A 115,343-nucleotide genomic window follows, 5' to 3' on the forward strand; every position below is an offset into this window, starting at 1 on the left:
GCAGCAGATTTTCATCCTCAGCCGCCTGCACGGTTGCAGCTACCAGGAGATCGCCGATCAGTTGGACGTGTCCTTGAGCACCGTGCAAAAGGAACTGAAATTGATCATGGCCATTTGTGTAGGTGTGGCCGAAAGACTGGATCGGCCTTAAGCTTCAGCCGACAGAATTGTCGACCCAAGCTGTAGGAAAGATGAATAGAACGTGGCGAAGACCCGAGGAACACCGTGACGGACCCGAATAAACTGCGCCCCCATGAGCTGGCTCATGAGGTGTTGCAAGATACGGCTATGGACCAGGCCCTCGATTGGCTGATCGCCTTGCAGTGCCCAGCGCCCGGGCAGCAGGCCGAGTTTGAAGCCTGGCTGGCCCAAGACCCCGCCCACGTCCACGCCTTCGGCAAGGCCCAGGCCGCCTGGGGTGGCGCGCCGGTGCACAGCGCCGCCGTCGCCCTGGCCGCGCCGCGCAAGCCCAGGGGCTGGCGCCGGATCAAGCCGCACTGGAAACCGCTGGCCACCGCCGCCGTGCTGTTGATCGGCCTGTTCAGCTTCAGCAACCTGCCGGTACGCCTGCAAGCCGACCATCTCACGGTGGTGGGCGAACGCCAGCGCCTGCAATTGGACGATGGCTCGAAGGTGTTGCTGAACACCAATTCGGCGTTTTCCAGCAGCATCAAGGACCACCAGCGGATCGTTCGCCTGTACCAGGGCGAAGCCTTTTTCGAAATCATGCCCGGCCATGGCCTGCCCCTGGAAATCGACGCCGGCCCCGTGCGAGCCAGCGTGCGTGATACCGCCTTCGCCGTGCGCTACCTCAACGGCGAAGCCCAGGTGCAGGTGCAGCGCGGCGATGTCGACCTGAGCAACACCTTCGACGATGCCCGCGTGCGCCTGAGTGCCGGCGAAAGCATCCGCATCGGGCCCAAGGGCTTTGGCCAACCGGCCCGGCTGGATGCCAGCAAGGACCTGGCCTGGGTGCAAGGCCGGCTGATTTTCGAAAACTGCCCGATGAGCGAAGTGCTCGCCGAACTGCGTCGTTACTACCCCGGCTGGATCGTCAACACCAACGACAAGCTCGCCAGCGTCGCCGTCACCGGCAACTACCGCCTCGACCAACCCCTGGATGTGGTGCGCTCCCTGGCCCACATCACCTCAGCGAAGTTGTCGGAATACCCCGCGCTGGTGATTTTGAACTAAATGAGAATTATTTTTACTCGATAGCCTTCGGCGGTACGTCTCGTCTTAGCCAATGCAACTGATTCCTATTTGGTTCGGTTCGCAACTATAAGATTCGTACCTTCCGGAGCGCTCTCGATGTCCTCTCGTTTCAACCGCCGGTCCTCCTCCCCCGTGCTGTCCTTGCTGACCGCCGCCATCCTGCTGGCCGGTTCGCCAGTGATGGCCGCCACTGCCGCCGAACCTGCCGCCCACAGCCACGGCAACTACAGCTTCAGCATCGAGCAACAGCCACTGGTTTCGGCGCTGAACGCCTTTACCAGCGTGACCGGCTGGCAAGTCGGCCTGCCCGCCGAGCTGGGCCAGGGTGTGTCGTCCCCTGGGGTGCGCGGCGCCCTGTCGCCGGAGAAAGCCCTGGACCGGCTGTTGGTGGGGACCAACCTGAGCTACCGCAAGCTGGGCAACAACAACATCGTCCTGGAAAAGCGCACGGCGGGCAGCACCCTCAACCTGCAACAGGTGACCATCAGCGCCACCCGTAACGCGCAGGATGTGAACAGCGTACCGAGCACCGTCAGCGTGCATGATCGCGAAGAACTGGACCGCCAGAACGTCAACACCATCCGTGAGCTGGTGCGCTACGAGCCCGGCGTCTCGGTCGGCGGCGCAGGCACCCGCGCCGGCAATGCCGGGTTCAACATCCGCGGGATCGACGGCGACCGCATCCTCACCCAGGTGGACGGTGTGGAAGTGCCCGACAACTTCTTCAACGGCCCCTACGCCAAGACCCGCCGCAACTACGTCGACCCGGAAATCGTCAAGCGCGTCGAGATCCTGCGCGGCCCGGCCTCGGCCCTCTACGGCAGCAGCGCCATCGGCGGCGCCGTGAGTTACTTCACCCTCGACCCGGACGACATCATCAAGCCCGGCCAGGACGTCGGCGCACGCCTGAAGACCGGCTACAGTTCCGCCGACGAAAGCTGGCTGACCTCCGGCACCGTCGCCGGCCGCGTGCAGGACTTCGATGGCTTGCTGCACCTGAGCCAGCGCAATGGCCATGAGACCGAATCCTACGACGGCAACAACGCCACCGGCCTGGCCCGTACCGGCGCCAACCCCGAGGACGCGCGCACCACCAATATCCTGGCCAAGCTCGGCTGGAACTATGGCGATGACAACCGCCTGGGCCTGACCTATGAGAAGTACAAGGATGATCGCGACGTCAACCTGAAGAACGCGGTGGGCGGCCCGTTCATCGGCGGCCGAGGCTTCAACCTCTACCGTGATCGCCGTGGTAACGACACCATTACCCGCGAACGTTTCGGCCTGGAAAACAGCTTCGCCCTTGAGTCGCCGATTGCCGACCGGATCAAGACCAGCCTCAACTACCAGATCGCCAAGACCGACCAGACCACTGCCGAGATCTATCAGTCAGGCCGGCGTGTCCTGCGTACCCGCGACACGCTGTACCAGGAAAAACAGTGGATTTTCGATGCCCAGTTGGACAAAGCGTTCAGCCTCGGTGAAACCGATCACCAAGTGACCTACGGCACTACCCTCAAGCAGCAGAAAGTCACCGGCTCGCGCGAGGGCGGCGCGACCTGTGTGGCCGTCGGCAGTGGCTGCACCGCCATCGGCGCCCCCAGCCCGATGGCCTCCGACAGTGTGAAAAAGTCCAGCGACTTCCCCGACCCGACCATCAACACGTATTCGCTGTTCGCACAGGATCAGATCAGCTGGGACAAATGGACCTTTTTGCCCGCCGTGCGCTACGACTACACCCAGCTCAAACCCAAGCTGACCCAGGAGTTCCTCAACACCGTCAACCCGACGGGTACGGACCCGGTGAGCGACAAGGAAAAAACCTGGCACCGTGTGACGCCCAAGTTCGGCCTGACTTACGCCCTGACGGATCAATACACCTGGTTCGGCCAATATGCCGAAGGTTTCCGTACGCCCTCCGCCAAGGCGTTGTACGGCCGCTTTGAAAACCTCAACCTGGGCTACACCGTCGAGCCGAACCCCGACCTCAAGCCAGAAACCAGCAAGGGCATCGAAACCGGGATTCGCGGCAAGTTTGACGAGGGATCCTTTGAAATCGCCGTGTTTTACAACAAGTACCGCGACTTTATCGATGAGGACAACGCCGTCGTCGGCGGCACGGTCGAACAGTTCCAGGCCATCAATATCAAGCGCGCCACCATCAAGGGGGCCGAAGCCAAAGGGCGCCTGAACCTGGATGCATTCGGCGCCCCGCAGGGCCTCTACACCCAGGGTTCGGTGTCCTATGCCTACGGTCGTAACGACGATAACGGCGAGCCGCTGAACAGCGTCAACCCGCTCAAGGGCGTATTTGGCCTGGGCTACGATCAGGACAACTACGGTGGTCTGTTGAGCTGGACCCTGGTGAAAAAACAGGATCGCGTCGACAGCAGTACCTTCCACGCGCCGGACGGCGACACCAGCGGCCCCTTCAAGACCCCGGGCTTCGGGGTTGTCGACCTGACCGCCTTCTACAAAGTCACCCAGGACGTGACCATCAACGGCGGCCTCTACAACCTCACCGACAAGAAATACTGGAACTGGGATGACGTACGCAGCTACGACAGTGTCGGCGAAGCCGCGGTGACCGGACCGGCCAACCTCGACCGCCTGACCCAGCCGGGCCGCAACGTTGCGATCAACCTGATCTGGGACATCTGACGACACCCGACTCACCTCGTCGAAATTTCAGCGGCGAGGTGAGGATTTTTTACTGTGCCGCGTCTTCTTGTTCGTCTAGTTGATAACAGCTCTCTTTAAGGGCCATAAGGCGCTCCCCCTTCTCAAGGACTTTTTCATGACCGCTTCTTCTACCGCAGAACGCCCAAGCCTGCGCTCCCAGCGCCTGAACCAGATTACCCACGAGCCACACACCAAGCTGGACGCGTTGGTGAAGGCCCACGCGCCGTTTGAAACCCAGGCCAACTTCGCGCGTTTCGTAGTGGCGCAGTACCTGTTCCAGTCGGAACTGGTGGCCCTGTACAACGATGCCGAACTGATCAAGATCGTGCCTGACCTGGCCGAACGCTGCCGCGCCGAAGCCGCCAGGCTGGACCTGGCTGACCTGGATACCGAAGTGCCAGCACCGCTCCCCGGCGCGCTGAAAAACCCGAGCAAGGCCGAAGCCCTGGGCTGGTTGTTCGTGTCCGAAGGTTCCAAGCTGGGCGCGGCGTTCCTGATCAAGCGCGCCGTAGGTCTGGGCCTGAGCGAAACCTTCGGTGCCCGCCACCTGGGTGAGCCGGCCGGTGGTCGCGCCGAAGGCTGGAAAAGCTTCACTCGCACCCTGGATGCGTTGCAATTGAGCGCCGAGGAAGAAGCCGCAGCGGAAAAAGGCGCGGTGGATGCATTTGTGCGCTTCACCGTGCTGCTGGAACAGGCGTACGCTAGCGCCCCTGAACTGGCCTGACCGCCCACATTGAAATGCGGTTTAAATGTGGGAGGGGGCTTGCTCCCGATAGCGGTGCATCAGTCAACAAATAGGTACCTGACCCTCCGCCATCGGGGGCAAGCCCCCTCCCACAGTTGATTGCATTTCAATGCCGACTCTTTTGTTATCCCCTACTTTGCACGAACCATGACCCGCAAACCCCAATCCACCTCGAAAATCGCACAGATCCTCTTCGGCCTGCTGGCCTACGTCAGCCTGGGCATCGGGCTGGTGGCGATTGTGGTGCCGGGTTTGCCCACCACCGAGTTCATCCTCCTGGCCGCCTGGGCCGCGACCAAAAGCTCACCGCGCCTCAGTGCCTGGCTGGAAAACCACCGCCTGTTCGGACCGATCCTGTTCAACTGGCGCAACGGCAGGATCATCGCGCGCCGGGCCAAAGTCAGCGCCACCGTGAGCATGCTGCTGTGCGCCATCCTGATGCTGGTGATGCTCGACCACGGCTGGCCGATCTACCTGGCGATTGCCGGGATGAGCCTGGGCAACCTGTGGATCTGGTCACGCCCGGAACGGCTCGCACAGCCCGTGTGACGCCGGCTGTAGCCGCTTTCATACCGCCCATCGCCTATCTCTCATGAATTGATTTGTTACGCCGATGTTTCAGACATAGCGCTGAATGGACTTGGCCTGCACTGCGAGCCCTCCAACATGCCCATTCGTGAGTGAACCTATGTTCGACACCCTCTCTATCCGCTTGAAAATCGTGCTGCTGTCCGGGCTCTGCCTGTTGGGGGTGATTGCGCTGGTGGTCGGCATCAACATCTACAACACCAACCAGAACGATCAGTTGGTCAGCGACTCAAGCTCGCGCATGCTTACCGACGGCGTGGAACAACTGCTGCAAGCCAGGGCCGCCGAACAGGCAGTGCAACTGCAGAAAACCTTCGGCGACAGCCTGCTGGCGCTGACCGCACTGGCCGACCAGGTCAAGGACCTGCGCACCATGGCCAGCAAGCGTGGCCTGGACGCCGGCGCGCTGCGCGAAGAAATCAACCAGAGCCTGAAAACCACGTTCGATCGCAACAGCAAAGTGCTGGGTTTCTGGCTGTCGTTCGAACCCAACAGCCTGGATGGCAAGGACAGCGAATTCGTCGATGACAAAGCGCGCGCCTCCAACGAAAAAGGGCGCTTCTCCAGTTATTGGAGCCGTGCCGGCGGCGAAGGCTTGAACACCGTCATGGTCGAAGAGGACCTGAACAAGACCACCCTCACCCTCAACGGTACGCCCTACAACATCTGGTACACCTGCCCACGGGACACCCGCACTACCTGCCTGCTGGACCCGTATGAAGACACAGTGGGGGGCAAAAAGGTGCTGATGACCACCATCGCTTCGCCGCTGATCGTCGACGGCAAACTCATCGGCGTCATCGGTGTGGACATTGCCCTCACCGCCCTGCAAGCCACCACCGACGCCGCACAGAAAGACCTGTTCAACGGCGCGGCGCACCTGGAGATTCTTTCCAGTACCGGCCTGATTGCCGCCTACAGCGGCGAACCGGACAAGGTCGGCAAGAACCTGATCGACACCCTTGGCGCCGAAGGCAAGGAAATCGTGCAATTGCTGGCCAGTGACAACCGCATGATCCGCGAACAGGGCGACACCATTCGCGCCGTGTACCCGGTCAAGCCACTCGCCGATGCCAAGTCATGGGGCGTGGTGATCAAACTGCCCAAAAGCGTGATGCTGGCCGATAACGTCAAGCTGCAGGCGGTACTCGACGATGCCCAGGCCAGCGGCACGCTCAAGGCCTTGCTGGTCGGCGCCGCTGCCGGCCTGCTCGGCTTGCTGCTGATCTGGCTCACAGCCACCGGCGTGACCCGCCCGATCAACAGCGTGGCCGCCATGCTCAAGGACATCGCCAGCGGCGACGGCGATCTCACCCAGCGCCTCGCCTACGCCAAGAAGGATGAACTGGGCGAGTTGGTGAACTGGTTCAACCGCTTCCTCGACAAACTGCAACCAACCATCGCGCAGATCAAGCAAAGCATCACCGAAGCCCGTGGCACGGCTGACCAGTCCTCGGCCATCGCACGCCAGACCAGCGAAGGCATGCAGGTGCAGTTCCGCGAAATCGACCAGGTGGCCACGGCGTCCAACGAAATGAGCGCCACCGCCCATGACGTCGCCAACAGCGCCTCCAATGCCGCCAGCGCGGCACGCGGCGCCGACCACTCGGCCCGTGAAGGCATGTCGATCATCGAGCAGAGCACCCGCGACATCACCACCCTCGCCGAAGAAGTCAGCAAGGCGGTGGGCGAAGTCGAAGCCCTGGCGGTCAATAGCGAGCAGATCGGTTCAGTCCTGGAAGTGATCCGCAGCATTGCCGAGCAAACCAACCTGCTGGCGCTCAACGCGGCGATCGAAGCCGCACGCGCCGGGGAAAGCGGCCGGGGGTTTGCGGTGGTGGCCGACGAAGTGCGCAACCTGGCCAAGCGCACCCAGGATTCGGTGGAGGAAATCCGCCAGGTGATCGAACGCATCCAGAGCGGCACCCGTGGCGTGGTGGCAACCATGCACTCGAGCCAGAGCCAGGCCCAGAGCAACGCAGGGCAGATCCATCAAGCCGCGCAGGCCCTGGGCAAGATCAGTGATGCCGTGACGGTGATCAGCGACATGAACCTGCAAATCGCCAGCGCCGCCGAGCAGCAAAGCGCCGTGGCCGAAGAGGTCAACCGCAACGTCTCGGCGATCCGCACCGTGACCGAAACCCTCACCGGCCAGGCCACCGAGTCGGCGGCCATCAGCAGCCAGCTCAATGCGTTGGCCAGCCAGCAGATGAAACTCATGGATCAGTTCAAGGTTTAAGAAACACCACGGGACCCATGTGGGAGGGGGCTTGCCCCCGATAGCGATGTGTCAGCTACCGATGAGTTGACTGACACACTGCAATCGGGGGCAAGCCCCCTCCTACATTTTGACCGCCTACTGCTTAGAGACCCGTCCAAGCCTGCACAAACGCCGCCACATCTTCCTTCGGTGCCGTACGCGGCGGGTTCTGCGGTGTACCCAAATAAAGGAAGCCAATCACCTCCTCATCCGCCGTCAGCCCCAGGCCTTTGGCCACGTGGGCCGAATAGGACAACTCACCCGTGCGCCACACCGCACCAATCCCCTGGGCATAGGCCGCCAGCAGAATACCGTGGGCCGCGCAGGCGGCTGCCAACAGTTGTTCAGACTTGGGCACCTTGAAGTGCTCCTGCAGGCGGGCAATCACCACCACCACCAGCGGCGCCCGCAGCGGGCCGTTCTGGGCCTTGTCGATGACAGCCTGGGGAGCATCGGCGTCCTGCAGGCGAGCGGCTTCGGCCAACAGCGTGCCCATCTGCTCACGGGCGGCACCTTCCACGGTGAGGAAACGCCAAGGGCGCAGTTGGCCGTGGTCGGGCGCACGCATGGCTGCGGCGAACAGCACATCGCGCTGCTCCTGGGTCGGTGCCGGTTCCAGCAAACGCGGCACGGAAACACGGTTGAGCAAAGCGTCGAGAGCCTGCATTGGCCACCTCCAGAAAAAAATGTGCGGTCATTCTAGCGGGAATGAATCGGGATGCCACCAAACGATAATTGCTCTTATTCAATCCGCCCCGCCCTGTTAGACTTTGCGACCTTATTTTCAGCCTTGGTCCGGGAAACTCGATGTTTCGTTCGCTTTTTCGCCTGTGCGCAGCGTTGATGGCCTTGAGCCTGGCCGCCTGCGACGACGCCCCACGTTTCACCAAGGCCGAGCCGGGTGAAGCGCGAGCGGGCGGCGCGACGACGGTGAACAAGCGCGACCAGAATGCGTTTTCCCTGCCCTCGGCCAACCTGTCGCCCACGCGCCGCCTGGATTTCAGCGTGGGCAACAGCTTCTTTCGCAGCCCCTGGGTGATCGCGCCGTCCACCACCACCGCCCGCGATGGCCTGGGCCCGCTGTTCAATACCAACGCCTGCCAGAACTGCCATATCAAGGACGGCCGCGGCCACCCGCCGCTGCCCGACGCGGCCAATGCGGTGTCGATGCTGGTGCGCCTGTCGATTCCCCTGTCTACCCAGGACCAGCCGCCCTACGCCAAGCTCATCGAGCAAGTCGGGGTGGTACCCGAGCCCGTCTACGGCGGGCAACTGCAAGACATGGCGGTGCCCGGCGTGCCGCCGGAAGGCAAGGTGCGCGTCGACTACACGCCGGTCAACGTCACCTTCAAGGACGGCACCGTCGTCGAGCTGCGCAAGCCCGACCTGCAAATCACCCAGCTCGGCTATGGCCCGATGCATCCAGATACACGCTTCTCCGCACGCATCGCCCCGCCGATGATCGGCCTGGGCCTGCTCGAAGCCATCAGCGACGCAGACATCCTGCGCAATACCGACCCGCAGACCGCCGACAAGGAAGCCCTCGTCGGCCGCGCGAATCGGGTCTGGGATGACGCCGAGCAAAAAACCGTACTCGGACGTTTTGGCTGGAAAGCCGGGCAACCCAATCTCAATCAACAAAATGTTCACGCGTTCTCTGGTGATATGGGCCTCACCACCTCCCTGAGACCCTTCGATGACTGCACCGACGCCCAAGTCGCCTGCAAACAGGCACCCAACGGCAATGGCCCCGAGGGCGAGCCGGAAGTCAGCGATAACATCCTGCGCCTGGTGCTGTTCTATACCCGTAACCTGGCCGTGCCCGTGCGCCGCGACGTCGACACCCCGCAGGTGCTGGCCGGGAAAAACCTGTTCTACCAGGCCGGTTGCCAGGGTTGCCATAAACCGACGTTCACCACCGCTGCGAATGCCGCCGAACCCGAGTTGGCCAACCAAGTGATTCGCCCCTACAGCGACCTGCTGTTGCACGACATGGGCCCAGGCCTGGCCGACAACCGCACGGAATTCAAGGCCGGTGGCCGCGACTGGCGCACGCCGCCGTTGTGGGGCATCGGCCTGACGCAGACCGTCAGTGGCCATACCCAGTTCCTGCATGACGGCCGCGCCCGCAACCTGCTCGAAGCCGTGCTGTGGCACGGCGGCGAAGCACAAGCGGCGCAGCAGCATGTGTTGTCCTTCAATGCCGAGCAGCGCGCTGCGTTGCTGGCGTTCCTGAATTCTTTATAAGCTTCGCCCCAATTACAGAAGGGAGCTCGACATGTTCCGTCCCAAGTTGTTGTTCACCAGCCTGGCCGCCCTCGCCCTGGGCGCCTGCTCGCCACAAGACCCGCAAGCCGTGACCTCGGCGGCGATCGCCAAGCAGGTGATCCTGCCGACCTACAGCCGCTGGGTCGAAGCCGACCGCCAGTTGGCCGTCAGCGCCCTCGCCTACTGCCAGGGCAAGGAAAGCCTGGACACTGCCCGCGCCGACTTCCTCCACGCGCAAAAAGCCTGGGCCGAGTTGCAACCGCTGCTGATCGGCCCGCTGGCCGAGGGCAACCGCTCGTGGCAGGTGCAGTTCTGGCCGGACAAGAAGAACCTGGTGGGCCGCCAGGTCGAGCAACTGGTCGCCGCCCAACCGCAGATCGACGGCACCGCACTGGCCAAGTCCAGCGTGGTGGTACAGGGCCTGTCGGCCTACGAATACATCCTCTACGACGCCAAGACCGACATCGCCGACGAGGCGCAGAAAGCCCGTTACTGCCCGCTGCTGGTGGCCATCGGTGAGCGCCAGAAAGCCCTGGCCGAAGAGATCCTGGCCAGCTGGAACAGCACCGACGGCATGCTCGCGCAGATGAGCAAGTTCCCGAACCAGCGCTACGCTGACTCCCACGAAGCCATCGCCGATCTGCTGCGCGTACAAGTGACCGCGCTGGACACCCTGAAGAAAAAACTCGGCACGCCCATGGGCCGCCAGACCAAGGGCATCCCGCAGCCGTTCCAGGCCGATGCATGGCGCAGCCAGTCGTCCCTGCAAAGCCTGGAAGCCAGCCTCGCCGCCGCCCAGACCGTGTGGGTGGGGGTGGACAACAAGGGCCTGCGTGGTTTGCTGCCGGCGGATCAGAAGCCGCTGGCCGACAAGATCGACGCCGCCTATGCCGCCGCGCTGAAACTGTTCGCCAGCAACCAGCGCACCCTCAACGAGCTGTTGAACGATGACGCCGGGCGCCAGCAGCTCAACGACATCTACGACAGCCTCAACGTCGTCCACCGCCTGCACGAAGGCGAGCTGGCCAAGGCGCTGGGAATCCAACTGGGCTTCAATGCCAACGACGGTGACTGATATGCTCAGGCGACAGGCTTTGGCGATCGGCAGCGTGCTGCTCAGCGCACTCACGTTGGGTGGCTGGACGCTGTTCAAAGGGAAAGACAAGCACCCGCTGCTGCTGTCGGCCCGCGATGATGCAGACGGCAAGCACTATGCCGTGGGCTTTCAGCTGGACGGCAAGCAGGTGTTCGCCACCCAGGTCGGCCAGCGCTGCCACGACATCATCAACCACCCGACACTGCCGATTGCGCTGTTTGTTGCCCGCCGCCCGGGCACCGAGAGTTACCTGATCGACCTGCGTAATGGCGCGCTGTTGCAAACCATCACCTCGAACGCCAACCGCCACTTCTACGGCCATGCGGTCATCCACAAGAGCGGCAATTGGCTGTACGCCACCGAGAACGACACGTCCGACCCCGGCCGTGGCCTGCTCGGTGTGTACAAGTTCGAAGGCGAGCGCCTGGTGCACAGCGGCGAGATCTCCACCCATGGCATCGGCCCGCACCAGGTGTCGTGGATGCCCGACGGCGAAACCCTGGCGGTGGCCAACGGCGGCATTCGCACCGAAGCCGAAAGCCGCGTGGAGATGAACCTCAACGCGATGGAACCGAGCCTGGTGCTGATGCACCGTGACGGCACGCTGATCAGCAAGGAAACCCTCGGCCAGCAGATGAACAGCGTGCGCCATATGGGCATCGCCAGCGATGGCACCCTTCTCACCGGCCAGCAGTTCATGGGACCGTCCCAGGAGCGCTCCGAGTTGCTGGCGATCAAGCGCCCGGGCCAGCCGTTCATGGCGTTCCCGGTGGCCGATGAGCAGTTGCAGGCCATGGGGCATTACACCGCCAGCGTCGCCGTGCACAGCGAATTGCGCCTGGTGGCGTTGACCGCACCCCGTGGCAACCGCTTCTTTATCTGGGACATGGACACTGCCGAGCTGCGCCTGGATGGACCGCTGCCCGACTGCGCAGGCGTCGGTGCAGTGGCAGACGGGTTTGTCGTCACCTCGGGCCAAGGGCGTTGCCGCTACTACGATTGCCGCCAGAAACAGTTGGTCGCCAAACCGTTGGAATTGCCGGCAGGGCTCTGGGATAACCACCTGCATCTGATCTGAGCTGCGTAGATACCGCCTAGCCAACGCCGCGCCCCCGTAGCAGCCGCGTTGCGGATAAGGTTTGAAAGGCAAAAAAAAGGGCCTCGCATCGCAAGGCCCTTCTTCGGGGGTTTGAATCGTTTCAACTCTGCGGCCTCATCCCTTGGGACATCCCAAACATGAACAACAGCAACTCATGATCAGGCTTGACCGCCGCACTCGCCTTGGCGACCCGGGGCAGCAGGCATTGCCCGCCGCCTTGCACCGCACTGAGTACCTGTGTGCGAGGTTGCTCCCATGCAGCCAGGGCCAGGGCGGCAATGCCCATCGCCCCGACCAGGAACAGACCTCGTGCTATTTCTAGCTTCATCTGGTTAAACCCTTGATAGCGCTGCCAAACGCCGTTTCATAAAAGTAGCTGAGTTTTTCCCAGTCGGTGCTGTTCCACGACGAATGGCGACGCAGCTGCAACATGTCATGGGAGGCTGCCCGATAAGCGGTCAAGCGCTGGCGGCATTTCTCGAAGTCCAGCAGCGCCACTTCCACCTGGGCCGAGTCGCCCTCGCCCGTCACCCGCACGAAAATATGCTTGATGTACAGGCAACCGTGCTGCCAGCGTCCCTTGTGCATGCGGGCCAGGGTAGCGGCCAACGCCTTGAGCAAGCGCTCGTGCACCTGCTCGCCATACTGTTCGCGACCACCGGCGGCGTACCAGTTTTCAATTTCGTCGAAGCCGTCGAGGGCGGCGGTCACCAGCAGCGCCTTCCAGCGGTGCTCGGGGTCACGACGCGCCTCACAAAAGACCATTTCGGGCACGCGAACATCCAGCAGTCGCAGGCCCCTGAGGGCATCCCGCTCGCGCAGCACCGTGGGGCGTCCGAACGGGTGCAGCCAACTGCGGTAGATATGGCCCGTCTGGCGCTTGCTGTAGAGCAAACGGCCATTGGCGGTCATGACCCGCTGTACACCACTTTCACCGCCACGCCGGCGATTGGGCTCTTCGACCCATTCGCCTTGCTGACGCCAGAAATAATCGAAGCGTTCTTCGGGAGCTACGTGACTGCCTGCTACGCACTCAACTGCCATCCTGTTACCTCTTGCGCAATACATACACCCGCCACATGGCGTAGAGCGGTATGAAGTCCAGGGATTCCTGAACACGGAATCCGGCTTGCTCGAACTCTGATTCAACAGTAGCAGCCGGTAACACAAATCTGTTCTGGTAACCTTCCTGCTCACCTGTCTTGCGACGCTTTCCTTCCAGACGCTTGCGTTTCCAGGCTTTGAAATTGCCATCGACCCATAGAGAAATGATCACGCTGTCACGGGTAACCCGCTGAAACTCCCGCAGAATTGCCTGACGGTGCGCCGGATCACCGATGTGGTGGAGCAGGCGCATACAGAAAATGCTGTCGACCGAGTTATCCGGCAAATCGATATCGAAGGCAGATGTCTGCAAGGGCCGTACCCGTTTCACCACTTCTGCGGGCTGGGCGGCCATCGCGACCTTCAACATGGAGGCCGAATTGTCGGCGCCGATGATCACACGGTTGGGTTTTTCCGCCAGCAGCGGCCAGAAGCGCCCGGCGCCACACGGCAGGTCCAGCACCAGGCCTGGCTCGCCGGCCATCGCCAACGCGCCACGGGCCAGTTGCTCGTCGCGTTTGTGGGACAACCGGCGAGCCAGATTGTCCTGATGCTTGAGCAAATATTCGTGGGCGTGCTGGTCGTCGTACTTTTCGGAAAATTCGAGCTTGATCGGGGTAGGCATCAACGGATCTCCAGTTGCTGATGCCTACAACCTTAAGCAGCGTCCTGTGATCAACAGGTCAACCCCTTGTGAAAAACTTGTCCTGTCCAATCCCATACATTTCAAGACTTTACAGACACAAGCAATATCATGGGGCCATCTTCGCCGATTTACGGGGATCTCTGGCAGGATAACGGCAGGGGGAACGCTCAGGCGTTGACCTGACTCAACTGGACGTGAAAGCGACAGCCATTGGGCTCCATGGTGCTGAGGGTAACGCTCCAGCCCTGGTTCTCGCAGATGCGCTGGACCAGTGACAACCCCAACCCCAGGCCCTCACCGCGCTTCTCACTGCCGCGGACGAACGGCTCGAACATCGCTTCGCGCTTGTCTTCGGGAATGCCGACGCCGCTGTCTTCCACCACAAACCCGGTCGGCTCCAGGGTCAGCCGGATGAAGCCGCTTTCGGTGTAATGCAGGGCATTGCGCAACAGGTTGCCCATCACGGCATGCAGGAAGGTCGCGTTGTAGCGCGTATCCAGCGGGTCGCCCGGCTGGTAGATCAACTCCAGGCCCTTGTGCTCGATGGGCTCGCGCCAGATGCCGAGCAGATCATCAGCGACCTGGGACAGATTGGCCTTGGGTGACATGCTGCCGTCATCATGTTGAGCCCGGGCCAGCATCAGGAAGGTTTGTACCAGTTCGCGCATTTCTTCGCAGGCCCGGGCGATTCGCTCGACCTGGTTACGCCCACGCTGATCGATAGCCGGGTTTTCCAGCAACAATTCGCAGGAGCTGGCCAGGACCATCAAAGGCGTGCGCAGTTCGTGGCTGACATCGCTGGTGAACAACTGCTCACGGGACAATGCCTGGCGCAGGCGCCCCAGCGTGGCGTCGAAGGCCACCGCCAGCTCACCCACTTCGTCGGCTGCGTAGTCCGGGGCCAGGGGCGGCGCCAGGCCCAGCAACTGGTCGCGGTGCCGCACCTGGCGGGCCAGGCGCACCACCGGCGCCATCACTTTACGGGCCAGCACCCAGCCGAGGAATACCGCCAGCGCCAGGCTGAGCACGAAGCCCACCAGCACCACGGCAAACAGCACGCGCTCGCGCTCTTCGAAATCGCTTTGATCCTGCAGCAGCACATAGCGCCGACCGTCGACCACTTCGACCATGGCGTGGTACGACAGCGCCTCGCGAAACACCTCATGAAACCCTGGTTCCAGATGCCGCAGGTCCTTGGGCAATTCAAAATCCCCCGGGCCACCGCTGAAGTAAAACAGCTGGTCGGGCTCGGGCCGGTGCCGCCAGTCCTCGACGGTGTCCATCAGCAGCAGGCGCTGCAGGTCACCGCCCAAGCCTGCCGAGATCAACTTCTCTTCCACCAGGTGCACGGTGGCGACGATGCCCATGGCGAAGGCCCCCGCCACCAACGCACTCATCAAGGCAAAGGCGATGATGATCCGCTGGGCAAGGCTTTGCTTAAACTCCATCACGGCCCTCGGCCAGGCGGTAACCCACACCATGCACGGTTTGCAGCAACGGCTTGGCGAACGGCTTATCGATCACCTGGCGCAACTGGTGCACGTGGCTGCGCAGGCTGTCGCTGTCCGGGCAGTCATCGCCCCACAGCGCCTCTTCCAGCACTTCCCGACGCAATACGTGGGGACTTTTCTGCATCAAGACCGCGAGCAGCTTGAGACCGACCGGGTTGAGCTTGAGCAGGCGCCCTTCGCGGGTCACTTCCAGGGTATCGAGGTCGTAATTCAGATCGGCCACTTGCAGGGCACGGCGACCGCCACCTTGGGCACGGCGCAGCACCGCTTCGATGCGCGCGGCCAGTTCCGAAAGGGCAAACGGTTTGAGCAAGTAATCGTCGGCACCGGACTTGAAGCCCTGCAGCCGGTCATCCAACTGGTCGCGGGCGGTCAGCATGATCACCGGCGTGTCGCGGCGCGCGTCTTCACGCAGGCGTTTGCACAGGGTGTAGCCATCGATGCCAGGCAGCATGATGTCGAGCACGATCAAGTCGTAATGCTCGGTGGCGGCCAGGTGCAGACCCGACAAACCGTCCTGCGCACAGTCCACGGTGTAGCCTTTTAGCCCCAGGTAGTCGGCCAGGTTGGCCAGAATATCGCGGTTGTCTTCAACCAATAGAATTCGCATGGGCAGTGTCTCCGTACGCGGTAACGGCCGTGTTGGCTCGCGCAGCTTAAGGCCAAGTGTGGCTCAGGGATAGAGCGGAAAGGCGTGCCAATAAAGGTTTTCAACCGATTCAGCCTACCAACGAGTTTTTCACTATAGCTTCACAAACTGACTACAGTGTCAGGCAGAAGATCGCCACCCATTGATATAAGGAACATGGACATGGGGTTTCTCAAGACGGCGCCAATGCGCTATCTGCTGTTGGTAACCGGTGCCTGGCTGGTTATTTTCCTGCTCACTCGCAGCGTGCTGCTCATCACCCATTTGGATGAAGTCGGCGGCAACCTGCTGCCAGTGTTTGGCGTGGGCCTGCTATACGACCTGGGCTTCCTGGCCTACGCGGCACTGCCGCTGGGCCTGTATTTGCTGCTGTGCCCGCCCGCGCTGTGGCGCCGGCGCGGTCACCGCTGGTTCCTGCAGGCCGTGCTCACCGTCAGCCTGTTCGCCATGCTGTTTACCTCGGTGGCCGAGTGGCTGTTCTGGGATGAGTTCGGCGTGCGCTTCAACTTCATTGCCGTCGATTACCTGGTGTACTCCGACGAGGTGTTGAACAACCTGCTCGAGTCCTACCCGATCGGCAAACTGCTGAGCCTGCTCGCCATGCTGGCGATTGTCTTGAGCCTGGCCTTGCGCAAGCCGTTCAATGCAGCGATGAGCGCCCCACTGCCGCCGATGCGCGGTCGCCTGGTGAATGCCCTGGCCCTGTTGGTGGTTGCCGGCCTCAGCCTGCAACTGATCAGCCAGGACAGCCCGCGATCCCAGGGCGGCAACGCCTACAAGAACGAACTGGCCAGCAATGGTCCGTATCAGTTTTTCGCCGCATTCCGTAACAACGAACTGGATTACCCACAGTTCTACAAAACCCTGCCGACTGAGGTTATCGCCACGCAACTGCGTGCAGAGCTGAGCGAACCCAACGCCCGCTTTATCGGCCAGGATCCGCTGGATATCCGCCGCGCCATCACCAATCCGGGCACGCCGCGCAAACCCAATGTCGTGCTGGTGACCATCGAAAGTTTCAGCGCCAAGTACATGGGCAGCAACGGCGACGAGCGCAACCTCACGCCTAACCTGGATGCGCTGCGTAAACAGAGCCTGTATTTCAATAATTTCTATGCCACCGGCACCCGCACCGACCGTGGCCTGGAGGCGATCACCCTGGCGATTCCACCCACGCCCGGGCGCTCGATCGTCAAGCGCATCGGTCGTGAAAGCGGCTTCGCCAGCCTGGGGCAACAGCTCACGGCCGTCGGTTACGACAGCGTGTTTGTGTACGGCGGGCGCGGGTACTTCGATAACATGAACGCGTTTTTCAGCGGCAACGGTTATCGCGTCGTGGACCAGAGCAGCGTGCCCGAGTCAGAAATCTCGTTCAAGAACGCCTGGGGCATGGCCGACGAGGACCTGTATAACCAAACCCTGAAGCTGGCCGACACCGACTACGCCAAGCAGCAACCCTTTTTGCTGCAACTGATGACCACCTCCAACCACCGCCCCTACACCTACCCGGATGGGCGTATCGACATCAAATCCGGGAATGGCCGCGACGGTGCGGTGAAATACACCGACCACGCCATCGGCCAATTCCTGGAAGCCGCCCGCCAAAAACCCTGGTTCGATAACACGATCTTCATCTTCGTCGCCGACCACACCGCCGGCAGCGCAGGCAAGGAAGACCTGCCCATCACCAACTACCAGATTCCGCTGTTCATCTATGCACCCAAGCTGATCGACGCACGGGAAAGCGCACAACTGGCCAGCCAGATCGACCTGGCGCCCACGCTGCTGGGCCTGCTCAACCTGAGCTACGAATCCACCTTCTTTGGTCGCAACCTGCTGCAGGACAACCCACTGCCACCTCGGGTGGTGGTCGGCAACTACCAGCATCTGGGCCTGTTCGACGGCAAGGACCTGGCCATTCTCAGCCCACGCCTGGGCCTGCGCCGCCACGACCAGGCCCTGGGTGAGAGCCAGGAGTTGCGGGTCGGCAGCGATGACCCGTTGATCCAGCGGGCGATCACCTACTACCAGGCCGCCAGCTATGGCTTCAAACAACAGTTGCTGAGCTGGAGAGCGCCCAAGGAAGAGGCCCCGGCACTGAGCACGCGCTAACCAAAACGTCCCGTACAGGTCCGTACGGGACGTTTTTCACCAGGGTCCACCATGGGCACCACCCCCGCCGTCCCCGTCTCCAAACCTCTCAACCTATGGCTCTGCCTGGGCATCCCCGGCGGCGCTGCGCTCCTATTGCTGCTGCTGGAGCTGACCTCACTGGACATGGACCTCGCCAAGCTGTTCTACAACGGCGCGGAGGGCGGTTTCATCGGGCGTTACAGTTTCTTCCTCGAAGACATCCTGCATGACCGTGCCAAACAGTTGGTCATCCTGTTCTCGGTCCTGGCGATCCTGGGATTTGCCGGCACGTTTATCCTCCGACGGCTCAAACCCTATCGTCGTGAACTGGGCTGCCTGGTGCTGTCACTCGGGCTGGCGACCGCGTTTGTCGCTCCGCTGAAAACCATCACCGGCGTCCAGTGCCCGTGGAGCGTCCAGGAATTCGGCGGTCAGGAAACCTACAGCAAATTGCTGAGCCCTCGCCCGCCCACCGATAAACCCGGACGCTGCTGGCCAGGCGGTCATGCCGCCACCGGGTTCGCCTTGTTTGCCCTGTTTTTTGCACTGCGTGACCGGCAGCCACGGATGGCGCGCAGCGCATTCATCTTCGCCGTCGGCTTGGGCAGCGTGTTTTCCGTCAGCCGTATGATGCAAGGCGCACACTTCTTTTCCCATAACGTGTGGACGGCAATTTTCTGCTGGCTGATCTGCCTGGGGCTGTATTGCCTGTTGCTGTACCGGCCCTCCAAGCACGCGGCGCCCACCTGAGCCCAAGCCGCCGCCCACAAAAAAGCCCCGCCTGCATCACTGCAGGCGGGGCTTTTTCAGTACAGGGGTAAGGCTGGCTTACATCATGCCGCCCATGCCACCCATGCCGCCCATGTCTGGCATACCGCCGCCAGCCGAGCCTTCAGCCTTCGGCTTGTCAGCGATTGCAGCTTCGGTGGTCAGGATCAGACCACCGATGGAGGCTGCGGCCTGCAGCGCGGAACGAGTCACCTTGGTTGGGTCCAGGATGCCCATTTCGATCATGTCGCCGTAGACGCCAGTCGCAGCGTTGTAACCGTAGTTACCTTTGCCGTTCTTGACTTCGTTGACCACAACGCTTGGCTCGTCGCCGGAGTTGGCAGCGATCTGGCGCAGCGGTGCTTCAACCGCACGACGCAGCACAGCGATACCGACGTTCTGGTCAGCGTTGTCGCCGGTCAGGTTGGTCAGGGCTTCCAGGGCACGGATCAGCGCAACGCCACCGCCAGGTACCACGCCTTCTTCGACGGCTGCGCGGGTTGCGTGCAGGGCGTCTTCAACGCGGGCTTTCTTCTCTTTCATTTCAACTTCGGAACCCGCGCCAACCTTGATCACTGCAACGCCGCCGGACAGCTTGGCCAGGCGCTCTTGCAGTTTTTCACGGTCGTAGTCCGAGGACGTCTCAGCAACCTGGGCACGGATCTGAGTGATGCGCGATTGGATGTCGCCGTCAACGCCAGCACCGTCAACGATGATGGTGTTTTCCTTGGAGATGGTCACGCGCTTGGCGCTACCCAGGTTTTCCAGGGTGGCGCTTTCCAGGCTCAGGCCGATCTCTTCGGAGATAACGGTACCGCCGGTCAGGACGGCGATGTCCTGCAGCATGGCCTTGCGACGGTCGCCGAAGCCTGGAGCCTTGACGGCTGCGACTTTAACGATGCCACGCATGTTGTTCACAACCAGGGTCGCCAGGGCTTCGCCTTCAACGTCTTCGGAAACGATCAGCAGTGGGCGGCCGGCTTTGGCAACGGCTTCCAGCACTGGCAGCATTTCGCGGATGTTGGAGATCTTCTTGTCGACCAGCAGGATCAGCGGGCTGTCCAGCTCGGCAACCATGGTTTCCGGCTTGTTGACGAAGTACGGGGACAGGTAGCCACGGTCGAACTGCATGCCTTCAACAACCGACAGTTCGTTTTCCAGGCCAGTGCCTTCTTCAACGGTGATCACGCCTTCTTTACCGACTTTTTCCATGGCTTCGGCAATGATGTCGCCGATGGAGCTGTCGGAGTTGGCGGAGATGGTGCCTACCTGGGCGATAGCCTTGGTGTCGGCGCAAGGCTTGGACAGGTTCTTCAGCTCAGCGACGATGGCGATGGTGGCCTTGTCGATGCCGCGCTTGAGGTCCATCGGGTTCATGCCGGCAGCAACGGCCTTGTAGCCTTCGTTGACGATGGCCTGAGCCAGAACGGTGGCGGTGGTAGTACCGTCGCCTGCGTCATCGTTGGCACGGGAGGCAACGTCTTTGACCAGCTGCGCGCCCATGTTTTCGAAACGGTCTTCCAGTTCGATTTCTTTGGCGACGGAAACGCCGTCCTTGGTGATGGTCGGAGCGCCGAAGCTCTTCTCGATGATCACGTTACGGCCTTTCGGGCCCAGGGTCGCTTTTACTGCGTCAGCCAGGATGTTGACACCGGTGAGCATTTTCTTACGGGCGGAATCGCCGAATTTAACTTCTTTAGCAGCCATGATCGATATTCCTTAAATACTTTGTAGTAACGGGAAAATGAGCGGGGAAATCAGTCTTCCAGAACGGCGAGAATCTCGTTCTCAGCCATAACCAGCAGGTCTTCGCCGTCGACTTTCACAGTGTTGCTGCCGGAGTAAGGGCCAAATACAACCTTGTCACCGACTTTAACGGCCAGCGCACGTACGTCACCGTTTTCCAGAGTCTTGCCTGGGCCTGCAGCGACGATCACACCGTGGTTGGCTTTTTCAGCAGCCGAACCTGGCAGAACGATACCGCCAGCGGTTTTCTTTTCTTCTTCGCTGCGACGGATTACGACGCGGTCGTGCAGAGGACGAAGCTTGCTCATTGTCGATCTCTCCTAATTGTGTTTTTCATCGGCCGGTATCGATACCGGCGGGTTGTATTCCGGCAGTGCCGGTCGCGGTTCGCTGGGCGAAACACGGAAGTCTGTCCGGTGTCGCCACCAGAAACCTTGCGGTGACCGTTACATAAGGGCGCATAAGCTTATTACAAGGGGCCGGCGATGATTTTTTTTGCGTCTGCCAGCCTATAAAAGCAACACGGCACCCGAAGGTGCCGTGCCAGTGAAGCGGTTATTTGCTGTCGCGGTGTTCGAACTCGCCTTCGATCACGTCGCCTTCTCGCCCCAACGGTTGGCGCGGAGCCGGGCCGCCACGGGGTTGCAGGTCGTCGGCGAACGCACGTTGGCGAAGAGCGGCCTCTTCGGCGCGCTGGCGCATCTTGCCCGCCAGCAATTTGCGGGTGAACGGCAGCAGCATCACCAGGCCCACTACGTCGCTGATAAAGCCGGGCAGGATCAACAGGCCGCCCGCCAACGCCATCATCAGGCCTTCGAGCATGGTCTGGGCCGGCAGTTCGCCGCGGTTCAGGCTCTCACGGGCGCGCAGCGCCGTGGCCAGGCCGGCGACACGCAGCACCAGGACGCCGAGCATCGAGCCGAGAATGATCAGCAACAGGGCCGGGAAAAACCCGATCGCACCGCTGACTTGAACGAATACGAACAGCTCCAACACCGGGAACAGCAGAAAGAGCAATAAAAAAGGGCGCATCAAAAGGTTCCTCAACGCAAGAATGCCTTGCCAGTCCACCTTAGATGACGTCGCCGTTTCGTGAATTCAAGCTTCAGCGGCGGCTTTTTTCGGCCAGACCTCAGCGTGGGCCAATGAAACCAGGGCTTCGCGTACTTGTGTCGGCGTGTTGCAAGATGCCGCAAACGGCAGCCAGTGCAAAGCCTGGCCGATGCGCAGGTGCAGGCCTTCGCTGTCGATGCCGGCCAATTGCGCAGGTTCGAAAGCAGGCAAGCCGGCCAACTCGACGTAGTGGGCAATGGCCTTGGTGTGGTCGCTGTTCATGTGCTCGATCATGCTGCGCTCGGCCTTGCCCGCGAAGGGGTTGGCCAGGGTCAATTGGTCGATCCAGTGAATCGCGCCAAACCCGCCGATATAACGGTGGCGCACCGGCTTGAGCACCCAGAAATCGAAATCGTGGGCCTGGTGGTAGTTGGCCGAATCGGGGAAGTAGCGGTAATAGCGCTCGGCCGCTGCTTCGATGGCGGCCGGGTCCTCGAGTTTCTCGGCTTCGGCCAGGTAGGTCAGGCGCCCCACGGCCTGCACGTCATCCGCTTCGCGCTCGCCGACCAGCAGCGAGCACTTGGGATCTTTTTGCAGGTTATGGGTGTGCTGGGCAATACGGCTGATCAGGATCAGCGGGCGGCCCTGCTCGTCGAGGCAATACGGCACGACCGAGCCGAACGGAAAGCCGGGCATGGCCTTGGAGAGTGTGGAGAGAGCCCCACGGTATTCCTTGAGCAACAGCTCTCGGGCGTTCTTGGCAACCTGCGCGCTCAATGTATGACTCCTCGGGTATTCAGCCGCCCATAGCGTATGGGAATGGATCTCAACACAAGGTAATCAATCTACGCGCCGGTTGCCAGGGCTCGATTACCAGGCGACGCCGAAGCCTGCGGTATAGCGGGTTTTGCTCAGGCTGCTTTCCGAATCGCCGCTGATCACGTCGCGCTCGGCCTTGAGGTTGAGCGATGCCCACTCTGTGACTTTATAGCGCAGGCCCATTTCCGCATCCAGGGAGTACTCGGCCGGGCCGTCGATAGGCTTGCCCACCTCGCCATTGGTGAAGAACTCAACGGTCTTGCCCACCAGGTAGCGGTTGTAGTTCCACTTCATGGCCAGGGAATAGAAGTTGTCCTTGCCGCCATCGGCGTACTCGTAATCGGTGCGGTTGACCAGCGAGCCGAGGGAGAATGCCCCCAGCTCGTCGTCCCAGAACTGGTAGCCCGGGCCGGTACCGACGGTACGTTGGCGCGCCAGGTCTTCAACCTTGTCGCGCTTGTAGGTCAGGCGCCCCTGCCAGAACCAGTGCTCGGTGATGAAGCGGTCCAGGTCATACTCCAGCGCCCAGTTGTCGGTGGTGGTGACGTCGTCCTGGAACTCGCGGTTGTATTCGCCCTGCCCGGTATGGCGCCATTGGCCATGGCGCGCGGTGGTCTTGAAGTCGATGTCGTAGTCGTTGGTGTCTTTTTCGGCGCGCTTGTAGTCCAGCGCCATGTCGACATTGCCCTTCCACACCAGGTCTTCGATCACCGGCTTGGGCTTGATGATCTGCTGGATACTTGCCAGCTCGACAGTCTTGGGCGCCTCGCCATTGGCCAGCACCACCTTGCCATCGTCCGCCGCCTGCAGGGACTTGGCCTTCTCGCCGGTGTAGGCGTCCTGCTTGACCAGCAACTCCTGGTCGCTCTCCAGGGTTTTCACCTGCTTCCAGTCCACCGGAATGGCGCCGGCGTAGTCGGTCTGGATCAGCAGCTTGCCACCGTCGAAGACCTTGATCTTGCCGGTCAGGCGGTCACCGTTTTTTAACCAGACGGTATCGGCCAGCAGGGGCGTGGAGGCACTGAAGACAGCGAGGCACAGCAGGGTTCTGGACAACATAAGCGGATGGGGAGCTCAAGGTTGGCGAAAAGGGGCGATTATCGTGTTAGATAGCTAGGACTGACTCAAGGATTTGTGTTGAGTTCAATTCTCAACAGCATACTTACAGACGTTTCTTACAAAAGACCGACGATCCCAACGGATATGCCCACAGTGAATCAGCCTGCCGATGCCCCACAAACCCCCGCCGAGATGCGCCGCACCGCGCTGTACCTGACCCTGGCGCAAGTCCCCGCCGGTTGCGTGGTGAGTTACGGCGAGCTGGCGCAACTGGCCGGGCTGGGGCGCGCCGCGCGCTGGGTGGGTCGTACCTTGAGCCAACTTCCCGAGGGCACCACATTGCCCTGGCATCGTGTGCTGGGTGCCGGTGGTCGGATAAGTCTGCCGGTGGGCAGCGCCTCGGGCGACGAGCAACGGGCACGCTTGCGCGATGAGGGCGTCACGGTGCGCAACAATCGCGTGGATATTCAGCGCCATGGCTGGCGCCCGGTAGAGCACAGCGGTTAGAGTGCGCGCTTTGTTTCCGTGAATCTGAGGCAGACTCCAGCCCATGCCCCGTAAAACCTGGCGCGCCGCGCTCGCCGCCTATGCCAGCCCCTCGACGTTAGTGCTGTTGTTGCTCGGCTTTGCCGCCGGCTTGCCTTACATGTTGGTGTTCTCGACGCTTTCGGTGTGGCTGCGTGAGGCCGGTGTGGCCCGCGAGACCATCGGCTATGCGAGCCTGATCGGTTTGGCGTATGCCTTCAAATGGGTCTGGTCGCCGCTGCTCGACCAATGGCGCCTGCCACTGCTCGGTAAACTCGGACGTCGTCGCTCCTGGCTGGTGCTTGCACAGTCGCTGGTGATCCTCGGATTGATCGGCATGGGGTTCTGCGACCCGCAGAAACACCTGTCCTGGCTGATCGCCATTGCCGTCGTGGTGGCCTTTGCTTCCGCCACCCAGGACATCGCGGTCGACGCCTATCGCCTGGAAATCGCCGACGACAGCCGCCAGGCCGCCCTGGCCGCCAGCTATATGTCCGGCTACCGCATCGCCGCCCTGCTGGCCACGGCCGGTGCGCTGTTCTTTGCCGAAGGCTTCGGCTCCACCGGCTTCAACTATAAGCACTCGGCCTGGACCGGTACCTATGTGCTGTTCGGCGTGCTGATGATCCCGGCGCTGCTGACCACGCTGTTCATGCGCGAACCGAATGTACCGCTGCGCACCCAGTTGCAGGCCGGGCGCTATAGCTTCGTGCATCAACTGGTGTCGGTGTTTGTGCTGATCGTGTTGCTGGTATCCGTACCGGCGATGTTCACCCAGTTGTTCAACACCGACTTCGCCAGCGTGCTGTTTCACGGCGTCAGCCTGTGGGACTTGCTGATGGACGACCGCGCGTTCCTGCGCGCCATTCTCTATATCATTCTCACCACGCTGTGCCTGTCGGCAATGGGCCGGCGGGGCCTGGCGCCGGTGCTCACGCCGGTCAACGACTTTATCCTGCGCTACCGCTGGCAGGCATTGCTGCTGCTGGGGCTGATCGCCACCTATCGTATGTCCGACACGGTGATGGGCGTGATGGCCAACGTGTTCTACATCGACCAGGGTTTTACCAAGGACCAGATCGCCGGGGTCAGCAAGATCTTCGGCCTGATCATGACCCTGCTCGGCGCCGGCATGGGCGGCCTGCTGATCGTGCGCTTCGGCATCCTGCCGATCCTGTTTATCGGTGGCGTGGCGTCGGCGGGGACCAACCTGCTGTTCGTGATGCTCGCCGACATGGGCCCCGACCTGCAGATGCTGATCTTTACCATCTCCCTGGATAACTTCAGCTCGGGCCTGGCCACGTCGGCATTCGTGGCCTACCTGTCGAGCCTGACCAACCTCAAGTTTTCCGCCACCCAATATGCGCTGCTCAGTTCGATCATGCTGTTGCTGCCGCGCCTGATCGGCGGGTACTCGGGGGTGATGGTGGAGAAGTTCGGGTACCACAACTTCTTCCTGATCACCTGCATGCTGGGCGTACCGACACTGCTGCTGATTGCGTTGCACTGGTATCAGGAAAATCGGCGGATGCGGTTGAATCCGCCGGTAGAGGACTGATTCTGGGGGCCCTTTAAAAGCCAGACCGCGGCGCCCCATCGCGAGCAAGCTCTGCGCCTACAGACAGCCCTGCATTCTGATGCCTGTACGGCGGCAGTTTGCGCCCGTACAATCCCAAGTCATTTCAAGTTCAAGCAACCGACAACGGCCTACCATGCGTACCAGTCAATATTTGCTCGCCACACAGAAAGAAACGCCTTCCGATGCGGTCGTGATCAGCCACCAGCTGATGCTGCGCGCCGGCATGATTCGCAAACTGGCCTCGGGCCTGTACACCTGGCTGCCCATGGGCTTGAAGGTGATGCGCAAGGTCGAAGCCATCGTTCGCGAAGAAATGAACGCCGCCGGCTCTCTCGAAGTGTTGATGCCGAGCACCCAACCGGCCGAGCTGTGGCAGGAATCCGGGCGCTGGGAAGAGTACGGCCCTGAGTTGCTGCGCTTCAAGGACCGTCATGGCCGCGACTTCTGCGCCGGCCCGACCCATGAAGAAGTGATCACCGACCTGATGCGCAACGAGTTGAGCAGCTATAAACAGTTGCCTCTGAACCTGTATCAGATCCAGACCAAATTCCGCGATGAAATCCGCCCACGCTTCGGTTTGATGCGCGGCCGCGAATTCATCATGAAGGACGCCTATTCGTTCCACGCCGACCAGGCATCGCTGCAGGTCACCTATGACCGCATGCACCAGGCCTACTGCAATGTGTTCACGCGCCTGGGCCTGAAGTTCCGGGCGGTTGAAGCGGACAATGGCTCCATCGGCGGTGCCGGCTCCCACGAATTCCACGTACTGGCCGAGTCCGGCGAAGACGATATCGCGTTCAGCAACGGTTCCGACTACGCGGCGAACATCGAGAAAGCCGAAGCCGTGCCACGGGAAACCTCCCGTCCAGCCCCGGCTGAAGAACTGCGCCTGGTGGATACGCCAGAGACCAAGACCATCGCGGCCCTGGTGGAGAAATTCAATCTGCCGATTGAAAAGACCATCAAGACCCTGATCGTGCATGCCGAAGAAGAAGGCAAGCTGATCGCCCTGGTGATCCGTGGCGACCACGAACTCAACGAAATCAAGGCCGCCCAGCAACCTGGCGTGGCCAGCCCGCTGGTCATGGCCAGCGATGCCGAACTGCGCGACGCCATCGGCGCCGGTGCCGGTTCCCTCGGCCCGCTGAACCTGCCGTTGCCGATCATCATCGACCGCTCGGTCGAGCTGATGAGCGACTTCGGTATCGGCGCGAACATCGACGACAAGCACTACTTCGGCGTGAACTGGGAGCGTGACCTGCCGGTGCCGACCGTTGCCGACCTGCGCAACGTGGTGGCCGGTGACCCAAGCCCGGACGGCAAGGGCACCCTGGAAATCAAGCGCGGCATCGAAGTCGGGCACATCTTCCAGCTGGGCAACAAGTACAGCAAGGCGATGAAGTGCGAAGTGCTGGGCGAGAACGGCAAGCCGATCACCCTCGACATGGGCTGCTACGGCATTGGCGTTTCCCGCGTGGTTGCCGCTGCCATCGAGCAGAACAACGACGAGAAAGGCATTATCTGGAGTGACGCCCTGGCGCCTTTCCAGGTGGCCCTGGTACCGCTGCGTTACGAAACCGAGCAAGTACGCGAAGCCACCGACAAACTGTATGCCGAACTCACGGCTGCTGGTTTTGAAGTGCTGCTGGATGACCGCGACAAGAAAACCAGCCCGGGCATCAAGTTCGCCGACATGGAGCTGATTGGCATTCCGCACCGGATCGTGGTCAGTGACCGCGGCCTGGCCGATGGCAATCTGGAATACAAGAGCCGGACCGAAGCCGAAGCCCAACCGTTGCCGGTGGCTGACGTGCTGTCTTTCCTCCAGGCGCGTATTCGTCGCTGAAAACCAGATCAAGAGAAGTCATGTTCAAGCGAAACACCAGAGCCCTGGGGGGCGCCGCCTTGTGCGGCGCCCTGCTGGTCAGCGGCTGCGCCAATCAGATGTCGCAACGCAGTGAGCACGAGGAGCGGGTCGAGCGTAAGTTGCTCGACCACAGCCTGCAGATCGATGTAGGCGAACCCAAAGTGCTGGAACTGCCGCAACGCCGGGTTCGCATTCACGAGCAAAAGACCTTTGAGGTCACCGAATTCGAAGTTACCCGTCGTTACGATCGCTACACGCCTTACCAGCCCTGGCGCAAACTCTATGAGATGCCCCTGGGTGCAGTGGCTTTGGTCGCGGGTGCGGGCGCCAACGTGGCGAACATCTTCGCCCTCGGCAACCTGCCTACCAGCATGACCCACGACTGGCTGACCTACGGCGTGGACGGTCTCAACCCGTTCATGAACGTGCAATCCCATGGGCGCGCGCAACAGAACCTGGCGGGTATCGATGAAGTCCAGCGCGACAAACGCGTGGAGTATTCGAGCCTGCCCTGGAGCGAGCGCCCGGTCCAGGTCACCGCCGGCAAACAGACCCATGAGCTGACCACCGACCGCAACGGCGTGCTGCGCCTGAACCTGTTGGACAGCCCGTTTGCCGAGCAGGACCTGAACCGCGTCACGACCTTGAAGATCAGCGTGGAAGATGGCCAGGACGACGTGCACTCGGACTCGACCCTGGCGATCAGCAGCACCCTGCGCGGCAAGTTGCTGGAAGCCCACGGCCTGATCTACGACGACCTGGAAGACGATGAAGTCAGCCAGTGGGTGCACCGGGTCAAGCGCCTGTCGGAGCTGGGCCTGGAGGAAGAAGCCAGCGAACTGGAACAAAGCCTGATCGAACTGACCCGCAATGATCCCGAGCTGCAGCAGGAATTCCTGCAGGCGTTGACCAAGGATGCAGGGCGGTTGGTGGCGGATCCCGGAGCACGCTGAGGCTTCGAAAACGCTGCAGATCCAAATGTGGGAGGGGGCTTGCTTCCTCCCACATTTTTTCCCGGCTTCTACCAGGAGAACTCTAACTGTTCGTTCCCGCCACTCAGGTCCAGCAGCCGCACCCCAATCCCCAACAACCGCACCGGTTTCCCACCGCGATTGAACGCCTGGGTCATCAACTGTTGATAACTCTCCAGATCCCGCGCCGCGCCCGCCTGCTCCAGCGTCGTCTGGGTAAAGTCATGGAACTTCACCTTAACGAACGGCTTGCCCGCCTTGTAGCTGCTGTCGATACGCGCCATGCGCCCTACCAGGGTCTCCATCAACTCTGGAAGTTTCGCCAGGCAGCTTGAGAGATCCGGCAAATCCACATCGTAGGTATTTTCCACACTGATGGACTGCCGCCGGCTGTCGTTCTGCACCACACGTTCATCTATCCCACGGGCCAGGCTCCACAAGCGCTCGCCAAAGCTGCCGAACTCACGCACCAACGCCAACTTGTTCCATTCGCGCAATTGCAGGCAGTCTTCGATGCCCAGGCGCGCCAGCTTGTCTGCCGTCACCTTGCCCACGCCGTGCAACTTGCTTACCCGCAGTTGGGAGACAAAGTCCTCGACCTGATCCGGGGTGATGACAAACAGGCCGTTGGGCTTTTTCCAATCACTGGCGATCTTGGCCAAAAACTTATTCGGCGCCACGCCGGCGGACACAGTGATGTGCAATTGGTTGGAGACCCGGCGCCGAATGTCCTGGGCGATGCGTGTGGCGCTGCCGCCAAAGTGCGGGCTGTCGGAGACATCCAGGTAGGCCTCGTCCAGCGACAGGGGCTCGATCAGGTCGGTGTAGTCGCGAAAGATCGTCTGGATTTCCTTCGACGCCTCCTTATAGGCATCCATGCGCGGCTTGACGATGGTCAGGTCCGGGCAGAGCTTCAGGGCATGCCGCGACGACATGGCGGAACGCACCCCATACGCCCGCGCTTCGTAGTTGCATGTAGCGATCACGCCCCTTCGATCTGCCGACCCACCTACCGCCAGGGGCTTTTGCGCCAGGCTCGGGTCATCGCGCATCTCAATGGCGGCGTAGAAGCAATCACAGTCAACGTGGATGATTTTGCGCTGCGTCATAAGTAGAAAGGCGGGTGTAATCCAACGGATGGCCAGTATCGCATTCACCCCTGTATATAGCACCAGTAGTTTGAATCTTCCGCCTGAGTGGTAGGAAATTTCCCAGATGAATTTATTTTCTCAATCGAAATCAGCCTTCCAATAGAGCTGAAACCCTTGGCCCCACTGGCCCGAACCCCTCAAACGGCTCTACATGGAGAGCTAACCGATTGAACCACAAGCGCTTTTCTTCGATTCAACGGTTGACACACTCGCGATCCTCTGTAGAATGCCGACACACAGACGCGGGATGGAGCAGTCTGGTAGCTCGTCGGGCTCATAACCCGAAGGTCGTCGGTTCAAATCCGGCTCCCGCAACCAAACATCAAAAAAGGCTACTCGAAAGAGTGGCCTTTTTTGTTTTAGCGAGCGGGCTTGCCCCGCGCTGGACTGGCAAGCAGCCCCACACAAGATAGTGTGCACTTCACCACGGACTGCTCCGCAGCCCGGCGCGGGGCAAGCCCGCTCACTACAAAAAGCGTTTTCAATCGCGAACTTAGGTTACATGTCAGCTATTTCACACTTATTTGACCCATCGGCTCATTAACGGTTGACACCTCGCCATCTGGCTGTAGAATGCCGCCCACAGACGCGGGATGGAGCAGTCTGGTAGCTCGTCGGGCTCATAACCCGAAGGTCGTCGGTTCAAATCCGGCTCCCGCAACCAAACATCAAAAAAGGCTACTCGAAAGAGTGGCCTTTTTTGTATCCGATGAAAAAGTTCTTCTGAAACAATGGTATGGCATCTTTCATGAAACCGTACGCGGTTTGTTGAGTCCATCTCATTGCACGCTATGCTTACGCCTCTACGACCAATGGCCGCAGTCGCCGCACCCGGTGATCCGCGTTAATATTTGTAATTATTTTGTCCATAGGGATTGGTAACTTGGCTGGATACCTCCATCCTGTCGCGCACAATCCACGAGGTGATTGATGCGCGCCAACTCGTCTGAACCACAAGACACCGTCACAGCAGAACAACCTATCGCCCCCACCCGCTTGCGCTGGCTGGATCTGTTGAGCAAATACCGGCAACCCATCGGGCTGGCCGTGACCTTGTTGCTGTTCGCAATCGCCCTGATCGCCTGTCGGCACCTGCTATTGGAGCTGGATCTCTACGCCCTCCACGACTCGATCCTGGAAGTGCCCAAACCCGCGTTGCTCGGTGCGTTCGCCGCCGCCGTCGCCGGGTTCGTCATTCTGCTGGGCTATGAGTTTTCAGGCGCACGTTATGCCGGGGTGAACCTGCCTGCCAAGACCTTGGCCCTTGGCGGCTTTACTGCCTTTGCGATCGGCAATGCCATTGGTCTGTCAATGCTCTCGGGCGGCTCGGTACGCTACCGTTTATATGCACGCCACGGCATCGGGGCTTCGGAAGTCGCCCACATGACCGTGTTCGCCAGCCTGGCACTGGGCTGCGCCCTGCCCCCGCTGGCTGCATTGGCCACGTTGAGCAACTTGCCGGCAGCGTCGACCTACCTGCATTTGCCACAAACGGTGCTCGGCGGCGTTGCCGGTGCAGTGCTGTTACTGTCGGCCATGTTGTGCATCGGCATCTATCGCCGCCGCCTGCCGGAACAACCCTACCCGGACAACCTGCTGGTAAAGGCCGGGCGTCGAACCCTGCGTCTGCCCGGTCGCCGCCTGACATTCCTGCAACTGATCATCACCGCACTGGACGTTGCCGCCGCCGCTACCGTCCTTTATATGCTGCTGCCGGAAGCACCGCCTTTCGGCCCGTTCCTGCTGGTGTATCTGCTGGCGTTGGCCGCCGGTGTACTCAGCCATGTGCCAGGGGGCGTGGGCGTATTCGAAGCCATCCTGCTCGCCGCATTCGCCGACAAGCTCGGCGCCGCGCCCTTGGCCGCCGCCCTGCTGCTGTACCGAATGATCTACGTGGTCCTGCCGCTGCTGATCGCCTGTGTGTTCCTGCTGGTCAACGAGGCCCAGCGCCTGTTCCAGACTCAGCAAAGCCTGCGGGTAGCCTCGGGTTTGGCGGCGCCGGTGCTGGCCGTACTGGTTTTTTTGTCCGGCGTGGTCCTGCTGTTTTCCGGCGCCACGCCAGAAATCGACTCACGCCTGGAAAACATCGGCTTCCTGATTCCCCACCGCCTGATTGACGCCTCGCACTTCGGTGCCAGCCTGATCGGCGTGCTGTGCCTGTTGCTGGCCCAGGGCCTGCGTCGACGCCTGTCGGCTGCGTGGATGCTGACCATGGTGCTGCTGCTGGTGGGCGCCCTGCTCTCGCTGCTCAAGGGCTTCGATTGGGAAGAAGCCAGCCTGATGACCATGACGGCGATACTGCTGGCGATCTTCCGCCGCTCGTTCTATCGCGCCAGCCGCCTGACCGAGCTGCCTTTCTCACCGCTGTACCTGGTAGCCAGCGTCTGTGTGCTGGGGGCTTCTATCTGGCTGCTGCTGTTCGCGTATCAAGATGTACCGTACAGCCATCAACTGTGGTGGCAGTTCACTCTCGACGCCAACGCCCCGCGCGGCCTGCGCTCGTTGCTGGGCGCCGCCGTGCTGCTGGTCATCGTCTCGCTGACCTGGCTGCTGCGCACCGCACGCCCGGTGATCCACCTGCCGACTCCCGAGGAGCTGGAACGCGCCAGCAAGATCCTGATGGCATCGTCGCAACCCGACGGCGGCCTGGCGCTGACCGGCGACAAGGCGCTGCTGTTCCATCCGAATGACGAAGCGTTCCTGATGTATGCCCGTCGCGGCCGCAGCCTGGTGGCCTTGTATGACCCGATCGGTCCGACCCAGCCCCGTGCCGAAATGATCTGGCAGTTCCGCGATCTGTGCGACATCCATCATGCACGCCCGGTGTTCTATCAGGTACGCGCCGAGAACCTGCCCTATTACATGGACATCGGCCTCACCGCGATCAAGCTGGGCGAAGAGGCGCGCGTCGACCTGAAACGCTTTGACCTGGAAGCCAAGGGCAAAGAGATGAAGGACCTGCGCTACACCTGGAACCGTGGCACCCGGGACGGCCTGTCCCTGGAGATCTTTGAACCCGGCACGGCACCGATGGATGAATTAAAAGTCATCTCGGACGCCTGGCTTACCGGTAAGAATGTGCGGGAAAAAGGCTTTTCCCTCGGACGCTTCAGCGACGACTACCTCAAGCACTTTCGTATCGCGATCATTCGCTTCGAAGGCCGCCCGGTGGCCTTCGCCAACCTGCTCGAGACCTACAACCACGACCTGGCCAGCCTCGACCTGATGCGCGCCCACCCGGATGCGCCCAAGTTGACCATGGAATTCATGATGGTCGGCCTGATTCAACACTATAAGAGTCACGGCTACGCCCGCTTCAGCCTCGGCATGGTGCCGTTGTCGGGCCTGCAACCGCGACGCGGCGCGCCACTGACCCAGCGCCTGGGCTCGATGGTGTTCCGTCGCGGCGAGCAACTGTATAACTTCCAAGGCTTGCGCCGCTTCAAAGACAAGTTCCAGCCTGACTGGGAACCCCGTTACATGGCCGTGCCCGCAGGACTTGACCCGCTGGTGGCACTGGCCGATACCGCCGCCCTGATCGCGGGCGGCTTGACTGGATTGGTGAAACGCTGATGATTCGACGCTCCTGGCGGTATGTATTGGCCTTTGTAGTGCTGCTCGCCCTGGTCCTGGGTGGCGGCTTTTGGTTCTGGAACCGCCCTGCCCCGCAGCCGACCCTGGAGCAACTGCCCCAGGCCGACGGCTCGGTGATGACCCGCGTGACCCCGGCCGGCACCCCGAAAGCCCGCGTCGCGGTGGCGGTGATGGCTGACGAAACACTGACCGATAGCCAGTTGATTACCCTGAGCCAGGGCGGCAAGGCGCAGATCGTCCAGGTGATCCTGCCAAAGGATGACTGCAAGCTGCAGGAACAAGCGCTGCAAAGCGCCCTGGGCCAGCTCAAGGGCCCCGCGACCCTGGTCAGCGGCATCGGCCCTGGCGCCGCCCTCGCCTGGCGCTGGCTGGCCACTCAGAGCGACGACAAGGCCAACGCCATCTCCGTCGGCTTCGCGTTGGTGCAGGAAGGGTGCAAGGACCCACTGCCGAAAACCGCCGCACACGGTAATTGGTTGGTGGCCTGGAACGACAACCCTGACGATGAAAGCGCCAGTTTCGTACGTGACACCCCGCGCGCCACCACCAGTATCAGCGACTACGACATTCACTATCCGCAAGTGCTGAACAACGAACTGCGCAAGCAACTGGTGGGTTCGGACAACGGCGGCCTGGCGATTCCCGTGGTGGAAGTGCCGGCTGGCCAGGCCAAGGACACCGTGACGCTGTTCCTTTCCGGGGATGGCGGCTGGCGTGACCTCGACCGCGACGTGGCCGGCGAAATGGCCAAGATCGGCTACCCGGTGGTCGGCATCGACACCCTGCGCTACTACTGGCAGCACAAGACCCCGGAACAAAGCGCCAAGGACCTCACCGAGCTGATGCAGCACTACCGGCAGAAATGGGGCACCAAGCGCTTCGTGCTGACCGGTTACTCCTTCGGCGCGGACGTCCTGCCGGCGATCTACAACCGCCTGCCGGAAAACGAACAACAGCGTGTGGACGTCATCATCCTGCTGGCCTTCGCCCGCACCGGCAGCTTTGAAATCGAAGTGGAAGGCTGGCTGGGCAACGCCGGCAAAGAAGCCGCGACCGGCCCGGAAATGGCCAAGCTGCCGGCTGACAAGGTGGTGTGCATCTACGGTGCCGAAGAAGTCGACGAGAGTGGCTGCACCGACAAGACCGCCGTGGGCGAGGCGGTGAAACTGCCGGGCGGGCATCACTTCGATGAGAACTACCCGGCACTGGCCAAGCGTCTGGTAGACATCATCGTGAAGCATCAGGCCAAGTCCGAGTAATTCCGGGCGGTACGCCAAACAAACTGTGGGAGGGGCTTGCCCCCGATAGCGGTAGGTCAGTCACAGCATTGTTGACTGACACTCAGCTATCGGGGGCAAGCCCCTCCCACAGTTTTTTGCGGCGTCGGTAAGATCTAGCGCGGCTCGATGTGGGCAATCATCAGTTGCACGGTTTCATTGCCACGAAACTCGTTCACATCCAGTTTGTAGGCCAACTCCACCCAACGTACGGTCGGGTTCGGCCAGACTTCCCGGTCGACGCCGAAGGCAATACCATCGAGCTTCACCGACCCGCATTCGCTCTTGAGCACCACTTTCAGGTGCCGTTCCCCTACTACCCGCTGCTCGACCAGCTGGAACACGCCATGGAACAACGGTTCGGGAAAGTGCTGCCCCCACGGTCCGGCGTGGCGCAGTGCGCGCGCCAGCTCCAGGTGAAACTCTTCCACCGCCAGGGTACCGTCGGACAGCAGGCGCCCGGTGAGGTCTTCTTCGCGCAGCTGCCGACGCACTTCGGCGTCAAAGGCCTCGGCAAACAGTGGGAAATTTTCCTCGGGCAAGGTCAACCCCGCCGCCATGGCGTGGCCGCCGTATTTGGCGATCAGGTTGGGATGCTGGCTCGCAACCACCGCCAGGGCATCGCGGATGTGGAAGCCTTGCACAGAGCGCCCTGAGCCCTTGAGCAGCCCATCGCCTGCATCGGCGAAGGCAATGGTGGGGCGGAAATAGCGCTCCTTCATGCGCGACGCAAGAATGCCGATCACACCTTGGTGCCAGTCCGGATCAAACAGGCACAAGCCGTAGGGCATTGAGTCCACCGGCAAGTCCTTGAGCTGAGCCAGGGCTTCGCGCTGCATGCCCTGCTCGATGGATTTGCGGTCCTGGTTCATGCCGTCCAGTTGTGCGGCCATTTCCCGTGCCGCGGCGAAATCCGTGGTGAGCAGGCATTCGATGCCCAGGCTCATATCGTCCAGGCGCCCGGCGGCGTTCAAGCGTGGCCCGAGGATAAAGCCGAGGTCGGTGGAGGTGATGCGCGCCGCATCCCGCTTGGCCACTTCGAGGATCGCCTTGATCCCCGGCCGTGCGCGACCGGCACGAATACGCTCCAGGCCCTGATGCACGAGGATGCGGTTATTGGCGTCCAGGGGCACCACGTCGGCGACGCTGCCCAGGGCGACCAGGTCGAGCAGCTCGCCAATGTTGGGTTGAGGCTTGTTTTCATACCAGCCCAAACTGCGCAAACGCGCGCGCAGGGCCATCAGTACGTAGAAGATCACGCCCACGCCGGCCAGGGCCTTGCTCGGGAACTCACAGCCCGGCTGGTTCGGGTTGACGATGGCATCCGCCGCCGGCAGCTCATCCCCGGGCAAGTGGTGGTCGGTCACCAGCACCTTCAGCCCCGCCGCTTTTGCCGCCGCCACGCCTTCGACACTGGAGATGCCATTGTCCACGGTGATCAGCAACTGCGGCTCGCGCTGCAGGGCCACCGCGACGATTTCCGGGGTCAGGCCATAGCCGTATTCGAAGCGGTTGGGCACCAGGTAATCGACATGGGCCGCACCGAGCAAACGCAGGCCCAGGGTGCCTACGGTGCTGGCGGTGGCACCATCGGCGTCGAAGTCACCGACGATGAGGATGCGCTGGCGCTGCTCCAATGCCGTCACCAGCAAGTCCACCGCCGCGTCGATACCCTTGAGCTGCTGATAGGGAATCAACCGCGCCAGGCTCTTGTCCAGCTCGGCCTCGGACCGCACGCCACGTGCGGCGTAGAGACGGGTCAACAGCGGTGGCAATTCCCCCAGGAAGGGCAGGACGGCGGGCAACGGGCGGGGATCGATACGCATGGGTGACGGGAGCTTCTCTTTAATACAACGGTTAAACGACAACTCTGAAGGGAACACAGATCAAATGTGGGAGGGGGCAAGCCCCCTCCCACATTTTCAACCGCGTTCGCCGACCAGCCATTGCAGTTGCACTTCGTGCTGGCCACGGTCGTCGGTGACGAAGATCGTGCCTTCACTGATCATCACGTCCCACTTGATCACGCGGGGCATGTCCTTGGCCAGGACCTCCAGAATCTCCTGGGGCACTGCTGCGATGTGGACATTCTTCAGGGTGTTCGCCACCGGCACCACTTTGCCTTCCCAAACGCGCAAGCTGCCGTATGCCAGCAGGCTGGTACGCTCAGTGCGACGCGAGCACCAGGTCAGGCGGTCGGCATCCGGCTGGCCGACTTCAATCCAATGCAAAACCCGATCATCCAGGCTTTTTTCCCACAGGGCTGGCTCGTCTACATCTGACAGGCCACGACCGAACGCCAACTGTTCGTTGTAAAAAAGGGCGTAGGCCAGCAGGCGCACGGTCATGCGTTCTTCAGTTTCCGAGGGGTGGCGAGCGATGGTCTGCTTGACGCTCTCGTACACCGAACGGTCGAGGTCGGTGAGGTTGAGTTCGAATTTGTAGGTCGTGGACGGCTGGGCCATGAACGGGCTTCTAGAGACAGGGAAAGGCGGCCAGTCTAACCGATGGCGAGGTCATTCAACGAATCCTGCGCTGCATCATCCTTATCCCTGGGCTGCTCGCCTATGTTAAAAGGCTTCACACCACCGTTCCGCGCAGACAAGGATCCCCATGTCGTTTAATGCCAAACCGCTTGCCGGCCTGAAAGTCATCGAACTCGGCACCCTGATCGCCGGCCCCTTCGCCTCACGCATTTGTGCTGAATTCGGTGCCGAGGTGGTCAAGGTCGAGTCCCCGGACGGCGGCGACCCGTTGCGTAAGTGGCGCAAGCTGTACGAAGGCACCTCGTTGTGGTGGTTTGTGCAGGCGCGCAACAAAAAGTCCCTGACGTTGAACCTCAAGCACCCGGACGGGCTGGCGATTCTCAAGCAACTGCTGGCAGACGCCGACATCCTGATCGAAAACTTCCGCCCCGGCGTACTGGAGAAGCTTGGCCTGAGCTGGGAAACCCTGCATGGGCTGAACCCGAAACTGGTGATGGTGCGCCTCTCGGGTTTTGGCCAGACCGGACCGATGAAAGACCAGCCCGGGTTTGGTGCCGTGGGTGAGTCCATGGGTGGGCTGCGCTATATCACCGGTTTCGAAGATCGCCCGCCGGTGCGCACCGGAATCTCCATTGGCGACTCCATCGCCGCGCTGTGGGCGGTCATCGGCGCCTTGATGGCGCTGCGTCATCGCGAGGTTAACGGCGGTGTGGGCCAGGTGGTCGATGTGGCGCTGTATGAAGCCATCTTCGCCATGATGGAAAGCATGATCCCCGAGTTCGACGTATTCGGGTTTATTCGCGAACGTACCGGCAACATCATGCCCGGCATTACGCCGTCGTCGATCCACACCAGCGCGGACGGCAAGCACGTACAGATCGGTGCCAACGGTGATGCCATCTTCAAACGTTTCATGAGCGCCATCGGCCGGGAAGACCTGGCGAACGATCCACAATTGGCCAGCAATGACGGGCGCGACAGCCGTCGCGATGAACTCTATGGCGTGATTGATCGCTGGGTGAACTCGCTGCCGCTGGAGCAGGTGGTGGAGCAACTCAACAAGGCTGAAGTGCCCGCCAGCCGTATCTACAGTGCCGAGGACATGCTGGGCGACCCGCAATTCCTCGCGCGCGAGATGTTCCTCAAGGCCCGGCTTCCCGGCGGCAAGGACTTCAAGATGCCGGGCATCGTGCCCAAGCTGTCGGACACACCGGGCAGTTGCGAATGGGTGGGGCCGCAACTGGGTGAACACAACGGCGTGGTGCTGGGCGAGCTGGGATACGACGCCGCCGCCATTGTCCGCCTGCGTGAGCAAGGTGCAATCTGATGCCCCACGGCTGCAAACACTGGCTCATTGCGCTGTACCTGGCCGCCATGCTGGCCAGCGGCTGGTCCGTACCGGCGAGTGCAGAGGGCACGTTGATCTGGTTATTGCGCGACTTGCCGCCGCTGACCATCTTCGAAGGGCCAGGCAAAGGCCAGGGTGCCCTGGACCAGTTGCTGCCGATACTGATCGGACACTTGCCGGAGTATCGCCATCAGGTAATGCACGTCAATCGCGCGCGCGGCATGCAGATGCTGCGCGAGCCCACGCTCACCTGCGATCCATCCTTGCTGTGGACGGCCGAGCGGGCCAGGTACATCGTATTTTCCAGGCAGGCGTTTGTGGTCGCCAGTAATGGCATCACGATCCGGCGCAGCCAACAGGGCGCCCTGGCGGCGTTTATCGTAGACGGCCAGTTCGACCTGCAGGCCTTCTTCGACGCCCATGAGGCAAGGGTCGGCGCGATCGCGGAACGCAGCTACGGCGCCGTTATCGATGAGCGACTGAAACAGGCCGACACACACAAACTCGCACTGCACTACGGCAACGATGCCCTTGGCAGCTTGCTGCAGATGCAGCGCCTGGGCCGGCTGGAGGCGGTGCTGGGCTATTGGCCGGAAATCCGCTACCACGCGATGCAACAGGGGATCGCAGCCGACGACCTCAGCTTCTACCCCATCAAGGGCACAGCGCCTTACCAGCGCACGCATATCGGCTGCTCGGATACACCTGAGGGGCGCGAGGCCATGGAACGGATCAACCAGGTCCTGCTCAGCCTCCCGCTGGAACACGTACAGCAGTCCTACGCTGCCTGGCTGGACCCTGCCATGCGTGAACACTACCTGCGAGACAACCCGAGCTTTTTCCAGGACTCGCCAGCGCCGTGACAAATCCCAGGCAAAAAGAAACCCCGAAGAGTGGGGAGACACTTCGGGGTTAAACGTGGCCTACAAAGACCAGTACAACAAGGCACAAACACCGGAGCACAATGTTTGCTCTTGCTGTTACGAAATCTGACCGGCCATGACGTGGGAAGTTTCCATCTATAAACAATTCTTCATGCAACGGCAGCGCTGCGGGTCTGGGCGGCATTGCGCAAGGCCGCGATGACCGAGGGTTCCAGGCGTCCTTCAGCGATCTTGAGGTCACGCAGCAGGCAATCCACCACATCCACCAATAGGCGCTTATCGAGCAATTGCGCCCGGTCGACTTCACGCTCGACCATGATCGCACCGGCGGGGTTCTTTACGGTTACCAGGCACTCGTCCTGCACACCTGCGGTGGTCAATGTCACCTGATAAGGGCTCAGTGCTTCTTCGAGCAATAGGCTGATACTTTCCATCTCGATCACCACTCAATAGTTCGCAAACATTCTTGTAAACGGGAGCTGCATCTATCCTAAGTGACTGGTTGTGACGTAGGAAAGTTCGCTTTTTCGTTTATGCGGGGTTGTCGGGGGATGACGTTTCCAGCATGCGCTTGCAACATGACAGGCAAAAAACGGCGGCACATAAATGCTTACGCAATGGGCTGCTGTTTTGGGCTCCCCCTGCCGCGCAGGCCATGGGTGAATCCTATACTCGATGAGCGCTGATCACGGTGCCACGTGGGTAAAGCGTATGCCAAAGGCCCTTATTGCGAAGGAGGAATGCGATGGTGGAAAACGATGAGCGACTGGCGACGATGGAGAAAATGCATGCCGATGTAAGGCGCATCTACGCAGAAATATCACGCATGCAGGCTGAGCAAGACAAGCTCAGATCGGAATCCCTGAAAATAAACTGTGAAACTTTCTGGTACCCCATGGGCGTAGCAATGGCCGTGGTCGCAACGATTGCTTCGATTACTGGAGTAGCGATTAAGTTGCTCTTGTAACCGGCACGCCGTCGGGCCTGCCAGAAACAAAAAACGCCGCTGACCCAAGGAAGGGAAAGCGGCGTTTTTGTCTGGGTGACCTGCCTTACAAAGGCTTGCCACGATTGCCATGCTGGCTGACAAACGCCTGCATCGCCTTCAAGTCATTCGGCAGCACCGTGCAGCGCTCTTCACGCTCGAACAGGTCGGTCAGATGCACCGGCAGTTCCAGCGCCTTGCCGACACCCGCCTTCTCCACCGCTTCCGGGAATTTCACTGGATGGGCGGTGCCGAGGATCACCATCGGGATATCCAGGCTGCGACGGCATTCGCGGGCGGCCTTGACCCCAATGGCGGTGTGCGGGTCGAGCAACTCGCCGGTCTGGGCGTAGACCTCGGCGATGGTTTCACAGGTCTGCGCGTCATCCACGGCCAGGGAGTCGAACAGCTTGCGGGTTTCGGTCCAGCGCTCTTCATCAACGCTGAAACCGCCGCCGCTCTTGAAGGTGTCCATCAAACCGGCGATGGCTGCGCCGTTGCGACCGTGCATGTCGAACAGCAGGCGTTCGAAGTTCGACGACACCATGATGTCCATGGACGGCGACAGGGTGGCGTGCAGGGTTTCCTTGACGTACTGGTTGCCGCTCATGAAGCGGTGCAGGATGTCGTTGCGGTTGGTGGCGACGATCAACTGGTTGATCGGCAGCCCCATGTTACGGGCCAGGTAGCCGGCGAAGATGTCGCCGAAATTGCCGGTCGGCACCGAGAACGATACCGAGCGCGCCGGGCCGCCCAACTGCAGCGAGGCGTGGAAGTAGTAGACGATCTGGGCCATGATCCGCGCCCAGTTGATCGAGTTCACCGCCACCAGGCGTGTGCCTTTGAGGAAGCCCTGGTCGGCGAAGCTGTTCTTGACCATTTCCTGGCAGTCATCGAAGTTGCCTTCGATGGCGATGTTATGGATGTTCTCACCGAAGATGGTGGTCATCTGGCGGCGCTGTACTTCCGACACACGCTTGTGCGGGTGCAGGATGAAGATGTCGACGTTTTCGCAGTGCTTGCAGCCTTCGATGGCGGCCGAACCGGTATCACCGGAGGTGGCGCCGATGATCACCACGCGCTCGCCGCGCTTCTCCAGCACGTAGTCCAGCAGACGACCCAGCAGTTGCAGGGCGAAGTCCTTGAACGCCAGGGTCGGGCCATGGAACAGCTCGAGCACCCATTCGTTGCCGTTGAGCTGGCGCAGAGGCGCGATGGCGCTGTGGGAAAACACGCCGTAGGTCTCTTCCAGAATCTTTTTGAAATCAGCATCGGGGATGCTGCCGGTGACGAATGGGCGCATCACCCGGAACGCCAGCTCGTGGTACGGCAGGCCGGCCCACGAAGCGATTTCTTCCTGGGTAAAGCGTGGCAGGTTTTCCGGCACGTACAGGCCGCCGTCGGTGGCAAGGCCTGCCAGCAAGACGTCTTCGAAATTCAGGGCCGGTGCCTGGCCGCGGGTGCTGATGTAACGCATGACTGGCTCCTCTAAAACATTCTCGAACAGAGGCCGCCGCACACACGGGGCCTCTGGAACAGATCGGTTAGTTCAGGTGTTCGACGCGAATCCGCACCACCGGGCCCACGACGCCTTGCAAGGCTTCCAGCGCGGTGATGGCATCGTTGATGTGCTGCTCGAGCACCCGGTGGGTCAGCAGGATCATCGGCACCTGGCCGTTCTGCTCCTCGACTTCCTTCTGCATGATCGACTCGATGTTGATACCGCGCTCCGACAGGATACTGGCCACCTGGGCCAACACGCCCGGGTGATCCTTGGCCTGGATGCGCAGGTAGTAGGCGCTTTCGCAGGCCTCGATCGGCAGGATCGGGTGGGCCGACAGCGAATCCGGCTGGAAGGCCAGGTGCGGCACGCGGTTTTCCGGGTCGCTGGTCATGGCGCGAACCACGTCCACCAGGTCGGCGATCACCGACGAAGCGGTCGGCTCCATGCCGGCACCGGCGCCGTAGAACAGGGTGGACCCGGCAGCGTCACCGTTGACCATCACGGCGTTCATCACGCCATTGACGTTGGCGATCAGGCGGTCGGCCGGGATCAGCGTCGGGTGCACACGCAACTCGATACCCGCCGGGGTGCTGCGCGCGACACCGAGGTGCTTGATGCGGTAGCCCAGGGCTTCGGCGTAGTTCACGTCGGCAGTGGTCAGCTTGGTGATGCCTTCGGTGTAGGCCTTGTCGAACTGCAGCGGGATACCAAAGGCGATGGACGCCAGGATGGTCAGCTTGTGCGCCGCGTCGATGCCTTCCACGTCGAATGTCGGGTCGGCTTCGGCGTACCCCAGGGCCTGGGCTTCGGCCAGTACGTCTTCGAAGGTACGGCCCTTCTCGCGCATTTCGGTGAGGATGAAGTTACCGGTGCCGTTGATGATGCCAGCCACCCAGTTGATGCGGTTGGCGGACAGGCCTTCACGGATCGCCTTGATCACCGGGATACCGCCGGCAACCGCGGCCTCGAACGCCACGATCACGCCCTTCTCGCGGGCCTTGGCGAAGATCTCGTTGCCGTGTACAGCGATCAGCGCCTTGTTGGCGGTGACCACGTGCTTGCCGTTTTCGATCGCCTTGAGCACCAGCTCACGAGCCACGGTGTAACCGCCCACCAGCTCGATGACGATATCGATTTCAGGGTTGGTGGCCACGGCGAAGACATCGTTGGTAATCGCAATACCGGTCGTTTGGAACTGAGGCTTTGGCGAACGCGTGGCAATTTGCGCCACTTCAATCCCACGCCCTGCACGGCGGGAAATTTCTTCAGCATTACGCTGAAGTACGTTGAAGGTGCCGCCACCGACGGTCCCTAACCCACAGATGCCTACTTTGACCGGTTTCACTGAAGAACTCCCCATGAAACGGCCGACGCTAGGTCGGCCGTGGAAAACAGCCGCACAACTGCGGCTTTCAATTAATGACCCGTCGACTTATCCACAGGCCATGATCGCCAAAGGTTCGACGATGCTGGTTTATTTGGCACCCAGCGCCAGTTTGGCAACTTGTGGTGCCGGCTGGTAGCCCGGAATCACCTGGCCGTCAGCCAAAACGATGGCCGGTGTACCGTTGACGCCGATGGACTGGCCCAGGGCAAATTGCTTCGACACAGGGTTGGCGCACTTGGCGGCCTTGATTTCCTTGCCATCGACCATCTTGTCCATGGCCGCTTTCTTGTCGGCCGAGCACCATACGGCCTGCAACTGCTCGTCGCCCGGCGAACCCAGGCCCTGGCGCGGGAACGCTACGTAGCGGACTTCCACACCCAGCTTGTTCAGCGCAGGCACTTCGGCATGCAACTTATGGCAGTACGGGCACGTGGTGTCGGTAAACACGGTGATATGGGTCTTGGTCTCGCCGATGGCCGGGTAAACCACGGTTTCAGCCACCGGGATGCCGTTGATCAGCTTGGACACGCCCAGGCGCTCGGCTTTCTCGGTCAGGTTGACCGGCTTGCCGTCCTTGAGCTGGAACAGGTAGCCCTGGACGATGTACTGACCGTCTGCACTGGCGTACAGCACGCGGCTGCCCTTGAGCTTGACTTCATACAGGCCGGCCATCGGGCTGGCACTGATGCTTTCGATTGGGGTATCGAGCTGCAGGTTGGCCAGGCTCTTGCGGATGGTCTGCTCGGCAGCGTCATCGGCGACGGCAAAGGTGGAAACCAACGCAATGGCTGCGGCGGCAATAATCTGGGTCAAGCGCATGGAAACTCCTGAAGGCAGATGCAGGGACGGGTGCAGGCGCGCCAATACGGAAACACGAGTGCGGGCGGTCCCCTTTGCTAACCGGCAAAGCCTACCACAGTTGGGCCGCAGGGCAGCCCGTGGCGGCATAAATTGGCGCTTTTCAGCCTCGCGGGTGGTGCTTGGCATGCATATCCTGCAAGCGCGCACGCGCCACATGGGTGTAGATCTGGGTGGTGGATAAGTCGCTGTGCCCGAGCAGCATTTGCACCACGCGCAAATCCGCACCGTGGTTAAGCAAATGGGTGGCGAATGCATGGCGCAAGGTGTGGGGCGACAGGCTCTTGCCGATCCCCGCGACCTTGGCCTGGTGTTTGATGCGATGCCAGAACGTCTGGCGGGTCATCTGTTCGCCACGCTGGCTGGGAAACAGCACATCGCTGGGCCGCCCGCCCAGCAGCTCGCTGCGAGCATCGCGCATATAGCGCTCGACCCACACAATCGCCTCCTCCCCCATCGGCACCAGCCGTTCCTTGCTGCCCTTGCCCATTACCCGCAGCACCCCCTGGCGCAGATTGACTTGCTCCAGGGTCAGGCTGATCAGCTCCGTGACCCGCAGGCCACAGGCATACAACACTTCCAGCATGGCGCGGTCACGCTGGCCGATGGCTTCGCTGAGGTCGGGCGCAGCGAGCAAGGCATCGACGTCGGCTTCCGACAGGGATTTGGGCAAGGGCCTGCCCAGTTGCGGCATATCGATTTGCAGGGTCGGATCGAGGGCGATCAGTTTTTCCCTCAGCAAATAACGATAAAACCCACGCACACCGGAGAGAAATCGTGCAGTGGAACGGGGCTTGTAATTCTGTTCCAGGCGCCAGGCCAGATGATCGAGGATCAGCTCGCGACCGGCATTGATCAGTTCCAGGTTTTTTTCCTGCAGCCAGCCGTTGAACAGCGCCAGGTCGCTGCGGTAGGCCTGGCGGGTGTTATCTGACAGGCCTTTCTCCAGCCATAGGGCATCGAGGAAACGGTCGATCAGGGGGTGGTCGATGGCAGGCATAGGGACTCGAACAGAAAAGTGGCGGAATCAGGTAGATCCTATCCCGGACCTCAAATCGCGGGCACAAAAAAGCAGCCCGTAGGCTGCTTTTTTCTGCATCGGGAAGCTGGACTTAAGCCAGTTTTTCCTTGATGCGAGCTGCTTTACCGGACAGGTCACGCAGGTAGTACAGCTTGGCTTTACGTACGTCACCGCGACGCTTGACGGCCATGCTGTCGATTTGCGGGCTGTAGGTCTGGAAAGTACGCTCTACGCCAACACCGTTGGAGATTTTACGAACAGTGAAAGCACTGTTCACACCACGGTTACGCTTGGCGATTACCACGCCTTCGAACGCTTGCAGACGCGAACGGTCGCCTTCCTTCACTTTCACCTGAACGACAATGGTGTCGCCCGGGGCAAAGGTAGGGATCTCTTTGGTCATCTGCTCTGCTTCGAGTGCAAGGATGATTTTGTTAGTCATGCTGTGCTCCTAAGGTAAGTCAATGGACCTACCATCGATACGTTGTTAACTATCGTCCCGCGCGAGGATGTATTCCTCGAGCAGCTTCTTCTCTTCTCCAGAAAGCGAGCGGCTTTCCAGAAGATCGGCGCGTCGTTCATAGGTCCGACCAAGGGACTGCTGTAAACGCCAACGCCGGATGTGTGCGTGATTGCCACTTAGCAATACGTCGGGAACACGCTGATCCGCATACACCTCCGGTCGGGTGTAGTGCGGGCAATCCAGCAAACCGTCCGTGAAGGAATCTTCCTCCGCGGAGTCCGCATGCCCTAAAGCTCCAGGCAGCAGTCGTGTAACCGCATCTATCAGGACCATCGCCGGCAGCTCGCCGCCAGACAGGACATAGTCCCCAATCGACCACTCTTCATCGACATGAGCTTCAATAAACCGCTCGTCAATGCCTTCATAGCGACCGGCAATCAGGATCAGTGCTTCCTCATTCGCCAGTTCGCGGACCCCAGCCTGCTTCAGCTGACGGCCTTGAGGGGACAGGTAAATTACCTTCGCCTTCTCCCCGGCGGCTGCCTTGGCCTGAACCAACGCATCTTCCAGGGGCTTGATCTTCATCACCATGCCCGGGCCACCGCCAAATGGGCGATCGTCCACAGTGTGATGTCGATCCGTCGTGTAGTCTCGCGGGTTCCAACAGGTGAGCTGCAACAGCCCCTGCTTCACCGCCCGACTGGTGATGCCGTACTCGCTGATGGCGGAGAACATCTCGGGAAACAAACTGATCACTTCAATGCGCAAATTAGCCACGCTTAGAAGTCCGCGTCCCATTCCACCTTCATCTCGCCCGCCGCCAGGTCAACAGCCAACACGCATTGCTCGGTATAGGGCAACAGGCGTTCGCGATCATCCAGGCTGCCAGCGCAAGGCTTGACCACCATTACATCATTGGCGCCGGTTTCCAGAAGATGATCGATTTTCCCGAACAATTGCCCGAGTTGATCAATAACCTTCAGACCTTCCAGCTGGTACCAGTAGTACTCGCCGTCGGTCAATTCAGGGAACAGGTTGCGCGGCACGCAGATCTCATAACCGGCCAGAAGACGAGCTTCTTCACGATCATCAAGACCCTTGAGCTTCGCGACCAGGAACTTATCGCTCCCGCGTCCACTGACCAGCTCGACCTGTTTCACACTACCTTCGCGCTTGAGCGTCCAGGTCTTGTACTGCAACAGGTTTTCAGTCGGATCAGTAAAGGAATACACCTTCACTTCGCCGCGAACGCCATGAACAGAATAAATCTTGCCGATAACGATCAAATCATCAGCAACAGTTGGCGTCGCGTTCATATTGCTCAGGCTGCGGCCTTAGCCGAGTCCTTCAACAACTTGGCAACACGCTCAGACGGTTGTGCACCAACGCTCAGCCAGTAGGCTACGCGCTCTTGGTTCACGGACAGGCGGACTTCTTGACCACGAGCGATCGGGTTGAAGAAACCTACTTGTTCCTTGTGAGAGCCGTCACGTGGGTTGCGGCTGTCAGTTACGGTCAAGTGGTAAAACGGGCGCTTTTTGGAGCCGCCAAGGGCAAGACGGATTGTTAGCATGTGAACATCGTTCCTGTAGTCGGTGCTGCAAATCTAAATGCACAGCGGGCATAGGTGCCCGAAAGGCCGCATATTCTAAGGAATATCCGGACTTTTGCAAATGTCTTTTTCTGGCGCCTATCAGCGTGCCATTCAGATCTGCTAGAGAGCCGTCGGTTAAAACGGCAGGTCAGCCCCCGCCAACGGCGGGTTTGCTGGAGATCCCACATCCCTGTGGGTCGGAGCAGGAGTGAACTCCCGCTCGAATACTTTACATTTTCGGCATGCCGCCGCCGGGCAACATACCGCCCATGCCGCGCATCATCTTGGCCATTCCGCCCTTGGCGGAGAATTTCTTCATCATCTTCTGCATCTGCTTGTGCTGCTTGATCAAGCGCCCGATGTCCTGCACCTGGGTGCCGGAACCCATGGCGATCCGACGCTTGCGCGAACCGCTGATCAGCTCAGGGTCGCGGCGCTCGGCCGGGGTCATGGAGTTGATGATGGCTTCCATCTGCTTGAACTGCTTCTCTGCCGCGCCCTGGGCATTGCCCATTTGCGCCAGGTTCACGCCGCCGATGTTCGGCAGCTTGTCCATCAGGCCGCCGAGGCCGCCCATGTTCTTCATTTGTTGCAGCTGGTCGCGGAAGTCTTCGAGGTCGAAGCCTTTGCCCTTCTTCAACTTTTTCGCAAGCTTATCGGCTTTGTCCTTGTCGAGCGTCGCTTCGGCCTGCTCGATCAGGCTGAGCACGTCACCCATGCCGAGGATACGCGAGGCGATACGCTCAGGGTGGAACGGCTCGAGCGCTTCGCTCTTCTCGCCCATACCGATGAACTTGATCGGCTTGCCGGTGATGGCACGCACCGACAGCGCGGCACCGCCACGGGCGTCGCCGTCGACCTTGGTGAGGATCACGCCGGTCAGCGGCAGCGCGTCGCCGAAGGCCTTGGCGGTGTTGGCCGCATCCTGGCCGGTCATGGCATCGACCACGAACAGCGTCTCGACCGGGTTGATCGCGGCATGCAGCGCCTTGATCTCGCCCATCATCTCTTCATCGATGTGCAGGCGACCGGCGGTATCGACGATGACCACGTCGATGAACTTGAGCCTTGCTTCTTTAATAGCAGCGTTGGCGATGTCGACCGGCTTCTGGCTCAGGTCGGACGGGAAGAAGGTCACGCCCACTTCGCCCGCGAGCATTTCCAGCTGCTTGATGGCCGCCGGACGGTACACGTCGGCCGACACCACCATCACGGACTTCTTCTTGCGCTCTTTAAGGAAGCGCGCCAGCTTGCCGGCGGTGGTGGTCTTGCCCGCACCTTGCAGACCGGCCATCAGCACGACGGCCGGTGGCACGGCACTGAGGTTCAAATCTTCGTTGGCCGCGCCCATCAGGCTTTCGAGTTCGGCCTGGACGATCTTCACAAAGGCCTGGCCCGGGGTCAGGCTGCGGGACACTTCAGTGCCGACCGCGCGCTCCTTGACCGAGTTGACGAAGTCCTTGACCACAGGCAAGGCGACGTCGGCTTCCAGCAACGCCATGCGCACTTCGCGCAGGGTGTCTTTAATATTGTCCTCGGTCAGCTTGGCCTTGCCGGTTACATGGCGCAGCGTCTGCGAGAGACGGTCAGTCAGGTTTTCAAACATGCGCGATCCTTTCAGGCCCTATTCATCGAAATGCATTGGTAGACCGAGGTAATGGCGGCCCAGGCTGTGGTAAATCGCTATTAAACACAGCGTTCGGCGAGCCTGCGGCGTGGGCTGGTCGCGGATTATAGCGAAGACTGCGCCCATGCACACCCGCTGTCTGGCCCTGGAGTCTTTCGTGGAGCGCAGGTGTGTGCCAAACTCAGCGCCTTTCGGGCTTGTCTATCAGGATTTATGCTCCCCTTGTCACCCAGTTTGCTACCCAGCCTCGCCGCCGCCATCTTGTATGCCGCTGCGACCCTCTATCAGGGCTCTCGTCTGGCCCAAGGCGCCAAGGCGGACAAACGCCTGCTGGTCGGCCTTGGCGTCCTCGCCCTGCTGGCCCATGCCGCGAGCCTGTTCACCCACCTGATGACGCCGGTTGGCCTGGGCCTGGACTTCTTCAGCGCCGCCAGCCTGATCGCCGCGGCGGTGATTGCGCTGACGCTGATGGCCTGTTATCGGATTCCTGTCGAGAACCTGCTGGTCCTGCTCTTCCCATTGGGCGTACTGACGGTGCTGCTCGCGCAGTTCGCCCCCACCGGCACGGTGCAGGTGATCGATGAAGAGCCAGGCATCCTCGCTCATATCCTGCTGTCGATCCTGGCCTACGGCATGTTCACCATCGCGGTGTTCCAGGCCTTGCTCCTGCTGTTGCAGGACCACCAGCTCAAGCACAAGCACCCTTCCGGACTGATCAAGAACTTCCCGCCGCTGCAAACCATGGAAAGCCTGCTGTTCGGTTTCCTGTGGGCCGGCTGGACGCTGCTGTCGCTGTCGCTGATTTCCGGTTGGCTGTTCGTCGAAAACCTGTTTGCCCAGCACCTGGTGCACAAGACCCTGCTGGCGTGCCTGGCCTGGGTGGTGTTCAGCGTATTGCTGTGGGGCCGCAACCGCCTTGGCTGGCGCGGGCACAAGGCGATTCGCTGGACCCTGGCCGGTTTCTGCCTGCTGATGCTGGCCTATTTCGGCAGCAAGCTGGTTCGCGAATACATCCTGCATATCTGACGGGCAGCCAAAATGGACAACTTGCCCCTGGGGCCGATGCTCGCGGTAATCGCCTTGCTGGTGTTATGGGCGGCGCTGTTTACCGCCATCGAAGCCGCACAACAACACCTGCTGGCCTTGCGCCCCGGTACGCGCCAGGGCGACAAGGCTGCCGCCCGCCTGAGTTTCCCGCGCCACAGCCTGATCCTGTGCAACAGCCTGTGCCGTGCGGCCGTGGTCATCCTCTGCACCCTGCTGGCGATTTATGCCTGGGCACAGAACGGCCCGTGGCTCGGCTGGCTGATCTCCTGCGCCGTCCTGCTGATCCTGGCCGACTACCTGCCCCGCGCCCTGGCAACCCGGCATCCGCAAGCGGTGCTGGGCTTCGGCAACACGCTGCTGGGCGTGCCATTGAAAATCCTCTATCCCGCCGCCTGGCTGCTCAATGGCATCAGCCTGTTGCTGCTGCGCCCGTTTGCCCGCAAGCCCGGCGTGGTGAAAAACAGCGACGAGCCACAGCCCGACCACGACGATGAACCGCAACCCGAGGCCGACGACAGTCGTACCCCTGGCATGCCGGGCATCCACGCCCTGGACAACATCACCGTCAATGACATCCTGGTGCCCCGCAGCGAAGTGGACGGTATCAACCTGGATGACTCGATCGAAGAAATCATCGAGCAACTGCGCACCTCCCCGCGCACTCGCCTGCCGGTGTTCCACAGTGACATCAACCAGGTCGAGGCCGTACTGAACACCCGGCTGATCCAGCATCTGCTGCCGGACGCCAGCCTGACCAAGGAAGCCTTGCTCGAGGCCTCCTACGAACCCTACTTCGTCCCGGAAAGCACGCCCCTGCAACTGCAATTGCTGAACTTCCACAAGCAGCAGCGGCGCCTGGGCATGGTGGTGGATGAATACGGCGAAGTCCTGGGTATCGTCACCCTGGAAGATATTCTCGAAGAAATCGTCGGCGAATTCGAAAACGAGCAAAGTGCGGACAACCCGCATATCGAAGCGCAGCCCGATGGCCGCTATATCATCGACGGCGCCGCGTCGATCCGCGAATTGAACAAGAGCCTGGGCTGGCACCTGCCCAGCGACGGCCCCAAGACCCTCAACGGCCTGGTCACCGAGGCCCTGGAAACCATTCCGGATTGCGCGGTGTGCCTGAAGATCGGCCGCTACCGCCTGGAAATCCTCGAGACCGAGGATAACCGCGTCAGCAAGGTGCTGATCTGGCATACCAGCCACATGCCTGTGGCCGCATGACTTCCTGATAAACCGCAATCCAGTCACTTGTTGTAATTCCAAACCCCTTCCTATAATCCCTGCGGCTTACCCAAGCCCCCGCCCGACCGCGTGCTACCCGCACTCAGCGTGTCCAGGCACCGCTTTACCATGTCCGACCGGTGTTCGCTCCCATCCCGAGCCGCCCCGCGCACAACCCTGATCCAAGGGTGTTCGACCCAATAATAATCCGCGTCCAAACGCGCAATGACCGTCAGGGATACCGCCATGAGCACCACCTATAACGAGGCCGCGACCGCCGCCCCGACCAACTCGACCGCACGTGTCGCCACCGCGAGCATCGTCGGCACCGCCATCGAGTTCTACGACTTCTATATCTATGCCACGGCTGCCGCGCTGGTGATCGGGCCGGTGTTCTTTCCGCAGACTTCCGGTACCGCGCAGATGCTGGCGTCGTTCCTGACCTTCGGTATCGCCTTTATCGCCCGCCCTCTGGGCTCGGCGCTGTTCGGCCACTTCGGCGACCGCATCGGCCGCAAGTCGACCCTGGTGGCCTCGCTGCTGCTGATGGGCGTGTGCACCACGCTGATCGGCCTGCTGCCCGGTTATGACAGCATCGGTGCCTGGGCACCTATCCTGTTGTGTGTGCTGCGCTTCGGCCAAGGCCTGGGGCTAGGCGGGGAATGGGGCGGTGCAGCGTTGCTGGCCACCGAGAACGCACCGAAAGGCAAGCGCGCCTGGTTCGGCATGTTCCCGCAACTGGGCCCATCGATCGGGTTCCTGGCGGCCAACGGCTTGTTCCTGATCCTGGCGATGAGCCTGAATGACGAGCAGTTCCGCAGTTGGGGTTGGCGCATCCCGTTCATCCTCAGCGCAGCCTTGGTGATGGTCGGCCTGTATGCGCGCCTGAAGCTGCATGAAACCCCGGTGTTCGCCAATGCCGTGGCGAAGGAAGCCCCGGTGAAAGTGCCGCTGGTGGAGCTGTTCAGCCAGCATTGGTTGCCGGTCCTGCTGGGCGCCGCGTCGATGGTGGTGTGCTACGCGCTGTTCTACATCACCACGGCCTTTTCCCTGAGCTACGGCGTTTCGACCCTGGGCTACAGCCGCGAGACGTTCCTGGGGTTGCTGTGCTTTGCAGTGCTGTTCATGGGCCTGGCCACACCGTTGGCGGCCTTGGCCAGTGATCGCTACGGGCGCAAACCGGTGCTGATCGTCGGCGCGGTCCTGGCGATTCTGTCGGGCTTCACCATGGAGCCATTGCTGACCCACGGTTCGACCTGGGCCGTAGCGCTGTTTTTGGCCCTGGAGCTGTTCCTGATGGGGGTGACCTTCGCGCCGATGGGTGCGCTGTTGCCGGAATTGTTCCCGACCCGCGTGCGTTATACCGGGGCTTCGGCGGCGTATAACCTGGGTGGGATCGTGGGTGCTTCGGCCGCACCGTTCTTCGCAACCAAGCTGGTGGCGATGGGTGGGCTGAGTTATGTCGGTGGGTATGTGTCGGCGGCGGCGTTGCTCAGCTTGATTGCGGTGCTGTGCCTGAAAGAGACGCGGGATAATGATTTGAACAGGGTTGCCGGATAAACAGCTATCGGGGCAGGCCCCCTCCCACATTCGAGTGTGGGAGGGGGCTTGCTCCCGATGCTTTTAGAGCTCTACCACAACCGCTTGGGCAGCACGGGTCGCCTTGGCACGAGCCGCTTCAATCGACTCATCCCGCGCCAACGCCACGCCCATGCGGCGCTGGCCATTCACTTCCGGCTTGCCAAACAGACGCAACGCCGTGTCCGGCTCACTCAAGGCCGCGCCGAGGTTGGCGAATGCGGTCTGGGTCGACTGCCCTTCCACCAGAATCACCGCCGAAGCCGAAGGCCCGAACTGACGGATCAACGGGATCGGCAGGCCGAGGATGGCGCGCGCATGCAGGGCAAACTGTGACAGGTCCTGGGAAATCAGGGTCACCAGGCCGGTGTCATGGGGGCGCGGCGACACTTCGCTGAACCACACCTGATCGCCTTTGATGAACAGCTCCACGCCAAACAGGCCACGACCGCCCAACGCCTCGGTCACTGCCTTGGCCACGCGCTCGGACTCGGCCAGGGCAACCGGGCTCATGGCTTGCGGCTGCCAGGATTCCTGGTAGTCGCCCTTCTCCTGACGGTGGCCGACCGGCGCGCAGAAGGTGGTGCCGCCGATGTGACGCACGGTCAGCAGGGTGATTTCGTAGTCGAAGTCGATAAAGCCTTCGATGATCACCCGGCCTTTACCGGCACGCCCGCCTTCCTGGGCGTAGTCCCAGGCTTTCTGCACGTCGTCGACGCTGCGCAGCAGGCTCTGGCCCTTGCCCGACGAGCTCATCACCGGCTTGACCACGCAGGGGAAGCCCAGGTCCTGGACGGCCTTGCTGTAGTCTTCGAAGGTGTCGGCGAAGTGGTACGGCGAGGTCGGCAGGTCCAGCTCTTCGGCGGCCAGGCGACGGATGCCCTCACGGTTCATGGTCAGCGACGTGGCGCGGGCGGTCGGGATCACCGTGAAGCCTTCGGCCTCCAGCTCCACCAGGGTGGCGGTGGCGATGGCTTCGATTTCCGGCACGATGAAGTGCGGTTTTTCCGCTTCGATCACCGCACGCAGGGCGGCACCGTCGAGCATGTTGATCACATGGCTGCGATGGGCAACCTGCATGGCCGGCGCGTTGGCGTAGCGATCCACGGCAATCACTTCAACGCCCAGGCGTTGCAGTTCAATCACCACTTCCTTGCCCAGCTCACCGCAGCCACACAGCAAAACGCGGGTCGCGGTTGGCGACAATGGAGTTCCGATTCGGGTCATCTCAGGTCCTCAGGGGAGCGGATCATGGGGAGAAAGGCCGGCATTTTACATGAACTGTAAAAATTGGCCTCAGTTGGCGACGGCCCGCTTGCGGATGCGCCAGGCCATGATCAGCCACACCACCGTGACCCCGGCGAACTTCGACGCCAAGGCAATGCCCACCACGGCAGGGGTGAGCGCACCGATCAGGCCGAAGAAGATAAAGGTATCAAGGGGAATGCTCAGCGCCGAACTTATCCACAGGCGGTCGTGGAGCGGGCGCTTGGTGATGCTGAACACCAGCCAGTCGATGCACTCGGACACCGCGAATGCCGTGGCGCTGGCCAGGGCGATGGAGGGATCGGAGGTGATATACGACAATGCCAGCGCCGCCAGCATGGCGATGATCGCCCCATGGCCGAAGCGGGTCTGCACCATGTCGCGCAGGATAAACACCAGGCCGCCCCAAGCCGACCAGATGACGTCCAGGTGCGGGGCGGTGGAGAAGGCGAAGTTGATCAGCACGACGCTGCTGATGTAGGCGATCAGGAAGAGCATGGGGCGAGGGACCTGTGAACAAGGGGCACAGGGTACTTCACATTTGGAAATATGTCGTCTGGGCGGACCTCATCGGGGGCAAGCCCCCGATGGCGATCCATCAGGCTCCGGATTTACCAGAAGCCATAAACACCAACCCACCCGCCACCGCCCGCTCATGACACAAACCCAACACCACCCGGCGCTCGGCGTTGTCCATGCGGCTCCAACGCGTAATCTCATCCACGGTGCGCTGGCAGCCGGTGCAGATATCGTCATCATCCAGCGCACAAATACTCACGCAGGGCGAGGCAACAGGTCGTTCAACTGCACTCATTCTTCCTGCTCTGCCAGATCCCGCGCGTAACGCTGGGCATTATGCACATAGTGCGCAGCGCTGGCTTCCAGCATCCGCTTCTGTGCGTCGGTCAATTCACGCACCACTTTGCCCGGCGAGCCCATCACCAGGGAACCATCGGGGATTTCCTTGCCTTCACCGATCAACGAGTTGGCGCCGATGATGCAGTGCTTGCCGATCTTGGCGCCGTTGAGGATCACCGCATTGATACCGATCAGGCTGTAATCGTCGACCGTGCAGCCATGCAGCATGGCGTTATGGCCGATGGTCACGCCAGTGCCCAGGGTCAGCGGGTAGCCCATGTCGGTGTGCATCACGCTGCCGTCCTGCACGTTGCTGTTCTTGCCGATCAGGATCAGCTCGTTGTCGCCACGCAGCACCGCGTTGAACCAGACATTGGCGCCCTCCTCCAGCTTGACCTTGCCCACCAGCGTGGCATTCGGCGCCACCCAGCTGTGCGGATGGGTCTCGACGCGGGCATCGCCCAGACGGTATTTCATGCTGTTCCCTCACGGCTGGCCGTTCAAACGACGGCTTAGGTATTGATGAAGCTCTTGGGCGGCTGGTGCAGGCTGATCTGGGCGTCGTCATAAAGCAGGTTGATCAACTCGACGATCATGATTGCCGTCAGGCCCCAGATCTTGTATTCGCCGAAGCGATAACTGGGCACGTACCAACTGCGGCCCTGGTAATCGATGCGGTGGGTATGTTCGCGCGGGTCCTGTCGGAAAAAATCCAAAGGCACGCTGAAGACGGCGGCAATCTCGGCATCGTTGGCCAGGTATTCGACGTAGTCGGGGATCACCCCCACATAGGGCGTGACCCGGATGCCGTGCAGGGAGATCAACGGACTCAGCGGGCCGATGACCTCCACCAGGCCGGGGGGCAGGCCGATTTCTTCTTCGGCTTCACGCAGGGCGGTGAAGATCAGGTCCGGGTCTTCGGGGTCGCGGCGCCCGCCGGGAAAGGCCACTTCGCCACCATGGGTCGACAGGCCGCTGGCGCGCAGGGTCAGGATCAGCTCAGGTTCGTCACTGCGGGTAATCGGCACCAGCACCGCGGCCTCGGGGAAACGCCCGTCGGTTTCCAGCGTGTGGGGGGTGTGATTGCTTACCCGGCGAAGTAGCTCGTCCAGCATGAGTCATCTCGGTCTGTTGGCTACCTTGCATCATGCACCAAAGCCGCCGGGCGCCCAACCCCAAAACCCGGAGCATGTCGCTAAACGACAACTTGCAGGGCCCTGCCAGCCAAGCCAAGATAGACGCACTTTCCAGGAACCCCAGCATGAATTTCTGCAGCCAGTGCGGTAAACCGGTTACCCAGCGCATTCCCGAAGGCGACGCCCGCCTGCGTTTTGTGTGTGATCACTGCTCGACCATTCACTATCAGAACCCCAATATCGTCGCCGGCACCCTGCCGGTATGGGGCGATAAAGTGCTGCTGTGCCGCCGCGCCATCGAGCCGCGCCTGGGTTACTGGACCCTGCCCGCAGGCTTCATGGAGAACGGCGAGACCGTGGAACAGGCCGCCATGCGCGAAACCCTGGAAGAGGCCTGCGCCCGGGTGCGCAACCTGAGCCTCTACACCCTGATCGATGTGCCGCACATCAGCCAGGTGCATATCTTCTACCGCGCCGAACTGGTCGACCTGGACTTCGCCGCAGGCCCCGAAAGCCTCGAAGTGCAGCTGTTCGACGAGGCGGACATCCCTTGGTCCGAGCTGGCTTTCCGCACGGTCGGGCGTACCCTAGAATACTTTTTCGCTGACCGCCGCCAGCAGTCGTTCCCGGTGCGCAGCGAAGCCGTGCCACCTCTTTCCAAGCCCGCCCAATAACCATTCGGCAGCTCGTCGCCACAGGGATACCGTTTTAATGCGTTGGTTGCTTGCTCTGATCTGCCTGTCGTTCGCCACGCTTTCGCCGGCCTCTACCGTGGAAACCCTGGGCGGCAAGACGGTCGAAAAAGTCCTGGTGCTCAAGTCCGCCCACCAATTGCAGTTGATCAACGACGGCAAGCCCCTCAAGACCTATCGGATTTCCCTGGGCAAGAACCCCAAGGGCCACAAGCTGATCGAGGGCGACCGCCGCACGCCGGAAGGCCTGTACTGGATCGACTGGCGCAAGACCAGCGACCGCTACTACCTGTCCATGCACATCTCCTACCCGAATATCAGCGATGCCGCCCGCGCCCGCCGCGAAGGGGTGAAGCCCGGCAGCATGATCATGATCCACGGCACGCCCGACACCGAAGAGTACCCGGAGCAGTGGTTCCACACCCTGGACTGGACCGACGGCTGCATCGGCATGCGCAACGTCGACATGCGCGAAGTCTGGAACCTGGTCAAGGACGGCACGCTGATCGAGATCCGCCCGTAAATCTTCGACCGTTCGTAATTTAATTAAAAATATTTCCCTCCCCCTCCCACGCCTGCCGGTGAATACCAGTTCACCGCGCAGGCTGCGCATTTCTGCGCGCGATAAAGACCTCTCTAATACCACTTGATACCAGGCACCATTAAGGCACCCTGAAACCGGTACTTGCACCGTTTTAGCGGCATTGACATGGTATTTAAGTGGTATTAGCTTCCGGCCAATACCGGGCGACAACACTCCAATAACCGCATCGGAAACTTCATAGATGAACCCCATCCTGACGCTGCGTCCCGACGACAAGCAATCCACGCCGCTGTACCTGCAATTGGCCCGCAACCTCGAAGCGGCGATCCATGCCGGCCAGTGGAAATCCGAACAGGCCCTGCCCTCGGAGCGCGCCCTCAGCGAACAGCTGAGCATTTCGCGGGTCACCGCCCGTAAAGCGTTGGAAGTGTTATTCGCCCAAGGCCTGATCCGCCGCAGCCAGGGCTCCGGCACCTTTATCACGCCACGCCTGGAACAGCCGCTGTCGCGCTTGTCGGGGTTCAGCGAGATGTTGCGCCTCAAGGGCTTTGTGCCCAGCTCCCAATGGCTCGAGCGCGAGATCACCCCGCCGACCCACGAAGAACTGATCCGCCTGTGCCTGTCGCCGACCGACAAGGTGGCGCGTCTCAAACGCCTGCGTAAGGCCGATGACACCGTGATGGCCATCGAGATGACCGCCATGCCCGCCTCGGTACTGCCGCAGCCGCAAGCCATCGGCCATTCGCTGTACGAATACCTGGAAGGCATCGGCAAACCTATCGTTCGCGCCCTGCAACACATCCAGGCGATCAACGCCTCGAACGAATTCGCCCGGCTGGTGGGTATCGCCCCCGGCACCGCCATGCTGCTGATGACCCGGGTCGGCTACACCGCCGACAACACGCCGATCGAAATCACCGACACCTACTGCCGCAACGACTACTACGACTTTGTCGCAGAGCTTCGCCGTTATGACTTTGCCGCCGAGTTGCGGCCTTAGAGAACTGCCCATGTCCGAAGACAATATCCTCACGCCCCACGGCTGGATGCGCGGCCGCCTGGTGCACCAGCACGGCAAGGTCATCGCCATCGAGGGCGAACCTTGCGACCCGGCTGAAAACGACTTGCCCTACCTGCTGCCGGGTTTTATCGACCTGCACGTCCACGGCGGCGGCGGTAAAGACATCATGGAAGGCGCCGACGCGTTCGAGACCATCACCCGCACCCATGTGCGTTTTGGTACGACGTCGCTGTTGGCCACCACCATGACCGCGCCGCTGGACGAAATCTCCAGCGTGCTCGGCCAACTCGGGCGCTTCTGCGAGCAGCGTCCTACGGGCAGCGCCCGGGTACTCGGCGTGCACCTGGAAGGCCCCTACATCAACCCGGGAAAACTCGGCGCGCAGCCCAACTTCGCCCACACCGCCTTGATGGCCGAAGTCGAAGCCTACCTGCGCCTGGCGCCGATCCGGGTGATCACCATCGCCCCGGAAATCGCCGGCCACGACGCCCTGATCCGCGCCCTCAGCGAACGCGGCGTGCGCATGCAGATCGGCCACACCCTGGGCAGCTATGAAGAAGGCGTCGCCGCCCTCGCCGCCGGCGCCACCAGCTTCACCCATTTGTACAACGCCATGAGCCCGTTGCATCACCGCGAACCCGGCATCGTCGGCGCGGCACTGGCCCACGCCAAGTACGCCGAGCTGATCCCGGACCTGCTCCACGTGCACCCCGGCGCCATGCGCGTGGCCCTGCGCGCGATCCCGTGCCTGTACTGCGTCACCGACTCCACCGCCGCCGCCGGCATGCCCGACGGCGAGTACAAGCTGGGCAGCCACACCGTGACCAAATGCCTGGGCGGCGTGCGCCTGGCCGACGGCACCCTGGCCGGCAGCACCCTGACCATGGATCAGGCGCTGCGCAACCTGGTGAAGATCGGCCTGCCCATCAGCGAAGCCTCACAACGTCTGTCGCAATTTCCGGCGGACTACCTGGGCCTGGAACAACGCGGTCGCCTGCAACCCGGCAGCTTTGCCGACTGCGTGCGCCTGGACCGCTCCCTGCACCTCACCGACGTCATGGTCGAAGGAGAAACCATTGTCTTCAAAAATGCTTGAAGAGGCCTTGGCCTCCGGTGACGCCGTCGCGGCGCAACTGCAACGCCTGGGCCCACGACTGGAAGAAGTCGCCGGCCGCCTGCGCCGCCAGCCGCCGCAAGTGGCGATGACCATTGCGCGGGGCAGCTCGGACCACGCCGCCAGCTACTTCGCCTACCTGGCCATGCAGCATGTCGGCATCCCGGTGGCGTCGTTGCCGATGTCGGTGGTGACCTTGTTGCAAGCACCCATGAAAGTCAGCGGCCAGGTAGCGTTCGGTTTCTCCCAGTCGGGGCAGAGCCCGGACCTGGTCAACAGCCTGCGCCTGTTGCGCAAGCGTGGCGCCTTGAGCATCTCGCTGGTCAACGCCGAAGACTCGCCGCTGGAAGCCGCCTGCGAATTCCATGTGCCCCTGTGCGCCGGGCCGGAACTCAGCGTGGCCGCGACCAAGAGCTTTATCGCCACCCTCAGCGCCAGCGCGCTGTTGATCGGCCACTGGAACCAGGAGCCCGACTTGCTGCAAGCCTGCCAGGCCCTGCCCGAAGGCCTGCGTGAAGCCGCCAGGCAGGACTGGACCCACGCAATCGAGGCGCTGCGCGGCTGCCAGCAACTCATGGTGATCGGCCGGGGCGCCGGTTTTGCCATCGCCCAGGAAGCGGCGCTCAAGCTCAAGGAAACCTCGGCGATCCAGGCCGAAGCCTTCAGCAGCGCCGAGGTGCGCCACGGGCCGATGGCCTTGATCGGCGCGGACTACCCGCTGCTGGTCTTCGCACCACGGGGTGCCGAGCAAGCCGGCCTGTTGAGCCTGGCCGCCGATATGCGCCAACGCGGTGCCCGCGTGCTGCTCGCAGCACCGGACGATATCGCCGAACGCGACTTGACCCTGAGCCGCGCCGAACACCCGAGCCTGGACCCGATCCTGGCGATCCAGAGTTTCTATGTCATGGCGGCCGGCCTGTCCGTCGCCCGAGGCATGGACCCGGACCAGCCGCGCCACCTGAGCAAAGTTACCCGCACTCACTGAGTCGCGCTTTCCTGATGAGTACCGTGCCCATGCCCAACAACAATAATGAACTGACCCTCAACGCCCCCCTCAGTGGGCCGTTACTGGCCCTGGGCAACGTGCCTGACGACGTGTTCGCCAGCGGCGCCCTGGGCGACGGCATGGCTATCGACCCGCTCAACGATTGCCTGCATGCGCCGTGCGATGGTGTGGTCATCCATGTCGCCCGCACCGGCCACGCCTTGACGATACGCGCCGACAACGGCGCCGAAGTGTTGCTGCACATCGGCATCGACACGGTCGAATTGAACGGCGAAGGGTTTGCCCTGCTGGTCAAGGACGGCGCCCGGGTCAGCAATGGGCAGGCGCTGGTGCGCTTTGACCTGGACCGTATCGCCCGCCAGTGCAAAAGCCTGGTCAGCCTGATCATCCTCACCAATGGCGAACACTTTGAACTGCGCCCGCTGGCCGCGAAAACCGTCAGGCTGGGCGACCCCCTGGTGCAGGTTGTGCCGCGTGCGAACGCAGCGCAGCAAGCGGCGGTGGATAACGCCGTCGCCGAAGCCAGCGCCAGCGTGCGCGTGACTCACCGTGGCGGCCTGCACGCGCGGCCGGCGGCGTTGATCCGCAAGACCGCCCAGGGTTTCAGCAGCCAGGCGCAGGTGCACTTCGGCGCCAGGTCGGCCGCCTGCGACAGCCTGATCGGCCTGATGGGGCTGGGCATTGGCGAAGGCGACGAGGTGCGCGTGAGCTGTCGCGGCAAGGACGCCGAGGCCGCGCTGCAGGCGCTGGTCGCGGCCTTGTCCGCCGCCGTCAAGGCAGAACACCACGCACCGGTCGTCGCCATGCCGCGCCGGGCAACGACGGAAGTTGATGTGTTGCAGGGCGTGTGCGCGGCACCGGGCCTGGTCTGCGGGCCGTTGTTTCGGCTGGCCGGTATCGAGTTGCCGTCGGACCCCGGCCATCACGTCACTGACGAACAACTGCAACGCCTGGACGCAGCCCTGGAGCAGGTGCGCGGTGAAATCCGCAGCACCCTGGACCAGGCGCGCCAACGCAAGGCCGTCGAAGAAGAAGAGATCTTCGCCGCCCACCTGGCCCTGCTCGAAGACCCCGCCCTGCTGGAAGCCGCCGCCGACGCCATCGAACACGGCAGCGCCGCGACCCACGCCTGGCGCGATGCGATCCAGGCGCAGTGCGCGGTATTGCTGGCCCTGGGCAAGCCGCTGTTCGCCGAACGCGCCAACGACCTGCGCGACCTGCAGCAACGGGTCCTGCGCGCACTGTTGGGTGAAGCCTGGCATTTCGAATTGCCTGCGGGAGCGATTGTCAGCGCCCATGAACTGACTCCTTCGGATTTGCTGCACCTGAGTGCGCAACAGGCTGCCGGGATCTGCATGGCCGAAGGCGGCGCCACGTCCCATGTCGCCATCCTGGCGCGGGGCAAAGGCTTGCCATGTGTCGTCGCGTTGGGCGCTGAGGTACTCGATGTGCCGCACGGCCAGCGCGTGGTGCTCGACGCCGGCAACGGCCGCCTGGAACTGGCCCCCAGCGAGGCGCGTCATGCCGAAGTCCACCGGATCCGCGACGCGCAGACACTGCGTCGTCGGCAGCAACAGGCCCAGGCCCAACAACCGGCGCAAACCCGCGATGGCGTGAACATCGAAGTGGCCGCCAATGTCGCCTCCAGCGCCGAGGCCCAGGTGGCCTTTGAAAACGGCGCCGACGGCGTCGGCCTGCTGCGCACCGAGTTCCTCTTCGTCGACCGCCGCACCGCGCCGGATGAACAGGAACAATGCCACGCTTATCAAGCCGTGCTGGACGCCATGGGCGACAAGTCGGTGATCATCCGCACCATCGATGTCGGTGGCGACAAGCAGCTCGACTACCTGCCGCTGCCCGCCGAAGCCAACCCGGTGTTGGGCCTGCGCGGCATCCGCATGGCCCAGGTACGTCCAGAACTGCTCGACCAGCAACTGCGGGCGCTGCTGCAAGTCTCCCCGTTGGCGCGCTGCCGCATCCTGCTGCCGATGGTCAGCGAAGTCGACGAACTGCTGCAGATTCGCCAGCGCCTGGATGAGTTGTGTGCAGAGCTGGAACTGAGCCAGCGCCCCGAGCTGGGGGTGATGATCGAAGTGCCCGCTGCGGCGCTGATGGCCGAACAATTGGCCGAGCACGCGGACTTCCTGTCCATCGGCACCAACGACCTGTCCCAGTACACCCTGGCCATGGACCGCGACCATGCGGGCCTCGCCGCGCGTGTCGATGCCCTGCACCCGGCGCTGTTGCGGCTGATCGCCCAGACCTGCGCCGGCGCGGCGAAACACGGACGTTGGGTCGGCGTGTGCGGCGCCCTGGCGTCCGACCCGTTGGCCACGCCGGTGTTGATCGGCCTGGGAGTCAGCGAACTGTCGGTGAGCCCGCCGCAGATCGCAGAAATCAAGGACCGCGTCCGTCACTTGGACGCGGCGCAATGCCGGCAACTGAGCCTTGGCCTGCTTGACCTGAGCAGCGCCAGGGCGGTTCGCCAAGCCTGTCAACACCACTGGCCGCTGAGCTGACAACAACAAGAAAAAGGAGATCCGCCATGTACCCATTATTCATAGAAGGCCTGCAACGCCTGGGCCGCGCGCTGATGCTGCCCATCGCCATCCTGCCGATTGCCGGCCTGCTGCTGCGATTGGGTGACACCGACCTGTTGAACATCGCGGTGATGCACGACGCCGGGCAGGCGATTTTCGCCAACCTGGCACTGATCTTCGCCATCGGCATCGCCGTGGGCTTTGCCCGTGACAATAACGGCACGGCGGGACTGGCCGGGGCGATTGGTTACCTGGTGATGATCTCCACCCTCAAGGTGATGGACAGCAGCATCAACATGGGCATGCTCGCCGGTATCGCCAGCGGCCTGATGGCCGGTGCGCTGTATAACCGCTTCAAGGACATCAAGCTGCCGGAATACCTGGCGTTCTTCGGCGGGCGGCGGTTTGTGCCGATTGTCACCGGGTTCTCGGCCGTTGCATTGGGAGTGATCTTTGGCCTGATCTGGCCTCCGATCCAGCACGGTATCAACAGCTTCGGCGTATTGCTGATGGAGAGCGGCAGCTTCGGCGCGTTCGTATTTGGCGTGTTCAACCGCCTGCTGATCGTCACCGGTTTGCACCATATCCTCAACAATATGGCGTGGTTTGTGTTCGGTACCTTCACCGACCCCGTCACCGGTGCCGTCGTCACCGGCGACCTGACCCGCTATTTTGCCGGCGACCCCAAAGGCGGCCAGTTCATGACCGGCATGTTCCCGGTGATGCTGTTCGGCCTGCCCGCCGCCTGCCTGGCGATGTACCGCAACGCCCTGCCGGAGCGGCGCAAGGTGATGGGCGGGATTTTCCTGTCGATGGCCCTGACGTCGTTCCTCACCGGGGTGACCGAGCCGATCGAATTCGCCTTCATGTTCCTCGCGCCGTTCCTGTACCTGATCCATGCACTGCTCACCGGCCTGTCGATGGCGGTGACCAATCTGCTGAATATCCACCTGGGCTTTACCTTCTCCGGTGGGTTTATCGACATGGTGCTGGGCTGGGGCAAATCCACCAATGGCTGGCTGGTAGTCCCGGTGGGCCTGGCATACGCGGCGATCTACTACAGCGTGTTCAGCTACTGCATCCGCCGCTTCAACCTGAAGACCCCGGGCCGTGAGGATATCCAGGTGGCACAGGCTGAAGCGATGACTGATAACCAGCGCGCCACGGCTTATATCCGGGCCTTGGGCGGTGCGGCCAATTTGCTCAGTGTGGGCGCCTGCACCACGCGCCTGCGGTTGGACATGGTCGACCGCAACAAGGCCATGGATGCCGAGTTGAAAGCCCTGGGCGCCATGGCCGTGGTTCGCCCCGGCAATGGCGGCAGTTTGCAGGTGGTGGTCGGGCCGCTGGCGGACAGCATTGCCGATGAGATTCGGTTGGCGATGCCAGGGTTTGCGGCCCTCGCTCCCGTAATGCCTGCGCCTGTGGATAAGCCGGCTGCGGTGAATGTGCAGGAAGCCGAACAATGGCTGGCCGCACTGGGCGGTCGAGGCAATGTGCGCCAGCTGGAAGCGGTGGCGATGACCCGGCTGCGAGTGGAGTTGGGCGATGATTCGGTGGTGTCCGAAGCGCAACTGACGGCGTTGGGTTGCCAGGGTGTGAGCCAGCTGGATAGCGGGGTCTGGCACCTAGTGATGGGTGACCAGGCGTCGGGGTTGGGAGAAGCATTGGAGCGCTTGGTTGGTGGTCGTGAGGTAGGCGCCGGGGTATAGAACTGCGGTGACAGTACTGGCCAATCGCGAGCAAGCCCGCTCCCACATTTTGATCGTATTGCCAAGTCGGGCACCGATCAAAATGTGGGAGCGGGCTTGCTCGCGAATGGGCCTCATCGGCGCCGCATTACTGCTGCGCAGGCACCTCGGATAAATCCAGCACTCGATCCACCATCAACTGGATCCCCTCCACCATCCGATGAATCCCCAGCACCGCATCACGCTGCGAGCCGTCGATATCAAACGCCAGATGGGCCGCCAGCGCCTGCACGGACGCCAGGTCCTGGGATGCATTGGCAAGCAAGGTTTCGCTGTTCAGATGGGGAAGTACGGTGAAGAGTTGGTCGGTGGGTTGAGAGGCGGATGGGGGATTTTGACTGTCTTTGATCATGGTAAACCTCTGGTGTGAAGTAAGCGCTACCAGCATCACTTGCAGTTGATGGGTGGCAGCTGTGTGCAGGCCTGCAAGACCGAGAATCACCAGTAAATCTCGGTAGACCCGAAGGTCTCCCGCACACAGCCACCATAGGATGACCATGAAAAAGCGCCGCAATTATAAAGGCGCTTGTGACTAACTGGTGAGGTTTCGGCGGGCTTGCAGTCCCGGTCGCTGAATAAGCAGCGACTGGCGAAGGTTAGTGAGGTGAGTTCCTAGGGACAACCTGAAAGGGTTGTAGGAAACATGCAGGTCGCAGTCGGGTAGATTCATTCCCACCAATCAAAAAACTACTTATCTACCTCCCTGCCAATGGCCCGCCTGCGCATGCTCAAGGTTCTTACCCCCGCATGGAGAGCGTACCTGTGAGCACAACATCCCAGACCTTTGAAGGTATCAAAGGCCACCTCAATCAGATCGGGCACCACCTGCTCCAGATCGAAAAGCCGCTGGTGCCCGAACACACACCGTCTACCGAACTGGCCTACCTGGAAAAAACCAACGGCATCCTGAAGCGTTACCGCCAGCAGTTCCTGGCCAAGAGCCGCGCGCTCTATCAGGACATCACCCAGGGCGATCTGCTCACTCGAGTCGAAGCACTCAAGTCCAGCTTGAATACCTATCTGCTGGCACTCGATCGCAACGAGCAAATCGACGGCAAGCCGCGCAAATCCTTCATGACCTTTGAAGCCGGCTACACCGCCCTGGCCAATGAAACGGCGGTCAGTACCCAGGACCGCCTGCTGCATCCGCAGCAACAGGCCATGCTTGCGCGTGTACCGCTGGGCGCCACGTTGCGCCCAGGCCTGTATGCGCTGAGCTTTCGTTACCAGGAGCGGACGGTGGAGCTGGCCGGCGCCTTTGTGCTGACTGAAACGTCCCGCCCCGTGGTCACCGACCTGAGCGCTGTGCCGGTAGGGGAAGTGATGCTGTTCACGCCTTCGCGCGGGATCGAGGCATTCGGCTCGCTGACACAACTCAATACGCACGTGCTCCAGGGCCTGGAGGATGCCGGGCAGCGACGCGACTTCATGGCACTGTTGCCCGTGCGTTATCGCGATGTGACGCCCGGTGCCATCTGGCCGCTGCAACTGACGCCGATCACCGACAAACCGCTGTTCGAACACACCTACAACGCCCTGCTCGACAAGCGCACCGAGGACATCGAGCGCGCCTTGAGCCTGGTAGACAATCCGGCCCACGAGGCCGCTGTGCTGATCGACGCCCTGGACCAGGCCATCGCGGCGGCCTTGCCGGACTTAGAAGCACGTCTGCAATGGCGCAGCCGACGCCTGCTGGAGCGTCACCTGCGCCACAGCGCACCGGACTGGTATCGTAGCGCCAGCGAACCGCGGCGGGCCGCGCTCGCCGCTCACCTGGCGAGCTATAACGCGGCGCGCCAGGATCTGCTCGACGTGCTGGGCCCGGTCGCTACCCCTGAGGCCCTGGCCCGCTATCGACTGCTTGAACGCTTGAGCGATGAGCTGGACATCCACGACCTGGCGCCGGAACACCTGCTGGTCAACACCCGGCGCTACGTCGACCCCATCGGTGAATACGAACACGACCGCAATCTGGTTGACCTGGCCCTGCGCGGGCTGCAGGCCGGTGATGCCGAGCCGGGTTCGGACTTCCTGAACAAAACCACGCTGACCTACCACGAGGCACCGCTGCCGCCGGCCTATCAGGACCTGACCCCCGCCTGGCTGGCACAGGTATTGACCACCCTGCAGCCGCGTATCGAGTTCGGTGAGTTGCAACAGCAGATGCATGCCAAGCCTGCGCTCAGCCGCGCGATCGAACAGATGCTCGACCAGCGGATCAACGCGCTGGCCTATACCGCCATGCTCCAGGGTCATCTCAGTGAAGAGGACTTTCAGTTGGTGCAGAATCTGCGCCAGGGCACCGACGCGCGCCTGAGCGCCGCCACCCTGTCACTGCATGCGGCCCAGTTGCAGGACATATGGGTATTGCGCCAAACCGACGCCAGCGGCACGGTCACCCGCCTGCTGCTGTGCACGCCCGAGGCACCACGGGAGCAGCAATTCCAGGCCTTCGACACTGAGCTTGCGTGCCAGCAGCACATCCTCGGCTGGAGCCTGGACAACGGTGAAAAACATCCGCCTGGCACCCTGACCGACTACCTGATCAAGCGGGTCGCCCTGCGTTTTCGCGCAGCGATGAAGCGGGTGTTGAGCGGCTTGAGCTTCAAGGTTCAAGACCGCGAGTACCAAGAGATCAGCTTTGGCAACGTCGGCAGCCATGCCGACTGCCTCAAGGCCATGTCCGCCCATGTGCTGGCGAGCCGCGTCGACGATTACGAGTTCAGCACCCCGAACTGGTACCGCTCCACCCACGCCGACAACCGCCGCAAGCTGTTGAAACTGGCCGAGGACAGCGAAGGCGCGTTGCTCACCTACCAGGACTTTCCGCTGTCTGACGCGCAGTTTCCCAGCTTCGCCGACTACCTGCATGAACAGGCAAAAAAACGCCTGAACCTGCTGCTGGGACGGCCTCAGAACGATGTCGACCCCGACACCGTCTGGGCATTTTCACCGCCGGCGCTGCTCGGCTCATTGACCCCGCCGCCCCTGACCTATACCCAGCTGTACCGCGACGGTTATGCCGACGGTGTGGGGTTCCTCGACGAGAAGTTCTCCCGCGCCGCCCAATTCAAAGGCCCCAAGGGGATTGACCTGAGCGCGTTGACCGCGGAAAAAGTCGCCCGCTCGGTCACCGGCACCTGGGTCGGCGCGCGCTACATCAGCGAGGTGCGGACCCGATTGCTGAATGTCGGCAGCGCGGACTATGACCTGCGGCGCAATGCAACGCTGAGCATCACCCAGCGCCAGATGCAGAACGCCGCCCTGGAGTGCCGGCTCGAGGGCCACATCGCCGGGGTCGATTGGACCTGGCTGGAACGCAGTATCGCCAGCATGGATGAAACGGCCACCGACACACGCGGCACCTACGCCATTCATCGCCTGCTGATCAATGGCGAATGGGTGATGGGCACTTTCCTCTTCAGCCATGCTGATTTTCCGACGCTGCTCTACACCCCCAACGCACCGGATGGCATCAGCTTTCGCGAGGCCAGGCAGTTCAACTACCTGTTGAAAAAGGTGCCCGGCATGGTCGCCTATTTCACCCTGCGGGTCGGCGCCCAATCCCAGGCCAACGTGCGCACCTTTCTGGAGACCGCAAAGGCGCAGTTGCCCGAGGACCTGAACAAAACCGACACCAGCCCGGCACGCTATGACGCAACCCGCGCCCAGCCGCCCCTGCTGGATCTGCGTCGGGCGCTGTACGACATGAAGCTGCAGCGCAGGATCGACGACGTTGAAGGCACCACGGCCAATCGCACCCAGATGATCACGGGCATCCTCTGGACCTGCGTGGAATGGGTCACCGCCATTGCTACCGCACCGTTTCCCATCGTCAGCCTGAGCCTGGGCATGCTGCTGGCGTTCAAGGACGGCATGCTGGCCCTGAACGCCTATCAACAAGGCGACACGAGCGCCGCCGTGGCACACCTGATCGGTTATGTACTGAACAGCGCCGGCGCGGCATTCACCGACCTGCGTCCGGCATTGGTTTCCCTTAAACAGCTGGCAACACCGGCCCTGCGCGAGGCCGCCCAGAGCGCCACCGCGGCCAGCGAGGCCCTGAAACTGGTGCATCCCCTGCAACCCCCGGCACTGGCGCCGGCAGACATGCAGGCGGTGTTGTTCGATGGCGAGTTGCTTTGGGCGAAGAACACCCCGGACCCGATCGGACGTTATTTGTTGTACCGACTCGATCCGCCTACCGGCAAACTGATCTCCACGACTCGCGTGGCCGCGCCCGATGCACAAGGCGTCTGGCGCCGCACCGGCGTCACCGGTGGCGCGCCCAAGTATGAAAAATTGCCCGACACACCGGAGCCGCTCAAGCCTTATGAGATGCCGGCAAAGTACGCCAACAAACTGGAACTGGTGCTCGACCCGGATGTGCGCACCGGGATACTGCTGCGGTCGGAGTGGGATTTCGGCTCGCAAGACGTGATCCTGGGAAGCGCCGCCATTGAACTCAAATCCCTTCGCACCGCTTACCTGCAACAGGCCGAACGCCTGGCCACCGACGCCAAGGACTTTTTCAAGACCCTTGACCCGTTGCCGGCCCGCGCCGAGCTTCCGGCCCTGGACGCCAGCACGTCGTTTGCACAACTGATCGCCAGCGATGCCTTCAGCGGTAACAAGAACCTGGTCATTGGCGCGGTGCCCGGCTCCATTGCCAGTAAACAGCTGCTGGTCACACACATGGACGCGTTGATCAGCAAGGGTTTCAAACACCTTTATATCGAGTACCTGCCCGGTGATGTGTTTCGTCCAAAACTGGAGAAGCTCAACAGCGGAAAATCCTGGCAGCACATCGAGCGGCACCTGAAGACCGTCGACAAAGCCTTTGGCTTGGCCGACAACGCCGAGTACTCCTACGTCGCCCTGGTACGCAAGGCTCAGGAAAAGGGCGTGAAGATCAAGGCCCTGGATGCCTCAACCTCGTACTTGCTGGACGACGCCCTGCAAATGGGCGACACCCCACCGACGACGCCACGCGGCAACAGCATCAGAAACTATTACTCCCACAAAGCCATTCAGGCCGATGCCCTCGACGAGCAGGATGAACGCTGGGTGGCCCTGGTGGATCATTCCCGGCTGCGTACTTTCGAGCAAACGCCTGGCCTGGCGGACCTGCAGGACGCGGTCGCGCTGCGCGTGGTGGATGTGGGTACGGACCAACCCGTGGGCGTGTGGATCGACACCCCCGTGGCGGGTGAAGCGCTGGCCAGGGGCGATTACCGATTGGCCATGCGGACCCCGTACAAAGCCCCCGAACCGGCAGCATCGCCCAGTACTGCGCCTGCGGCCGCCGCGCATTACAGCGAATACGACATTGCCGTCCCGCTCCGCGAGAGCATCGCCCGGCAGACCAGCACACGGCATGGCCTGGACACGCGCTACTTCCCGCAGAATCCGGAGCATCAGGAAGCCTTCAGGGCGTTTGTGGATACCCGTGCGCGCCTGAGTGCGGATGCCGACACGTACCTGGCCAGCCACGTGCCGCCAGCCCGGCCCGAGCCGGCCGTGCTGGGCCTGCCAAAAACTCCGGAGGCGTTGCTGGAGAAAATCCGTCACAGCGAGTTTTCGGGCCTGGTGATCGGTGAAGGGCATAACGCGCAATCGAGCAAACGCCTGCTGCGCGACTACCTGGGAACCCTCAAGGATCTGGAGTTCAAGACGCTGTACGTGGAGCATCTGCTGACCGATATGCACCAGCACGAGCTGGATTTATTTGTGCAGACACAACGGCTGCCGGACAACCTCAAGCGCTACCTCACCCAGCTGGATCGGGGCCATATGCCGGGCTACAAAGGCAGCGATACCTACACCGAAGTGATCCAGATCGCGGCAAGGCACGGCATGCGCATTCGCGCCCTGGACTGCACCGCCAGTTACCACATCAAGGGGTTGGGGGACGCGGATGTCTCACGCAACCAGCTGTTCAGTTACTTCGCCTCCAAGGTCATCGACGCCGACCAGGCCGCACACGGGCCCCACAAGTGGGTGGCCTTCGTGGGCAGCGCGCACACCAACACCCACCTGAGCGTGCCTGGCCTCGCGGAACTCCAGGGCGCGGTCAGCCTGCATGTGCGGGACACCGCCCCGGCCCTGGCCCGGAACATTCGAGCGGGGGCCTGGGAGACCGTTTCCGAAGGCATCAGCCCTTACACCAGGGCCTTGCGCAGCGACTTGATCCTCGACGCCGGGGTTGCCGGCACCAAAGCCCCGGCGCCCTTCGTAGCGGTGGACAGGACACGCCTGAGCCGGCCCGGCCTGTTCCTGATCGAACGCCCGTCGCCCTCGCAGAACATCCTGCTGCATCGTTCGCGCACCGGGGAAATCGTGTCGACGCCGATCAAGGTCGACCACAATGGCCTGTTTTATGTCGACCGCTGGGAGCCGATGCAGGGCAAGCGGTTCAGCTACGAAAACATGTTGATCAGTGCATTGAAGGCAGAAGTCGGGTTGACCCCCGCGCCCTGAGCCATTGAGGCTTTGACACCGGATTCATGAGCACCCACAAAAAAACCCGCTGGCCAAACTGGCCCAGCGGGTTTCTTGTTTCTACAGCGGGCGGATCAGAAATCCGCCAACGACCACACTTCATAAGCCGGTGTCTCATAGGGGTGGCTGAGCTTCAACGCGGCGACCACTGCGTTGATCAACTCATCGGTCACCACCAGCTCGACCTTCCATTCTTCAACCACCTCAACCTGGCCAACCTGCCCGATAAACGGCTGGCTGCCGTCCAACGCGCGAAACTGGCCCTGGCCCAGCACTTGCCAGGCGCAGCTGTCGTAGTCGCCGATGCGCCCGCCACCAGCGGCGAAGACGGCGGCTTTCACCGTCTCCACATGGCTGTCGGGCACAAAGAAGGCAAGCTTGTACACCGCCTTAGTTCACCCACACGCGGGCGTTGCGGAACATGCGCATCCACGCGCCGTCTTCGTTCCACTCTTCCGGGCGCCACGAGTTCTGCACGGCGCGGAACACGCGCTCCGGGTGCGGCATCATGATGGTCACGCGACCGTCGCGGCTGGTGAGGCCGGTGATCCCGCGCGGCGAGCCGTTCGGATTGGCCGGGTAGCTTTCGGTGACCTTGCCGTGGTTGTCGACGAAACGCATGGCCACGCAGCCGGACAGATCGGCTTCGAGCAAGGCTTCTTCGCTTTCGAACTCGGCATGGCCTTCACCGTGGGCGATGGCGATCGGCATGCGCGAACCGGCCATGCCTTGCAGGAAGATCGAGTTGGATTCCTGCACCTGCACCATGGCGACGCGGGCTTCGAACTGCTCCGAGCGGTTACGCACGAAGTGCGGCCAGAACTCGCTCCCCGGGATCAGCTCGTGGAGGTTGGACATCATCTGGCAACCGTTGCACACACCCAGGGTGAAGCTGTCGTTGCGCTCGAAGAAGCCCTGGAACGCGTCGCGGGCACGGCTGTTGAACAGGGCCGACTTGGCCCAGCCTTCGCCTGCACCCAATACGTCGCCGTAGGAGAAACCACCGCAGGCCACCAGGCCCTTGAACTCATTGAGGTCAACGCGACCGGCGAGGATGTCGCTCATGTGCACGTCGATCGCATTGAAGCCGGCGCGGTCGAACGCGGCCGCCATTTCCACCTGGCCGTTGACGCCCTGCTCACGCAGCACGGCAACCTGTGGGCGGATGCCTTTCTTGATGTACGGCGCGGCGATGTCCTGGTTGACGTCGAAGCTGAGCTTGGTGCTCAGGCCCGGGTTGTCTTCTTCCAGGATCACGTCGAATTCCTGCCCGGCGCAGTCGGCGTTGTCACGCAGGCGTTGGATCTGGTAGCTGGTCTCGGCCCACTGGCGTTGCAGCAAGCGGCGCTGGCCGGCAAACACGGTGTCGCCGTTGAACGAGATGTTGATCTCGCCGTTGTTGATCGGCTGGCCGATCACCGCCACGCAGTCGTCCAGGCCAGCGGCGCTGAACTGTGCGAGTACGTCCGGGGTTGCGTCCTGGCGAACCTGGATCACTGCACCCAACTCTTCGTTGAAGAGGATGCCGTTGATTTCAGAGGCGTCCTCGGCAACGCTGTCGAGCACGATGTTCAGGCCGCAGTGACCGGCGAAGGCCATCTCGACCACGCTGGTCAGCAGGCCACCGTCGGAACGGTCGTGGTAAGCCAGCAGGTGGCCGTCGGCGTTGAGGCCCTGGATCACGGCGAAGAAGGCTTTCAGGTCTTCGGCGTCATCCACGTCCGGCGCCTGTTTGCCAAGCTTGCCGTGGGTTTGCGCGAGGATCGAGGCGCCCATGCGGTTCTGGCCACGGCCGAGGTCGATCAGGATCAGGTCGGTGGTGCCCTTGTCCATGCGCAGTTGCGGGGTCAGGGTCTGGCGGATGTCGGTGACCGGCGCAAAGCCGGTGACGATCAGCGACAGCGGCGAGGTGACGCTCTTGTCCACGCCTTCATCGTTCCAACGGGTGGCCATGGACATGGAGTCCTTGCCCACCGGAATGGTGATGCCCAGTTCCGGGCACAGCTCCATGCCGACCGCTTTTACGGTGTCGTACAGACGCGCATCTTCACCGGGGTGACCGGCAGCGGACATCCAGTTGGCCGACAATTTGATGTCGGACAGCTTGCCGATGCGCGACGCGGCGATGTTGGTGAGGGTTTCACCAATGGCCATGCGGCCCGACGCCGGGGCGTCCAGCAGGGCCAGCGGCGTACGCTCGCCCATGGCCATGGCTTCACCGGTGTAGACGTCGAAGCTGGTGGCGGTGACGGCAACGTCGGCCACCGGCACCTGCCATGGGCCGACCATCTGGTCACGGGCCACCAGGCCGGTGATGGTGCGGTCGCCGATGGTGATCAGGAAGCTTTTGCTCGCCACGGCCGGGTGGTGCAGCACACGTTCGATGCTGTCGGCCAGGTCCAGGGCGCTTGGGTCGAAATCATCGCCCAGCTCGGTTTCACGTACCGCCGAACGGTGCATGCGCGGGGCCTTGCCCAGCAGCACTTCGAGGGGCATGTCCACCGGGCTGTTGCCGAAGTGGCTGTCGGTGACCGTCAGTTGCGGCTCGGCAGTGGCTTCGCCGACCACGGCAAACGGGCAACGCTCGCGTTCGCAGATGGCCTGGAAGCGCGCGAAGTCTTCAGGGCCGACCGCCAGTACGTAACGTTCCTGGGATTCGTTGCTCCAGATTTCGTGCGGGGCCATGCCCGGCTCGTCGTTTGGAATGTTGCGCAGTTCGAAGCGGCCACCGCGGTCGCCATCGTTGACCAGCTCCGGGAAGGCGTTGGACAAACCGCCGGCGCCGACGTCGTGGATAAAGCTGATGGGGTTCTTGTCACCCAACTGCCAGCAACGGTCGATGACTTCCTGGCAGCGGCGTTCCATCTCAGGGTTTTCGCGCTGTACGGAAGCGAAGTCGAGGTCTGCCGAGCTGGTGCCGGTGGCCATGGAGGAAGCCGCGCCGCCGCCCAGGCCGATCAGCATTGCCGGGCCGCCGAGCACGATCAGCTTGGAGCCGACCAGGATCTCGCCTTTCTTGACGTGTTCTTCACGGATGTTGCCCATGCCGCCAGCCAGCATGATTGGCTTGTGGTAGCCGCGCACTTCATCGCCACGGGGGGTGGTGATGGACTGTTCGAAAGTACGGAAATAACCGGTCAGCGCCGGACGCCCGAATTCGTTGTTGAACGCGGCGCCGCCCAGCGGGCCTTCGATCATGATGTCCAGCGCCGTCACGATGCGCTCAGGCTTGCCGTACGGCACTTCCCATGGCTGTTCGAAGCCCGGGATCTGCAGGTTGGACACGGTGAAACCGGTCAGGCCGGCCTTTGGCTTGGCGCCACGGCCGGTGGCACCTTCGTCGCGGATCTCGCCGCCGGAACCGGTGGCTGCGCCCGGGAACGGGGCAATCGCGGTCGGGTGGTTGTGGGTCTCGACCTTCATCAGGATGTGCACCGGCTCCTGCACCGCGCCGTACTGGCGGGTTTCAGGGTCCGGGAAGAAACGGCCGGCAACCGAGCCGACGATCACCGAGGCGTTGTCCTTATACGCCGACAGAACGCCTTCGCTGTGCATCACGTAGGTGTTCTTGATCATGCCGAACAGGCTTTTTTCCTGGCTCTCGCCGTCGATGTCCCAACTGGCGTTGAAGATCTTGTGACGGCAGTGCTCGGAGTTGGCCTGGGCGAACATCATCAGTTCGATGTCGTGGGGGTTGCGCTTCAAGCCGGTGAAGGCGTTGACCAGGTAGTCGATCTCGTCTTCGGCCAGGGCCAGGCCCAGCTCGGTGTTGGCCTTCTCCAGCGCAGCGCGGCCACCGCCCAGCACGTCAATCGCGGTCAGCGGCTTGGGTTCGGCGTGGCTGAACAGGCCGGCAGCCTGTTCCAGCTGGCTGACGATGATCTGGGTCATGCGGTCGTGCAGGCTGCTGGCGATCAGCTCGGCCTCGGCGTCGCTGAACCCACCTTCGACGTAGAACGCGATACCACGCTCCAGGCGCTGGATCTTCTCCAGGCCGCAGTTGCGGGCGATATCGCTGGCCTTGCTCGACCAGGGCGAGATGGTGCCGAACCGTGGCAGAACCAGGAACAAGCGGCCGGTCGGCTCTTGAACGGGAACGCTTGGGCCGTACTTCAGAAGGCGTGCGAGCACTTGCTGTTCGTCGGCGGTCAAGACGCCGGTAACGTCGGCGAAGTGAGCAAATTCAGCATACAGGCCTGTAACCGCTGGAACCTTCTGGCTCAGTTGTTCAAGGAGTTTGCTGTGGCGAAAGGCAGAAAGGGCAGGAGCGCCGCGCAGGATCAACATCTTCGGGACAGCCTCGGGAAGGGGTGTGCTTTGAGGCCGTGCATTCTAGCGTAAACCATCGCCAACGGCACCCGAAACGGCACCGCTGGCGGCTGCCGAACGTCAGTTAACACGGTTTGCACGCTATCGGGGCGTTATCCAAGGCATTCCGCGCAGTTATTTTAACCGTCACAATCGGGCGCCAAGCCACGTTTCTGCGGGCTGCAGCACAGTTTTGGCGGCGCTAGCAGACAAGTCCGCCGCTGTCGAGATATGGCGCCGTGGGCCGTTTGCGTATACTGCGCAGATGTTCTCCCCAACTGCTTTGCGCCCGCGATGCGCCAGATGGCTCATCGTCACCGGACTCTTCCTGATGCTCAGCGCCTGTGTTGATAAACCCAGCACGCTCGAGCGAATCAAGGAGGATGGCGTATTGCGGGTGATTACCCGAAACAGCCCGGCGACTTACTTCCAGGACCGCAACGGTGAAACCGGTTTCGAATACGAACTGGTCAAGCGTTTTGCCGATGACCTGGGCGTGAAGCTGGAAATCGAGACCGCCGACAACCTCGACGACCTGTTCGGCCAGTTGGGCAAACCCAACGGCCCGGTGCTCGCCGCGGCCGGCCTGGTCAGCAGTGAGCAACGCCAGCAACAGGTGCGGTTCTCCCACCCTTACCTGGAAGTCACCCCGCAGATCATCTACCGCAACGGCCAGTCACGCCCGACGAACGCGGCGGACCTGGTGGGCAAGAAGATCATGGTGCTCAAGGGCAGCACCCACGCCGAACAACTGGCCGCGCTTAAGAAGCAGAACCCGGCCATCGAATACGAAGAATCCGATGCCGTCGAGGTGGTCGACCTGCTGCGCATGGTGGACGAGGGGCAAATCGACCTGACCCTGGTGGACTCCAACGAAGTGGCGATGAACCAGGTGTACTTCCCCAACGTACGGGTGGCGTTCGACCTCGGCAATGCCAGCAACCAGAGCTGGGCCGTGGCCGCCGGCGACGACAACAGCCTGCTCAACGAAATCAACAGCTACCTGGACAAGGTGGAAAAGAACGGCACCCTGCAACGCCTTAAAGACCGCTATTACGGGCACGTCGATGTACTCGGCTATGTCGGCGCCTACACCTTCGCCCAGCATTTGCAGCAGCGGTTGCCCAAATACGAGAAGCACTTTCGCGCCTACGCCAAGGAAGAAAAAGTCGATTGGCGCCTGCTTGCGGCTATCGGCTATCAGGAATCGCTGTGGCAACCGGCGGTCACCTCAAAGACCGGCGTGCGCGGCCTGATGATGCTGACCCAGAACACCGCCCAGGCCATGGGCGTGTCCAATCGCCTGGATGCCAGGCAAAGCATCATGGGCGGCGCCAAGTACCTGGCCAAGATCAAGGACGAGCTGGACGACAAGATCGCCGAGCCCGACCGCACCTGGTTCGCCCTCGCCGCTTATAACGTCGGCACCGGCCATCTGGACGACGCGCGAATCCTGGCGAAGAAGGAAGGCCTGAACCCGAACAAGTGGCTGGACGTGAAGAAGATGCTGCCGCGCCTGTCGCAGAAGCAGTGGTACAGCAAGACCCGCTACGGCTACGCCCGGGGCGGCGAGCCGGTGCACTTCGTGGCGAACATCCGGCGCTACTACGACATCCTGACCTGGGTGACCCAGCCGCAGCTGGAGGGTAACCAGGTGGTGGAAGGTAATCTGCATGTGCCGGGTGTGGATAAAACCAAGCCGCCGGAAGACACTCCGCAACTCTGACCGCAACATTTCAGACACCACCTTTTGATCGCTACATGGATCAGAGGCCGGTGATCAGGTGGACCACTCCTCCCGCCAACACCATCACGCCCGCCACACCCGCCGCTTTCAACGCCGCCTCATCCAACCGCCCCGCATCCTGCAATTGCACCCGCACCCGCGTCAGCGCCACACGCTGCTGCGACCTGAGGTTATTCGCACCGCCCAGCGCACTCAGCACCTCGGCCGACAACAGCCCCTGTGTCGGCACCGCCACCGTCTCGGCAATCAAATCCGGGGTCAGGGCTTTCCAGAACGCCCGCTGCAATTTCTCGAACATGCTCAGTGCTCCACGACAGGTGAGGTTTCAACGGTGGCCGCGTGGTAGAGGCGCAAGGCCTCGCGTACCTGGACGGCCTCTTCCAGGCCCAGTACCTGACGGGCAATGGTCTGGCAGCCGGCCAGGTCCAGCCCGCGCACGGTGGCCTTGATGGTAGGGATCAGCGGCACACTGACCGACAGTTCATCCACCTCCAGCCCGAGCAACACCGGCACCGCCAGGGCTTCGGACGCCAGTGCGCCGCATACGCCCACCCACTTGCCATGGGCATGGGCGGCCGTGACGGTGGTGGCGATCAGGCGCAATACCGCCGGGTGAAAGCTGTCGGCCTGGCTGGCCAGGCGCGGGTGATCACGGTCCATGGCCAGGGTGTATTGGGTCAGGTCGTTGGTGCCGATGGAGAAGAAATCCACATGGGGCGCAAACACATCGGCCATCAGGGCCGCCGACGGCACCTCGATCATGATGCCCAGTTTGGGCAACGCGCTGAGCCCAAGGGCCTGGGCTTCTTCCTCCATAATCTGGCGGGCCAGGTGCAGCTCCGACAGCAGGCTGACCATCGGCAACATGATATGCAGGCGTGCCAGCCCGGCACTGGCGAGGATCGCGCGCAACTGTTCACGCAACAGCTCCGGGCGCTCCAGGCACAGGCGTATACCGCGCAGGCCCAGGAACGGGTTGGTTTCACTGTCCATCGGCACGTACGCCAGGGGTTTATCGCCGCCGACGTCCAGGGTGCGCACCACCAGATTGCGCTCGGTGCCCAGGGCACGGGCGATGGCGCTGTAGGTGGCGGCCTGCTCATCCACGCTTGGGGCGCGATTGCGATCCAGGTACAAAAACTCCGAGCGCAGCAGGCCGACGCCTTCGCCCCCGAGGGCCAGGGATTGCTCCACTTCCTGCAACGAAGCGACGTTGGCGCTCACCTCGACGTGATGGCCGTCGCGGGTAATCGCCGGCACTGACGCCTGCGCCACATCACGCTGACGTCGCAGCACGTGCTGCTTACGCGCAGCTTCCAGCTGTTCGATCTCGGCCAGGTTGGGGTCCAGGTGCAGCTCGCCCTTGTCGGCATCGAGCAGGACCTGTTTGCCATTGGCCAGCGCCAGCACTTCAAGCCCGACCCCGCATATGGCAGGCAGGCCCAAGGCCCGCGCCAGGATCGCGACATGGCTGGTCGCCCCGCCGCCGACGGTGACAAACCCCAGCACCTTTTGGGGATCGAGGCTGGCGGTTTGCGAAGGCGTCAGTTGCTCGGCGACCAGGATCGCGCGGTCGGGCAGTTCCAAGGCGCGGTCTTGAATACCGAGGATCAGCTTCAGCACACGCTGGCCGACATCCGCCAGGTCCGCCGCACGTTCGGCCAACAGGGCATTGCCCAGGTTCTGGAACAGCTGGGCGGTGGCAACCGTGGCGCTGTTCCAGGCGAACGCGGCGCTCTTGCCTTCGGCCAGCAGGCCATCGGCTTGTTCCAGCAGCGTCGGGTCTTCGAGCAATTCCTGATGGGCACGGAAAATCTCCGCCTGGGCACTGCCTGCCGCCTGGGTTTGCAGGGCTTGCAGCGCTTCGGTTGCAGCCAACAGGCCACGCGCCAAAGCAGCACGTTCGAAGGTTTCTCCCGCCCCCTGTTCAGTCACCTTCAGCTCGGGCTCAGCAACCTGGACCACCTGGCCGAACGCCGATCCCGGCGATGCGCAAACGCCTCGCAGCAGCGTCGCAGACGATACCGGCACCGGCGTTTCAACCTGTGCAGCCGGTGCCGCGATGGCCTCGCCGCAGCCTTCAAGCAACAGCGCGACCAGCGCCTGGATCGCCGCCTCGGCGTCGTCACCGGCCGCACTCACTTGCAAGGTATCGCCCTGTACGGTTTGCAGCGCCATGATCGCCACCAGCGACTTGGCGTTGGCACTCTGGGTTTGCTTGTGCAGGTAAATGCTCGCGTTAAATCCTTTCGCCGCCTGGGCCAATACGGCGGCCGGGCGCGCGTGCAAACCGTTGGTGTTGGGCAAGGTCAACGGTTTTGAGAAGCGTGCATCGCCCTCCTCCTCATCGGCCTCCTCTACCCGGTTGCCGGGCGCAACCTGCAACACCGGTTGGCCCAATTCCACCAGGCCGCTTGCCAATGGCGTGAACGGCTCGCCGCTGACCACCAGCATCAAGGTCAGCAAACTGCGTGCGTGGAGTGCCACATAGTCGGCATCGAATTCGATCAAGGCTTGCCCGGCCTCCACCCGCTGGCCTTCCTCGACCAGGCGGGTGAAGCCCTTGCCCGCCAGGCTCACGGTGTCCAGGCCGATATGCATCAGCACCTGCACGCCGTTGTCGTCGGTGACGCTGACCGCATGCCCACTGTCCTGGATATTGCTGATCACCCCGGCCAGGGGCGCACACAGGGTCTGCGAGGTGGGATCGATGCACAGGCCGTCGCCGATCATGCGGCTGGCGAACACCGGGTCAGGCACCTTGTCCAGTGCCAGCAGCACGCCGGACAAGGGCGCCAGCAATTCCAGGGGTTGAGTTGCGGTCATGACGTCACCTGCTGTTTTGTTCTGTAAAGATCCTTGGGTGGATGCCTATCCCATGGATGACTTATTTCCACCAGTATTCAACCTGCACGCCCACGTTCGACCCATGCCGCGCGGTGCCATAGGCGCCGGTGTCGGACAACGCCGAACCCGCCGCCAGTTCATTCGCTGCACGCTTGGCCGCTTCGTTCCAGGTCGCATAGGTGTAGTACAACCGCACTTCCGGCCGCGCCCAGAAATCCGGGCCGTTGGGCGACCAGGTCGGGGCGAAGGTAAATTTGCTCAGCTTGCGCGTGCCGCCGGTGGCATCGACCTGATCATGCCCAAGCTCGGTGACCAGTTTGAATTGTTCGCTGATCGCATACGCGGGGCGTACGCCGATGGACATCCAGGTCTGGTCCTGGCTGCCGGGGCGAATATCCTTCTGGTACACCGCCTCGATCTGCCCTCCAAAACGCGGGGTCACCTGCCAGTCGAAGAACTCCACGGCGCGATAACTTTTGCTGCTGTTATCCAGGAAGGTATTGCCGGTGTAGCCCAGGCCGGTGCCGGGGCCTTCGCCGTACTGCAAAGCGAATTTGTTCTTGCCGCCCAGGAAGGGTTTTTGCACATGCTGCGCGGTGAGTGCCCAGCCGCTGTGGGTGTCACGCCCACCGGCCTTTTCGATATGGCTCAAGCCCAGCTCCAGCTCGCCGCCGGGGTTGGTCTTGAAGCCCGCGACGTTGAAGTCGTGACGGGTGGCGTATTCCTTCTGGTACAGGTTGTCCTTGCGCGAAATGGCGTAGCTGTACTTGAGGTCGCCGATCAGCACGTCCTCGATTCCGCCGCCGGTGGCGCTCTGGTTCCAGTAGTAGAAGTCGGAAATATGGATGTCATTGCGTTTGTAGTAACGCCGACCGGCCCACAGCGAACCGCCATTGAGGGCTGGCAGGTTCGACCACTGCGCATACATCTGCGGCATGCGCGCCGAGCCGTTGTCTTCGCCCTGGAATTTAAGAGCGCGGTCGTATTGGTTGTACAGCGATGCCATGGCGTCGACGCTGAGCACCGAGCCGTCGTCGAGGGTCAGCAGGTCCTGACGCAGTTCCAGCTCGGCATACTGCTCGCATTCGTTGCCCAGTCGGTATTTGGTTTGCGCCCCCGGCAACTGGAAACACTGCTGCTTGCCACTGCCTGTCGACGTCCCCGCGCCGCTGCGCAAGTAACCGGCAAATTCCAGGGCCTGCGCGCCGAATGGCAGACTCAGGCAGGATGCAACGAGGCCCAGCTTTATTGTTGTTTTCATGAAGCACTCCGATATTTTTATTATGTTTTTTGAAGCCCCCTGCGCTCCCCGTAGCAGCTACGGGCGTTCCAGGTTCAGTCCTTCAGGTGCAGCACAAAGGATTCGTACGGGCGCAAAGTCACCGTGGCCGTGCGTGGCGGGCAGTCCGGGTAGTTGCTGATCAGCAGGCGTTGCTCGGTCGCGGCGCCGATCACGTCGCCAGGCAGTTGGATCTCACAGGGTTGGCCGTAGAAGTTGTTCAGCACCAGCAGGCGCTCACCGTGGCCTTCGCGCAGGTACGCCCAGACCTGCAAATGGTCTTGCAGCAGTTGGCGGTAAACCCCCTCTTGAATCAGCGGTTCGTGGCGGCGCAGAGCGATCAGTGCGCGGTAGTGATGCAACACGGAGTCGGGATCGTCGCGCTGGTGTTCAACGTTGATCTGCGCGGCATTCGCCGGGAGGCCGATCCAGGGCTCGCCGGTGCTGAAACCCGCATTCGGCTGCGCGTTCCACTGCATGGGCGTACGGCCGTTGTCGCGGGACTTCTGCATGATCGCCGCCATGCTCGCCGCTTCGGATTCACCGGCATCGCGCTTGAGGCGGAAGATGTTCAGGGTCTCCACATCGCGGTACTGATCGATGCTGTCGAAGCCCGGATTGGTCATGCCCAGTTCTTCGCCCTGGTACACGAACGGCGTGCCCTGGAGGAAGTGCAGCGCGGTGGCGAGCATCTTGGCCGAGACCACGCGATGCTCACCGTCGTCACCAAACCGCGAGATCACCCGGGGTTGATCGTGGTTACACCAGAACAGCGCGTTCCAGCCGCCACCGGCCTGCATGCCCAGTTGCCAGTCGGAGAGGATCTGCTTGAGTTGCAGGAAGTCGAAGTCAGCCTTCACCCACTTCTGCAGGTTCGGGTAATCGACTTTCAGGTGATGAAAGTTGAAGGTCATCGACAGCTCTTTCGACTCTGGCCGCGAGTAGCGAATGCAATGTTCAAGGCTGGTGGACGACATCTCGCCGACGTTGATCAGGTCATGGCCTTCAAATACTTCGCGGTGCATCTCCTGCAGGTATTCATGCACGTTCGGGCCGTCGGTGTAGAAGCGGCGGCCGTCGCTGTTGTCTTCGGGGAAATCGGCGGGCTTGGAGATCAGGTTGATCACGTCCAGGCGGAAACCGCCCACGCCTTTGTCACGCCAGAAGCGCATCAACTTGAACACCTCGGCACGCACCTGGGGGTTGTCCCAATTGAGGTCGGCCTGGGTGTGGTCGAACAGGTGCAGGAAGTACTGGCCGGTTTGCGCCTCGTATTCCCAGGCCGAACCGCCGAACTTGGATTCCCAGTTGTTCGGCTGGTCGCGCCAGATGTAGAAGTCGCGGTAGGGGTTGTCGAGGCTGCTACGCGCCTGCTGGAACCACTCATGTTCGATGGAGGTGTGGTTGACCACAATGTCGAGCATCAGCTTGATGCCACGCTTGGCCGCTTCGCTGATCAGCAGGTCGCAGTCGGCCATGGTCCCGTAGCTGGGGTCGATGGCGTAGTAGTCGCTGATGTCGTAGCCGTTGTCCCGTTGCGGCGAGCGCAGGAACGGGGTGATCCACAGGCAATCCACGCCCAGCCATTGGAGGTAGTCGAGTTTGTCCACGATGCCCAGCAGGTCACCGGTGGCGTTACCCGCGTGGCTGTGGAAGCTCTTGGGGTAGATCTGGTAGATCACCGAGTGTTGCCAGTCTTGCATGGTGGGTTCCTTCAGTAGAATTGTGAGCGCGGTCAAATGTGGGAGGGGGCTTGCCCCCGATAGCGGTCGATCAGACGACGCGATAACCCGGCCGAACAATCTTCATGCTCAACGCACAGGTCAGAACAAACGGCACCACCATCGCGACCACCATCCCAATCACAAACATCGGAATGGCACTCGGCACGATCGAAATAAACCCAGGCAAGCCACCCACCCCGATGGCCGACGCCTGCACCTTGTTCAGCGACAGGAAAATGCTGCCCAGCGCCGAGCCCACCAGGGCCGCGTAAAACGGAAACTTGAAGCGCAGGTTCACCCCGAACATCGCCGGTTCAGTGATGCCGAAGTACGCGGAAATCGCTGAGGTCGAGGCCATGCTTTTATCCCGCGCATTGCGGGTGGTGTAGAACACCGCGAGCGCGGCGCTGCCCTGGGCCAGGTTGGACATCACGATCATCGGCCAGATAAACGTGCCGCCCTGGGTGGAGATCAATTGCAGGTCCACGGCGAGGAACATGTGGTGCATGCCGGTGATCACCAGCGGCGCGTACAGCAGGCCGAAAATCGCTCCGCCGACCATCGGCGCCAGGTCAAACAGGGTGACCACGCCTTCGGTGATCAGGATGCCGAGGTGACGGGTCACCGGGCCGATGATCGCCAACGCGAGCACGCCGGTGACGACGATGGTGGTGATCGGCACGACCAGCAATTGAATGGCGTTGGGTACGCGAGCGCGCAACCATTTCTCGATGACGCTCATGACATACGCCGCCATCAGGATCGGCAGGATCTGCCCCTGGTAGCCGACTTTCTCGATCTTGAACCAACCGAAAATATCGAAGTACGGCAGGCTCTGGCCGTCGAGCCCGGCAACCGCCTTGCCGTAGTTCCAGGCATTGAGCAGATCGGGATGCACCAGCATCAGGCCGAGCACGATGCCGAGGATTTCACTGCCGCCAAAGCGCTTGGCCGCCGACCAGCCCACCAACGCCGGCAGGAACACGAACGAGGTGTTGGCCATCAGGTTGATCAGGCTCCACAGGCCATCCAGGTTCGGGTAGGCCTCCAGCAGCGTCTGGCCCTCGATGAACATGCCCTTGGCGCCCATCAGGTTGTTCACGCCCATCAGCAGGCCGGCGATGATCAACGCGGGCAGGATCGGCATGAACACATCGGAGAACACCCGCACCAGGCGCTGCATGGCGTTGGTCTTGTCGGCGCCCTTCTTCTTCACATCGGCGATGGTGGCGGCAGCGAGGCCGGTCTGTTCGCGCAGGGCGGCGTAGACCTTTTCCACTTCGCCGGGGCCGATCACCACCTGGAACAAACCGCCGGTGAAGAACGAGCCCTTGACCAGATCGACCTGGTTCAACGCGCTGTTGTTGACCAGGCTCGGGTCCTTGAGCGCCAGGCGCAGGCGGGTCACGCAGTGGGCAGCTTGCTCAAGGTTGTCGCTGCCCCCGAGGTGCTCGAGGATCTCGCGGGCAATGTTGGAATAGTCGTGGCTCATGCTTGGTTTCCACTTTGATTTTTTTATTTGGGGGGCAGTCATTGGCAGCACGCCGAAGGCAAAAGTACTCGTACAGACGAGTTAAAGCAACAACTCGTCTGTACGAGTTTGATTTTGTTTATTCCCTGTAGGACACCACTGCGCTGCAAGCCGCAGAAATCCTTGGGTCTAATGGACAAACCGCCGCTCTGCCTCTAAGGTTCCTGCCTTGAACGCCAACGCGGCACAGAGCCCTACCCATGAGCAAATACAACCAGATCTATACCGATCTGCTTGCCAGCATCACCACCGAACGCCTGCAACGCGGCACGCGCCTGCCTTCCGAAACCGAATTGATGGACAGCTACCAGGCCAGCCGAGGCACCGTGCGTCGCGCCATCGAGCAGTTGCAGGAGCGAGGGTTTGCGCAAAAGATCCACGGCAAGGGCACCTTCGTGCTCTCGCCCAACCCGATTGAGTTCCAACTCGGCGGCATCGTCAGCTTCCACGAAACCCACGCCGACCTGGGCGATGACGTACGCACCGAAGTGGTCGAATTCACCCAGCTCCCCCTTGAAGGCCCGCTGTTGCAACACATCGAGGCCGAACCCGGCAGCCTCATCACGCGCATCAAACGGGTACGGCGCATCGGCGGCAAACGGGTGATCCTCGACATCAACCACTTCGTCGCCGACCTGATCCCCGGCCTGGACCAGGCGATCGCCGAACAGTCGATCTACGCCTTCATCGAGCAGACCCTGCAACTGCAGATCAGCTACGCCCAGCGCACCATCGAAGCCCTGCCCCGCAGCAAGGACGACCAGACACACCTGGACCTCGAAGGGCAGAGCCATGTGATCGTGGTGAGCAACCAGACGTTTTTGCAGGACGGGCGGCAGTTCGAGTACACCGAGTCGCGGCATACGTTGGATAAGTTTTACTTCTCCGATATCGCCAGGCGCTAACTATCTACCCAACGCCCGTCTAAACGGCTTGGCATGCTCGGCTCTTCCCCCTTAAGGAGAGCAGCATGCCGCTTGCCGACACCTCCCCCGCCGCTCAGCAACAACTCAGGGCCCTGGCGCCCATCGTGCTGGATGCGTGCCCGAACATGCAGAGGATGGCCATCGAGGCCGCCCGCGAGATTCTCGCAAAACACGATCTGGCGCCCCTGGATCCCGATCACGTGCACTGGCACCGCTTCAACGGCGGCGTCGGTGACCCGGCGACGTTCACAGGCTGGAGCCACAACGAAAAACCCCAGGCGTCGATGACGCTGACGCAGCTGGTCATTCACCGCTTCGAGGTCCATGACCAGGACAATGCCGACCTGCTCGACGGTGATGGTGGCTTTTATCGGGAGGGTGCCGAGGCGCGGCTATTCGATCAGCATAACGAAGTGCGGCTGTCCGCCAGCGCGGTGCTCAAGGACTTCTGGGCGATCAATTTCAGCGATCGCTACACCACGCGCATGGATGCATTCTGGCGCGCTCACTTTGATGATTTTCGCACCCTGGCCAAGGTCAACTGCCTGGCCGAGGCCCTGCAAGCACGACAGGCCGGGCATCTCCGCAAGTCGCAGTTGCAGACGGTGATTCGGGCCCTGGCCAGCAATCTGTGCTGGCCTCCAACCCTGTCCAACCTGCAGGCCAAGGCCACTTCAGCCGGCGGACTGCGTGTGGCGGCGCTGGATATCGGCGGACATATCGCCACGGATATCCTGCGCATCGTCGACGGCGATGGCCGGCAGATCCTCTATGTGCCGGGCGAGTCACAGGCCTTCCACTGTTTCGAGACCGCAGCTGACCTGCATTTCTGGCTGCTGAACCAGACCAGCCATCCGGACAATCGCGCACGCTTCATGGCTCACTTTCCACTGTCGACCCAGGTGCAACAGGACGACACCGATACCGTGACGTGGAAACAGATGCTGCTCATCCCCGTGCTGATCTATCGCACCGCCCAGGCCCTGGCGGGTACCCTGCCGCCGGACTGGGTGGACAAGGGCCTGTCCCACCAACTCGACCAGTTGTTTGTCGACTGGGGCACCTGGGACCACCGCCTGATCAATCAAGCCGACCAGACCATCGAGGACGATGCCTTTACCTGGCTGGCGCAATCGAGTCAGACGCGCATGCGCAATGACGCGGATTTTTCCCTGCGCAGCAATGGCGACCTGCGCAAGAAACTCTGGATCGGCTACCTGAACGCCTTTGGCAAAACCTTCGGCCCGATGGCCGTGGTCGGCTGGCCGGTAGCGTTGGTGGTGGTGGGGGCCAGTGCGGCAAATCTTGGCCTGAACATCGACCAGGCCATCAACGGCAAGACCCCGGCCGAACGCCACGCCGGGGAGCTGGGCGCGATATTCAGTGCCATCGATACGCTGTTTAACCTGGCACTGTTGAAAGCCGACGGGGTCATGCCCGATATCGCCGAAGCGGCCGACACCCTCGCAGTGGAGCCCATTGAGTTGACGCCGCCCACAGCGCCCGCCAGCGCACCGCCGGTGCCTGAGCCTGCGGTACCTGCCACCTACCAGGCCAACCTGATACTGGAAGGAGAACACCTGGATACCGCCCCCGGAAAATTCCAGCAGGTCTATAGCCTGCGGACCTCCGACGGCATGCCTCAGCAAGCCATCCTGATGAACGATCAAGCCTATTACGTGCGCTACGAAGCCGACCCCAACGGCCGTGGGCATTGGGCGATTGTCGACCCGAACACCCCCCATGGCTTTTCCGGCGCGCTGCCGGTGCGCCTGAACGAACTCAACGAATGGGAACCTGTGCCCCACAGCAACGGCTTGAAAGGCGGCGGGGGAAACTCCAGCAAAAGCGCCCGGGGGCCGGCCCCCTCGCAGGTCCCGCCACCGCCACAAGCGATGACCACGCCACCCCACTCGCTGCGCAGGGTGACCAGCCCCTTCGATACCCCGCCATCCACCCGCCCGGAAGTGAAACGCTGGGCAATGGGCCTCACTGAAACCCACGTTCACCGCCGCTTCGGCCGCATTGACCGCTTCACCTACTACTTCGGCGAAACTCAGCGCAAACTGCTGCAATCAGCACAAGACTTCTACAAGGAACTGTCCTGGACCCGCCTGCCACCTCGTCCGGACATCCCCGCCTTTGAACCGACAACGGCCTTCGATGAAGTCCTCGAACGCCTGCCCGAAGATCTCCCGGGCTACGTCATCGGCGAAACCCTGGACCGTATCAGCAGCACCCGCCTGGTGATCAACAACTTGCCGCTCTTCGCGCGCAAGGGCGTGAAAACCCTGTATATGCGGCGCCTGCTCAACGACTTCGCCCAGGATGATCTGAACCACTACTTCCAGACCGGCGAGATGCCGGAGGACCTGGAAAGCTACCTTGGCAAGCTGGGCACTGATCCATCCGGGCAGTTCAATGAACTGGAACTGGTCAAGACCGCCAGGGCCAATGGCATACGCGTGCAGGCTATCGACTGCGCAGCCCATTACAAATACCCCACCCCTATCGCCGATCTTTCAGAACAGGTGATGAGCAATTACCTCGCCCACATCCTTATCCAAGCCGACATAGCGCTGAACGGCGGCGGTAAATGGCTGGTACTGACCGGCGCCAGAAACATCAACACCTTCAATGGGTTCGCCGGTCTCAGTGAACTGGAAGGAGGCATCGGGCTGCGTATAGAAGAGGTCTTTCCGGGGCAAGGCAACGAGGTGCGTATCGACCCCGGTATCGCCATTGATCGCGACAGCGCCCCCCGTCATGAAAGCATCGGTGACAGCTTCGACACCTTGAATGCCGACCTGCGCGTACAAGTGGAAGCGCCGCCGGTGCACAGGACGCTGGAGCAACAGCAGCGACTGCTGTTTCGCAAGGGCATGTACCTGATCGACGAAAACCAGGGCAACTACACCCTGCGGCATCACAGCAGAGACAGGGGCATCGTTGCGACACCCATCAATCGGCTGGCCGACGGCAGCTTTTACATCGACCGCCCGGCCTGGGCAGGCGTGCATGACATACGGTTCCCCACGCTGGAACAGCTGTCCAGCGCCCTTACCAATATGGGCATGAGCCTGCAAAGTCGGCTTCCTGCCTGACAGGCAATAAAAAACCTGGCCGAGGCCAGGTTTTTTACTCACTCAACGCAGGCCATTCAGGCTCGCCTTGCTTATTCCCACTCAATCGTCGCCGGCGGCTTGCTCGACACGTCATAAGTAACGCGCGAAATACCTTCGATCTCATTGATGATACGGCCGCTGACGGTTTCCAGCAGTTCGTACGGCAGGTGCGCCCAACGGGCAGTCATGAAGTCGATGGTCTCTACAGCACGCAGGGCCACGACCCAGGCGTAACGACGGCCATCGCCTACAACGCCTACGGACTTAACCGGCTGGAACACCACGAACGCCTGGCTGACCTTGTGGTACCAGTCGGCCTTGCGCAGTTCTTCGATGAAGATGTGGTCGGCACGACGCAGCAGGTCGGCGTATTCCTTCTTCACTTCACCGAGGATGCGCACGCCCAGGCCCGGGCCTGGGAATGGGTGGCGGTACACCATGTCGTACGGCAGGCCGAGTTCCAGGCCCAGACGGCGGACTTCGTCCTTGAACAGTTCGCGCAGCGGTTCTACCAGCTTGAGGTTCATTTCCTCAGGCAGGCCACCCACGTTGTGGTGGGACTTGATCACGTGGGCCTTGCCGCTCTTGGCGCCGGCCGACTCGATCACGTCGGGGTAGATGGTGCCCTGGGCGAGGTACTTGATGTTGTCCAGTTTGTTGGACTGGGCATCGAATACGTCGATGAAGGTACGACCGATGATCTTGCGCTTCTTCTCCGGGTCGGACTCGCCGGCCAGGTTGTTCAGGAACTGTTCTTCGGCGTTGGCGCGGATCACCTTGACGCCCATGTTCTCGGCGAACATGGCCATTACCTGCTCGCCTTCGTGCAGGCGCAGCAGGCCGTTGTCGACGAACACGCAGGTCAGTTGGTCGCCGATGGCCTTGTGCAGCAGCGCAGCGACCACGGAGGAGTCAACGCCGCCGGACAGGCCGAGCAGCACGTTGTCGGTACCGACCTGGGCGCGTACATTGGCGATCGCGTCTTCAGCGATTTTCGACGGGGTCCACAGGGCTTCACACTCGCAGATGTCGAGGATGAAGCGCGACAGGATGCGCCCGCCTTGCTTGGTGTGGGTCACTTCCGGGTGGAACTGCACGCCGTAGTAGCGACGCTCGTCGCTGAACATGCCGGCGATCGGGCAGCTCGGGGTGCTGGCCAGGATGTGGAAGTCTTCCGGCATCCTGGTGACCTTGTCACCGTGGCTCATCCACACGTCGAGGCCGAACAGGCCGTCGGCGTCGACGTGGTCTTCGATGCCGTCCAGCAGGCGGCTCTTGCCGACCACGTCGACACGGGCATAACCGAATTCACGCAGCTCGGAACCTTCAACCTTGCCGCCCAGTTGCTCGGCCATGGTCTGCATGCCGTAGCAGATACCAAAGACAGGCACACCCAGGTCGAACACGGCTTGCGGGCAACGCGGGCTGTTGGCTTCGTGCACGGACTCGGGGCCACCGGCGAGGATGACGCCTTTCGGTGCGAATTCGCGAATCGCTTCGTCATCCATGTCGAACGGGTGCAGTTCGCAGTACACGCCGATTTCACGCACGCGGCGGGCGATCAGCTGGGTGTACTGGGAACCGAAGTCGAGGATCAGGATGCGGTGGGCGTGAATGTCGAGGGCCATGAAGTCAGTCTCGTCTAATGAATCAGAAACAACTCGGGGCTGAAAGAACAGCCCCGGTTACTTAACGTTTTGCTGGAAGCCTCAACCTACGCGGTAGTTTGGCGCTTCCTTGGTGATCTGCACGTCGTGGACATGGGATTCAGCCATGCCGGCGCCGGTGATCCGTACGAACTCTGGCTTGGTGCGCATTTCTTCGATGTCGGCGCTGCCGGTGTAGCCCATCGAGGAACGCAGGCCGCCCATCAGTTGATGGATGATGGCGCTCAGGGTGCCCTTGTACGGCACACGGCCTTCGATGCCTTCCGGTACGAGCTTCTCGGCGCCTGCCGAGGAGTCCTGGAAGTAACGGTCGGAAGAGCCTTGCGCCTGGGACATGGCGCCCAGCGAACCCATGCCGCGGTAAGCCTTGTAGGATCGGCCCTGGAACAGTTCGATCTCGCCCGGCGCTTCTTCGGTACCGGCGAACATCGAGCCCATCATCACGCAGGAAGCACCGGCAACGATGGCCTTGGACAGGTCACCGGAGAAACGGATGCCACCGTCGGCGATCAACGGTACGCCAGTGCCTTCAAGGGCCGCGGCGACGTTGGCGATGGCGCTGATCTGCGGCACGCCCACACCGGCGACGATACGCGTGGTGCAGATCGAGCCAGGACCGATACCGACCTTGACCGCATCGGCACCGGCTTCGGCCAGGGCCTTGGCGGCAGCGCCGGTGGCAATGTTGCCGCCGATCACCTGCACGTCAGGGAAGTTCTGCTTGACCCAGCGAACGCGGTCGATCACGCCTTTGGAGTGACCGTGGGCGGTGTCGACCACTACCACGTCAACACCGGCAGCCACCAGGGCCGCCACGCGGTCGCCGGTGTCTTTGCCGGTACCGACCGCAGCGCCGACGCGCAGACGACCTTGGTCATCCTTGCTGGCCAGCGGGTAAGCCTTGGCTTTTTCGATGTCGTTGACGGTCATCATGCCCTTGAGGGCGAATTTGTCGTCGACGATCAGCACGCGCTCGATACGGTGCTTGTGCAGCAGTTCGCGCACGTCGTTCTTGTCGGCGCCTTCCTTGACAGTCACGAGACGCTCTTTAGGCGTCATCACTTCGCGGACGGTGACTTCAAGACGGTTCTCGAAACGCACGTCACGGGAGGTGACGATACCGACCAGGTCGCCATCGTGCAGTACCGGAACGCCGGAGATGTTGTGCAGGCGAGTCAGGTCGAACAGGTCACGTACGGTAGCGTCGGCTTCGATGGTGATCGGATCCTTCACCACACCGGCTTCGTAACGCTTGACCTTGCGCACTTCGGCAGCTTGCTGCTCGATGGTCATGTTCTTGTGGATGATGCCGATGCCGCCTTCCTGAGCCATGGCGATTGCCAAACGGGCTTCGGTGACGGTGTCCATGGCAGCGGAAACCAGGGGAATATTCAGCTCGATGCCACGGGTTAGGCGGGTCTTGAGACTGACTTCGTTAGGAAGCACCTCGGAATAACCGGGCACTAGGAGAATGTCGTCGAATGTCAGAGCTTCTTGGCTGATACGCAGCATCGCGGGGGCTCCCGAGCGGGAAAATGGAAGCGCGCCATTATACTCAGACACCCCTCAGGTCTCAATGTAAAACTCTGACATATTTGGGAATAGTGATAGAAGGACTACAGCTCGACTTTGACCCAGCTGATCTTTTGGTCCAGCCAATCGGCGAATTCGTCGATAAAGCTCTGCTTGAACCCCGCCTCCGCCCAGTTGTTGAAGATGAATCCCAGGTTGGAAAACCCACACTCCTGCAAGAACAGGAAACCGTTGATGTCATCTTCATGCCCACACAGCGGGCAGGTGAAGTTGTCGGTGTGGCCGGGCATCCAGTCTTCCAGGCTTTCGAACAGCGCCTCGCCGACTTCCTTGAGGCATTCCGGGCAGCCGGCTTCTTCGAGAAAGCCCTTGGCCGGGGTATAGATGCAGCGCTTGTAGATGATCTCCAGGCCATTGACCGGCTCGTTGAACGGCAGCGCCTCGGGGTGCAGCACCACGGCGCGGGCGCCGTCGGCCAGGGCATAGGCCATGCGGTTGCCGGTGCGGCCACAGGTGGTCAGTTCTTCCTTGATGATGTTCTTGCGCACCAGCCAACGCACGATCGCCCGGGCGCGGGGTTCGTGGACAGGCAAGGTGGAGATTTTCGGGACAAGGATGCTTTGGGAGTTCATGGGAGACCTGCGGCGTGGCTTCTGACCTCATCGCGGACAAGCCCGCGATGAGGCCCGGGAGGACGGCAGCTTAATCCCTGAAGAAATCAGGTCAAGTGCTCAAGTACCGCCCAATCAACGCAATGCCACTGGCCAGCACCAACCACGTCACCAGCCGGACGAAAGCCTCATGGGACATGCGCATGGTCAGCCTGCGCCCACACCACAGCCCCAGGGCCATCGCCGGCAGCAGGCACAGCGCCAACATCAGCAGCGGCCAGTCAGCATACACCCCGGCGATCAGGAACAGGCTCAGGCGCACCACCGTGCTGCAGCTGATCAACGCGCTTTGGGTGGCGCGCGCCGCGTCCTTGGGCAAGCGGCTGTTGAGGTAGATTGCATATAAAAAGCCACCACTGCCGAACAACGCACCGAACAACCCGCCTACGGTGCCCATGGGGATCGACCAGCCAGCGGCCAGCTGCGTTGGCCGGGTTTTCACCGCCAGGCTGTAGATCGCATAGGCGCTGATAAACACCCCCATCAGCAGCAGCAACAGGTCCGAATGCAGGTTGAGCAGAAACACCACGCCCAGGGTGCAACCGATGGCCATGCACGGCAGCAGGCGCAGCAACTCAGCCTTGTTCACGTCACGCCGCGTTTGCAGCAGGCCGCCGAAGGCCGCGACGAAATCCAGCAGCACCAACAGCGGGATGATCTTCGACAGCGGCATAAACACGAGCAGGATCGGCCCCGCCACCAGCGCCGTGCCAAAACCGGCGATGCCGAACACGATATAGGCCACCACCACACCCAGGCCGATCACCAGCCAATCCATACCACCAAACGACCACTGACTCATCAGCTCAACCGGGCTCATGGGTAATTCCTTATTGAAGATGACCATCACTTTAGCCATCGGTGAGGGATGCGACTAATATCTTCAAAGCCCTCTACCCATCTCGAAAAGGCATGACGCGTGATCTCCACCCGCCAACTGCGTTACTTCGTCGAAATCGCCGACAGCGGCAGCTTCAGTGCCGCCGCCGAACGTTTGTTCGTGGCGCAATCGGCCCTGAGCCGGCAGATCAAGGAGCTGGAAAACCAACTGCAAACCCCGCTGTTCGAACGCACCGCGCGCCAGCCGCGGCTGACTGCCGCCGGTGAAGCCTTCTATCCACGGGCGCGCAACCTGCTGAGCGAATTGCTCAAGGCCAGCCAGATGGCGACCCAAGTGGGCAACGGCGAATTGGGCACGCTGCGCCTTAGCCATTCGAGCACCGTGCCGATGAGCGGGCCTTTACTGCAAGGCATCGGCACCTGGCTGGAGCGCTGCCCTGGGGTGTCGATGGATATCGGCAAACTGTCCTCCGAAGCGCAGTTGGAAGAAATCGCCGACGGTCGCCTGGAAGTCGGGGTGCTGCGCTTACCCGTGCTGCGCCAGCGCGAAGGTGTGCGGGTCATGCCTTTATACAGCGAACCCCTGCTGCTGGCCGTGCCTGTGAGTCATGCGCTGGCACGCAGCCAGGCGCCCATCGAACTGGAGCAACTGAAAGACCAGGCGTTTATCTCGATCCCCCATCCCCAGCGTGGCGGCCTGAGTTATCTGTCGGCCGAACTGTGCATGCGTGCGGGATTTTTCCCCAAGGCCGCCCGAGTGATGTCACGCAAGACCACCCAGTTGCAGTTGATCCAGGCCGGTTTCGGTATAGCCTTGCTGCCAAAGTCCATGCAGGACATCGCCCCCGCCAACGTGTACTTTTTGCCCCTGGCCGACCCGGACTGCCTGAGCACCGTCGCCCTGGCCTGCCAGCAGTCACCGAGCGCGTTGGTGGAGCAGTTCTGTCAAACCCTGCACGAATGCCTATAAACTGCCGCCCATGATTAAAGATCCCTTTGCCCGCTTGGGCCTGGACCGCGAAGTCCTGACTGTCAGCCAGCTCAACGGCCGCGCGCGGGTGTTGCTGGAAGACGTATTCACCAATATCTGGGTCGAAGGCGAGATCTCCAACCTCGCCCGCCCGGCCTCCGGCCATGTGTACTTCACCCTCAAGGACAGTGGCGCCCAGGTGCGTTGTGCGCTGTTTCGCAATAACGCCGCGCGGGTCCGCCAGGCGTTGAAGGATGGCCTGGCGGTGAAGGTGCGCGGCAAGGTCTCGCTGTTCGAGGGCCGTGGCGACTACCAGTTGATCCTCGATACCGTCGAACCCGCCGGGGATGGCGCGCTGCGCCTGGCCTTCGATGCCCTGAAGGAAAAACTCAGCGCCGAGGGCCTGTTCAGTGCCGAACGCAAGGTGCCGCTGCCCGCGCACCCGCGCCGCATCGGCATTATCAGTTCGCCCACCGGTGCGGTGATCCGCGACATTATCAGCGTGTTCCGCCGTCGCGCGCCCCAGGTGCAATTGACGTTGATCCCCACCGCCGTACAAGGCCGCGAAGCGATCCCGCAGATTGTGCGCGCGCTGAAGCTGGCGGATGCCCGTGGCTTTGACGCGCTGATCCTGGCCCGTGGCGGCGGCTCGCTGGAAGACCTCTGGTGCTTCAACGAAGAGGCCGTGGCCCGCGCGGTGGACGCGTGCGTGACGCCGATCGTCAGTGCGGTCGGCCATGAGACCGATGTGTCCATCAGCGATTTCGTTGCCGACGTACGCGCGCCCACACCTTCGGCGGCCGCTGAGTTGCTGGCCCCCGACGCCAGTAACCTGGTGCGCCAGGTCGAAAGCCTGCACCGCCGCCTGGTGATGCTGATGCGCAATCGCCTGACCCACGACCGCCTGCGCCTGGAAGGCATGGCCCGGCGCCTGCGGCACCCCGGCGAACGTCTGCGCCAGCAGGCCCAGCGCCTGGACGACCTGGATATGCGCCTGCGCCGCGCCTTCGAGCGCAACCTCAATACCCGTCGCGAACGCCTGATCCGCCTGGAAACCCGCCTCGCCGGCCAGCATCCGGGGCGCCAGTTGGCCCTGCTGCGCCAGCGCCTGGACAGCCTTGCCGAGCGCCTGCCCCGCGCCATGCGCGAAGGCCTCAAGGCGCGTCGCCTGCAACTGCAAAGCCAGGTGCAGACGTTGCAGGTGGTCAGCCCGCTGGCAACCTTGGGCCGTGGCTACAGCATTTTGCTCGACGAGCGTGGCCAGGCCATCCGCAACGCCGCACAGACCCACACCGGCCAGCGCCTCACCGCGCGCCTCGGTGAAGGCCAATTGCAGGTGCGGGTGGAAGATAACCACCTGACCCCCGTCACCCTTTCGTTATTGGATTGATTGATGCCACGTTTCTTTAGTGTGTTGTTGCTGCTATGCCTCGCCGTTAACGCTCATGCCGACAGCTATATCAGCCGTACCTTGAACAAGCCGGTGCCCGGCGGTGTTGCGGTGGTTGAACTCGGCCCTTCGGCTGCCGCGCCGAAAGCCACGTACCAGGGCAAACCCGTGCTGGTGGTGAAGGAGCAGGACAACTGGCTGGCGATTGTCGGCATCCCGCTGACGGTCAAGCCGGGCAACGAGCGCATCAGCAGCGGCGGGCGCAGCCTGCCGTTTATCGTCGGCTACAAGAAATACCCGGAACAGCGCATCACCCTGAAGAACAAAAGCCAGGTCAACCCCGACCCGGCGCAGCTCAAGCGCATCGAGGGCGAGTTGGCCGTGCAGCTCAAGGCCTACCGCAGTTTCAGCCCGAACCTGCCGAGCAACCTGGTGCTGGACAAACCGGTGAACGGGCCGCTGTCGAGCAAGTTTGGCGTGCGCCGCTTCTTCAACGGTGAAGAGCGCAATCCTCATTCGGGCCTGGACTTTGCCGTGCCGGCCGGTACACCGATCAAGACGCCGGCGAACGGTAAGGTGATTCTGACCGGCAACTACTTCTTCAATGGCAATACCGTGTTTGTCGACCACGGCCAGGGCTTTATCAGCATGTTCTGCCATATGTCGAAGATCGATGTAAAAGTCGGCGATCAACTGGTGCGCGGTACGGTGGTGGGCAAGGTCGGCTCGACGGGCCGTGCGACCGGGCCGCATATGCATTGGAATATCAGCCTCAATGACGCACGGGTCGATCCTGCGATATTTATCGGCGCCTTCCAGCCCTGATACACGACAGCGCATTCAGCCCGGTCTGGACGTTCAAAACCCACGGGTAGACCGGTCACTGACGACCGCCCTCTTTCAACGACCATGGCGCCGAACTCGACACAGTGCGTCGCCATTCCCACCTATTCTTGAAGGAACCTTCATCGCTTGACTTGCCACCCACACACCGAATCCCAGGGAGGACAATTCGCTCACAAGGACACATAAAGCAAGTCTTGTGGAGTTTCCTTAATGCATATCTATGACCTCAGGCCCGCGCCCCCCCAAATCGATATTCCACCTGCTCGTCCCGCATCATCTACGCCAGCAGCCCAGAACGACAGCCCAGGCCCACAACCCGCCCCCGCCAGGTCTCGTTCGTCCGTACGGGGACTCGCCAGCCTCTCCGCCCCTTACTCGTCGGGCATAAATCCCGCCACTGCCATCCGCAGCCCTCTCTCGAATCACTTCAAGATCGGCGATCTGCAGTTACTGAATGAACAGTACTCCGGCCTCATGGACGAGATGGCCTCACAGCAACGCCAGCGTCCTGATTTCAAAAGCTTTTTGCAGACACGGCTGGCACAGGCGTTTCCTCAACTGAATCCCCTCGACCCGGACAAGGTTTCGTTCAATAGCTATACGTCAAACAACGGCGTAGAACAGTTGAAATCCTCCGAGCCGATAATGACTGCCTTGAGCCGCGCGATTCGGGAAATCTATGCCAACCCGAGCAAACAGCTATTCGAGACACCGGGGGTCAGGACCGAATTCGTGACCCAGCCAGCGCCCGATCAGGCCGCCAATGTCCTCCAGCCCACCGGCTCGCTGCACACCATCGCCAGGAGCATTGCCACCGAGTACGCTCAGACGCTTCGGGAATACTGGACCACGCCCCAGCTTTCAGCGAACTCGCCCTCGCCACAGGACCAACTGCTATGGGTCCACAAACAGCAACTGTCGACCTTGGCAGCCATCCGCAAGATGGACGGCACGCTGAGCCCGGCCAGTAAAGAGTTGATCGACAACGCGCTGCGCTACCCGTCTCTAGAGGAACGGGAAAGTAAACTGCCTGACGGATCAAGACCCGGTGTGTACCCCATCACCATTGATGACGGCACAGTACAGGGTGCAGCCTTCGCCGGTGCGTTCATGATCACCAGCAAGGATGGCTCTTCAGCGTCCACCCCGACCTGGCCTGCCACCGGTCGGGAGATTAAGCTCAACGACCAGAATGGCCCCGTGGTGCTCTATACCCCCAGCGAAGGTTTCGAGGAGTTCGCAACCCCGGCACTGTTACGCGAAGCACTGGCGCAACGGCTCGACAGCGGCGGGCCGGCCGCCGAGCTGTTGAGGCAAAGCCTGCCGCTTTCGCTGCAAAACCGCGCGTCGCCGCCTACGGGGGATGACTTGATGCTAGGCGTGGCGCCCCTGGCCGGGGATGTGCAGGCAGAGGGGATAAATTTGCTGCTCCAGCGCCAGGGCGCGGAAGTCGATGCGTTGATGGCCAGGACATTCACCCCGCAGCGGCCATCAAGCCCCGCACCAACGCTGGGGCCCACGCTCATGACGGCCCTGGATGATGCCGCTGACTGGTCGGCACAAGTCGACGGCAGCAACGCCATGCTTGCGCGTAACGAGAAATTGGCCGAGAAAGGCCAGCCGGGCTGGTTGAAAAACCTCAGCCCTGCTCAAGAATTGCTCTACAGCCACGTGGAAGGGAAAGCGACAAAGAGCGCTGAACAACTCGCATCCCTGCTGGAAAACATTCCGTCCTTATCCAGCTTTGCCACGTCGCAAATGAATGAAGCGCTGAAACAGGCTTACCCCCAGGCCAATGTGGACGCCGATCAACTGATGGTTAAAGTAGTCACCAAGACGCGTTTCCACCTCGGTCGCTCCGGCATTCCACACCCCCCCTCCACGACCACCACCTACCTGCCACTGTCCGACCTGGCCCTGAAAAACCCAAGCCACTGGGAAATGGGCGAAAGCCACAAGCACACCGAGACCACCATGACCCTGGCGCTGCAAGACACCAAGGGCTCACCGGTTCTAGATGATCAGAAGCGGCCGATCACCCTCGATACACAACAACTCAAGCGCCTGGTCAACACTGCGGATGTGGGTGGCGAATACACCAAGCTGCTGGAGACGCGCATGGCACCGGATGCCGAATCGGGGCCGGCGGCTGATTTACACAAGACGTGGAAGGCCAGCAATGCCGACTTGATGGAGAAAGAAGCGTTCCTGGCACAACTCAACCCCAGTGGGTTCCAAGCCGATGCCAGCACCGACAAGACCTTGAAGCGGGGCGTACAGTGGATCAACGCGGTCCTGGATCATCCGGACCCGGCCCAGCGTGCGGAGGTGGATGGACAAACGATTGTTGCCAACACCCTGCTCCAGTTGGGCCAACCGGTTCGCGGCGTGATGGTCATCGGCAATCAAACGGACGCTTCTGTAGTGCTCTACAGCCCCGGAGCCCCCGACGGACTGGCGTTCAGGGAACTGCCCAACCTGGACGCATTGACGACGTTGCTGGAAAAGAAAGAATGGCAAGCCTATACCCAGAGCAGAAAATCGCCAACGGAAAAGGACGATTTTCAGAAATCCGTGGACGCTGCGCGCCGAGTCGTCACCAGTGGGGGCACCGATCTTCTTGCAGCCGCCGAGATTCTGGACAATGCAAGAAAACGTCTCCCCGGTTCCATAACCCTAAAGCCGATGGAAACAGACATCCACGATGAATTGTTCACTCAACAGACCCGCCTGCTAATCGATAAAGCCGACTTCCAGTCAACCAGCAGTGCAGAAGTGAACGCCGAATCGACGCGTAACAAGATCATGTTTGGCGTGGAGGTGGGCAGCCTGTTTCTGGACCTCATACCGGTCATCGGCCGGGGCATTTCTACCGGGGTGAAGGTGGGCAGTCGGCTCGGCCGAGCGGCACTGAAAGCCATCCAGAGCAATGCCCGGCACTTGCCCGGTGGGCTGCTCACACGCGGCGGCCGGGTCAACCTTTTCGCCGACTTCACCGCGCTTGCATCAGGCCTGCCCAATGTGCCGAGCACGCCTTTGCGTCCGGTGTTTCGCGCGGCGGGAACGCCCGTCCCCGTCGCTCCCGTCGCAAGGTCGCTGCTCACCCAGGGAACGCCACCACCCGGCGCGCCTGTCCCGCCTGCCGTCCCTTCGACCAGCGCGGGCATCAGGGCGTCCCAGGCAACCCCCTCTCCCAGCGTGCCCGTCCCGCCCGCCATCCCTTCGACCAGCGCGGGCATCAGGGCGTCCCAGGCAATCCCCAGCCCCGTCGTGCATTCCGTTACGCCACCGCGAGACCTGAGCGCCTACTCCGTCCCTGAAGACACGCTTAGAGGCGTCCGACCAAACGCCAATGGCATTTATCAAGTGGGAGAAAACTGGTACATCCGCTATACCGACAGTACAGGGATCAACAAGCCGTATCAGATCGACTCTGCGTTCAAAGCAAGGTACGGACAGGTGAGCATTGTTGACCCAAACGCAGCGCCGGATGCGCCGAGGACCATCAGGAACGTGGCACATATGCAATCCACGGGGAATGGAGAATGGAGGCAGAGTGAGTTGTCGGGCGGCAGGCGTGGTGCGCAAAGAAGGCAAAGCCCTACTCCCCCAGTCGAATACCTGGACTACCTGTTTGCCGGTGGTGCCGACTTCACGGCCCAGCAGGGCACCCGGGGCACCGCTCGTCGCTGGTTCAGAAATGACATGAATGCGTTTTACGAACGCCAGGCTGCTGGTGCATTACCCCCTCGCCCGAATGTCCAGGCTAACGCAGCGGGCACCTCACCAAGTGACTTGATGCGGTCACAGCTCGAGAGATTCAACGGCGTGGTTTTAGGCGAACAACACAATCAGGTTGCCACCGATCTTCTGCTGATAAACAACATGCCCATGTACAGGGAGCTTGGAGTGACAACTCTGTTGCTCGAAGGCGCACCCGGCATACAGCTGACCCCCTACTCCATGGCCGATGTAAACATGATACCTGCGCGCCCACGTAACTCGGAATACTTGGGCAATACCCCTTCTCGAGCGGCATTGCTGGCAGCGGCAGAAAAAAATGGCATCAAGATAGTAGGACTGGAACATGAACACCTGACACAGCATGTCACCCGCAGTTCTGAAGCCGACAGCCTCAATCTGCGTCACACCAATGATCGCCAGAAAGAGCTTAATTACTATGCCGCCAAGCTCATCAATAGAATTCCACCGGAAGAAAAATGGATTGCTGTTGTAGGAAGGTCACACATGAATACCAGCAGGGGCGTTCCGGGCATTGCGGAACTGACCGGCACACCCGGGGTAGGCGTCTATGACAGCGCCAGAGGAGCCCCCAGCGTGGTTCACCCCTCGAACGGCTCACGACCGGACCCAAACAAACGTCTTAGCCCGGACGAACTAGTCGGTGACTATCAAATCCATCTAAATGTGGACCAGTACCGCAAGCCTCTTCCTGACCAATAACGGGTGTGGAACACACCTGGCATCAACAATCCGGCGGTTGTTTTTTCAGCCGCCGGACTTGCTTGGGGAAACCGTCTTTGCAAAAAGCAAGATTGCCCCAACCCAAAACCTTACGCAAAAAAATAAATACAAAGAGATAAAAACAGCTATAAAATCTCGAATCCAGCTAAAAAAGTGGAACTTATCTCAATTCGTCCGCACCTACTTGTCATCTTTCAACCCTGCGGTTAGGGTTGGGCCTATGAAAACCTCTCACACCCTCATCCAGCTTCGCCAGCACCGCAGCCTGTGCCTCGTCAGCGCACGACTGCCAGGCTGAATCGATCTGCCTCGTCTTTACGTTTTATCCCTAAAAACAGTTCTACGGCAGGCCGCCTTTTCTCGGCCCCTACAACAAAGGATTTCCCGATGAGCATGCTCAAAGACCCGTCTTCGAAGTACCGCGCGTTTCCGACCATCGATATCCCGGACCGCACCTGGCCTTCCAAAACCATCACCACCGCGCCGATCTGGTGCAGTTCCGACCTGCGTGATGGCAACCAGTCGCTGATCGAGCCGATGGACGCGGTGAAAAAGCTGCGCTTCTGGAAGACCCTGGTCGCGGTCGGCGTGAAGGAAATCGAGGCGTCGTTCCCTGCCGCATCGCAAACCGACTTCGACTTCGTGCGTACCCTGATCGGAGACAACCACATCCCCGAGGACACCACCATCCAGGTGCTGACCCAGGGCCGTGAAGACTTGATCGCACGCACCTTCGAATCCCTGCGCGGCGCCAAAAAGGCCATTGTGCACCTGTACAACGCCACGTCGCCGTCGTTCCGCCGCATCGTGTTCAACCAGGACAAGGACGGCATCAAGGCCATCGCGGTCAACGCGGCCAAGCTGTTCGTCAAGTACGCCGCCCAGCAACCGGAAACCCAGTGGACCTTCGAGTACTCGCCGGAGACTTTCAGCGCTACCGAACTGGAGTTCGCCAAGGAAGTCTGTGACGCGGTGATCGAGGTCTGGAACCCGACGCCTGAGCACAAGATGATCCTCAACCTGCCGGCCACCGTCGAGTGCGCCACGCCGAACATCTATGCCGACCAGATCGAGTGGTTCGGTCGCCATATCAATCGTCGTGACAGCGTGATCATCAGCCTGCACACCCACAACGACCGCGGCACCGGCGTAGCCGCCACCGAGCTGGGCCTGATGGCCGGCGCGGACCGTGTCGAGGGTTGCCTGTTCGGTAACGGCGAGCGTACCGGTAACGTCGACCTCGTCACCGTGGCGTTGAACATGTACACCCAAGGCCTCGACCCGCAGCTGGACTTCTCCGACATCGACGGCGTGCGTAAAGTCGTCGAGGAGTGCAACCAGATCCAGGTACACCCACGTCATCCGTACGTCGGCGATCTGGTGCATACCGCCTTCTCCGGTTCTCACCAGGACGCGATCCGCAAGGGCTTCTCCCAGCAGAAAGAGGATGCGCTGTGGGAAGTGCCGTATTTGCCGATCGACCCGGCCGACATCGGTCGCAGCTACGAGGCGGTGATCCGCGTGAACAGCCAGTCGGGCAAAGGCGGCATCGCCTACCTGCTGGAGCAGGAATACGACATCAGCCTGCCGCGCCGCATGCAGATCGAGTTCAGCCAGGTGGTCCAGGCCGAAACCGACCGTGTGGGCCTGGAGATGACCGCACCGCAGATCTACGCCTTGCTGCAGCGTGAATACCTGCAAGCCAACACCCCGTATGCGCTGGTCAGCCATCGCCTGCAGGAAGAGAACGGCAACAGCTTTGTCGAAGTGGAAGTCTCGGGCAAGGGCCAGGGCGAAACCAACCTGCACTGGAAAGGCAAAGGCAACGGCGCACTGGAAGCGCTGGTGGCCGGCCTGCCAATTGGGGTGGAGATCATGGACTACAACGAACATGCCATCGGCGCAGGCACCAACGCCAAGGCCGCGGCCTATATCGAACTGCGTGTGAACGGTGAACGCCCGGTGCATGGCGTGGGTATTGATGAAAACATCACCACAGCGAGCTTCAAGGCACTGTTCAGTGCACTGAACCGCTCGTTGAGCCAGCAGGAAGCGAAAGCGGCGTAACCTTCGCCGTCATACAGAAGGCCCCTGGGTGAGAATCCCAGGGGCCTTTTTTATTGAGTTTCAGATTTGGGTTGCCTGTCAGGGGCTTGCCCCCGATAGCGGTCTGTCAGACAAACTGAAAGCTATCGGCATCCAGGTTCGCCGGAAACCTGGTGCGGTACGCCGCCAGTTCAGCCGCGCCCAGGCACACCTGGAAAACGCCATCGGCCTCCCCCGCACTCAGCAGGCTCTCACCCTGGAAATCCAGCACCTGGCTATCACCGGTGTAGGCAAAGCCCTTGCCGTCGGTGCCCACTCGATTCACCGCCGCTACGTAGCACAGGTTCTCGATAGCCCGCGCCGGCAACAAGCGGTTCCAATGCTGGCGCCGCGCCCCCGGCCAATTGGCGGTGTAGAGCAGCAAGTCAGTGTCCTGGGCATCCCGACTCCACACCGGGAAACGCAGGTCGTAGCAAATCAGCGGCCGAACACGCCAGCCTTTCAATTCGAACTGCACCTGGCGCTCGCCGGGGGTGTAGTGATTGTGTTCACCGGCCATACGAAACAGATGACGCTTGTCGTAGTGCAACACCTCGCCATCCGGCCGCGCCCACAACAGGCGGTTGCGGTGGCTGCCATCAGCGGCCTGGATGATCACGCTGCCGGTGATCACAGCGTTGTACTTCGCAGCCTGGGCCTGGAGCCACTGATGGGTCGGGCCGTTTTCCGGCTCGGCGAGGGTTTGCGACGCCATGGAGAAACCGGTGGTGAACATTTCCGGCAGCACGATCAGGTCGGCGCCGCGGGCCTGCTCCAGCAGCCCCTCGAAATGCTCGAGGTTGGCCTGGCGGTCGTGCCAGGCCAGGGTGGTCTGGACCAGGGCGATATTCAAGTCAGGCAATGCCGTCAAATCACGCATAGTTTTTCAGCCGCTTGTCGCAGCGTCTCCTCGCGTTTGGCAAAACACAGGCGCACCAGGCGCTGGCCTTGCGGTGGGCTCTGGTAGAACACCGAGACCGGGATGGTCGCCACGCCATGCTCGCGGGTCATCCACAGGGACATGGCGACGTCATCCAGGTCCGGACGTATTTGTGAGTAATCGACCAACTGGAAGTAGGTGCCGGCCACCCGGGTAAAGCTGAAGCGCGACGGTGCCAGCAGGTCGCAGAACAGGTCGCGCTTGGCCTGGTAGAACCCCGGCAGTTCATCGACGTGCTCCGGGTGTTCAGCCATGAAATCGGCCAACGCGAACTGCAACGGGGTCACACCACAGAAATTGACGTATTGATGCACTTTGCGCAGTTCGGCCGTCAGGGCCGGTGGCGCGACCACGTAGCCGGTTTTCCAGCCGGTGACGTGGTAGGTTTTGCCGAAGGAGCTGACCACGAACGCCCGCGGGTACAGCTCTTCATGGGCCAGGACGCTGACGTGGGGCACGCCGTCGAATACCAGGTGTTCGTAGACCTCGTCACTGACCAGGTAGATATCGCGGTCGCGGATCAGTTCGGCCAACTGGTCCAGCTCAGCGCGGCTGATCAGCGCGCCGGTTGGGTTGTGCGGGGTATTGAGGATGATCATGCGCGTACGTGGCGACAGCGCGGCCTTGATCTTCTCGAAGTCCAATGCAAAGCCTTGCAGGCTCAGTTGCACATGCACGCAGCGGCCACCGGCCAGTTCGACCGAGGGCTCATAGCTGTCGTAGCAGGGGTCGAACACAATGACCTCATCGCCAGTGCGAATCACCGCCTGGATCGCGCAGAAGATCGCGGCGGTGGCGCCGGGGGTGATGGTCACTTCACTGTCGGCATTCACCGTGGCGCCATAGCTGCGGGCGATCTTGGCCGCCACTTGCTGGCGCAAGGCCGGCAAGCCGGTCATCGGTGAATATTGGTTGTGCCCGCTGGCAACATGTTTGCCCACGGCATCGAGCAAAGCCTGAGGCCCATTGAAGTCGGGAAACCCCTGGGACAGGTTGAGCGCGCCGGTTTCGGCAGCGAGTTGCGACATGGTGGTGAAAATGGTCGTGCCGACATTTGGCAGCTTGCTGGTGATCATGGGAGCCCCCTTCGGGTGAGCTGCAAGTTTTAAGCTGCAAGCTGCAAGCAGGTCAAGCGACAAACCGCCAGGCACAAAAAAGGGCTCCAAAGGAGCCCTCTCTTGCAGCCTGTAACTTACAACGTGAAGCGGCTGCTATTTCTTGTCGCGACGCTTCTTGTCGGCCTTCTTGTGGTGAGTCATCAAACGACGCTTCTTGTTCACCTGACGGTCAGTCAATGTGTTCTTGTTGCCTTCGTATGGGTTCTCGCCCCCCTTGAACTCGATACGGATCGGCGTACCGACCAGTTTCAAGACGCGGCGGTAGGTGTTTTCCAGGTAACGCACGTAGGACTTGGGTACCTTCTCGATCTGGTTACCGTGGATCACGATAATCGGCGGGTTGGCACCACCCAAGTGGGCGTAACGCAGCTTGATCCGGCGGTTGTTGACCATCGGCGGCGCGTGCTCGCCAACGGCGTCTTCGAGGATCTGGGTCAGACGGTTGGTCGGCCAGCGGGTAACGGCGGACTTGAACGAGTTCTGTACGGAAGCGTAGAGATTACCCACACCCGTGCCGTGCAGGGCCGAGATAAAGTGGATATCGGCGAACTCGACGAAGAACAGGCGGCGCTGCAGCTCGATCTTGACGAAATCGCGCTCGCTCGGCGTCATGCCGTCCCACTTGTTGATCGCAATAACCAGCGCCCGACCGGCTTCGAGGGCAAAGCCCAGCAGGTTGAGGTCGTGGTCCACCACGCCTTCGCGGGCGTCCATCACGAAGATCACCACGTTGGCGTCTTTGATCGCCTGCAGGGTTTTCACCACGGAGAACTTTTCAACTTCCTCGTGGATCTTGCCGCGTTTGCGCACACCGGCGGTGTCGATCAGCGTGTACTTCTCGTCGTTACGCTCGAACGGGATGTAGATGCTGTCGCGGGTGGTGCCGGGCTGGTCGTAGACAATTACCCGGTCTTCACCGAGCATACGGTTGACCAGGGTCGACTTGCCCACGTTCGGGCGGCCGATGATCGCGATCTTGATACCGTCTTTTTCGCTTGGGCCGGGAATGCGCTTGGCTTCCTCGCCTTCGGCAACGACCTCTTCTTCGCCTTCTTCTTCCTCGGCGTCATCCTTGGGGAAGTCGCGCAGGGCGATTTCCAGCATCTGGGTGATGCCGCGACCGTGGGCACCGGCGACCGGGATCGCGTCGCCAAGACCCATCGGGCTGAATTCGGCACGGGCCGCCTCAGGATCGATGTTGTCGATCTTGTTGGCGACCAGATAGGAACGCTTGTTGCGCTTGCGCAGGTGCTCGCCAATCATCTGGTCGGCAGCGGTGTAGCCCGCGCGGGCGTCCACCAGGAACAACACGACATCGGCTTCTTCAATGGCCAGCAGGGACTGCTCGGCCATCTTTTCGTCCATGCCATGCTCATCACCGGAGATCCCACCGGTGTCGACAATAATGTAGGAGCGCCCTTGCCACTTTGCCTCACCGTATTGGCGATCACGGGTCAGACCGGACAAGTCGCCGACGATGGCGTCACGAGTCCTGGTCAGGCGGTTGAACAAGGTGGACTTGCCGACGTTAGGTCGGCCCACCAGGGCGATTACGGGAACCATGCGGCTCTCCACTTCGTTATTTCAGAAAATACAAAAGCCGCTGCAAGGCAGCGGCTGGTGCTCGGGGCAGCATATTCAAATGCCGCATGCCCCGCCGAAGCGGGGCCGCCTGGGTTTTACCCCAAGCATAGTCAAACCTTTACTTGATGGTCAGGGCTTCCAGCTTGCCGCTGTTGCCGTAAACATAAAGCATGTTGCCCACCACCAGCGGACGGGCACGCAGGCCGTCGCTGTCGATACGCTCACGACCTACAAAACGACCATCCACCTGGCTCAGCAGGTGCAGGTAGCCTTCGAAGTCGCCGACCGCTACATAGCTGGAGAACACTTCCGGGGCCGACAGTTGACGACGGGCCAGGGAGTCATTGCTCCACAGTGCAGTGGTGGAACGCTCGTCGACACTTTCAACGGTGCCGGACGCCAGGCTTACGTAGACGCTGCCAAACCCTTGGGCGACACCCGCATAACTGGAAGCATCACGCTGCCAGTTGACACGGCCGCTCTGCAGGTCCAGCGCGGCAACGCGGCCCTGGTAAGTGGCGACGTAGAGGGTTTCGCCCGACAGCAGCAAGCCACCGTCGATGTCCACTACGCGATCCAGCTCGGAACGACCTTGGGGGATGGCCACACGGGTTTCCCAGGCCGGCACGCCGTTCCTGGTGTCCAGGGCGACTACTTTACCGGTCGACAGGCCTGCAACGGCCAGATTGTTGGTCACAACCGGACCACTGGTACCGCGCAAGGTCAGCACCGCCGGGGTACTGTCGTACAACCAACGCTGTTCGCCGGTGCTGGCGTCCAGGCCGATCACACGGTCATCCTGGGTTTGCACCACGACGATATCGCCGTTGGTGGCAGGCGGTGCGAGGACTTCACTGGTCACGCGAGCGCGCCATTTCTCTTCACCGGTGCTGGAGTCCAGCGCCACGACTTCGCCCTTGAGCGTGCCGAGCATGACCATGCCGTAACCCACGCCTACGGCGCCGGATACAGGCAATTCGAGGTCTTTCTTCCACTTCACGTCGCCGTTCATGCGATCCATGGAGATCACCACGCCGGTTACGTCAGCGGCCACAATGTTGTCACCGTCGATTGCCGGCACCAGCATGTTGTAGGTCTCGCCCTGGCCGTCACCGATGGAGCGGCTCCATTGCTTTTGCAGGACGACTTCTTCCTTGAAGCTGGTCAGCTCGGCCGGAGGCAGTTCTTTTTTACTGTTGCTGCTGCAACCCGCGGCCAGAACGGCCAGAGCCAGCAATGCTGCATGTTTCCAACGGATCACGTCATGCATCCCCTTTGGCCAAGTCGTCCAGCTTGATTTGTAAGCCACCGACCGCCGCTTCATCAGACAGCGCCGCCTTGGCTTTCTTGTACGCAGCATTGGCTTCGTCGGTACGACCCAATTGGACCAACAGGTCGCCCTTGAGCTCTTCGCGAGTGGCTACAAATGCCTTGTCCGCATCGCCGTCGAGCAGTTTGAGTGCTTCGTCAGCCTTGTTCTGTGCCGCCAATACCTGGGCCAGGCGCTGACGCGCGATTTCACCCAGGGTCGGGTTGGTCGGCTTGTCGGCGATGGCCTTGAGTTCTGCGGCGGCGTCATCCAGCTTGCCGGTATCGACCGCGACTTTCGCGACGAACAGGCTGCCGTATTGGGCGTAGGTGCTGCCGCCGAATTCGTTCTTCAGCTTGCCTGCCAGGTCTGCAACCTGCGCGGGGTCGGGCTTGCCGTCCGGCGTCAGGGTGGTTTCCAGCAATTGCTGATAAACGATCGAGGCGCCCTGGGACTGGTTGGCCTGATACTTTGTCCAGGCTTGCCAGCCGAACACCACCACTAAAGCCAGCAGACCGCCAGTAACCAGGGGCTTGCCGTTACGCTGCCACCAGTCCTTGAACTCGGCCAACTGCTCATCATCAGTACTCGACACCCCAATACTCCTTAATCGCTAAATTCGGCTGTTCGACAGCTTCAACCCTGCACGACGCAGGTGGCCAAGTGCGCAGCAAGCGCATCAAAGGCAATGTTCTGTTGCTCGCCCTGGCCACGCAGGGGTTTGAAACCTATCACTTGCTGGGCCAGCTCGTCATCGCCAAGGATCAGTGCGTACAGGGCACCGCTCTTGTCGGCCTTCTTGAACTGGCTCTTGAAACTGCCTGCGCCGGCATTGACCTGAAGGCGCAGGTTGGGCAACTGGTCACGTACTTTTTCGCTCAGGGCCAGGGCGGCCAGTTCGGCGGCCTCGCCAAAGGCGCACAGGTACACGTCCACCTGACGGGAGATTTCTTCCGGAACCTGCTCCAGGGTTTCCAGCAGCAGGATCAGCCGCTCGATCCCCATGGCGAAGCCCACGCCGGTGGTCGGCTTGCCGCCCATCTGCTCGACCAGGCCGTCGTAACGGCCGCCCGCACACACGGTGCCCTGGGCGCCGAGCTTGTCGGTGACCCACTCGAACACGGTCTTGCTGTAGTAATCGAGGCCACGCACCAGCTTGGTGTTGATCACGAACGGAATGCCGGCCGCGTCCAGACGAGCCTTGAGGCCTTCGAAGTGAATGCGGGATTCGTCGTCCAGGTAATCGGCCATTTTCGGCGCATTGACCAGCACGGCCTGGGTGTCGGCGTTCTTGGTATCGAGGACGCGCAACGGGTTGGTCTTCAGACGACGCTGGCTGTCTTCATCCAACTTGTCCAGATGGGCGGACAGGTACTCGACCAGGGCCACTTTATAGCGGCCGCGGGATTCACTGGTGCCCAGGCTGTTGAGCTCAAGCTTGACCGCGTCACGGATGCCCAGCAGGCCCCATAGGCGCCACGTCAGCACGATCAGCTCCGCGTCGATGTCCGGGCCGTCGATGTTGAACACTTCCAGGCCGATCTGATGAAACTGGCGATAACGGCCTTTCTGTGGACGTTCGTGACGGAACATCGGGCCGATGTACCACAGTTTCTGCGGCTGGCCAGCACCGGTGAGGCCATGCTCAAGCACGGCGCGCACGCACGCGGCGGTCCCTTCCGGACGCAAGGTCAGGGAGTCGCCGTTACGGTCTTCAAAGGTGTACATCTCTTTTTCGACGATGTCGGTCACTTCACCGATGGAGCGCTTGAACAGCTCGGTGAACTCGACGATCGGCATGCGGATCTGCTTGTAACCGTAGTTATCCAGCAGGCGCGCGACAGTCCCCTCGAAGTAGCGCCACAGCGGCGTTTGCTCCGGCAGGATGTCGTTCATGCCACGAATGGCTTGCAGAGACTTGCTCACATCAAATCCTTAAATTCGTTCAATCAGCCGCGAGCGATCAGCGCTGCGTCAGCCGCGACCTTTTCGGCCGCTTTCTCGCGGATCAGCTTTTCCAGCTCATCCACCAGATTGTCATTCGTTAACTTCTGCGACGGCTTACCGTCGATGTAAATCAGGTTCGGTGTACCGCCGGTCAAGCCCACATGGGCTTCCTTGGCTTCACCCGGGCCGTTGACCACACAACCGATCACTGCAACATCCAACGGCACCAGCAGGTCTTCGAGGCGCAACTCCAGGTCGTTCATGGTTTTTACCACGTCGAAGTTCTGCCGCGAGCAACTCGGGCAGGCAATGAAGTTGATACCGCGGGAACGCAAACGCAGGGATTTGAGAATGTCGTAGCCGACTTTCACTTCCTCTACCGGGTCTGCCGCCAACGAGATGCGGATAGTATCGCCAATCCCTTCGGCGAGCAGCATACCGAGACCCACCGCAGATTTCACTGTGCCTGAGCGCAAACCGCCAGCTTCGGTGATCCCCAGGTGCAGCGGCTGCACGATTTCCTTGGCCAGCAGGCGGTAGGCTTCCACCGCCATGAACACGTCGGAGGCCTTTACGCTGACCTTGAAGTCCTGGAAGTTCAGGCGTTCGAGGTGTTCAACATGACGCAGTGCAGACTCGACCAGCGCTGCCGGGGTCGGCTCGCCGTACTTCTTTTGCAGGTCTTTTTCCAGGGAACCGGCGTTGACGCCGATGCGGATCGGGATCCCGCGATCACGGGCAGCGTCCACCACAGCGCGCACACGGTCTTCACGACCGATGTTGCCCGGGTTGATGCGCAGGCAATCGACACCCAGCTCGGCCACGCGCAGGGCGATCTTGTAGTCGAAGTGAATGTCGGCAACCAGCGGCACCTTGACCAGCTGCTTGATGCGACCGAAAGCCTCGGCAGCGTCCATGTCCGGGACGGATACCCGAACGATGTCTACCCCGGCCGCTTCCAGGCGATTGATCTGGGCAACGGTAGCGGCAACGTCATTGGTGTCGCTGTTGGTCATGCTCTGTACCGCGATGGGGGCGTCGCCACCCACCGGCACCGAGCCGACCCAGATCTTGCGCGATACGCGACGTTTGATTGGAGATTCGCCGTGCATGACTATTGTCCCAACTTCAGGCGAGCGGTCTCGCCAGTGGTGAACGGCGCTACGTCTACAGGCTGGCCGTTGTAGGCCACTTGCGCGCCACGGGCGAAGCCCAGACGCAGCGTCAAAGGAGGCTTGCCGCCCAGGTCGAGCGTATCGCCCTTACGCTTGAGACCACTGACCAGCACTTTGCCGTTGCCATCGGTGACTTGCGTCCAGCAGTCAGCGACGAAGGTAATTTGTACACGCCCGTCACCGGCGATCAACGCAGGGGTGGTGGGTGGTGAAATCGCAGGGGCTGCCGGAGCGGTTGGCGCCGTAGTCGCTGGCGCCGGGACCGGAGCAGCCGGTGTATGAGCCTGGGCAACCGGAGCCGCGGGCGTGTGAGTTGGCGCGGTCGGTGTCACTGGGGCCGGTACGGCGGCGGTCGGGGCACTTTCCGGCTCGGACGGTTCAGCGGCGGCCGGGGTTTCGGGGGCAGCCTGGCCTTGGGCTACGGCCTGGTCTTCCGGCTCATCCAGCGGATGAATCTGGGTGGTGCCGTCGGCGCTTTCGACTTCGACGTGCTCCATGGCGTTGCTGGTCAGGTCCTTACTGCGCTGGGACGTCTGGTCTTGCCACCAGACGAAACCGCCGCCGATCACGGCGATCAGCAACAACAGGCTGACAATACGCAGGATTGTGTGGGAAACCCGCACCGGTTCTTCGATGCGACCCAGGCCATGCACGTTGCTGCCCTGGGAGTCGGTGCCGGTGAACTGGTCGAACTCCTGGACCAACACGGCCTGGTCGATGCCCAGCAACTTGGCGTAGGCGCGGATATAGCCACGGGCGAAGGTATGCCCAGGCAGCTTGTCGAATGCGCCGGCCTCAAGGTTGCCCAGGGAGGTGGTGGTCAAATTGAGCTTGAGGGCCACTTCCGCCAGCGACCAACCATTGCTTTCGCGGGCCTGACGCAAGGTGTCGCCTGGGTTTACGCGATTAGCTGCTACAACTTCCGGGTGCGCCGCTTTCATCATTGCTCCGACAGGTATTGCTGATATTCCGGCGTACCGGGATAGAGTCGTTCGAGTTGCTGGCCAAAACGTGCGGCCGTGTCGTGTTCTTCATGAACCGTCGCCAGGCGCACGCCGAGCAATAGACTACGTGCATTTTGCCCGCTGAGCAGGCTAAAACGCTCGTAATAGTCACGTGCCGGCACATAATGCCTGTCTTCGTAGGACAACTCAGCCATTTCGAGCAACGCTCGTGGCTGATGGCCGTTCAAGTGCAGGGCTTTTTCCAGCTGCTGGCGTGCGCTGTCGCGCTGGCCGAGGCGCATCGAGGTCACCCCAAGGTTCTCGAACACCCGCGCGCGCTCAGGATAGAGGGTATCGGTACTGGCTTGCTGGAAATAAAGGGCGGCCTGGTCAAAACGCTTTTGCTTGAACAGGAAACTGCCGTAATTGTTCAGCAGTTTCGGATCGGCAGGCCGTGCGGCCAGAGCTTTGTTGAAGTACCGGTCAGCCAGTTCAGGCTCGGCCTGGGCGTGAAACACCAGGGCCAGCGCAGCGTTGGCGTCGGCATCGTCGCTGTCCAGTTCAAGGGCTTTTTTCAACGGCACCTTGGCCTGCTCGCTCATGCCTTGGCGCAGGTAACCCAACCCCAGTTGCACATAGGCAACCCGCGCCTCGTCACGGCCCTTGCCGGTTTGCAAAGGGCTGTCATGGCCCGATGAAACACAACCGGCGGCGAGGCCGGTAACCAGCAAAAGCAGCGCAAGGCGCAAGGGCATAGAGATCCTCTCTCAGATTCGATTCACAGCAATTTGCGGCAGATCGTCGGCGGCGTTCAATTCACGCACGGCGATATAGCGCTCGCTGCGGCGGGTGCGGTCCATCACCTGCCCGACCAATTGACCACAGGCGGCGTCGATGTCTTCACCACGGGTGGTGCGCACGGTGACGTTGTAGCCGGCCTGGTGCAGTTGATCCTGGAAACGGCGAATGGCGTTGTTGCTTGGCCGCTCGTAACCAGAATGTGGAAACGGGTTAAACGGAATCAGGTTGATCTTGCACGGGGTGTTCTTGAGCAGTTCAATCATCTCGACCGCGTGTTCGACCTTGTCGTTAACATCCTTGAGCATGGTGTACTCAATGGTCAGCACACGTTTCTCGCCCAAGGTCGCCATATAACGCTGGCAGGATTCGAGCAGCATCTTAAGCGGATACTTCTTGTTGATCGGCACCAATTGGTTACGCAATGCGTCATTGGGTGCGTGCAGCGACAACGCCAGGGAGACGTCGATGTGCTTGGCCAGCTCATCGATCATCGGGACCACGCCGGAGGTCGACAGGGTCACACGGCGCTTGGAGATGCCGTAGCCCAGGTCGTCCATCATCAGGTGCATGGCTGCGATGACGTTGTCGAAGTTCAGCAGCGGCTCACCCATGCCCATCATCACCACGTTGGTGATGGCACGGTCGACGGTCGCCGGGACGCTGCCAAAGGATTTGTTGGCAATCCACACCTGGCCGATCACTTCGGCGGCGGTGAGGTTGCTATTGAAGCCTTGCTTGCCGGTGGAGCAGAAACTGCAGTCCAGGGCACAGCCTGCCTGGGACGAAACGCACAAGGTACCGCGCTTGCCCTGGGGAATGTACACGGTCTCGACGCAGCTGCCGGACGCTACGCGCACCACCCACTTACGGGTGCCGTCGCTGGAGATGTCCTCGCTGACCACTTCGGGGCCACGCACTTCAGCAATAGCCTTGAGCTTGTCGCGCAGGGCCTTGCTGACGTTCGTCATGGCGTCGAAATCGTCGACGCCAAAGTGGTGAATCCATTTCATTACCTGACCGGCACGGAAACGCTTCTCCCCGATTGAGTCGAAGAATTTTTCCATTTCCTGTTGAGTCAGACCCAGCAGGTTGGTTTTTACAGTCGATGTCGTCATGGATTCACCCTCACTCTTTAAGCCGATGCTTAGCGAGTGGTTACTTCGGTAGCTGCGAAGAAGTACGAGATTTCGCGAGCAGCAGCGGCTTCGGAGTCCGAACCGTGTACAGCGTTGGCGTCGATGGAGTCAGCGAAGTCAGCACGGATGGTGCCGGCAGCGGCTTCTTTAGGGTTGGTAGCGCCCATCAGCTCACGGTTCAGAGCGATGGCGTTTTCGCCTTCCAGAACCTGAACAACAACAGGACCGGAGATCATGAAGGCAACCAGGTCGCCGAAGAAGCCACGAGCGCTGTGCTCAGCGTAGAAGCCTTCAGCTTCAGCCTTGGACAGTTGCTTGAGTTTCGAAGCTACAACCTTCAGGCCGGCTTTTTCGAAACGAGTGGTGATCTCGCCGATGACGTTTTTTGCAACTGCGTCAGGCTTGATGATGGAGAAAGTACGTTGAACAGCCATGGTGTAACTCCAGAAACGGTAATTTACGAAAAATTAAACCCGCGAATTATACGCGGGTTCTTGGGTATTGCCTAACTGCGTAAGGGAGGCGTCAGTCCTGTTCTTCTTTCCAGGCAGTCTGGATAGCTTCCAGGACCTTTTCGCCACCGCGATCGCGCTCATCATCAAAGCCTGGCAAGGCCATGACCATGTCACGCAAAGCAACAAAATTCAGGGAATAGGGATCCATATCCGGGTTGCCGTCGGCCAACAGGATAGCGATCTCTTGCACATCAACCCATTTAAGACTCATGACACTTCCTTGAATCAGTGCGGCGCTTCGGCCGCATGGTTGAGCGAATATTTCGGAATTTCGACGGTAATGTCTTCAGTCCCGACCCTGGCCTGACAGCTTAGGCGAGAAGTGGCTTCCAGGCCCCAGGCGCGGTCAAGAAAATCTTCTTCCAACTCATCGGCCTCTTCCAGGCTATTGAAGCCTTCGCGAATGATGCAGTGGCAGGTGGTGCAGGCACACACACCCCCACAGGCACTTTCGATCTCGATGTGGTTGTCATGGGCAACTTCGAGGATGGACTTGCCGGTCTCAGCCTCAACAACCATACCGTCCGGGCAATGCTCGGCGTGTGGCAGAAAAATGACCTGCGGCATTAATTATTCCTCGATTTCATTCAGGTTGCGCCCGGCCAGTGCGGCTTTTACCGTCTGATCCATGCGGCGGGCAGCAAAGGCGTCAGTGACCTGCGACAAGCGCTTGGTCTGTTGCTCGATGGCGTAACCATCGTTGCCTTTCATCAGTTCGGCCAGTTCCTGCATCTGCAGGTCGATGACCATGCGCTCTTCGGCATCCAGCAGGCGCTCGCCGTCGGCATCCAGGGCGCCCTGCACCGCTTCGAGCAGGCGCTGGGCATCCACTTGTTGCTCGCGCAGTACGCGCGCGACCTTGTCGTCGCCGGCGTATTGGAACGAATCCTTGAGCATCTTGGCGATTTCACCGTCAGTCAGGCCGTAGGACGGCTTGACCTGGATGCTGGCCTCCACGCCGGACGCCAGTTCACGCGCGGCGACGCTGAGCAGGCCGTCGGCGTCGACCTGGAAGGTCACGCGAATCTTCGCCGCACCCGCGACCATGGCC

General features: G+C 61.5%; 94 protein-coding genes, 2 tRNA genes and 1 pseudogene (2 of these 97 running past the window's edge). 42 read left to right on the plus strand and 55 right to left on the minus strand.

Annotated elements, in window-relative coordinates; translation table 11 throughout:
• From J1N02_RS07535 to J1N02_RS07565, 7 genes and pseudogenes are all read left to right on the plus strand, one after another.
• A protein-coding gene (locus J1N02_RS07535; protein WP_098478838.1) for an RNA polymerase sigma factor crosses the window boundary here: on the plus strand, positions 1–151 show its final stretch. 368 nt of this gene lie to the left of the window's left edge; 151 of the gene's 519 nt are visible here — the last part of the coding sequence; its start codon lies off the left edge, out of view; it ends in the stop codon at positions 149–151.
• Between the two features lie 74 nt (positions 152–225).
• A complete protein-coding gene (locus tag J1N02_RS07540; protein ID WP_098478837.1) occupies positions 226–1,194 on the plus strand; it encodes a FecR family protein in 969 nt (322 codons plus the stop codon).
• Between the two features lie 117 nt (positions 1,195–1,311).
• A complete protein-coding gene (locus J1N02_RS07545) occupies positions 1,312–3,876 on the plus strand; it encodes a TonB-dependent receptor (RefSeq protein ID WP_421147252.1) in 2,565 nt (854 codons plus the stop codon).
• Between the two features lie 136 nt (positions 3,877–4,012).
• Positions 4,013–4,621: a biliverdin-producing heme oxygenase gene (locus J1N02_RS07550; protein WP_368963488.1), complete on the plus strand. Its 609-nt coding sequence runs from the start codon at positions 4,013–4,015 to the stop codon at positions 4,619–4,621.
• 168 nt (positions 4,622–4,789) lie between these two features.
• A complete protein-coding gene (locus J1N02_RS07555) occupies positions 4,790–5,191 on the plus strand; it encodes a YbaN family protein (RefSeq protein WP_027605492.1) in 402 nt (133 codons plus the stop codon).
• A gap of 412 nt (positions 5,192–5,603) precedes the next feature.
• Positions 5,604–6,611, plus strand: a pseudogene (locus J1N02_RS07560) (HAMP domain-containing protein); the annotation flags it as partial.
• A gap of 102 nt (positions 6,612–6,713) precedes the next feature.
• Entirely contained in the window at positions 6,714–7,469 is a 756-nt protein-coding gene (locus tag J1N02_RS07565; protein WP_371263365.1) for a methyl-accepting chemotaxis protein, read from the plus strand.
• A 124-nt stretch (positions 7,470–7,593) separates the two neighbouring features.
• Here J1N02_RS07565 and J1N02_RS07570 read toward each other — a convergent pair whose 3' ends face one another.
• Positions 7,594–8,157 (minus strand): NAD(P)H nitroreductase, encoded by a 564-nt coding sequence (locus tag J1N02_RS07570; RefSeq protein WP_027605490.1) that lies wholly within the window; start codon positions 8,155–8,157, stop codon positions 7,594–7,596.
• 140 nt (positions 8,158–8,297) lie between these two features.
• Between J1N02_RS07570 and J1N02_RS07575 the strand changes: the two genes are divergently transcribed.
• The 3 genes from J1N02_RS07575 to J1N02_RS07585 are packed head-to-tail and all read left to right on the plus strand — an operon-like array spanning position 8,298 to position 11,932.
• Complete coding sequence (locus J1N02_RS07575) at positions 8,298–9,737, plus strand: di-heme oxidoredictase family protein (RefSeq protein WP_421147253.1); 1,440 nt, start codon at positions 8,298–8,300, stop codon at positions 9,735–9,737.
• A 31-nt stretch (positions 9,738–9,768) separates the two neighbouring features.
• On the plus strand, positions 9,769–10,833 hold the full coding sequence (locus tag J1N02_RS07580; protein WP_065939200.1) for an imelysin family protein: 1,065 nt from the start codon (positions 9,769–9,771) through the stop codon (positions 10,831–10,833).
• A 1-nt stretch (position 10,834) separates the two neighbouring features.
• Entirely contained in the window at positions 10,835–11,932 is a 1,098-nt protein-coding gene (locus tag J1N02_RS07585) for a DUF1513 domain-containing protein (protein ID WP_421147254.1), read from the plus strand.
• A gap of 121 nt (positions 11,933–12,053) precedes the next feature.
• Here the strand turns inward: J1N02_RS07585 and J1N02_RS07590 are convergent, their stop codons facing one another.
• From J1N02_RS07590 to colR, 5 genes are all read right to left on the minus strand, one after another.
• On the minus strand, positions 12,054–12,281 hold the full coding sequence (locus J1N02_RS07590; protein ID WP_027605486.1) for a hypothetical protein: 228 nt from the start codon (positions 12,279–12,281) through the stop codon (positions 12,054–12,056).
• Positions 12,278–12,997, minus strand: coding sequence for a lipopolysaccharide kinase InaA family protein (locus J1N02_RS07595; protein ID WP_092358364.1), 720 nt, complete (start codon positions 12,995–12,997; stop codon positions 12,278–12,280). Before J1N02_RS07595 ends, J1N02_RS07590 begins: the two co-directional genes overlap by 4 nt.
• Positions 12,998–13,001: 4 nt before the next feature.
• Positions 13,002–13,682 (minus strand): class I SAM-dependent methyltransferase, encoded by a 681-nt coding sequence (locus J1N02_RS07600; RefSeq protein ID WP_027605484.1) that lies wholly within the window; start codon positions 13,680–13,682, stop codon positions 13,002–13,004.
• Positions 13,683–13,870: 188 nt separating this feature from the next.
• Complete coding sequence (locus tag J1N02_RS07605) at positions 13,871–15,151, minus strand: sensor histidine kinase (RefSeq protein ID WP_027605483.1); 1,281 nt, start codon at positions 15,149–15,151, stop codon at positions 13,871–13,873.
• Positions 15,141–15,824 carry a two-component system response regulator ColR gene (colR, locus tag J1N02_RS07610; RefSeq protein WP_027605482.1) on the minus strand — a complete coding sequence of 228 codons (684 nt, stop codon included), beginning with the start codon at positions 15,822–15,824 and terminating at the stop codon, positions 15,141–15,143. Before colR ends, J1N02_RS07605 begins: the two co-directional genes overlap by 11 nt.
• 201 nt (positions 15,825–16,025) lie before the next feature.
• Between colR and J1N02_RS07615 the strand changes: the two genes are divergently transcribed.
• Both J1N02_RS07615 and J1N02_RS07620 read left to right on the plus strand, forming a co-directional pair.
• The gene (locus J1N02_RS07615; protein WP_414886770.1) at positions 16,026–17,975 is read left to right on the plus strand and encodes an LTA synthase family protein; all 1,950 of its coding nucleotides are present in this window, start codon (positions 16,026–16,028) and stop codon (positions 17,973–17,975) included.
• Positions 17,976–18,026: 51 nt separating this feature from the next.
• Positions 18,027–18,746: a phosphatase PAP2 family protein gene (locus J1N02_RS07620; RefSeq protein ID WP_169898635.1), complete on the plus strand. Its 720-nt coding sequence runs from the start codon at positions 18,027–18,029 to the stop codon at positions 18,744–18,746.
• A 78-nt stretch (positions 18,747–18,824) separates the two neighbouring features.
• Here the strand turns inward: J1N02_RS07620 and groL are convergent, their stop codons facing one another.
• The 5 genes from groL to J1N02_RS07645 form a co-directional block, all read right to left on the minus strand.
• Positions 18,825–20,471, minus strand: coding sequence for a chaperonin GroEL (gene groL / locus J1N02_RS07625; protein ID WP_027605479.1), 1,647 nt, complete (start codon positions 20,469–20,471; stop codon positions 18,825–18,827).
• Positions 20,472–20,521: 50 nt separating this feature from the next.
• The gene (locus J1N02_RS07630; protein ID WP_003175874.1) at positions 20,522–20,818 is read right to left on the minus strand and encodes a co-chaperone GroES; all 297 of its coding nucleotides are present in this window, start codon (positions 20,816–20,818) and stop codon (positions 20,522–20,524) included.
• A gap of 247 nt (positions 20,819–21,065) precedes the next feature.
• Entirely contained in the window at positions 21,066–21,542 is a 477-nt protein-coding gene (locus J1N02_RS07635; protein WP_027605478.1) for an FxsA family protein, read from the minus strand.
• A gap of 66 nt (positions 21,543–21,608) precedes the next feature.
• Positions 21,609–22,340 (minus strand): HugZ family protein, encoded by a 732-nt coding sequence (locus J1N02_RS07640; protein WP_027605477.1) that lies wholly within the window; start codon positions 22,338–22,340, stop codon positions 21,609–21,611.
• 93 nt (positions 22,341–22,433) lie between these two features.
• Positions 22,434–23,441: a DUF481 domain-containing protein gene (locus J1N02_RS07645; RefSeq protein WP_027605476.1), complete on the minus strand. Its 1,008-nt coding sequence runs from the start codon at positions 23,439–23,441 to the stop codon at positions 22,434–22,436.
• Between the two features lie 144 nt (positions 23,442–23,585).
• On the opposite strand from J1N02_RS07645, the gene J1N02_RS07650 reads away from it, so the two are divergent.
• The 4 genes from J1N02_RS07650 (at position 23,586) to J1N02_RS07665 (ending at position 28,368) form a co-directional block, all read left to right on the plus strand.
• The gene (locus J1N02_RS07650) at positions 23,586–23,948 is read left to right on the plus strand and encodes an MGMT family protein (protein ID WP_043293512.1); all 363 of its coding nucleotides are present in this window, start codon (positions 23,586–23,588) and stop codon (positions 23,946–23,948) included.
• 43 nt (positions 23,949–23,991) lie between these two features.
• Entirely contained in the window at positions 23,992–25,524 is a 1,533-nt protein-coding gene (locus tag J1N02_RS07655) for an AmpG family muropeptide MFS transporter (protein ID WP_027605474.1), read from the plus strand.
• 154 nt (positions 25,525–25,678) lie between these two features.
• Entirely contained in the window at positions 25,679–27,394 is a 1,716-nt protein-coding gene (locus tag J1N02_RS07660; RefSeq protein ID WP_027605473.1) for a proline--tRNA ligase, read from the plus strand.
• 20 nt (positions 27,395–27,414) lie between these two features.
• On the plus strand, positions 27,415–28,368 hold the full coding sequence (locus J1N02_RS07665) for a hypothetical protein (RefSeq protein WP_065925011.1): 954 nt from the start codon (positions 27,415–27,417) through the stop codon (positions 28,366–28,368).
• 68 nt (positions 28,369–28,436) lie between these two features.
• On the opposite strand, the gene dinB is transcribed toward J1N02_RS07665, so the two are convergent.
• A complete protein-coding gene (dinB, locus tag J1N02_RS07670) occupies positions 28,437–29,495 on the minus strand; it encodes a DNA polymerase IV (RefSeq protein WP_421147255.1) in 1,059 nt (352 codons plus the stop codon).
• Positions 29,496–29,778: 283 nt separating this feature from the next.
• Here dinB and J1N02_RS07675 point away from each other — a divergent pair.
• From J1N02_RS07675 to J1N02_RS07690, 4 genes are all read left to right on the plus strand, one after another.
• Positions 29,779–29,855: transfer RNA gene (locus J1N02_RS07675), tRNA-Met, on the plus strand.
• A 269-nt stretch (positions 29,856–30,124) separates the two neighbouring features.
• Positions 30,125–30,201: transfer RNA gene (locus J1N02_RS07680), tRNA-Met, on the plus strand.
• A 266-nt stretch (positions 30,202–30,467) separates the two neighbouring features.
• Complete coding sequence (gene mprF / locus J1N02_RS07685) at positions 30,468–33,110, plus strand: bifunctional lysylphosphatidylglycerol flippase/synthetase MprF (protein ID WP_065925010.1); 2,643 nt, start codon at positions 30,468–30,470, stop codon at positions 33,108–33,110.
• Positions 33,110–34,390 carry a virulence factor family protein gene (locus tag J1N02_RS07690; protein WP_027605469.1) on the plus strand — a complete coding sequence of 427 codons (1,281 nt, stop codon included), beginning with the start codon at positions 33,110–33,112 and terminating at the stop codon, positions 34,388–34,390. Before mprF ends, J1N02_RS07690 begins: the two co-directional genes overlap by 1 nt.
• A 134-nt stretch (positions 34,391–34,524) precedes the next feature.
• Here J1N02_RS07690 and recJ read toward each other — a convergent pair whose 3' ends face one another.
• Positions 34,525–36,234 (minus strand): single-stranded-DNA-specific exonuclease RecJ, encoded by a 1,710-nt coding sequence (gene recJ, locus J1N02_RS07695; RefSeq protein WP_027605468.1) that lies wholly within the window; start codon positions 36,232–36,234, stop codon positions 34,525–34,527.
• Between the two features lie 96 nt (positions 36,235–36,330).
• Positions 36,331–36,873, minus strand: coding sequence for a YaeQ family protein (locus J1N02_RS07700; protein ID WP_027605467.1), 543 nt, complete (start codon positions 36,871–36,873; stop codon positions 36,331–36,333).
• Positions 36,874–37,021: 148 nt separating this feature from the next.
• On the opposite strand from J1N02_RS07700, the gene J1N02_RS07705 reads away from it, so the two are divergent.
• Positions 37,022–38,221: a CaiB/BaiF CoA transferase family protein gene (locus tag J1N02_RS07705; protein WP_027605466.1), complete on the plus strand. Its 1,200-nt coding sequence runs from the start codon at positions 37,022–37,024 to the stop codon at positions 38,219–38,221.
• A complete protein-coding gene (locus J1N02_RS07710) occupies positions 38,221–39,105 on the plus strand; it encodes a TIGR02285 family protein (RefSeq protein ID WP_027605465.1) in 885 nt (294 codons plus the stop codon). Before J1N02_RS07705 ends, J1N02_RS07710 begins: the two co-directional genes overlap by 1 nt.
• Positions 39,106–39,275: 170 nt before the next feature.
• Here J1N02_RS07710 and J1N02_RS07715 read toward each other — a convergent pair whose 3' ends face one another.
• Complete coding sequence (locus tag J1N02_RS07715; RefSeq protein WP_027605464.1) at positions 39,276–39,560, minus strand: DUF3509 domain-containing protein; 285 nt, start codon at positions 39,558–39,560, stop codon at positions 39,276–39,278.
• 311 nt (positions 39,561–39,871) lie between these two features.
• On the opposite strand from J1N02_RS07715, the gene J1N02_RS07720 reads away from it, so the two are divergent.
• Complete coding sequence (locus J1N02_RS07720; RefSeq protein WP_027605463.1) at positions 39,872–40,093, plus strand: hypothetical protein; 222 nt, start codon at positions 39,872–39,874, stop codon at positions 40,091–40,093.
• Positions 40,094–40,178: 85 nt separating this feature from the next.
• On the opposite strand, the gene thrC is transcribed toward J1N02_RS07720, so the two are convergent.
• From thrC to ffh, 9 genes are all read right to left on the minus strand, one after another.
• Positions 40,179–41,588, minus strand: coding sequence for a threonine synthase (thrC, locus tag J1N02_RS07725; protein WP_027605462.1), 1,410 nt, complete (start codon positions 41,586–41,588; stop codon positions 40,179–40,181).
• A gap of 67 nt (positions 41,589–41,655) precedes the next feature.
• A complete protein-coding gene (locus J1N02_RS07730) occupies positions 41,656–42,960 on the minus strand; it encodes a homoserine dehydrogenase (RefSeq protein ID WP_027605461.1) in 1,305 nt (434 codons plus the stop codon).
• A 129-nt stretch (positions 42,961–43,089) separates the two neighbouring features.
• Entirely contained in the window at positions 43,090–43,821 is a 732-nt protein-coding gene (locus J1N02_RS07735) for a thioredoxin fold domain-containing protein (RefSeq protein WP_027605460.1), read from the minus strand.
• A 142-nt stretch (positions 43,822–43,963) separates the two neighbouring features.
• Positions 43,964–44,860 (minus strand): site-specific tyrosine recombinase XerD, encoded by an 897-nt coding sequence (gene xerD / locus J1N02_RS07740; RefSeq protein WP_098478828.1) that lies wholly within the window; start codon positions 44,858–44,860, stop codon positions 43,964–43,966.
• 112 nt (positions 44,861–44,972) lie between these two features.
• Positions 44,973–45,323, minus strand: a complete 351-nt coding sequence (gene rplS / locus J1N02_RS07745; protein WP_003175895.1) for a 50S ribosomal protein L19 — start codon at positions 45,321–45,323, stop codon at positions 44,973–44,975.
• Between the two features lie 45 nt (positions 45,324–45,368).
• Positions 45,369–46,142 carry a tRNA (guanosine(37)-N1)-methyltransferase TrmD gene (gene trmD / locus J1N02_RS07750; RefSeq protein WP_016977714.1) on the minus strand — a complete coding sequence of 258 codons (774 nt, stop codon included), beginning with the start codon at positions 46,140–46,142 and terminating at the stop codon, positions 45,369–45,371.
• The gene (gene rimM, locus J1N02_RS07755) at positions 46,124–46,660 is read right to left on the minus strand and encodes a ribosome maturation factor RimM (protein ID WP_027605457.1); all 537 of its coding nucleotides are present in this window, start codon (positions 46,658–46,660) and stop codon (positions 46,124–46,126) included. The genes trmD and rimM overlap by 19 nt, the downstream gene beginning before the upstream one ends.
• Positions 46,661–46,665: 5 nt before the next feature.
• The gene (gene rpsP / locus J1N02_RS07760; protein WP_003238923.1) at positions 46,666–46,917 is read right to left on the minus strand and encodes a 30S ribosomal protein S16; all 252 of its coding nucleotides are present in this window, start codon (positions 46,915–46,917) and stop codon (positions 46,666–46,668) included.
• 250 nt (positions 46,918–47,167) lie between these two features.
• Positions 47,168–48,544 carry a signal recognition particle protein gene (ffh, locus tag J1N02_RS07765; protein WP_003175900.1) on the minus strand — a complete coding sequence of 459 codons (1,377 nt, stop codon included), beginning with the start codon at positions 48,542–48,544 and terminating at the stop codon, positions 47,168–47,170.
• A gap of 234 nt (positions 48,545–48,778) precedes the next feature.
• Here ffh and J1N02_RS07770 point away from each other — a divergent pair, with 234 nt between their 5' ends.
• From J1N02_RS07770 to J1N02_RS07780, 3 genes are all read left to right on the plus strand, one after another.
• Complete coding sequence (locus tag J1N02_RS07770) at positions 48,779–49,591, plus strand: cytochrome C assembly family protein (protein WP_065939219.1); 813 nt, start codon at positions 48,779–48,781, stop codon at positions 49,589–49,591.
• A 12-nt stretch (positions 49,592–49,603) separates the two neighbouring features.
• Positions 49,604–50,842, plus strand: coding sequence for a transporter associated domain-containing protein (locus J1N02_RS07775; protein ID WP_027605455.1), 1,239 nt, complete (start codon positions 49,604–49,606; stop codon positions 50,840–50,842).
• A 246-nt stretch (positions 50,843–51,088) separates the two neighbouring features.
• Positions 51,089–52,402 (plus strand): MFS transporter, encoded by a 1,314-nt coding sequence (locus J1N02_RS07780; protein WP_092358350.1) that lies wholly within the window; start codon positions 51,089–51,091, stop codon positions 52,400–52,402.
• A gap of 63 nt (positions 52,403–52,465) precedes the next feature.
• On the opposite strand, the gene purT is transcribed toward J1N02_RS07780, so the two are convergent.
• The 5 genes from purT to J1N02_RS07805 form a co-directional block, all read right to left on the minus strand.
• Entirely contained in the window at positions 52,466–53,647 is a 1,182-nt protein-coding gene (purT, locus tag J1N02_RS07785) for a formate-dependent phosphoribosylglycinamide formyltransferase (protein WP_141155932.1), read from the minus strand.
• Between the two features lie 69 nt (positions 53,648–53,716).
• Positions 53,717–54,184: a VUT family protein gene (locus J1N02_RS07790; protein WP_146477278.1), complete on the minus strand. Its 468-nt coding sequence runs from the start codon at positions 54,182–54,184 to the stop codon at positions 53,717–53,719.
• 100 nt (positions 54,185–54,284) lie between these two features.
• Entirely contained in the window at positions 54,285–54,500 is a 216-nt protein-coding gene (locus J1N02_RS07795) for a DUF1289 domain-containing protein (protein ID WP_027605451.1), read from the minus strand.
• On the minus strand, positions 54,497–55,021 hold the full coding sequence (locus J1N02_RS07800) for a gamma carbonic anhydrase family protein (protein WP_027605450.1): 525 nt from the start codon (positions 55,019–55,021) through the stop codon (positions 54,497–54,499). Before J1N02_RS07800 ends, J1N02_RS07795 begins: the two co-directional genes overlap by 4 nt.
• A 35-nt stretch (positions 55,022–55,056) precedes the next feature.
• Complete coding sequence (locus J1N02_RS07805) at positions 55,057–55,659, minus strand: CoA pyrophosphatase (protein WP_015885706.1); 603 nt, start codon at positions 55,657–55,659, stop codon at positions 55,057–55,059.
• Between the two features lie 146 nt (positions 55,660–55,805).
• Between J1N02_RS07805 and J1N02_RS07810 the strand changes: the two genes are divergently transcribed.
• The 7 genes from J1N02_RS07810 (at position 55,806) to nagE (ending at position 64,309) form a co-directional block, all read left to right on the plus strand.
• Positions 55,806–56,354 carry an NUDIX hydrolase gene (locus tag J1N02_RS07810; RefSeq protein ID WP_027605449.1) on the plus strand — a complete coding sequence of 183 codons (549 nt, stop codon included), beginning with the start codon at positions 55,806–55,808 and terminating at the stop codon, positions 56,352–56,354.
• Positions 56,355–56,391: 37 nt separating this feature from the next.
• Complete coding sequence (locus tag J1N02_RS07815; RefSeq protein ID WP_027605448.1) at positions 56,392–56,895, plus strand: L,D-transpeptidase family protein; 504 nt, start codon at positions 56,392–56,394, stop codon at positions 56,893–56,895.
• 262 nt (positions 56,896–57,157) lie between these two features.
• Positions 57,158–57,916, plus strand: a complete 759-nt coding sequence (locus J1N02_RS07820) for a GntR family transcriptional regulator (protein WP_146477276.1) — start codon at positions 57,158–57,160, stop codon at positions 57,914–57,916.
• A gap of 10 nt (positions 57,917–57,926) precedes the next feature.
• Positions 57,927–59,033: an N-acetylglucosamine-6-phosphate deacetylase gene (gene nagA / locus J1N02_RS07825; protein ID WP_421147256.1), complete on the plus strand. Its 1,107-nt coding sequence runs from the start codon at positions 57,927–57,929 to the stop codon at positions 59,031–59,033.
• The gene (locus tag J1N02_RS07830; protein ID WP_371914536.1) at positions 59,026–60,036 is read left to right on the plus strand and encodes an SIS domain-containing protein; all 1,011 of its coding nucleotides are present in this window, start codon (positions 59,026–59,028) and stop codon (positions 60,034–60,036) included. The genes nagA and J1N02_RS07830 overlap by 8 nt, the downstream gene beginning before the upstream one ends.
• Before the next feature lie 29 nt (positions 60,037–60,065).
• The gene (ptsP, locus tag J1N02_RS07835; protein WP_108574629.1) at positions 60,066–62,576 is read left to right on the plus strand and encodes a phosphoenolpyruvate--protein phosphotransferase; all 2,511 of its coding nucleotides are present in this window, start codon (positions 60,066–60,068) and stop codon (positions 62,574–62,576) included.
• Between the two features lie 26 nt (positions 62,577–62,602).
• Positions 62,603–64,309, plus strand: a complete 1,707-nt coding sequence (nagE, locus tag J1N02_RS07840; RefSeq protein WP_092358344.1) for an N-acetylglucosamine-specific PTS transporter subunit IIBC — start codon at positions 62,603–62,605, stop codon at positions 64,307–64,309.
• A gap of 127 nt (positions 64,310–64,436) precedes the next feature.
• On the opposite strand, the gene J1N02_RS07845 is transcribed toward nagE, so the two are convergent.
• A complete protein-coding gene (locus tag J1N02_RS07845; RefSeq protein WP_092358342.1) occupies positions 64,437–64,700 on the minus strand; it encodes a DUF6124 family protein in 264 nt (87 codons plus the stop codon).
• Between the two features lie 410 nt (positions 64,701–65,110).
• Between J1N02_RS07845 and J1N02_RS07850 the strand changes: the two genes are divergently transcribed.
• Positions 65,111–70,828, plus strand: a complete 5,718-nt coding sequence (locus J1N02_RS07850) for a toxin (protein ID WP_421147257.1) — start codon at positions 65,111–65,113, stop codon at positions 70,826–70,828.
• A 95-nt stretch (positions 70,829–70,923) separates the two neighbouring features.
• Here J1N02_RS07850 and J1N02_RS07855 read toward each other — a convergent pair whose 3' ends face one another.
• Both J1N02_RS07855 and purL read right to left on the minus strand, forming a co-directional pair.
• Positions 70,924–71,235 (minus strand): NGG1p interacting factor 3 protein, NIF3, encoded by a 312-nt coding sequence (locus tag J1N02_RS07855; RefSeq protein WP_027605440.1) that lies wholly within the window; start codon positions 71,233–71,235, stop codon positions 70,924–70,926.
• Positions 71,236–71,239: 4 nt separating this feature from the next.
• Positions 71,240–75,136, minus strand: coding sequence for a phosphoribosylformylglycinamidine synthase (gene purL, locus J1N02_RS07860; RefSeq protein WP_421147258.1), 3,897 nt, complete (start codon positions 75,134–75,136; stop codon positions 71,240–71,242).
• Between the two features lie 286 nt (positions 75,137–75,422).
• Between purL and mltF the strand changes: the two genes are divergently transcribed.
• Entirely contained in the window at positions 75,423–76,883 is a 1,461-nt protein-coding gene (gene mltF / locus J1N02_RS07865) for a membrane-bound lytic murein transglycosylase MltF (RefSeq protein ID WP_027605438.1), read from the plus strand.
• 40 nt (positions 76,884–76,923) lie between these two features.
• Here the strand turns inward: mltF and J1N02_RS07870 are convergent, their stop codons facing one another.
• The 5 genes from J1N02_RS07870 to treP all read right to left on the minus strand — a co-directional run bounded on the left by J1N02_RS07870 (position 76,924) and on the right by treP (position 84,246).
• On the minus strand, positions 76,924–77,202 hold the full coding sequence (locus J1N02_RS07870; RefSeq protein WP_027605437.1) for a PTS transporter subunit EIIB: 279 nt from the start codon (positions 77,200–77,202) through the stop codon (positions 76,924–76,926).
• A 2-nt stretch (positions 77,203–77,204) separates the two neighbouring features.
• Complete coding sequence (gene ptsP, locus J1N02_RS07875; RefSeq protein WP_421147259.1) at positions 77,205–79,730, minus strand: phosphoenolpyruvate--protein phosphotransferase; 2,526 nt, start codon at positions 79,728–79,730, stop codon at positions 77,205–77,207.
• Between the two features lie 61 nt (positions 79,731–79,791).
• Positions 79,792–81,012, minus strand: a complete 1,221-nt coding sequence (locus tag J1N02_RS07880) for a maltoporin (protein WP_027605435.1) — start codon at positions 81,010–81,012, stop codon at positions 79,792–79,794.
• 74 nt (positions 81,013–81,086) lie between these two features.
• Positions 81,087–82,733 (minus strand): alpha,alpha-phosphotrehalase, encoded by a 1,647-nt coding sequence (gene treC, locus J1N02_RS07885; RefSeq protein ID WP_421147260.1) that lies wholly within the window; start codon positions 82,731–82,733, stop codon positions 81,087–81,089.
• Between the two features lie 70 nt (positions 82,734–82,803).
• On the minus strand, positions 82,804–84,246 hold the full coding sequence (gene treP, locus J1N02_RS07890) for a PTS system trehalose-specific EIIBC component (RefSeq protein WP_027605433.1): 1,443 nt from the start codon (positions 84,244–84,246) through the stop codon (positions 82,804–82,806).
• 239 nt (positions 84,247–84,485) lie between these two features.
• Here treP and treR point away from each other — a divergent pair, with 239 nt between their 5' ends.
• Both treR and J1N02_RS07900 read left to right on the plus strand, forming a co-directional pair.
• Positions 84,486–85,190: a trehalose operon repressor gene (treR, locus tag J1N02_RS07895; RefSeq protein ID WP_027605432.1), complete on the plus strand. Its 705-nt coding sequence runs from the start codon at positions 84,486–84,488 to the stop codon at positions 85,188–85,190.
• A 65-nt stretch (positions 85,191–85,255) separates the two neighbouring features.
• Positions 85,256–88,315: a membrane-targeted effector domain-containing toxin gene (locus J1N02_RS07900; protein ID WP_421147261.1), complete on the plus strand. Its 3,060-nt coding sequence runs from the start codon at positions 85,256–85,258 to the stop codon at positions 88,313–88,315.
• Between the two features lie 71 nt (positions 88,316–88,386).
• Here the strand turns inward: J1N02_RS07900 and guaA are convergent, their stop codons facing one another.
• The 4 genes from guaA to J1N02_RS07920 all read right to left on the minus strand — a co-directional run bounded on the left by guaA (position 88,387) and on the right by J1N02_RS07920 (position 93,027).
• Positions 88,387–89,964, minus strand: a complete 1,578-nt coding sequence (gene guaA, locus J1N02_RS07905; RefSeq protein WP_053135539.1) for a glutamine-hydrolyzing GMP synthase — start codon at positions 89,962–89,964, stop codon at positions 88,387–88,389.
• An 81-nt stretch (positions 89,965–90,045) separates the two neighbouring features.
• Positions 90,046–91,515: an IMP dehydrogenase gene (gene guaB, locus J1N02_RS07910; protein WP_003209646.1), complete on the minus strand. Its 1,470-nt coding sequence runs from the start codon at positions 91,513–91,515 to the stop codon at positions 90,046–90,048.
• 104 nt (positions 91,516–91,619) lie between these two features.
• Positions 91,620–92,168, minus strand: a complete 549-nt coding sequence (locus J1N02_RS07915) for a hypothetical protein (protein WP_027605429.1) — start codon at positions 92,166–92,168, stop codon at positions 91,620–91,622.
• 91 nt (positions 92,169–92,259) lie between these two features.
• Positions 92,260–93,027: a sulfite exporter TauE/SafE family protein gene (locus J1N02_RS07920; RefSeq protein ID WP_421147262.1), complete on the minus strand. Its 768-nt coding sequence runs from the start codon at positions 93,025–93,027 to the stop codon at positions 92,260–92,262.
• Between the two features lie 99 nt (positions 93,028–93,126).
• Between J1N02_RS07920 and J1N02_RS07925 the strand changes: the two genes are divergently transcribed.
• The 5 genes from J1N02_RS07925 (at position 93,127) to leuA (ending at position 102,805) form a co-directional block, all read left to right on the plus strand.
• Positions 93,127–94,017, plus strand: coding sequence for a LysR family transcriptional regulator (locus tag J1N02_RS07925; protein ID WP_027605427.1), 891 nt, complete (start codon positions 93,127–93,129; stop codon positions 94,015–94,017).
• A gap of 10 nt (positions 94,018–94,027) precedes the next feature.
• On the plus strand, positions 94,028–95,407 hold the full coding sequence (gene xseA, locus J1N02_RS07930) for an exodeoxyribonuclease VII large subunit (protein ID WP_027605426.1): 1,380 nt from the start codon (positions 94,028–94,030) through the stop codon (positions 95,405–95,407).
• Between the two features lie 3 nt (positions 95,408–95,410).
• Positions 95,411–96,232 (plus strand): M23 family metallopeptidase, encoded by an 822-nt coding sequence (locus J1N02_RS07935; protein ID WP_027605425.1) that lies wholly within the window; start codon positions 95,411–95,413, stop codon positions 96,230–96,232.
• Positions 96,233–96,463: 231 nt separating this feature from the next.
• Positions 96,464–100,717: a dermonecrotic toxin domain-containing protein gene (locus tag J1N02_RS07940; RefSeq protein WP_421147263.1), complete on the plus strand. Its 4,254-nt coding sequence runs from the start codon at positions 96,464–96,466 to the stop codon at positions 100,715–100,717.
• A 408-nt stretch (positions 100,718–101,125) separates the two neighbouring features.
• Positions 101,126–102,805 carry a 2-isopropylmalate synthase gene (gene leuA / locus J1N02_RS07945; RefSeq protein WP_421147264.1) on the plus strand — a complete coding sequence of 560 codons (1,680 nt, stop codon included), beginning with the start codon at positions 101,126–101,128 and terminating at the stop codon, positions 102,803–102,805.
• Positions 102,806–102,911: 106 nt separating this feature from the next.
• Here leuA and J1N02_RS07950 read toward each other — a convergent pair whose 3' ends face one another.
• The 14 genes from J1N02_RS07950 to hscA form a co-directional block, all read right to left on the minus strand.
• Positions 102,912–103,703: an amidohydrolase gene (locus tag J1N02_RS07950; RefSeq protein WP_027605651.1), complete on the minus strand. Its 792-nt coding sequence runs from the start codon at positions 103,701–103,703 to the stop codon at positions 102,912–102,914.
• Complete coding sequence (locus J1N02_RS07955) at positions 103,691–104,839, minus strand: pyridoxal phosphate-dependent aminotransferase (protein ID WP_027605423.1); 1,149 nt, start codon at positions 104,837–104,839, stop codon at positions 103,691–103,693. Before J1N02_RS07955 ends, J1N02_RS07950 begins: the two co-directional genes overlap by 13 nt.
• A gap of 135 nt (positions 104,840–104,974) precedes the next feature.
• On the minus strand, positions 104,975–106,444 hold the full coding sequence (gene der, locus J1N02_RS07960) for a ribosome biogenesis GTPase Der (RefSeq protein ID WP_027605422.1): 1,470 nt from the start codon (positions 106,442–106,444) through the stop codon (positions 104,975–104,977).
• Positions 106,445–106,583: 139 nt separating this feature from the next.
• A complete protein-coding gene (gene bamB / locus J1N02_RS07965; RefSeq protein WP_027605421.1) occupies positions 106,584–107,735 on the minus strand; it encodes an outer membrane protein assembly factor BamB in 1,152 nt (383 codons plus the stop codon).
• The gene (locus J1N02_RS07970) at positions 107,728–108,369 is read right to left on the minus strand and encodes a YfgM family protein (protein WP_027605420.1); all 642 of its coding nucleotides are present in this window, start codon (positions 108,367–108,369) and stop codon (positions 107,728–107,730) included. Before J1N02_RS07970 ends, bamB begins: the two co-directional genes overlap by 8 nt.
• A gap of 41 nt (positions 108,370–108,410) precedes the next feature.
• The gene (gene hisS, locus J1N02_RS07975) at positions 108,411–109,700 is read right to left on the minus strand and encodes a histidine--tRNA ligase (protein ID WP_027605419.1); all 1,290 of its coding nucleotides are present in this window, start codon (positions 109,698–109,700) and stop codon (positions 108,411–108,413) included.
• A 23-nt stretch (positions 109,701–109,723) separates the two neighbouring features.
• On the minus strand, positions 109,724–110,833 hold the full coding sequence (gene ispG / locus J1N02_RS07980; protein ID WP_003175952.1) for a flavodoxin-dependent (E)-4-hydroxy-3-methylbut-2-enyl-diphosphate synthase: 1,110 nt from the start codon (positions 110,831–110,833) through the stop codon (positions 109,724–109,726).
• Between the two features lie 2 nt (positions 110,834–110,835).
• A complete protein-coding gene (locus tag J1N02_RS07985) occupies positions 110,836–111,837 on the minus strand; it encodes a RodZ domain-containing protein (RefSeq protein WP_027605418.1) in 1,002 nt (333 codons plus the stop codon).
• A complete protein-coding gene (gene pilW, locus J1N02_RS07990) occupies positions 111,837–112,595 on the minus strand; it encodes a type IV pilus biogenesis/stability protein PilW (protein WP_098478812.1) in 759 nt (252 codons plus the stop codon). Before pilW ends, J1N02_RS07985 begins: the two co-directional genes overlap by 1 nt.
• Before the next feature lie 12 nt (positions 112,596–112,607).
• Positions 112,608–113,756 carry a 23S rRNA (adenine(2503)-C(2))-methyltransferase RlmN gene (rlmN, locus tag J1N02_RS07995; protein WP_027605416.1) on the minus strand — a complete coding sequence of 383 codons (1,149 nt, stop codon included), beginning with the start codon at positions 113,754–113,756 and terminating at the stop codon, positions 112,608–112,610.
• A 29-nt stretch (positions 113,757–113,785) separates the two neighbouring features.
• Positions 113,786–114,211 carry a nucleoside-diphosphate kinase gene (gene ndk / locus J1N02_RS08000; protein WP_017846179.1) on the minus strand — a complete coding sequence of 142 codons (426 nt, stop codon included), beginning with the start codon at positions 114,209–114,211 and terminating at the stop codon, positions 113,786–113,788.
• Positions 114,212–114,302: 91 nt separating this feature from the next.
• A complete protein-coding gene (iscX, locus tag J1N02_RS08005; RefSeq protein WP_017846180.1) occupies positions 114,303–114,503 on the minus strand; it encodes a Fe-S cluster assembly protein IscX in 201 nt (66 codons plus the stop codon).
• A gap of 14 nt (positions 114,504–114,517) precedes the next feature.
• Entirely contained in the window at positions 114,518–114,859 is a 342-nt protein-coding gene (gene fdx, locus J1N02_RS08010) for an ISC system 2Fe-2S type ferredoxin (protein WP_027605415.1), read from the minus strand.
• A gap of 3 nt (positions 114,860–114,862) precedes the next feature.
• A protein-coding gene (gene hscA, locus J1N02_RS08015) for a Fe-S protein assembly chaperone HscA (RefSeq protein ID WP_098478811.1) crosses the window boundary here: on the minus strand, positions 114,863–115,343 show its final stretch. The gene runs 1,382 nt beyond the window's last position; 481 of the gene's 1,863 nt are visible here — the last part of the coding sequence; its start codon lies beyond the right edge, outside the window; its stop codon occupies positions 114,863–114,865.

The sequence above is a fragment of the Pseudomonas sp. NFX5 genome, assembly GCF_049132125.1.
GTDB classification, from domain to species: Bacteria; Pseudomonadota; Gammaproteobacteria; order Pseudomonadales; family Pseudomonadaceae; genus Aquipseudomonas; species Aquipseudomonas marginalis.

Coding starts and splice junctions, on each gene's coding strand:
- J1N02_RS07545 (WP_421147252.1), top strand. CDS start 1,312: ATGTCCTCTCGTTTCAACCGCCGGTCCTCCTCCCCCGTGCTGTCCTTG.
- J1N02_RS07550 (WP_368963488.1), top strand. CDS start 4,013: ATGACCGCTTCTTCTACCGCAGAACGCCCAAGCCTGCGCTCCCAGCGC.
- J1N02_RS07555 (WP_027605492.1), top strand. CDS start 4,790: ATGACCCGCAAACCCCAATCCACCTCGAAAATCGCACAGATCCTCTTC.
- J1N02_RS07565 (WP_371263365.1), top strand. CDS start 6,714: ATGCAGGTGCAGTTCCGCGAAATCGACCAGGTGGCCACGGCGTCCAAC.
- J1N02_RS07570 (WP_027605490.1), bottom strand. CDS start 8,157: ATGCAGGCTCTCGACGCTTTGCTCAACCGTGTTTCCGTGCCGCGTTTG.
- J1N02_RS07575 (WP_421147253.1), top strand. CDS start 8,298: ATGTTTCGTTCGCTTTTTCGCCTGTGCGCAGCGTTGATGGCCTTGAGC.
- J1N02_RS07580 (WP_065939200.1), top strand. CDS start 9,769: ATGTTCCGTCCCAAGTTGTTGTTCACCAGCCTGGCCGCCCTCGCCCTG.
- J1N02_RS07585 (WP_421147254.1), top strand. CDS start 10,835: ATGCTCAGGCGACAGGCTTTGGCGATCGGCAGCGTGCTGCTCAGCGCA.
- J1N02_RS07590 (WP_027605486.1), bottom strand. CDS start 12,281: ATGAAGCTAGAAATAGCACGAGGTCTGTTCCTGGTCGGGGCGATGGGC.
- J1N02_RS07595 (WP_092358364.1), bottom strand. CDS start 12,997: ATGGCAGTTGAGTGCGTAGCAGGCAGTCACGTAGCTCCCGAAGAACGC.
- J1N02_RS07600 (WP_027605484.1), bottom strand. CDS start 13,682: ATGCCTACCCCGATCAAGCTCGAATTTTCCGAAAAGTACGACGACCAG.
- J1N02_RS07605 (WP_027605483.1), bottom strand. CDS start 15,151: ATGGAGTTTAAGCAAAGCCTTGCCCAGCGGATCATCATCGCCTTTGCC.
- colR (WP_027605482.1), bottom strand. CDS start 15,824: ATGCGAATTCTATTGGTTGAAGACAACCGCGATATTCTGGCCAACCTG.
- J1N02_RS07615 (WP_414886770.1), top strand. CDS start 16,026: ATGGGGTTTCTCAAGACGGCGCCAATGCGCTATCTGCTGTTGGTAACC.
- J1N02_RS07620 (WP_169898635.1), top strand. CDS start 18,027: ATGGGCACCACCCCCGCCGTCCCCGTCTCCAAACCTCTCAACCTATGG.
- groL (WP_027605479.1), bottom strand. CDS start 20,471: ATGGCTGCTAAAGAAGTTAAATTCGGCGATTCCGCCCGTAAGAAAATG.
- J1N02_RS07630 (WP_003175874.1), bottom strand. CDS start 20,818: ATGAGCAAGCTTCGTCCTCTGCACGACCGCGTCGTAATCCGTCGCAGC.
- J1N02_RS07635 (WP_027605478.1), bottom strand. CDS start 21,542: ATGCGCCCTTTTTTATTGCTCTTTCTGCTGTTCCCGGTGTTGGAGCTG.
- J1N02_RS07645 (WP_027605476.1), bottom strand. CDS start 23,441: ATGTTGTCCAGAACCCTGCTGTGCCTCGCTGTCTTCAGTGCCTCCACG.
- J1N02_RS07650 (WP_043293512.1), top strand. CDS start 23,586: ATGCCCACAGTGAATCAGCCTGCCGATGCCCCACAAACCCCCGCCGAG.
- J1N02_RS07655 (WP_027605474.1), top strand. CDS start 23,992: ATGCCCCGTAAAACCTGGCGCGCCGCGCTCGCCGCCTATGCCAGCCCC.
- J1N02_RS07660 (WP_027605473.1), top strand. CDS start 25,679: ATGCGTACCAGTCAATATTTGCTCGCCACACAGAAAGAAACGCCTTCC.
- J1N02_RS07665 (WP_065925011.1), top strand. CDS start 27,415: ATGTTCAAGCGAAACACCAGAGCCCTGGGGGGCGCCGCCTTGTGCGGC.
- dinB (WP_421147255.1), bottom strand. CDS start 29,495: ATGACGCAGCGCAAAATCATCCACGTTGACTGTGATTGCTTCTACGCC.
- mprF (WP_065925010.1), top strand. CDS start 30,468: ATGCGCGCCAACTCGTCTGAACCACAAGACACCGTCACAGCAGAACAA.
- J1N02_RS07690 (WP_027605469.1), top strand. CDS start 33,110: ATGATTCGACGCTCCTGGCGGTATGTATTGGCCTTTGTAGTGCTGCTC.
- recJ (WP_027605468.1), bottom strand. CDS start 36,234: ATGCGTATCGATCCCCGCCCGTTGCCCGCCGTCCTGCCCTTCCTGGGG.
- J1N02_RS07700 (WP_027605467.1), bottom strand. CDS start 36,873: ATGGCCCAGCCGTCCACGACCTACAAATTCGAACTCAACCTCACCGAC.
- J1N02_RS07705 (WP_027605466.1), top strand. CDS start 37,022: ATGTCGTTTAATGCCAAACCGCTTGCCGGCCTGAAAGTCATCGAACTC.
- J1N02_RS07710 (WP_027605465.1), top strand. CDS start 38,221: ATGCCCCACGGCTGCAAACACTGGCTCATTGCGCTGTACCTGGCCGCC.
- J1N02_RS07715 (WP_027605464.1), bottom strand. CDS start 39,560: ATGGAAAGTATCAGCCTATTGCTCGAAGAAGCACTGAGCCCTTATCAG.
- J1N02_RS07720 (WP_027605463.1), top strand. CDS start 39,872: ATGGTGGAAAACGATGAGCGACTGGCGACGATGGAGAAAATGCATGCC.
- thrC (WP_027605462.1), bottom strand. CDS start 41,588: ATGCGTTACATCAGCACCCGCGGCCAGGCACCGGCCCTGAATTTCGAA.
- J1N02_RS07735 (WP_027605460.1), bottom strand. CDS start 43,821: ATGCGCTTGACCCAGATTATTGCCGCCGCAGCCATTGCGTTGGTTTCC.
- xerD (WP_098478828.1), bottom strand. CDS start 44,860: ATGCCTGCCATCGACCACCCCCTGATCGACCGTTTCCTCGATGCCCTA.
- rplS (WP_003175895.1), bottom strand. CDS start 45,323: ATGACTAACAAAATCATCCTTGCACTCGAAGCAGAGCAGATGACCAAA.
- trmD (WP_016977714.1), bottom strand. CDS start 46,142: ATGGGACGCGGACTTCTAAGCGTGGCTAATTTGCGCATTGAAGTGATC.
- rimM (WP_027605457.1), bottom strand. CDS start 46,660: ATGAACGCGACGCCAACTGTTGCTGATGATTTGATCGTTATCGGCAAG.
- rpsP (WP_003238923.1), bottom strand. CDS start 46,917: ATGCTAACAATCCGTCTTGCCCTTGGCGGCTCCAAAAAGCGCCCGTTT.
- ffh (WP_003175900.1), bottom strand. CDS start 48,544: ATGTTTGAAAACCTGACTGACCGTCTCTCGCAGACGCTGCGCCATGTA.
- J1N02_RS07770 (WP_065939219.1), top strand. CDS start 48,779: ATGCTCCCCTTGTCACCCAGTTTGCTACCCAGCCTCGCCGCCGCCATC.
- J1N02_RS07775 (WP_027605455.1), top strand. CDS start 49,604: ATGGACAACTTGCCCCTGGGGCCGATGCTCGCGGTAATCGCCTTGCTG.
- J1N02_RS07780 (WP_092358350.1), top strand. CDS start 51,089: ATGAGCACCACCTATAACGAGGCCGCGACCGCCGCCCCGACCAACTCG.
- purT (WP_141155932.1), bottom strand. CDS start 53,647: ATGACCCGAATCGGAACTCCATTGTCGCCAACCGCGACCCGCGTTTTG.
- J1N02_RS07790 (WP_146477278.1), bottom strand. CDS start 54,184: ATGCTCTTCCTGATCGCCTACATCAGCAGCGTCGTGCTGATCAACTTC.
- J1N02_RS07795 (WP_027605451.1), bottom strand. CDS start 54,500: ATGAGTGCAGTTGAACGACCTGTTGCCTCGCCCTGCGTGAGTATTTGT.
- J1N02_RS07800 (WP_027605450.1), bottom strand. CDS start 55,021: ATGAAATACCGTCTGGGCGATGCCCGCGTCGAGACCCATCCGCACAGC.
- J1N02_RS07805 (WP_015885706.1), bottom strand. CDS start 55,659: ATGCTGGACGAGCTACTTCGCCGGGTAAGCAATCACACCCCCCACACG.
- J1N02_RS07810 (WP_027605449.1), top strand. CDS start 55,806: ATGAATTTCTGCAGCCAGTGCGGTAAACCGGTTACCCAGCGCATTCCC.
- J1N02_RS07815 (WP_027605448.1), top strand. CDS start 56,392: ATGCGTTGGTTGCTTGCTCTGATCTGCCTGTCGTTCGCCACGCTTTCG.
- J1N02_RS07820 (WP_146477276.1), top strand. CDS start 57,158: ATGAACCCCATCCTGACGCTGCGTCCCGACGACAAGCAATCCACGCCG.
- nagA (WP_421147256.1), top strand. CDS start 57,927: ATGTCCGAAGACAATATCCTCACGCCCCACGGCTGGATGCGCGGCCGC.
- J1N02_RS07830 (WP_371914536.1), top strand. CDS start 59,026: ATGCTTGAAGAGGCCTTGGCCTCCGGTGACGCCGTCGCGGCGCAACTG.
- ptsP (WP_108574629.1), top strand. CDS start 60,066: ATGCCCAACAACAATAATGAACTGACCCTCAACGCCCCCCTCAGTGGG.
- nagE (WP_092358344.1), top strand. CDS start 62,603: ATGTACCCATTATTCATAGAAGGCCTGCAACGCCTGGGCCGCGCGCTG.
- J1N02_RS07845 (WP_092358342.1), bottom strand. CDS start 64,700: ATGATCAAAGACAGTCAAAATCCCCCATCCGCCTCTCAACCCACCGAC.
- purL (WP_421147258.1), bottom strand. CDS start 75,136: ATGTTGATCCTGCGCGGCGCTCCTGCCCTTTCTGCCTTTCGCCACAGC.
- mltF (WP_027605438.1), top strand. CDS start 75,423: ATGTTCTCCCCAACTGCTTTGCGCCCGCGATGCGCCAGATGGCTCATC.
- J1N02_RS07870 (WP_027605437.1), bottom strand. CDS start 77,202: ATGTTCGAGAAATTGCAGCGGGCGTTCTGGAAAGCCCTGACCCCGGAT.
- ptsP (WP_421147259.1), bottom strand. CDS start 79,730: ATGACCGCAACTCAACCCCTGGAATTGCTGGCGCCCTTGTCCGGCGTG.
- J1N02_RS07880 (WP_027605435.1), bottom strand. CDS start 81,012: ATGAAAACAACAATAAAGCTGGGCCTCGTTGCATCCTGCCTGAGTCTG.
- treC (WP_421147260.1), bottom strand. CDS start 82,733: ATGCAAGACTGGCAACACTCGGTGATCTACCAGATCTACCCCAAGAGC.
- treP (WP_027605433.1), bottom strand. CDS start 84,246: ATGAGCCACGACTATTCCAACATTGCCCGCGAGATCCTCGAGCACCTC.
- treR (WP_027605432.1), top strand. CDS start 84,486: ATGAGCAAATACAACCAGATCTATACCGATCTGCTTGCCAGCATCACC.
- J1N02_RS07900 (WP_421147261.1), top strand. CDS start 85,256: ATGCCGCTTGCCGACACCTCCCCCGCCGCTCAGCAACAACTCAGGGCC.
- guaA (WP_053135539.1), bottom strand. CDS start 89,964: ATGGCCCTCGACATTCACGCCCACCGCATCCTGATCCTCGACTTCGGT.
- guaB (WP_003209646.1), bottom strand. CDS start 91,515: ATGCTGCGTATCAGCCAAGAAGCTCTGACATTCGACGACATTCTCCTA.
- J1N02_RS07915 (WP_027605429.1), bottom strand. CDS start 92,168: ATGAACTCCCAAAGCATCCTTGTCCCGAAAATCTCCACCTTGCCTGTC.
- J1N02_RS07920 (WP_421147262.1), bottom strand. CDS start 93,027: ATGAGCCCGGTTGAGCTGATGAGTCAGTGGTCGTTTGGTGGTATGGAT.
- xseA (WP_027605426.1), top strand. CDS start 94,028: ATGATTAAAGATCCCTTTGCCCGCTTGGGCCTGGACCGCGAAGTCCTG.
- J1N02_RS07935 (WP_027605425.1), top strand. CDS start 95,411: ATGCCACGTTTCTTTAGTGTGTTGTTGCTGCTATGCCTCGCCGTTAAC.
- J1N02_RS07940 (WP_421147263.1), top strand. CDS start 96,464: ATGCATATCTATGACCTCAGGCCCGCGCCCCCCCAAATCGATATTCCA.
- leuA (WP_421147264.1), top strand. CDS start 101,126: ATGAGCATGCTCAAAGACCCGTCTTCGAAGTACCGCGCGTTTCCGACC.
- J1N02_RS07950 (WP_027605651.1), bottom strand. CDS start 103,703: ATGCGTGATTTGACGGCATTGCCTGACTTGAATATCGCCCTGGTCCAG.
- J1N02_RS07955 (WP_027605423.1), bottom strand. CDS start 104,839: ATGATCACCAGCAAGCTGCCAAATGTCGGCACGACCATTTTCACCACC.
- der (WP_027605422.1), bottom strand. CDS start 106,444: ATGGTTCCCGTAATCGCCCTGGTGGGCCGACCTAACGTCGGCAAGTCC.
- bamB (WP_027605421.1), bottom strand. CDS start 107,735: ATGCATGACGTGATCCGTTGGAAACATGCAGCATTGCTGGCTCTGGCC.
- ispG (WP_003175952.1), bottom strand. CDS start 110,833: ATGCACGGCGAATCTCCAATCAAACGTCGCGTATCGCGCAAGATCTGG.
- J1N02_RS07985 (WP_027605418.1), bottom strand. CDS start 111,837: ATGAAAGCGGCGCACCCGGAAGTTGTAGCAGCTAATCGCGTAAACCCA.
- pilW (WP_098478812.1), bottom strand. CDS start 112,595: ATGCCCTTGCGCCTTGCGCTGCTTTTGCTGGTTACCGGCCTCGCCGCC.
- rlmN (WP_027605416.1), bottom strand. CDS start 113,756: ATGACGACATCGACTGTAAAAACCAACCTGCTGGGTCTGACTCAACAG.
- ndk (WP_017846179.1), bottom strand. CDS start 114,211: ATGGCTGTTCAACGTACTTTCTCCATCATCAAGCCTGACGCAGTTGCA.
- iscX (WP_017846180.1), bottom strand. CDS start 114,503: ATGAGTCTTAAATGGGTTGATGTGCAAGAGATCGCTATCCTGTTGGCC.
- fdx (WP_027605415.1), bottom strand. CDS start 114,859: ATGCCGCAGGTCATTTTTCTGCCACACGCCGAGCATTGCCCGGACGGT.